Here is a 115,343-nt window from a genome sequence, read left to right as displayed (position 1 = left end):
AGTCGAGTCGTCGACCGTTCGCTCTTGCCCGTTGATGGCGCGACTCGCGCCATCAAAAGTCCCGTCATTCATCGCTTTCCCATTCGCTCAATCCTCCTAAATTTCGCACCAACGCACTTAGTTACAATCTCTACAAAATAAAAAAGAGGACTTACTACTTGTTATCAAAATATATTTGCCCAATTTGAGACGCGCCGGCCTATTTTGCATTCACTTACCATTTATATTGGACAGCTGTAACAACATGAAGGAATTTAGAATTATTGAGGTGTTAAATCGGATAGGTTACTTTTTAATCCGTGCAAGAACATAAAAATTTTCACCCGGTATGTCCCGCCATCTGCCCACAATGGTGATATTGTGCAATGAAGCGTCTACTTTAGAATCTTGAATGGCGGAATATGTTTCATCGTTCTTTTTGACGAGCGCTTGTGCGAGGACATTCTGCATTTTTGCTAGGGACATGACTGCGTTTTCTTCGGCCTCTTTCCATGAACTGAATTCATAAAAATATTGGCGTGATTGTCCTAATGCATAGAAATATTGAGCGTCTTGCGGAATTTTAGAAGTCCACTCCGGAGCTTTTAACTTGGAGACGTTTACCACGGAATCGGAGAGGTTAAATGTCGTGCAATTGGAATCAGCAAAGAAAACAAATGTCATGGACTTGGTATAATATGATTGTACAATTTTGTGGCTGCCAATGATGCGATCCGAAGCGGTCACATCATACACCATTTCAAAATTGTTTCCCATATCTTTCGATCCATGAGGCGTATCCCATGTTGCTTCGCCTCCCTGAACGGTCACAAACTGATTTCGCGCCATCAGCTCGCAACCATAACGGAAAGCCTGAACGAATGATGAATCTTTCATAATCGACGACCGGCAATACCCAACTCCGTAGGAAGAACAGTTGGACTCTTTAGGGTTAAGGAACCACACAGGATACACCTGCGAATATCCATTGCTGATGACGATACAAAGAAAAACTAAAACCTTCATTCAGACTTTCCGCTATAAAAAAATTACTTCTTCTCTTCCATCTTATTCATTTCTTGTTCTAGTTCTTTAAACGATTGTGAAGCTTGGAAACGCGTATAAAGATTTTTGTTTTCCTGGATCTGTTTTGCAAGGGCTTCTTTTGCTGCTCCGAGCGGTAACTCCACTAACACATAGGCTACCCATTTGTTGCCGTCTTTGGAAGCTTTGCGATATTTTTCTTTTGCGCCGACGAGTGTTTGCTTCGTGACGGATTTAGAAACTTGTGTTGCTTCTTCCAGCAATTGTGTGTCGCCGCCTGTGCCGACTTCTTGGGCAAACTTTTTGGTCAATCCGCTGAGATTGGATTCCATTTGCTGACTCAAATCCAACATGCAATCTTGTTTTGCTTTGTTGATGGCAAATTGCTGCGATTGTGATTCTGCAGTTGCTCGTGCAAACAGTGTGTTCGGATCTGACGGTAATTCATTTTCCCACCATTCCGGAACATCGCCAACCACTGTTGGTTTCACTTCCGGCTGACTGCCTCCGCATCCAACGAGAAGTATTGCAACAAATAGTGCTGCAACAATAGATTTAAGAACCTGCATATTACCTCCTATGAGTGATTGTAAAAACAGTGAATGTTACTATACATGCTAAATGGGGTATGCGAATATAGAGAGTTTCATAGAAAAAAGAAAGTTATGATAGTGCTAATTACCGGTAATTTGATTTACCTCACGTACCTGTCCTTGTTCAATGGTAAATACTTTCCAGATCGTTCCCTCCTTTTTTCGCGGCACCTGAATCACCTTGAGTAATTTCCCATCTCCATACACTTTCACAGTCGCTTTCGAGTCAGACAATGCCATTGAATTTTTATTATTCTGATTGGAATAATCATGGATAAAATATTCGTACGACGATTTTATTGACACTTCGTTGACAGTGATAGTTTCCGGACCATATCCCTGAGTTGCATCGATATCCAGCAGACCGGACTGATCAGCCAACACTTTCATATTGCGATAGGAAATATGATATCCATTGTTTCCGGCTTTTACAAAATGTGCATCGAGGTCGCGCGGATCCTTCTCCCAATCCACGACAATACGAACAAATTTGATATCCAACATCGGCGAGATGGAAATACGATTAAAAAATATTGTTCCTGCCATAATTTCGATCGGAAATTCCGTTGGGATATATCGATCAGCACGAATAATCACCTTGAGTATGGCATTCTCCGAAGCGGGTGAAAATTGCACTTTCCCTTCTTCATCCGTAACGAATTCACCGACTGTTTCGATGGAGACATTTCCTCCGACAACCGGTTTTCCGTTGACGGCATTATAAAATCTCAGCGTCAGATTGCCGGAATCCAATTCATCAAATGCATCGTTGGATTTGGTCGTGATCTGTGCATGAAGAAGGAACGATGAAACAATGAACAACAATATATTTTTCATATGGGCTCTTGCGGTTTTTGTCGAAGAACAATGGTTGAATATCTAAACGGCGAATTTTCGTTCAATATTTTCATTGCTTTGAACGATAAGCGAAGACCGACAATCAATGAAATCAATGCACCGAAAGCGAGCAATTCAATATTATCAATGGAGAGGAAAAAATCATACGCACCGTGAAACATCACAGCCGTACCGATGCCGAGAAAAAGAAATGGCGTATGATGATTTCTGAATTTTGCCAATCCAACGAAATATCCCATCAACACCGCAAACGCTGCATGTGCCGGAATGGCCGTAAAAATTCTCAAAATTGCTACATGAAACCCGCCATCCATTACATACATAATGTTTTCGGATGTGGCAAATCCCATCGAGACCATCACGGCATAGGTAATCCCGTCAAACGGTTCGTTGAAGTCCGACTTTGCATAGGCGATACCGTACAGACAAATAAATTTGAGCAATTCTTCCGTCAATCCGATAAAGAAAAAATTATTAACCATAGCATGAACAACAATGGCATTATCAAGAGGGAAAAAATCAAACAGTCCCTTTTCAATTACAGCTGCCGGCAAGACAATCAGAAAGCCTGCAAAGAATGTCTTCAGCAACAATGATAACGGTTCCCGTTCATACTTATCACGAAAATAGACATACAGTGCAATGGCAGCACCTGGAGCAATAGCTAGTCCGAAAAGAGTCATTTCCATTATTTTTTCATCTGTTCAAGAATTTTCGGAATCACTTTTTTCTGCAGATCGGCTCCGATCTCGTCATATGCTTTCATTCCCGCTTTTTCGGAATTGATGCTTATCCCTTTTACATTATTGAAAGAGGTTTTATAAATTTCCTCTCCCGAGTTCAAGTCAGTTACGGAAATATTTGCATCAACATACACCGTATACATTCCGCTGTATTCCCCTCCATCACGACCGTTCGCTTTCACGGAGATCAAAATATTTGCCTTTGCGGCATCTTCAACAAAAGAGAATCCCTGTGTCGATAATGTATTCTTCAGTAACGGCTCAATTCGGGGAAGCTTTAATGGATTACCGAATAACGCTTCTTCCGTCTCAAAAACAATCGACAAAGAAATCACATTCAGCGTGAAACGTGTCATTGGGAGCGAAAAACTTTTCACTAAAGCGACAATAACCGGCGAGGCTGATTCTCCTAACAGTGCTATGGGATCAGCTTCCGCTTTGACAAGCTGTAATTTATCCGTTGCAATTACTTTTGCTATCTGTGTGGATGCAATACCATCCTTGTCTGACCGCGCCATAGGAAGAATATCACCTGAGCCACGAATAAATGAGAAGCGAATAGGAAAATTTGTAATCACTGCAGTTGTGGCTGTATTTGTTACAATCACTTCCAAAGGTGTGCGGAGCGGTTTGCCGACTTGTGCCTCAACCTTTCCGTTTTTCGGTTTCAGTTCAACGGAGTTTAATATGGATTGAAGTGAAGAAAAGATTTCATTAACCAAAAAGATTTTACCAGTACCGTACTGAACTTCCATGGTTTCGTTGAGAAATTTTTCTACTGATGATAAGGCCTGAATGTATGCCTGCAATGCATCACCAATGTTATTTCCCTTTTCGGCATTCTTTGCTTTCGTGTAAAAATCCAACGCCAGTGCAGAAGCTTTACGGAGTTTCTCCGTTTGAATCCGTTTATATTCTGCAATCGATAAACGATGATAGACCCAATATTGATCTTCACCTTCCCACGTATCGACGATTTCGATTCCCTCAAGGTCTGCCTTTGTAGAAGTTTGGACTGCCGATTGAAATTCTTCACTGAACTCCCCCAGCTTTTCCGTCAATTTGCTTTTTTGTGATGCGTCGATCGATACAACAATCTGCTGCGCAATGTCGTTCAGCGCTGCATCCTTCGCTTTCTGTAAATACTCGTTTGCCGTTCCTGATTTCGGGACGATTCCAATACCATGATAATATCCCGGAGTATTTGGTCTCTTTACTGCCCAATCCGGTTTTTTACCTTGCGCCGAAATGAGAGAAATAGAAAGAAAAAGGAAGAGAAGATTTTTCATAGAGGTGAAGAATAAATGAGTGAAGGTATCAACGAGCGTAAAGATACATTGACACCTTCTCATTATCAATCAGAAAAATACCGATATTAATTCGGTTTTGACGGAGGTAACGGCAAACCGTCCGTACCAACTGGAATCACGCTTTCTTTTTTACCGCCAAGAAGCACAGCAGCGCCACCCCCAACAAGCACAGCGCCTCCAACGTAATACCATAGATTGCTCTCTTCAACATACGTTCCGGCAATTTTTTGGGCTGCAATATTTATTTTGTCAAACAATTCTATTTGAGAGCCTTCAAAACGAATGGAGGCCGCATTATTATCCATTTTTTTCTCTTTCAGATCGATCTTTTGAATGGCGATTGTCCATTCATCAGCAAACTTTCCAATACTCCCCTTAAAGACTTGATTTGTTTTTCGTTCTATTCCAGCCAGAAGTGCTTTTGATTTTTCATCGACCGTTCCGGTTTCATATTGGCGAATCACGGCATTCAATTCGTCTTCGCTCAAGGGAACAATTTTATATTTTCCTGTTCCTTCAAGATTGCTTTTGAATGCCTGCTGCAGTTGGAATCCATCGTCGACGGAAAGATCGCCGGAAACTTTCAGCGTTGCCACTGCGGCTTTGATGAGAGTCTTGTCGTCTTCCGTAGTTCCCGGATCGTAAATATCAATCTCCCGCAATTCGTAGTTGAGAAGAGCATTTTCTGGCGAGACGTTGATGGTATCAATAATCGTGACAAATCCTGGTTTCGTCAATTTAATAACATGCGTACCGATCTTTAACTGAGGTGTCTTTTTGGATTCTTCCTTTGAATTATCGATGAACAGTTTTGTCCCATTGGGAGAGATAAAAAATGTGACCGGAATGGATTTTTCACCGGTGATCGTCAGTGACCACGTCTGTCCGCTTTTCAAACGAATTCCAATATCGCTCAAAATAATTTTCAACGAAGTATACTCGTCCACATACACTTCTACCACCCGCTCATCCGGCGATAAGAAAACAAAATGACGTCCCGGTTCGCTGTTCACCTTCACCACACCGTTGTAGGAATTGAACCGCATCCCTTTCAAATCTGTATTGACAATAAGACCGGCACAGGTAACACCATTATCATCTCGAATCTCTTTCCCGACTAATTCGTTCGGTTCCATTTTTGGTTCACCCACAACTTTCATTTCGGAGACAAGCTGTGAGAATCCGATAGTTGCAGTGGAGAGAACAAGTATGAATATGTTCAATAATATTTTCACAAGGTCACCTTCATTATTTCATTAACAACATTTTGGTGGTTTGAACAAATGTTTTTGATCCGTCTACACTTCGCGCGTTGATCCGACAGAAATAAACACCGCTCGAAGCCATTGTATTGGATTCATTTGTTCCATTCCATTGCACAACATGATATCCTTCGTTCTTCGTTTCTTTCACCAATGTTTTTACTTCTTTGCCAAGTATATCAAAGAGAGTGATTGATACAATGGATGCCTTTGGAAGAGCATATGTTATTGTGGTGGACGGATTGAACGGATTCGGATAGTTTTGATTCAAGGCATACTGTAACGGAATAGTTGAGACACCAAGATTGTTTTGTTGAACAAAATCTTCTGTGCCGACCAGAATTCTGAATTTTTTCGATATCTCCTTCTTTGCGGAAGGAACAGTAAATGCATTTGTCTTTCTTAGATCAACTGCCGTTTTCGCATCGGCATCGATTAAGACGATCCTGAATTGTTCCGGAACAGATTCCCACTGATCAATAGCGAGAGAAATATTTTCCGACGATGAATTCGTATTGAGTTCAAAGTCCCAATATTTTCCCTCTTTCGTTACTTCACGGAAATCATATCCATAATGATCGGGCTTCACTTCCCAATCATTATGATTAAATCGAACTTTCAGAAATTCCCCAGGTTGTTTTGGAGATTCTTCTACATCATTCTGGTCGTATCCATCCGACGCATCGTTCTTGACGCCAATGAAATTATAATTGTCTTCAACATCCCCTGCTGATGCTTTTAGCTGTAGTAGCCATTCTCCTGATTTGATATTTGGCGCACCGCTTTGCGATAATCTCGGCAATACAGATGGTGTTCCCGGTTCAGCCGGACGAATACCGATGGTAACAGGATTCACATTTGTGTTTTTTACAAAATAGCCAGTCCATGGCTGCATTGTTATGGACTGCACAAAATCGACTCCGTTGTAATCGAACAATGCGCCGACATTTGTTCCTTTGCCGGTGACGGAATCCCACGAGACAGTGAAATTAAACGGATTACCGATTTGATTCCATTCACTCTGGAGATCGATATTGAATGTACTGCTGGCTGAAGTAACTTTCCCCGAACCGCTTCGAATCTTCTGCGGATTTGCTGTGATGAACCAATATCCTCTTCCGGCAGCAAACGTCTGGAAGGAAGGATTATTATGTTCAACATAACCTCCTCCTTGATATCGGAACAAGCGCCATTTATTTTTGTCATATGCGCCAAAATTTTTGAGCACAGTATCAACCGACCCGCTGGTCACCGTAAGAGGGACAGAAATCATTCTATAATTAGTCTGTTTTGTACCGGCAGGCTGATCTTGTGTTTTTACAATACCGGTAGGATATTCCACTGTCACAAAACTCATTGGCAGCGAAACGGTCTCAACACCGTTCGATATCGTTATAAAATAGACTGCTCCGCGGTCAGAAACGATGCTTGCAGGTATTGTTCCCTGAAATCTCATTCCATCAGCCGTTGCCATTTGCAGCGAATCGAATTTTGTTGCTCCCGCTTTTTTGTAATAGAGCATCGCAACAGCATTTGAACCTAAACTTGCGGTCAATCTGACGCCGATTTGCTGCGGTTGATTTCCGCCGACAACTATTGGATTTGGTGGAGCCACATTGGTATCGATATTGACCGCAAGAATTGCACCATTGCCTGTTGCATAAATACCGTAACGAGACGGGTTAAGATTACCGATCAAGATGAGTGAATCGGTATAATCCGTCACTGCAAGAGGTGTAAAAGTTATAAGCAGAGAGTCAGATTTATTCGGAGCTACTTTTAAAGAACTTTTATTGACGGTGAAGAATGATGTTTTCTTTGCCATGAAAACACTATCAGCACGCAGTGTATCATTACCGGCGTTCTTAAATTTGAAATAGATTGCATTCGGTGTCTGCACTTTTGTAGCACCAAAGGCAATCGGATTCATTGCTGTTTCAAGAAGCGGCATGGGAGTAATAACGCCGTTGCCTTTTAAATTAACAACCCGTGACGATTTTGTAGTTGCATCAGTTTGAATTGTAAGAGTGCCTGTTACACTTCCGGTAACTGCCGGCTCGAATTTCACCACGATGGACTTCGAACTATCCGGTGAAATTTGAAGAGGAACTGTTTGTGTCGTAGTGAATAATCCATTGTTGATGGAGAGCGACGATATGTTCAACGTTCTATTCACTCCAGTACCTTTGTTGCTGATGGTAATATTTCTACTGGATGAAAAACCGATTGTCACACTTCCGTAATCCATAACGGTATCCGAAAGAACAAAATTACTTAATGGCGGCCCGTTTGTTCCCTCTCCTGTCATCGGAATCACCAAAATAGAATCTTTCCCAGCACTATTACTAACGAGTGTTAACGTTCCGGTAAATACTTTAAATGTATTCGCCGTCGGTTTAAATTTCACACTCATCTGTATCTGATTATTGAAGAGTATGTTATACGGCAACGATTGAGAATAAGTCGGTTTGAACACATTCGTATCACTGGAGGTGATGCTCTTTAATGAAAGTGTTTGTGTCCCCACATTGCCGATCGACAATGTCAAGGTGCTATCTTTATTATCAACTGCCCGTGAACTTATGGCGCCAAAATTCAACGTGGTGTCACTTGGATTGATGGTCGGATTGGGATTCGTGATCGCCGTGCCGTACATATAAATTGCACGATTTTCAATGGTTTGATTAAATCTATTCCGAACAGAAATGCTGAATGCATAATTGTTATAGGTGCCTTGAGATGTCGGTGCAAATCTCACCGTTACTTTTGCTGTATCGCCGGGTGCATTCGGAGCAAGTTTTGTTTTACCGGGTTGATACACAGTGTACGGCGTGGCGGAACTAGCGACAGTTACCAAAATTGTATCCTGGCCAGTGTTCGTCAGAATCACAGAAGCGAAGTTTGTTGTGCCGACCGATTTCGTCCCATATTTCAATGTATCAATCGAAACAGAGAGTTTACCGATTGCCGTATCTGCCATTGCTGCAACAGGAAGAGTATACGTCGGTTTTGCAGAATCATTGGTCGTGAATTGAATGAAATTTTTAATTTGTCCGAATTTTACCGGTTTGTAAGTCACAGCAATCAAAGCACTATCGGTCAAGTACGAATCTTTTGCGATAACAATGGAATCCTTCGCAACCGAATCTTTTGGTGCATACATTTTTACGGACCATTGTGTAGATGGTTTTGAAGCGACCTTAATACCTAGATTGGCATCCCCATTGTTTCGCAGATAAAATGTTTTTGTCACGCTGTCTCGTCCGCTGTAAAGATTTCCGAACCGAAGAGAATCAACAACGGAACTGACGAGGATAGGACGGGTAAGAATTGAGAAGAAGGCACTCGATATCGGTCCCCATTCATTCTTGTCCGATTTGAATCGCGCAGAAACTTTATGCTGCCCCAATGCAAGACCTAATGCAGGAACGGAAAATGTATCTGCATATACCGCACCTCTTCCTCCGTTGGTCAACGAGAATGTTCCTCCGCGGGGCGCTGTGGAAGCACCTTGACCGGGATCGGTATTTCCGAAAAAATATTCCATTTGTGTAATCAATGGTGGTGCAGAGGATTGATCAATAACAAATTGCTGTGCTACCTGTGCTCCCCAGTTTCCGGATCCATCCTGAAAACGGACATACAATGTATGCTTTCCGTTGCTCAACGTTGCAGGGAGTGTAATGGAAAGATTTTGCGCATCGGCGTAGGAAGAATCTGTTGTGCGAAGCATTGTGGTAATGTCAGTCACACCCGATGTAGGACGATTGAAACTGTTAAACCAATATTCTCCTTTCGCAATCCGTTTCTCAACGAGCGGAGCAGATTTTCTGAATTGCGACACCATCGCAATACCCCATTTTCCATTCTTGTCCTGTGTTCGGAAATACAACGAATGTATCCCGTTGGAAAGTGCTGACACATCAGCACTCAGATTTTGAAAAAGGATGTAATCATTTGCATCGCTTGTTGTTGTGTCCACAAGAACAGCATTCGCATTGGGAGTTTGTGTATCGAACCAGTATTGTCCTTTTACCACTCTGTTTTTCGTCGGTGGATTGTTAATATAAAATGTTGATGTCTGCGGTTCACCCCATTTCCCTTTCGAATCCTGAAACCGGACATAGAGAAGATGTCTCCCCAGACTTAACGTTGATACATCAATATTCGAAACGGAAATGGATGCATAAATTGAATCTGAATCGTAGGTAAGACTGGAGACGGTAACGGCATTCGTCGGCGTTACTGCATCAAACCAATATTGACCCTTCACGAGACGATTCTGCACAATGGTCGTTTGTGTAACAACAAACGACACACTCATCATTCCGAATAGTACTATTTGAATTATTCTTCGCATTGATATTCACTATTTTTCAGTTCGCTGTTCCATTCGATGAATTAATTGTTTCTTCCCGGAAATCCGCTGACAGTACCGGTAGCATTGATTTGAATCGTGCCATTTGGAGATGCTACTGCCGGACTAATGGAAATATTTGTTACTGAAGGAAGAATTGGTCCACCGTAATTAGATGGGAAAGTATAAGGTCCGCCGTAAATGCCGCCGTCCGCCCTGTTGCCATTGGATGTTCCCGGCTGCTGTAAATAATCGACATACCAATTACCAAGAGGAGCAACGGCAGTCGCGCTTCCATCAATCGGTGAATCCGGAAATGGAGTTGTGGTGCTTTTGAAACGAAGGTCCGTATCAGTTGAAGGAGTGTCCTTAAAATCAAATCCTTGATCGAAACGAGTGAACATTGCAGAAAGATCCCCGCTCGATTTATCTAATGCATTCGCTGGCTCAACTGCGGTTACCGGACAATTAAATTTCCAATTACCCGAATACAATTGTGCATTGTTGGCTGCATTAACAATGTTAGCAACTTTATGGAAAATATTTCCGGCTAGAATCATACCGTCAAATGCAGTCCAATCACCATGAACAATAAGTGAATATTTTTCAATGAAATTATTAATAATCTGAATATTCGTTTGAGAGGCAGTTTGGGCTCTTAGAAATATTGCTGCCGCATTATTTGTTTGCGCACTGCCAGACATAATGTTGTTGGCAATGACAATATTTTGGAGTGTAACGTTGTATGAGCTATAAATCATGTTAATTGCGGTAGTTGCAACAAACATATTATTTCGAATGGTATCACCGTTATTTGTTGTCAAATTAACTGCCGCATTCAGAAAATAATTATTGGCTATCAAACAATTGTCTGCATTTGCATTGAGTCCAATACCGTTTCCTAAAAAACGGAATCCTTGAATTTTAGTACCATCGGCTGCATCAGCAATCGTAAACCACACATTCATAATATGTGTTCCGCCGTTTTTAATTTCACGGTATCCCGATCCCAGTATTGTTAACTTTTTATCGATTGTAACATCAGCTTCACGATATGTACCGGGAAGAACGACAACTGTATCATTCGTTACGGCAGCAGTGACGGCATCAGCAATTTTTGCATATCGCCCGGAACTGGATGCTCCGACACCGTCAACCACACGGATGGTCGCATGACCAATAAGCGTGCCGACGATAAAAATGGTAATCATGGTGAATATTTTTTTCATGATGGAGCTCCTGAATAAATTAATAAAAAATAAAATTTTTCTATTTTGGTGTTGCACTTCCTCCAAATGAACCGGTAACATTCACTTGAATCACTCCTTTTGGACTTATAACGACACCGCCTGTCCCTTTCGCTGTCGCGGAAATAGAACTGACGCCGGCAACTGTTGAAGCAACAAACGGACTTTTAAATGGAAACGGTCCGCCGAATATTCCGGCATCGGCTCGGTTTGTATTTGTTGTGCCGGGCTGCTGCTGCACATCCACATAATTCATCGGCATTGGCGAGATCGAACGATAACTAGCGTCGATCGGTGAGTTTGGGAAAATCCCAGCCGAAGTTTTAATCCTGAAATCCGTATCCTGCGCCGTATCTTCCACAAAAACAAAACCTTTCGCCTGATCGAATCTGGTGAAGAGAGGATCACCGCTTCCATTATCAACAGCATTGGAGGGCTGAAGAGGAGTTCCGGTGATACCGAACAGCCAGTTTCCGGTAAATAACTGAGCTGCATTGGCTGCGCCGGTAATATTAGTCACCTTATAAAAAACATTTCCTACAATACTCATTCCATCAAATACATTCCAATCGCCATACAAAACCGTTGTCGTCTCGCCAAAATAATTATTGTATATTTTTATTCCGGACTGAAATGCACTTTGCACTCGCAGATACACAGCCGCTACATTGTTTGATGGACCTGTTCCGTCAAAGATGTTATTGCAGATAACAACGTTCGCCAAACTAATATTGTAGGGCGTGGAGATAGGATTAATCGTATTGGGAAAGATGAAAATATTATTACGGACCGTATCGCCGGTATTCCCGTACATATAGATATTGGAAGCAAAGAAATAATTATCTGCTATAAGAATATTATCTGCATTATTTTCAATTGTTACCATCAACGAATCAAATCGGAATCCATAGAATCGGGAATTGTCGGCCGCATCAGCAAAACTCAATCCGACTTTTTTGATGACCGTCCCGTTTGATTTATATCCCGCCCCTTTGATCACAAGCTTTTTTGGAATGCTGATTGTTTGCGCTTCCGTATATGTCCCTTGAAGAACATCAATGGTGTCCCCTGCTGCTGCTGCGGTGATTGCATCGGAAATTTTTACATATTTTCCCCCGCCTCCGATTCCGTCAACTATCCTGCGTGTTTGAGCTGTCACCAAGAAACACAGCCCAAGGAGTACAGCAGCAATCTGGAATATTTTTTTTCTCATATCATTACTCTTTTCGATAATTTGCACGATAATGCACTATATACTTGTTTTCTCGCGCATGATTCAATGACTCATATGAGTCATTTTTTTTACTTGCTCCATTCATCGTACAATCCCATTCGTTCGCTCACTTTTGCAACGTACGAGCGTGTCTCCTCAAACGGAAGATTCTTTTTCAGATGTTCAAATAATTCATCCGAAGTTAAAGCATTCATTTTCGGCAGGGCTTGATTTACATTTCGCTTTCCGGTAAACGCCTTTGCTACATTGCCCGGTCCTGTATTGTAAGCTGAAATAGCGCAATAGATTCTGCTTCTCGGATCTTTTACACCGCGAAATTCTACTGTCAGCAATTTTGTTAAATAGGCAGTTCCAAGTTCGATATTATTGTCAGCAACATACAGATATTCACCGGTAACGAGTGAATCTTTTTTATGCGCAAAGAAGAACGCATCGCGTGCGCCGGACTTGGGGACTAATTGCATTAAACCAAACGCAGGAACAGGCGATTTTGCTTTGGGATTGAAATAACTTTCTGTATGCATAATGGCATAGACAAGAGTAATATCAATTCCAAATCGATCTGATTCCGCTTTCACCCTTTCTCTAAAATCCGCTGCACGTTTCTTGACATGGTTTGGAACAAGAGGCATTTGCACACCAACCACAACGCGTTTTATTCCATCTTTTCCTGTAACAACTTCTTGAGTTACCTCCGCTTTCTTAATTGTTTCTGCCGCATATTGTTTTGCATTGTTCTCCGTAACCGGTGTTCCATCCGTTGTGGCGAGTTGTTCGGCAATAATCGGTTTTTTTTCAGGTTTTATGTCATTTTTCTTTTCGAGTGGATCAGTTCCGCCTTTCGTCACAGCAAGTTCTGCAACCTGATCTTGAAGTTTTTGCTGAACAACAACCGGATTCTTTGCTTCGGCTTCGGTGACAACAATTTCTACTTTAGCCTGACCAGCTTCAAAATCGATCGATTTACGTGATGTAAAACCAGAATCATAAGCAACGTATTCCTTCTTCGTGCTTGTCTTCACATGGTTTTTTCCCCACTTCTTTTCGATCTGGCCGGTATACTCTTTGAAGAGGCGCTCTTGTTCCGATACATAATCATCAAACTGTTTCGTCACTTCCGCCTTGTATTGAGCAAATGCTTCCTCCTCTTTTTGCACTCCCTGCTGTTGTTGTTTCACAAATTTTTCATATTCATTTGCTCCAGAGGTATCCTGAGCAAATAACGATAGTGTCATCATTATGACGGCGAAGAACATTGCAAATATCTGTCTCATAGTTTTCTTTCGTTATGGAATAACAAATCCAGTAATTTCATCTTTATCAATGGCAATAATCGATGAATGATCCGGCATGACAAACAACGAATTTTCCTTATCCAATTTTGACTGCCAAACTACTTTGCCGGAATCGGCGTTCAGCAAAACCGCTGTTCCGCTGACATAATAAAATATATTATTCTTCAGCATCACCGGACGGTGGTAAATCTCTTTTTCGTCATAATCCCATTCGTAATACCAAGACCGTCTTCCGTTCTGCACATTTACCGAAGCAATACCATCATCTCCAATCACTATCAATTGGTTCGTTTGTTTAGAATAGTTGACATGAAGAACTTTTGAAACGATTGTTTTAAGAGTCTCGCCAACAGCAACACTCTGTTTAAGCGCGATTAATTCATCATTTTTAAATTCAGAAGGATCCATATTCATCGGTCGTTCACCGGTCCAGGTAACCGATTTTCGGAAGATATCATCATACGCCAAGCTTCCGACTCCGCTGTCGGAAAATTCGAACTTCCAATCGAGCATCCCTTTTTTGGTTGTAGAAATGGAATAAAGAAATTTTTCATCTCCTGCAAAAATCTGATGATCCGAAGAATAATTCGCTGCAGAGTAATCATGGAATATTCTCCCGGGATCGCTTTCAAAATCTTTTCTCCAATAAATCTTCCCGTCGGCAGTATCCACAGCAAGAATCGCATACCCTTCATCTTCCCACAATTTTTTGTCAGTCAGTTTCTCTTTTTTTGCATCATAAGAAAATTCTTGTTTGAACCCGCCTGTGCGAAGATAGAGAATTGAGTCGATCATCGACATTTCGAAAATATAACTCCCCTTCAGATCCTGTTCGATATGCATCCACTTAAGACTTCCTGTTGAGGCACTGAGCGCAACGAGATTTTTGTTCCCCGGCAGTAAAATGATATCGTCGATTCGTTTTGCAGGAGCAAGTGCAGCCAGTTTGCCTGGAAAGGAGATTCCGCCGGCAATTTTCATATACGTTTTCCCCATAATGCTTCCGCTCTTTAAATCAACAAACACGATGCCTTCTCCTCCATCTCTCTTGGTGTTCGGCTCGATCATTTCGGACGATGTATGGATCAATACTTTCAGGAATTCATTCTCAATCGAAATTGAATAGGTAAATCCTGCATCATCAAATCCAAATGAGACCGGCTGAGTTTCGGTAACCTGCGAAAGTGCAGGAAGCGGCAGGAGACGGTCCGGTAACGATTCATCCGAATGCGCTACAAATGTTCGATAATTGATTTTACCGGTCAATACATCGATGCTCATGATATACAACTTCACATCATCGCTCGGATCAAGGTACGATACCATAATATTATTCGCGTCGGTTGCGATATAACGGTGGATAAATCCGGTTGCGGGTTGAAACTTGGGAGCTGTCTGCCATAACAATTTTCCGTTATCCAAATTCAATCCTAAAAGATTATTTTCCTGACTGAGTACCAGCACCGCTACGGAATCTGTTTTTGCCACAACAACATTTCGCACATCATCAATATCAATCGTCGTTTCGGCAACGACTCCTGTTGAAAAATTGACATGCACTAATTTCTCTTCACCAAAAAGGGCACATCCCATCGTCGTGGGGAGAAAAATATTGTATTTATCTGATATAGCAACCTGACGTTGAGCAATAATTTTATTTGCTTCGATATCGATTGCGGTCATATTCTTATCAAACATGATGACGATATATTTTTCGTCCGCGGAGACATAATACCAAGCCCGTTTCTGTTTGACAAGATCGCCGTTTGGTTCAGATTTTGGAATGGACAATAACTTCTTACCGGTCACCGTCGAAATAAGCTGACAATCGTCATTATCGGTAAATGCAAAATATTTTTGCATTTTCTCCAGTATAATAGAGTTGACTGTCCCATTTTCAACCAATGATTGCTGATATTCCAATTGGGTTCGCCATAGCTCACTGCCGGTATTGATGTCGATTCCAAGATCAATTTCCTTAAATGAAAGAATGAATATGGAATCGACAAGTTTGCTTCCGGAGAAGCGTTTTTGCTGAATAGCTTGATATCTTTTTTTCCACAATAACTCGTTGTCTACCATATTGTAGCACAGTAGACTGTCTTCATTGGCGGTCAAATAGAGTGAATCATTTACCACCTGATGAATAGCATTTTCATTGTAATCATCAATTTCGATGCTCCAAGTTTTTTTACCTGTCGTATTATTATACAGCCAGGCATATTCATCCGCCCAGAGAAAAATATATTTCCCATTCTGAATCGGCTGAATTTTCTTCACATCCTCTTTCAGTTCCGCTTTCCATTGTAGTGTACTTTTCTGAGCCGTTAAAACTCCTACGGCAAAAAATAACACGAGAATAACGATTGTATAGACATAGTGTTTCATACGTACCTCTACGTTGACAATATTTGTGCCATTAAAATGAGGGGAATTAATAGGGAATCAGCGACATTTCCCCCGAGTGTCGCCGTTGTGAGACAAGTTCTAGTTGTAATGCTGTCGCATTAATGCAACACTTAACGAACCCCAGTTGTGTATTTCAAAAATCGATCTGTATACTGCTTTTTACTTTGCGAGCGATATCCTTCTTCGCGAACCTGTTTTTGTGCTGCAACAATTCGTTCGCGCATATCGTCTTTTCGCATATAATTATCATCAAAAATATCCACCGCGGTTGTAGCTGGTTCATATATTTTCTGTAAAACGCTCGTTAATGCTGTCGGATCATATCCGGCACGATACAGATACGCGAGGGCTAGTTCGTCTGCGTCAGTTTCATACGCCAACAGTCTTGGTGAAATAAGGTTTTGATAAACATTGTGAGCATAATCTTCCAACTCTTGTTCATCTTCTCCAATCGGTCCGGTTTCTTCTTCAAGTTCTCCAAACGCACTTTCCGCCTTTATGGATGCCTCACTCTTTTTTAATTCTTTAATACCATGTCGTTGGACGACATGCACCATCTCATGCGCCAGCACCGAAGCGAGCTCTGCTTCATTTGCGCAAGCCTGAAACATTCCTTTGGTAATAAAGATATATCCACCGGGAATAGCGAACGCACCGGCACGTCGTTCATTAATAATATAGAAGCGGAAGCCAAGATCGTACGCTTTGGTATATTTTGAAAGATAGTTACCAATCATATTAATATACAGTGTAGCCATCCTATCATCCACGATTCCTTTTTGTGCGGCAATCTTTTGAGCAATGCCTAGGCCGATTGCTTCTTCGTGAAATGCAAGGTCGAACGGTTTTTCAATATTCATATATCCCCGAAACGGCTCAACCGTAAAACTGTGCTCGAACTCTACCATATCATCCGCTTTGACGATGGGTGCGGAATATTTGCTGATGTCCGCCCCTTTCCCTTCGCTTCCGTCAACATATTTTTTTCCGAAACCTTTTACAGCAGCGGCAAGTTCCGCCCTGGATGCACGGGTTGATGCTTTTCCTTTAATGATATTTTCATCGCGCGTATTTGTTCCGCTTTTGATGACAAAACAATTCTCGGACAGCCATCCCATGTCATTTTGTTCCGTCTTCACTTTTAGCCAACTTCCTTTTTGATCCACCTTGTTCACATCCACAGATGCCGGAATTGCTGCAACAATCTGAAAATACGATGCGGGTCCTTCGCGCAGGTAGTTTGTAGGTTGTGTCGTCCGCATTTTTTGTGCATCCGTTTCGACATTCAGCAGCATCAACGCAACAAGCACCAAATATGTTTTCATCTTTCTCTCCTAGTAAATATTCCATTTCACTTTGTTGTCATCACATACACTCCGTCCCAATTTTTTTCGGGAGGGTTTTTTTTGTATGCTTCACACCGTTCAATATACATTTCGGATGCAGGATCATCAGGTTTTACATTACGAACGGTCTTAAACATGGAAATCGCATCATTCCAATGTTGTTCGCGGTATAATTTCAAACCAGCTTCAAATGTCTGCACCATTTTCAATCGCTGTTCCGTAATCTCTTCTTTCTTACATACCACTTCAAAGATTTTGATTGGAAGATTTTTTCCTTTTACTCTCATAATATCCATTTCACGCAGCAGGAATTCATCCGTCACCTGTTCTGTGGCGGTGGATTCGCTGATCATTAAGGATGTGCCGTAATATTTGTTCACTCCTTCCAATCGAGAAGCAAGATTCACCGTATCGCCGATGACAGTATACTCTTTTTTTGATCTTCCACCGATATAGCCCACAACCATATTTCCGGAATTAATTCCAATGCGTGTGGAAAAGACCGGCTCACCTTTTTCCCGTGCTTCTCTGGTCATCTCCTGCACTACGCGAGAGAATTCATAAGCGGCGCGGGTAGCCAACAGGCGATGATTCGGATTTTTCAGTGGAATACCGAATTGTACCATTACTGCATCACCGATAAACTTGTCGATGGTTCCATCGTGTTTGAAGAAAATATCGTTTGCCGTTGAGAAATAGTTATTCAAAAATTCTACGAGTTCTTTCGGTTTTTTTGATTCCGAGATCGTCGTAAACCCTTCGATATCCGAAAACATGATGGATGCTTCTACTTCTTCACCGGCCAGTTCAACCCGTTCCGGATCCGCACTGAGCTGTTTTACGACATGCGGATTTACAAATTGTCCAAAAATCTTTTGGATTTGTCTTTTATTCCTTCCTTCCGTAGCAAAGTTCCAGCCGATGGAAATAATATACGTTACGATAATTGAGAAGAGAGGAAATGCTACCTGCATCCAGATCAATTCCCGAAAGAAAAGCTGCGATGTTACAACTAAAAATAAAAACGCTAATCCGATCACACTGACGGAACTGATAACAATATTTTCATTGTAGTTCGATACATAGGCAACGATCGACGCCAATACAATGCTCAAGAGCAATATCCATCCAAAAGCAACCTTCTGAATAAAATCCTTATTGAGATAATTGCTGATTGCTGTGGCATGAATTTCTACGCCGGGATATGGTTCAAGATAGGTGAACGGAGTGTTTTTCAAATCAAATAAACTTGGCGCATTTGAACCGATGAGCACAATCTTATCTTTAAATGTCGAAAGCGGAATATCCGGTTCCATTCCCGCTTGATCTTTGTAAGCAGAAACGATAAGTGCGTGAATAGAATAATATTTGAACACTCCGTCCGGACCTCCCTTTCCATACCAATAGATGAGATAAGGAGATTGAACATTTGTTTCTATCGGATGAGATTCGCCAAATAGATCTTTATAAACATTATAAGAAAGTGCGTAGAGATTTTTTCCCTGAAAAGAATATTGCAGTGCAATTCTTCTGCAGACACCATCTTCATCCGGGACAAAATTAACCACACCGACACTTTTTGATGCTTCTTGGAATGGAATAAGGGGTGAATATGATTTGTCGAATTCAAATTTCTGCGTTTCAACGATTGGAGAACGTGTCGACTGGAATTTCACCAGCGAATCTCCCGGCTGGTCCTCTTTTTCTTGCTTCGTCAGAATTGTTGCAAGATACACGTTGCCGGCATTCTTTATGGCAGCAGCAAACAGACTATCATTATATGCACCGACTGAAAACGCCCGATCTTCATCCGGCTCAGTAAACTGGAAATCGTATATGATTGCCTTTGCGCCGGATTTTGCCAGATAATTTGTTGCATTCGCATAAAAATCACGCGGCCAAGGCCAACTTGTAAACGCTGTTCGTTTGAAATATTGTAGACTATTCTGATCAATGGTAACGATAACAATATTGGTGTCTGGTGTTCTACTATTTTGTGTAATACGAAACTGGACATCCAATGCATTCAACTCAATTATTTTTCCAATTGCTGAGAAGGCGATGAAATATGCTGCTAATAGTCCAACCACTGCAGAAACTACAGTACGAAATGGCTTTAAGAAAAGAAGTTTTTTGAACGCAGGGGACATTCTTATCTGTTCGTGAAAGAGTTGATTGTAAGGAACCGGACTGTTGAATCTTATTGATATAATGTATGAAGGAATGAATTTTTAGTATGAAATACAATGATAAAATTTTTCCTCTCTCGCAAGATTGATACGGGTCATTTGTAAGGATTTTTCAGCAGGGTACTTAATTTTTTATAATCGATGACGCCTTTATTTTCTTTTAAATGCCGCACAATAACAAGCGAGCGCATCACTTTTTTATCCGGATCCTTTACGTTGCCAACAATGTATAAGAGTGTTCGTTGTTTTCCCGGAGTTAATGCATGGAACAATTTTTTTCCCATCGGATCCTGACGAAACACCTCTAACAGTTCTTCCGGCAAAGGTAAACCGTATTCACTCGTATCCTTTTTCAACATTACTTCTACATCCATCCCAAAGGAGACACCCAATGAATCCCGAATTTTTTTATTCACGGATATAACAGGCTTCGCTTTTTTATAAAAAAGAATGGCACATTGGTACAATTCCTTCCCATTAATTGTGCAGACAACCCGCTTCGATTCTTCATCCACGAGTTTATCAGCAATCGTTTTTGGTACGGGGAAATGACATCCCCATAGTTTATTGTCTGATTTCTCCAATGTGGAAGAAAAGGAAAATGTGTTTTTCTCTTTAGCCATATATTTTTAAATATCAATAGTGAATAATTATGAATTCATCTCAAATGTAAGCCCCTACCATTCTGAAACTAAAAAAATAATTAAAAACGTAAATCAGATTCTTCAACCCAACTTCGTCTATGATGTTTTAGCATTTTCAAGACGACCCAGAAACTTATATAACAGGCAATGAATTGCAACTTATGAAGAAAAAATATGTTTGTCTACAATCCTCAAGATTTTCTTGAGTGTCGTGTCCTGAGGGAACATAATGCAAACACCAGCGTCTAATTTTTCAACTAAAGACCCCGATTATTCACTCTCTCTTATTATTGGAGGATGTATGAAATCTCGTGTACTCATTGTTCTTTTACTGCTTTCGAGTGTGTTGATGTTTGCCGAACAAGAAGGAAACAAAGAACGACAAAAAAAATCAAAAAAACAGGGGTGGCTGGGAGTATCTATTCAGGATGTCACACCACGATTTGCCCGCGATCATGAATTGAAAATCAAAGAAGGGGCTTTTATCAACGAAGTTGTTGAGGACAGTCCTGCTGATTCTGCAGGATTACAAGAAGAAGATGTTATTGTTGAATTCAACGGAAAAAAGATTGAGGCGTCGGAAGATCTGACGGATGCAGTCCGCGAAACAACACCCGGAACAAAAGTGAATGTGAAGATAAATCGTAAAGGAGAAAACAAAACTATTGGTGTGAACGTTGGAAAAAATAAAATGCGGATGCCATTTGCTGTCATGGCTCCGCGTGCCCCGAGAGTTGTGGTAAATATGTTTGGCGGTGATTACGAAGGGATGGAATTGATGGAATTAAACAAACAACTGGGTGAATATTTTGAAGCTCCAAATGGGAAAGGCGTTCTCGTAACGGATGTGGAAAAGGATGAGAATGCATCAAAAGCGGGAATAAAGGCGGGCGATGTGATCACGAAAATCGGTGATGAATCCATTAAAGACGTAGAGGATGTTCGTGATGCCTTTTCGGATTATGAAGAAGATGATAAAGCCAATATTGAACTGATGCGTAAAGGGAAAAAGATTACTGTTACCTTGGAAATTTCAGAAGAGAATGAACAAATGTATTGGAGAGACCACATGCCGGGAAATTTCAACTTCCATTTTGAACCGCAGATGAACCAACTACACAAAGAGATGGAAATACGGATGAAAGAACTGCCGCGTCGTCAGAAGGAACTTCAGAGAATTGAATCTAAAATGAACGGTAAAGGAGTATAGACTATCAATTGGAAAGATGGTGTTGGAAAAACGGCGGCACGAGCCGCCGTTTCTGTTTGAACACTCACTTCAGTACTAATAATTTTTTCCGATAATGCTCCACTTCACCTTTTAGGTTCTTAAATGTAAGCTGATACAAATACATCCCGCTTGCCATGTTTGATGCACTCCAAATTTGTTGATGATATCCCGCCTCCTTCACTCCTTCATCCAATGTTACAACCTCTTTTCCAAGAATGTCAAATACTTTTAGAGAGACACCAGTTGTTACCGGAAGTTGGTAACTGATAGTTGTGGTTGGATTGAATGGATTTGGGAAGTTTTGAAAAAGTTCATATTTCTCCGGCGGGGCAATTTGTAACGATAGTATCTTTGACCACTTTTCGCCGTTTGCATTGGAAATTGTGAATGTTACCTCTTCCTGTCTGTTTACGGGCGCGGATTTATCAACAGAGAAAGTAAAATTAGCTGTTTGTGCTGTATTTGATTCGAGATTCGAAATGAAGGTTTTGAGACTTGTGAACTTCAACCATTCAGGTGCATTCACTACTTCGACAACGACATTTTTAGTATCTACACTTGAAGAGTTTTTAACGGCAAGCTCAATTACATTGTTCTGCGATGCAAATGGAAGTTTATTTTGAGCGACAATTACTTCGCTCAATAAGAGGATGACAAATAAAATCTTCATTAAAGAATTCCTCCGTGTATTTGAAACGATCGGCATTATAAACATTAGTTTTCTTCCTTGTCGTCACCCTTATCGTTATTTTTATGCGGCAGACGATCCATGATGTATTGTGCATTGTGATAAAGAAATTTCCACCCTTCTACTGTTACAAATTTATTTTCCCTTTTTTCGTGTTTTTTCTCTTTCTCTATTGCCTCTTCATAGACTTCATCCACTTTCTTTTGAAACTCTTTTACTTTTTTATAACAGATCACTGAATCTTTTTTTATCAAGTGTTTTTTGGCGTTGTTGAGTATGTTGGTGAGTTCGTTGACGAAGTTTTTATCGCCAAGCCAGTTCTGCACATAGGATTGATTGATCAAAGATATCAGAGTATCAATGAGTGTTGCTGTTGGGGTGATAACACTAAGTGATATTTCGAGTGATTGAAATGAACCTTCTGTTCCGGTTAAATAAAATAGTTTGTCGGGATAATTATTAAAAAGTAATATTTTCCCCTGTGGAGGCAGTTGTAAATGTTGCATTAGTTGACCGGACTGAGCGTTAAAGACAGAAATATTTCCAGTATGGTATTTCCCGTCCGGTTGAGACCAATCAACAATCCGTTGTTCAAGAACTACATAGTTTGATGAAGGAGACAAATAACCTTGCGAATTCCAGGGGAATTTTATAGGAATGTACATGTTTTTGTCGTTTATATTACAAACTACATAATGTTTATTCATTATATATGGATCCTCATCATGGAAACTCATGTCCATGCTGGCAAAACTAACAAGGACATAACCTGCTTTGGAATCGCGCTGATAAGGAGCAGAAAGAAATGGTCCAAAATTGCCAATCCTTTGGGAGTTCCTCTGTTGCTTTTGTTCTATACCATACTCTGAAAAATAAATACCTGTAGAATCATCTTCGAGCTGATAGAGACTTTTTTCGTCTTGAGATAAGAACGAATTAAACCATGCATCCTTTTCATAAATCGTATCAATCGGTTGGACAGTTAGTCGGTCCAAAACGACCATTTTTCTATTACCTTCAATATTATCATCAAACACGATGTAATACCGATTCATTGCAGGAGAATCTTTTATTTCAACAATTTCGTTTATACCGCTCATAATCTCTTGGGCTCGAGGGGAAACATCTTTAACATCAATAACCATAAGTGAAAATCTTAGCAGGAAAAAAATTTTAGACTGTTCTATGTTAGGATACATTGGACTATTCACTCGACCGACATCTATCAAGAACGGCTCACTAATATTTGTTGTCAAATTCAACCTATAAATATCTATGCTGTACCCGCCGGGTTTCTCATCTCCATTCGGATTGCTCTTACCATAATAATAATAAGGTTGTGTGTATACTACTGTACTTATCAGTATTGATAGAACGATGAATTTTAGTTTCATAATACTTCTTCCTCAAAAATGATTTTTATATTACCAGCCAGCCGGTGGATGACCACCGGTTACTGCATTGTATATTTGAATAGCATCTCCGCCATAATCTCGGTTTAATTTTGAATTTTTTGTCCATTGACCAGATTTACTTTCCTCATCCGTTACAGTCCACACCCAATAATATTGTCCGTTATACAATTGAAATTCTTCAGTTAACTGTTCTTGCTGAGTAAAATTGGCAGAAGGATATTTCTTCTTCACATTTCTAAGATGGGCTGCTGCCATTCTTTTCTTTTCCTCAAAAAGTGTTTTCCCGGCAGTTCTGTTTGCCTTCCAATTCCAAACTTGTTCGTCAGTGGCACGTGGATTATCAATTTGCATAAGACCGTAACCATGTGGAATACCAAAAATCGGAAAACCATCGCTTTTAAAGTGGTGCCATTTTGGTTTGCTTTCTTTGTACACAATTACTTGTTCCTCCAAACTCAACCCGCTTTTCACTTCGTCTTTTGATGGATTCAATCCAGTAATTTTCAAACCATCAAATACAGCCTTGTCATACACTTTCCCATCAGCAGTTGCTGTTACATAGAGAGTCGATCTATCACCGCCGCGTATCACTCCGTTCCAATTTACATCCCATATGCTCTGATCTGCATTTTGTGCTATTGTATTTCCTGTAAACCATTGGTTAATATTTCTGCCGTCATGTCCAATCCATTCCGCCTGGAAATGCCAAACGTAGTTTACTGTTCCTCCGTTATAATGTTGCAAGCGTGCCTTTAACGAAGCAACTGGCATTTGTGGGACTGCGCTAATCTTTTTCTCATCGAAAAGCCCGTCTGTTGGATAAATCACTTCTAACTTCGGTTCTGAAACTATTGCTACACTCACCACCGGCACACTGCACTCAAAAGCACCAGCACTATTTGCCTGAACACCACGTTTCTTTATCGCCATTGTACTGCCACCTGCAATCGCAACCTGTACTGTAACTACGGCACTATCAGTATTAATCTCCTCCTTCGCAACGTACTGTGCAGGACTGGTGTTGCCAACAATCATTCCAAATTCTGCACCGCTCGTAATTGTAAACGTAAACTGTGTTCCCGAAGGATAGTCTACAATAGTTCCATCTTGTTTTTTCCCTTTCACTATCACTTCTGCCGTTTCTCCTGCTTTAATTCGCTCCGGGAATATGGATACTACTGGACATAATTTTTCTTCATTATTTTCGATTACTACCTTTCCTGTCCCCAAATATCCCGGTTGATAATATTTAACCCCTTCAATAAAATATGTGTAATATTGTACTACTGTAAAATTGACATCTCGCGGTAAATGTATTGCTGTGTCTTTGGCTTCAAACGCCGCTATAATTTCATTAGGTCTTGGGAATAATGTCTCAAGATAAAATTGCCCTTCAATGGGAATATTTGGTTGCTCAACTGTTGCAGATTTCTTTGGAGTTTTAGCAGGTTCGATTTTTCGTCCAAATAACTTTGAATATTTCTTTTCAATTTGAGCAAGGGCATATTCAGGTATGTTTGACTCTCCAATCTTCCCGATTACTTGAACATTGCGAGTATCGCGTTCCTCGCTGACAACTGCAGGAAGTGGATAGTCTGCAACAAACTTTCCGTATGTGGTATCGTCATACCAAATTCGCATTTCAGCGTCTTGATAAAGATACAATTCAACATCATTACTATCCGCATCTTGTGGTTGGACAATTATGTTTGACCTTCCTCCCGGTATCACCGGATTAGGATCGACACGAGCAACTAAATGATGAATTTGCTGACTTATCGCCATGCTAGTTTTGCCCCGAACCGTCGGGTCTCTTTCCAATTGTGCAGTCAACTTTAAGGGTGTATACTTGCGTATCGGATCACCATTAAAGATATAGCTGACAACATCGCCGTTCATCAGCTGGCTGTACTTTGCGTGAATTTCTTCCAATGAATCGTTTCCATTATAGAATGTGCCAAATTGTGTGCTGTCTATGGTAAGAAGAAACAGTTCATCATTCGGTAATATGATTTCTTCCCAATTCCTGTCAAACGATAGCACAAAAATAAAACTTTTATTGTTATGATGAAAAGGAGGATTCCCACTTAAAAACACGAGAAGGTTTTCTACCGGGTTGACATGGAATTTTTTTGTCTTACTGTACCCATCGAACGAAGCCTGAACGGTAACGTCGACTCCATTTTTTGGCGGCATGGCTCCATCAAAAATAATTTTTGGTGGAGTGCCAATCAGACCGCCGTAGGATGTTGTTTTTTAGCCGGATACCGGATCAACTAGTGATGCATATTCTGAACCGTTAATGATGGAAAAAGTGACAATATCTGTTGCAGGGAAAAACTCGATAGACGAACAATTCGAATTCGTAACAGATATTGGAACATCTCTGCTATTATTATACGCTACCTCTTCATCATCCCCCATCATAAATCCGGTATAATATGACGGACGGTAGGGATTATAAAGATCGGGTGTCAGCGTAAACGACCCATTGCGTTCGTTTACTTTTACCAAGAAATTTGATGTCCCAATTCCTCCTTTCACAATTTGGAATGCCCATTCTGTTGCATAAAATCCCGGTTGAACCTTCATAAATCCTGAGGCAGCATTGCCCGATTTTATCATGACATGGTGCTCCATCCCGCATTGATACCAGATCCATATTTCAACTATGCCGTCGGTCTCCGCAGTAATGCTCCAAGAAAAATCGAAAGAAAGAGGGGTTGATACTAAATTAGGAACGACGTTTGCACTGATGTGTTTTGGTTTTATTGCAATTGAATCCTTAATAATAATCTGCGAGGAAAGTTTCTGCGCGAAAGAAAAGAGAAGTAGGCAAGATAAACCTAATCGTAAGTATTTTATTTTGTTTGATGCATGAAATCTTTTCAGAAATTTGGTTTCCATCCCTCGATCAACTGGAATTTGATCGTGCAATATAGTGAGCAGTTGTTGTATCACAACGGTCCCCTCGGTAGTTGGTGATAACTTGAATTAAAATTTCGAAAGAACGCAACGATATTAATCGAATAATGCTATAACGTGAATACGGGATGGGTAAAAAAATGAATTATGTGAAAGATTTAACTTGCTTTTGGTGAGCTTTATCTTTTTAAGGAAAGATAGATATATTCGGAAAGTAATCGATTGTCAATTTAATATGAAATTCTTGACCGTCGTAATATAATTTGCTTCCCCCATCTTTGCAGGAACCTGAGAATGATCTGCTCCGGGTATTTCAATAAACGTTTTCGGATCGTTGGCATTTTGGAAAAGAACTTTCCCGTTTTTCTCCATGTCGATAAATTTGTCATCAACACCGTGAAGAATCAATATAGGAGCATTTACGTATTTAATCCGCTCCGCATTGTTATATTCTCCTTTCATAAAGAAAGTGCTTGGGAGATCCAACAATGTTCCGCTTTGTGTTAAAGCGGATGTTGAAGCAAATGCTGCTTCAAGAATAAATCGTTTTGGCGTAAAAATCGTCGACGCAAGATATGTTGCGGGAGCGCCCCCAAGGGAAAATCCATATACAGTAATCTGTCCATTCCCAAATCCTTTTGATGTGCGTAGATACTCATAAGCGGTAGTTGCATCGGAATACAATGCTGATTCAGAAGGTTCTCCTTCGCTCATCCCATATCCCTGATAGTCATAGATAAACACATTGAATCCCATTTTATAGAACAACTCCACCCTGTCCCAATAAAATTGCAGATGATCTCTGTTGCCATGATTATAGAGGATTACATCTTTTGTGTTCGCAATCGAAGATTTCACAAAATAACCATAGATCTTTTTCCCTTGAGAAGTCAGCACGACTTGTGTGCGTAGAGATTCGGGAATCACGGTTGTGGAAAGATTGTACGCAGTGAGTGTGTCGTTATTAAATAAATTACTATCCAGATCGAAACAGCCGGAAAATAAAGAGAGAATCATTGTCATTTCGAGCAAAATCCCGAAGGGGTTTGCGCGAAATCTGTTTCTCCTTTTCTGATTTAAAAAACGAGATTCCTCGATGCTTCGCATCTCGGAATGACACTGTTTCACGTAGATGACACTCTCCTTAAAATATTTGTTATTTTTCATTTCAAACTGTATTGTAATCCAAAAAAGAGACCGACATTGCCATTGCCTGCAACGGAAGTAACTCCCTCAAAAATTCCATGCTGAGTATCGCGGTTCATTCCCATCCATTTTGATTCAACCTGCATCATTAATGTTTCTCCCACAGGAAAACTGTATCCAATAAATGATGAGACAAACAGATCGGAAGTTGTCATTTGATAGAGATTATCTGTCCCAAAATAGAATAACGATTGTTCGTCAACACGATAACTCGCTGTCAACGTTCCCATTGGATAGAGGCGAGTTGTCTTTCCGCGAAATGCATCCCAGAAAAAATATCCCCTCCCATTAAACGTAATCTCAGGACGAATTCCTTTTTCCGGCAATAACCGTGTCGAAAATCCGGCATCAAAGCCGATATCCTTAAACAATAAAGCGGTGACATGGTAATTTCCAAAGACCGTAAGGTTTTTATTATAACCGTACAATGCACCAACGTTTAGATAGGGAACGGGAAATGCGATAGAACCGACGGGAATAATTGGGCCGCCAAATGAAGTAACTATTTCTGTGGTTCCTTCCTCAATTGGACGGATTGGCTGTGTAATGCCGCAGCCGGTGAACAATGTAATAGAAGTAGATACTACGATCAATACAATGATTGGGGATTCAAAAAAGCGGAACTTCGATCGCTCCTTTTTTGAGAATGAAAGGTAGCCGCTCCCTTGCATTGGCAGATATTTTTTCAATGAAAAATTTTCAATGAACTCATTCATGGAACTTTTACTGCAGTCCACTTATCATTGAAACTCACTTTTGGCCAGCCGGTTTTGACTGCCTGTGCACTATATTCCCCTTCACCGGTTCCAGTCGATTTGAAATAGCCACTGAACTTTCCGGTAATAGAAAATCCTTGATGCGTTGTAGAAAGTGTTGCGTCAATAGTACCGTTAGGATTCAATACACCGATCAAATTGATATTCTGCACCAAACCGACGCCTTCAAATTGAATATCAATTTTCCCCGTGATATCATATCGCGTTGGTATGATGCTGTTTTCTATTTTAAAATTGAAATCTTTCCCAAGCGTCGTTCCAAGCCAATTGCCAACAATTTGGTTCGCTTCAGGAGTGTTGGGTGCGTAATAGATCACAGTTTTGGATCGCTGCGTATACAATGCATTATTTGTCTTATGAGTTGCCCGCGCGGTAATGATGCGTAGACCTTGATTAAGCCCTGTTACGGTAACAGCAAATGATCCATTCGCGCCGTATGACACTGCAGGATTTGAGAATCCCGAATTTGGTTCAGAGACACTGAGCTTTGCCTCTTGCTGAACAATTCCGGATACTGTAGCCGAATTTTCAAACGTCAACATAATGGGAGGAGGATTCAGCGATAATCCTGGAGCCATATCAACTGCGCGAACATTTACGACCATTGATTTTGAAGTCGTTGTCCCAATTTTGGCGCTGATGAGTGCATACCCAGCACTCTTTCCGATGATCAGTCCGTTGGAAACGGTGGCAACCGTTGAATTTGATGATAGCCATTGTGCTTTCGAATTTTCAACATATTGAAACGATGTATCACTTGTCCGAATTGTATATTTAGCATCGGTGATCAGTCCGGTATTGGATAATCTTTTTTCCGTCGTATTGACGATCGTACCAACCAATGTCAGCTGTCGGGATTCATTATTCGCACTCAAATAGAGTGAATCAAGTTCCGGTTGCATTTTTAGACTGGAATAGTAAATCTGAGGCTCCGCTGCTTTTTCTTCGGTTGTGCATGATGAAAGTAGTGCAGACAGGGCGATCATAAAATATATTTTTTTCATATTCTCTCCGGGTAAATCTTATAATGCAAAAAGAAGACCGGCGCTGGCACAGAATCCGCCGAGTTCGGGATTTTCACGACCATATTCGTTTTTCTCTTTTCTCATCATCACGGAATATTCCCCTTCGGCAAATATCGCAATCGGTCCGGCAATATTCAGTGCAAGTCCCACCGAAAATCCCATGCCTGTATTTTTCGTCTTACCCGAATTCGTCAACTCCGGTACGACAGGATCGACAGTCGTAATAGATTCCTCAGCATGTGTAATCACATATAACACTTCCGCATAGATAGGATGTTCGTCAGAATGGATGCGCAGTCCGATATTGTAAAATTTTTGTTTCCAATCTGCCTTTCCTTTGACATTAATATTTTCCAAAATTGATTCTCCAAATGCGGTGAACTCCCGGTATTTTCCAATAATGTAAAATGTATTGCTCCCAATTCCGGCAAAATAAATTCTCGAGATGCTTCTATTGGAATAAATATCGTTAGAGATTGGAGCTTTGTTGGAAAAATTTCCTGCCGCAGCACCGAATGCTATCGAGAAATGATTTTTCTTTTTTTCTGTCGTGGTCGATTCTTCAGAATCTTGTGCTTCCGTTATCGCCGAACAAAAAACAGCAAGGAGCACAGCATAATATATTCTTGTTGTTATACTCATAAAAAAAGAGGAGTTGTTAGAAAATGATGTCAGCCGCGGAATTGCAACTGGAACTTTTCGGGGACGGTTGCGATCTTTTTTTCTTCGTAGTTGAAAAAAACGATCCCGGTTTTTGCGCGCACAACTTCCCGTCCGCTTTCTCGTTCGCGAATAAGATAATAAATATCGCATCCAAATTTCGAAAAATCTTTCACGGCAATTTGAATACGAAGTGATTCACCGTAAAATGCTTGAGATTTATAGAGGATGACCGAGTCCGACATGATGACGCTCACACCTTCGATATTCATTTCTGTCCAGCCATGTTCTATCAACAAACGTAATCGTGCTTCATGCAGGATGGAAAGGACGGCATCGTTTCCGAGATGACCTCCATAATTAATGTCGGAAATACGGATTGGTATTTCTGTTGTGAAATGAAAATGAGTTGGAAGTTCGAGTTTGATTCGGGGCATTGATTACCAATTCAGAAAGATTCAAATATTTCGATAATGGTAACTACACAGCAGAATTACATAAAAATTCAAAACATGCCACCAAATCACGAAAACACGAAAGTGCACAAAAAGAATCTAAACCATTACCGCAAAAAGGTTGATGAAATTTGGTGTTTTCGTGTTTTAGTGGCAAAAAATCATAAATGCTGAGATGTTACCAATAATGTAAATGATGCTTAAAAATATTTTTATTCAACGATGCTTCGACTCAATCCGCGCGAGCTGTTAAATATTGAGAGCATCCACCGCACCTGCCAAAGAGATGGTTTACCCACCGCGGTTTTTGGCGGACGGATAAACAGATTGTTTCATCACTCTTAAAATGAATATGTGAGGGTTCCGATGACTCTTAAAAGCATTTTTGATGGCTTCTAATTACGTTCGGGATATATGTTACATTTGATGATATTCTTGAATTGATTTTACATTCAATTTTCCCTGCTTAATGCGCTCGATTCCTTTCACTGCGGTAGCAGCAGCAGAAAGCGTTGTGATGAATGCGATTCTATGCTGTATGGCAGCCCAACCAATGGAATATTCATCATACCGAGACTCTTCACCCAGCGGTGTATTGATTACCATCTGCACTTCGCCGTTCTTTATAGCATCAACGATATTCGGCCGCCCTTCGTTTACTTTAAAGACCGATGTTGCCTGAATACCATTCGCGGTGAGGAATTTCGTAGTCCCCTCCGTTGCGATAATTTTAAATCCTAAATTCAAATATTCTTTCATGATGCCGATCGTTTCATTCGTCTTGTCATTATTGTTCACGCTGACAAAGATTGTTCCCTCTTTCGGCAGAGGATTTCCTGCTGCCAACTGCGCTTTAGCAACAGAAGCACCGAAGGATTGAGAAATTCCCATCACTTCTCCGGTGGATCGCATTTCGGGACCGAGAAACATTTTCACTTTGGGGAATTTGTTGAACGGAAAGACTGATTCCTTCATGGAGATATGTTTTACTTTCCGGAAATTAAAATCCAGCACTCCAAGATCTTTCAATTTCCTTCCGACCATCACTTTTGCCGCGATCTTTGCCAGCGGCAGTCCCGTTGCTTTGCCAACGAATGGAACTGTGCGTGATGCACGAGGATTCACCTCCAGCACATACACGTTATTATTTTTCATTGCATATTGCACATTAATCAAACCTCGGACATGAAGAGCAAAGGCAAGTTTTTTAGTGATCTCTATAATCTCTAAAAGTTTATCTTCTTTTAACATATACGGAGGAAGCACGCTTGAACTATCTCCGGAATGGATTCCGGCTTCTTCGATATGTTCCATCACTCCGCCGATCAACACGTCAACTCCGTCGCAGACGGCGTCCACATCAAACTCAAATGCATCTTCCAAAAAGCAATCAATTAAAATTGGTTTTTCCGGAGAAACATCAACGGCAAGTTTCATGTATTCTTTCAGCGAATCGCTTGTGTAACAAATCTGCATTGCTCGTCCCCCAAGCACGTATGAAGGACGGACAAGCACGGGATACCCGATTTCTTCAGCTACAAGCAGCGCATCTTTTACGGAAAATGCCGTTCCGTATTTTGGATGCTCTATATTATTCTTTCGTAAAAGATCTCCAAACCGTTCTCTGTCTTCAGCAAGATCAATTCCCTCAGTAGATGTGCCAAGAATGCGTACTCCATTTGCTTCCAACGCCTTTGCAATCTTAAGAGGTGTTTGTCCGCCAAAACTCACAATAACCCCTTCCGGCTGTTCCAATTCACAAATGTTCAATACATCTTCAACAGTGAGGGGTTCGAAATATAATTTGTCGGTCGTATCATAATCGGTTGAGACAGTTTCCGGATTACAATTGATCATGATCGTTTCGTATCCTTCTTCGCGAAGGGATTTGACACCATGCACGCAGCAATAATCAAATTCAATTCCCTGGCCGATACGATTCGGTCCACCTCCAAGAATAATCGCTTTTTTCTTTTTTGATTGGTGCGATTCATTCTCCTGATCATAGGTTGAATAATGATATGGTGTATTGGATTCAAATTCTGCGGCACACGTATCCACCATCTTATAGACCGGGATGATTCCTAACTCTTTTCGGTGCTTTCGAACAATGATTTCTTCTGATTTCCAAAGGTGAGCGAGTTGTCGATCTGAAAAGCCGTATTGCTTTGCTTTCGTGAACATCTCTTTGGAAGCGTCCATGAGATTCGTTTTTTTCAGATCAGATTCAAAATCAACAATCTGTTTAATGTTGAACAGAAACCATGGATCAATCTTGGTTAAACCGTGGACATCATCAATGGAAAGTCCCAATTGAAATGCATAGCGAAGATAAAAAATGTTGTTCGCTTTGGGTTTCCGAAGCTGTTCCTTTACTTTTTTCGTCCAGGTTGTTTTTTGTGATTTTGAGAGTGCGTCGATCTCAAAAAGATCTTTACCATCTGCACCCAGTCCAAATCGGCCTTGTTCCAATGACCGAAGTGTTTTTTGCAATGCTTCCTTGAATGTTCGTCCAAACGCCATTGCTTCACCGACCGACTTCATCTGAACACCAAGCGTATCATCAACACCTTTGAATTTTTCAAAATCCCAACGGGGAATCTTTACGACGGTGTAATCAATGGTCGGCTCAAACGATGCCGGTGTCAGTTTCGTAATGTCGTTCGGAATTTCATCCAGCGTATACCCAACAGCAAGTTTTGCAGCAATCTTTGCGATCGGAAAACCGGTCGCTTTGGATGCCAGCGCAGAACTGCGCGATACTCGGGGATTCATTTCAATCACATACATTTTCCCGTTTGCCGGATTCATCGAGAACTGTACGTTGGATCCGCCAGTATCCACGCCAATTGCCCGCATCACTTTTATTGCGGCGTCGCGCATGTATTGATATTCCTTGTCCGTCAACGTTTGGGCCGGAGCCACGGTGATTGAATCTCCCGTGTGCACACCCATCGGATCAAAATTTTCTATCGAACAGATGATGACGACATTGTCCTTGGTATCTCGCATCACTTCCAGTTCGTATTCTTTCCAACCAAGCACAGACTCTTCCACCAACACTTCATGCGTCGGACTTTGGATCAATCCATTCTCAACAATCGATTTAAATTCTTCAATGTTGTACGCAATTCCACCACCGCTTCCACCCATCGTAAACGAAGGACGAATGATAATCGGAAATTTACCGATTCCGTTGGCTACTTTTATTGCTTCTTCAACGGAGTAAACAAATCCTCCGCGTGGCATCTCCAAACCGACTTCGAGCATTGTTTTTTTGAAGAGCTGTCGATCTTCCGCTTTTTTAATCGCTTGAAGATTTGCACCGATCAATTCAACGTGATATTTTTCCAAAACTCCCCGTTCAGCAAGAGCAACAGCGGTATTCAATGCAGTTTGTCCACCCATTGTTGGAAGAATGGCATCCGGCCGCTCCCTTTCAATAATCATCTCAACAAACTCGGGCGTGATCGGTTCGATATATGTAGCATCGGCCAATTCTGGATCGGTCATAATTGTTGCGGGATTGCTGTTGATGAGGATAATTCGATAGCCCTCTTCACGAAGCACTTTACATGCTTGGGTTCCAGAATAATCGAACTCGCAGGCTTGACCGATAACAATCGGCCCGCTGCCGATGATAAGAATGGATTTGATGTCTGTTCGTTTTGGCATTATAATCGTTCAATCGGATGGTCGTTACGATACACAAAAACCTCTGCAGTATTCAACCGCCAGAGGTTTTGAGTTTGGTTTTGTAAAAATACAAAAAATTTAAATCCGTTCCAATGAATTTTAAATCACCCCAATCCGTATCCGGGAGGAACGAAACCGGGTGTAGAGCCGTCGACTTTTTTGCCGTCGATGATATATTCCTTTTTGACCAGAACACGGTACCATTTCCGTACCGCATCAACAAGAATGATGATGGCACAGAGGATGATAATTGTTGTCAGTATACTATTTACGTAACCCTGTGTTGCTGTGGCAGGATCCTTTGTCAGCGGCCAGAAATTATCCAAAATGTTCAGCACTCCGGCGGTCAGCGTAGTAATAGAGACAAACAGGAGCGGAATACCTGAAACCCAAACATACTTTTGTTTCCCTGCATTGACGATAGCTGTGCTAACAACAGACAATGCTACAACGGCAAGCAATTGATTTGCTACACCGAACATCGGCCAGATGGTACTGACATTTCCCGTATGAATAAAATATGCCCATGCTAGCACAACAAGACCTGTTGAGATTATTGCGCCTGGCCACCAATTCGTCCTCTCGAACGGTTTATGAAATTTTCCCAAAAATTCCTGAACCAAGAATCTTCCAACACGAGTGCCGGCATCAATGGTGGTGAGGATGAAGAGTGCTTCAAACATAATCGCAAAATGGTACCAGTAGGACATTAAACTTTTCATTCCGGGGATTGCGGAAAATATTTGTGCAAAACCGACTGCAAGAGAGACTGCTCCTCCCGGCCTGCCGGCGATTGTCTCTCCCACTTCTCGAGCAAGTTCCTCAAGATTGACAGGAGTCATATTGAGTGTTGCAAATTTTTCGGGAAGAACATTAATCGCAAAATAATCTTCAGGATGCAGCGAGCAAGCGGCGATTAATGCAATGATGCCGACTAATCCTTCGATAAGCATTGCGCCGTAGCCAATAAAGCGGGCGTCTGATTCCTTATTGATCATCTTCGGGGTTGTTCCTGAAGCGATCAATGAATGAAAACCTGAAATTGCTCCGCACGCAATTGTTACAAATACAAACGGATATAATTTTCCGGGAATGATCGGACCACCGCCTTCAGCAAACATAGTCACCATCGGCATCTTCAGGTCTGGCATGACAATGAAGACACCGATCACGAGTCCTGTTACAGTACCGATCTTCATGTAAGAACTGAGATAATCCCGCGGTGCCAGTAAAAGCCACACCGGTAAAATGGAAGCAAGGAATCCGTATGCCGCCATCCAATTAATGATCTCCGTGCGGGAAAGCGAAAAATATGGTCCAAGAAACGAATTGGGAATATATCCGCCAAGAAAGACGCAGAGCAATACACCAAAGACGCCGATATAACTGGCTTCAGCAATTTTCCCTTTGCGGAAACTATTCATGTACCATCCAACAAACAGTGCAAGTGGAATGGTCATAGCAATAGTGAATGTCCCCCACGAGCTTTCATGCAATGCGTTGGTCACTGCCATGCCGAGTCCGGCAAGTGCAATGATAATGATAAATAGAATTGCAATGGAGGCGATGGTACCAGCAAGGGGACTCACCTCTTTCCGAGCAATTTCAGCCAGTGATTTTCCGTTGCGGCGAATGGATAATGCAAGCACAGTGAAATCGTGTACCGCACCGCTGATTACCACGCCGATTAACAGCCAGAGAAATCCGGGGAGAAATCCGAATTGTGCAGCCAACACCGGACCGATGAGTGGACCCGCTCCAGAAATGGCGGCAAAATGGTGCCCAAACAAGACCCATTTATTCGTCGGGTAATAGTTTTGTCCATCATTAAATTGATGCGCCGGCGTAATGCGCGAATCGTCGAAGGCGATGATCTTTGCAGAAATGAATGCGCTGTAATAGCGATACATGATCACCATAACACACAACGCACCAAGGAGAAATGGGAAGGCATTCATACAGTTACCATTTGGTGAAAGGAGATTTCTGTTTGCCAAATGTAAAACAAACAAACCGTCTTCTCAAGGGGAAAGAATAAAAAAAGTCCCGCGGAATTTTGCGGGACTTTCGGTGGGGTACCATATCCAGACTGCATCACATCCACACAACAGCTTTTCGTCTGGATAAAACTTCCTTTTTCAAGATATCAGATGTTTCTCTTATTTAATCAAAATCATTTTTTTAGTCTGCACAAAAGTTCCAGCTTCCAATCGGTAGAAATATATCCCGCTTGAAATTAACTGATTATTATTATTCTTTCCGTTCCATTGCACAGAGAATCGTCCAGCAGATTTTTCTTCACTAAATAATGTTGCGACCTCTCGTCCGATGACATCGTACACCTTCAAAGAAACATGCGATTGTCTCGGTAAAGCGAATTCGATATTCGTCGACGGATTGAAAGGATTCGGATAATTCTGCGACAGAGAATAATCGTGCGGAATAACGGAAAGCTGTTCTGTTGAAACACCGAGTGTTTTCAATGTAATAGATTTAATATCCCCGGCTTTGATCGATTGATATTGATTAAAAATGATCTTTGTTCCGCTTGGAGGTGCAGTATTGTTTCCTGCTTCATTTGTAAAAAGAATATTCGTCAGAAGATGGTTAATACCATTAACCAATCGTGCTTTAATAACAGTCGATGTAGGTGGAAATGATGGGAACGCAGAAGAATAATATCTGATATCGTTATTATTTGCATCTTTTGTGTCCACAATTCCACGGATGTTATCAAACAAAGGTTTGCCTAAGTATGTGGGATTTGCAGTGGTGTTCCAGATTGTGTCGCTGTTTTTATCGACAACAACCGGAAAAATGCGGACTGTATCTTTAAATACTGCAAAGGGAACCTTTACATAATACGACTGTGCCGGAATTGGATTCGTAACTGCTGGTACGGCGATTGCCCAGTTCACGTCATTATTAAACTGAAGTTCAATGGTTGATTCATCAATTTTTGATGGATTCAAAAAATTTTGCAATAGAGAATCAACGACTCGATATGAATTTTCCGGATTTGGTGTATTTAAGACGTTCCCTATTGTTGGCGATGTCTGTTGAACAGATTTTGTTCCGGCTTTCGCACGGCCGATAAATAATGAAAATCCTGAAAATCTATTTTCCACGTTTGAAAAAATGGGTTTTACCGGATTGAGCGTCATATCGACAGATTGCCGAAGATTCATTCCATCAGAAATTTGTCCGCGAATCTCACCGCCGGGATTTGCCGCTGTATGAATATTCACGTAGAGTTCACCCGCAATCAACTTCTTAAAGAGAGAATCCGCGAATGGATCAGTGGCATCGTTTTTCGCCCAAACACCCGCGGCAGTTGTTCCTGAAAATGTGAGTGTCTTTACCGGAAGACCATTTGCGGATGATGAGCCGAGATGAATATGTGCAGCTGTGATTGACCCGGATAACCCTGACGCGCTAATGGAATATGTTAACTGATCTTTTGCATCATTCACTGTAAACGTTCCGGTCCCTTTTGCATTTGGCAACGTTGTTATTGCCGGAATTTGTTTTAATGCAGAAAGATTTGCCGTAACCGAAGCATAATCCGAATTCGGTAAATTTTTGACTACTGTCCAATCTCTCGTCAGATTATTCCCGCCATACCAGATATCAAACACCTGTCCGGCGATTGATGGTTCGTACAGAACATATCCTACTTGACCATCATTATTGCCGACAATATTGGCGGCGATGTTGGATAACGAATCGGCAACCGACGCATAGTGAACAACTGGAAATGACCATGAAGATTTCCAGAGATTTCCATTCTCATCCGAAAATGTTAAATCAATATTGTAGTTTGGAGCAGAATAATTCATGGGCAATCTAAAAGTAAAAAATTTATCATTTGGTACTGCTGATTCGCTTCCTGATGCTATTGATCCAAATGAATATTCTTTTGCAAATTCAGTGTTGGTGGATATGGTTCCTTTTACACCGGTGAGCGTAAATGGAGTATTATTTTTGATTGTTATTGTGTAGTGAACATATTCACCATTATTCACCGTGCCGTTGTTATTTATGTTGTCAAATATTACCGGCGCACTTGTTACGTCTACGCTTCCCGCTGTGGTAAGATTCTCGACAGCATTCTGAATGGAATGGGTCTTATTATTCGAGTCAGTAAACGTAATATCAATTCCATTCGGAACAATTGATCGATTGATCGATGTTGAATTTGCAAACACTCCGTCACCTGCACTGCCATCATTATGCGTTCCATCGTCGAATAACTGAACCGATGTTCCTTTAATATTTGCAAAGAGCGAAGTAAATTTTCCTGCTTGTCCGACCCCCTTTAATGCAATATCGGCATTGGTAGAATTCGGATACGTCACTGTTGCGCTTACTGAAGGAGGAACTAATTCAAATAACGAGTTATACATGAATTGAACGTATCGATCATTTTCTTTCATCTTTGTAATGCTGTTCAGAAAATCATCCCCGATTGCCATCACAACACCGACAACAATTTCTTGTGTATCACCAAGCGCCATGGTGAAAGGACCGCTCGACTGCACGATTCTTCTATCACCCGGAGAATTAATTCGACCATCGATCCATCCTGTTTTTAGAACAGGATCGCCTGAATACCAGAAACCAGTCGGTTTGTTTGTTACAGGATTGTTCACCGGTGCCGGATCCGGAGGTCCCTGAGGAAACGGTGGTAAACCTCGCATCATTTGGTACCATTGAATTGACCCGTTAAAATTAAATGGCGGATCGGTATACATGTCCCCTGACGCAAAATAAAGGAACGAAGTCATCGACAAATTTTTATATCCCACACGTTTCTTCAAATCAAACACCGCTGTGTCACCACTTGATGGCACGATAGGGCCCTGCAGAAAGTCATAGCCAAGAGCCGGAGGAATCAGATTAAACTTGCGGTATTCACTATCGAGCGTTTTGGAATTATATCCATATCCAAGACTGAGCAGTGTATCACATCCTGCAAAATCATCTCCTGCATCTCCAATATCATAGTCTGACCAGTGGGTTATATACGCATTTTCCAATTTCGACCCGACTGGAGTTTGTGAGGTTCCTTTATAAACTACTTTAAATTTTTTATAGAGGATATTTCCGGTCTTGCTGTTAGAGTTGTATCCCCAAATTGTTACCTGCTGTTCTAGACCCATCGGTTTTGTTTTCCACGGTGAATCGCCATTTGCAATATCATTACAAACATACCAAATCACCTGATCTCCTTTGGCAATACCCGGTTCATCTGCTTGCGGAAACACTTTTGGAACTTCTTTTCCGTCTACTGTTTCAAATTGCGGCGTATAGATTCCATCGTTATTCGCATCATAAAATGGAGCTCCTTTTGATGCAGGCCATTCCTGCCAATCCTTTTTATATTGATCTCGTATTGCAAGAATATCTTCCGCAGTTACTACTGCTAACGATTTCATAAAATATTCCGCTGCATCTTGTTTTAAATCTGCAACGGCATAGTCCCGGCGAATCCTCCAGATACGGACATTAGGATCGCTTGCGCTTTCAACAATACCAGTGCGGAGACCAAGAATAGCACCGGGAGCAAATCCGGAATTATAACTATGACCGGTCACACGCGGTCCGGACTGAATTCCGTCCGTCGAAATTGCACCAAACATCAATCCTGAACTATAGACAGCGGTAGATGTCCCGCGCGGAAACGTCAGTCCTGAATTTCCGGTTGCAGGATTCCGTTCGGATTCCCCGTTATTTTTGTACCAAGACGAGATGTTATTGATATTCATCAATGTTGCTTGAGGAATGCCAAGACTTCCCTGCTGTCCCTGATTTTTTTGCAACGGTCCCTTTGCAAAGGCCAGTGCCGATGCAGCAACAATAAAAACCATAAGGGAGAAAAATTGATGCTTCATAGTGTACTCCTTCAAAAATGTGATTGGTGATGCAAATGCATTTACAAGGTGCGTGCCAAAAATAAACCTCGATAAATCATGCATTTTTCTAAACCAAAACTGTGGGACAGAGGAGTGTTTCTGTTGCATAACATCTATCCGACAGCAAAAATCAATTCCCGGTCAGTTTCTTTTTTGCTTCTTTATTCCATTTCATCACGACAGTAGAAAACTCTTCGTTTTTAATAATGGATAACAGTTTGTTCGACTCATCAAATAAAAATCCGTGAAGCTCCAATCGTTCATACAGCGAGAAAAGTTGTTCCACAACCAACTGATCCAAATACAGTGAAGGGTATTTTGTGAGCATTCGTTTCATTGTCAACAGGGCGGCATCAGGTCGATCCTTTTTTATAAAATAATTGATCGCAGTAAACCGTTCTTTCCTGTAGGGGATGTTACCATCACCCACAGAAGATTGCGACGGTTTTCCATAGGTCAGTCCAACTTCCTGCGCATTGGGAGATTCATTTTTCCTTTCAGGATTGGGAAGTTGTTCTGCTTCGATTCTTGTTAATTCAGCAACGAGCTGTCCTCGTGATTTCGCAATGACATCTTCAATGAACACATAACTATTCTCATCTACTTCGTAAATTTCCGTAGCGACAAAAATTTTTACAACAGATAGTTCTTTCGTTAACAGATATGTTCTCCGCGGTATTTCATTCTTTGTAATAAGCGGCTGCCATTGAGCTGTCTTGGGCAGAAGAACAAGCGCGTCCCCTTTTTCCAATTTTAGCCAGACATTATTCTGCGCCAATGCACTGCTCGCAATCCCGAATATCACTGCACATCGAAAAATCATATTGCCGAATGTTGTTCTCATGTGACCCTCGCCCGTTTGTTCAACAATGAAATACTACTGTATTATTAAAAATCGACCACGCGCACCGAATGTTGTCTGAATTCTTCTGGCGCAATAACATGCTCGTAATACTGAATAACGCCGCTCCTCGACGCCTCATCAAATCCTTTGTTTAACACCGTTGTTTCGACTGGTATCCAAATTGTGGATTTACCATTGACGGACTTCCGTGCAATCCATTCAACATCCACCAGATTGATCTCAAATGCATGTTCCGTTTCAATTCCGGTATCAACCAATAAAAATACATGGCCGACATCTTTCTGCGTGTTGTTATTGCTTCGATTCTTCGATGCGGGGAGAATATCAACTACTGCACACTGGTACCCGATCGACATTAAACTCGTAGCGGTATAGACAACAAGATCTTCACAATCGCCGGCCTGCTGTTCGAGTGTCTCCACGGGATATTGTACTCTATCCGTAACAAACGTTGTCGTTGGATCACTGACATATTTCAAATTCCGTCCGAGAGCGGTGATAAATCTTTTCAATGAAAAAAACATTCTCTGTTGCACGGTTTTGGACGAATCCATTTCAGCCGAAGAAAGAAGAATTTTTCTGGCATTCGTAATAATCGTTGGATCTTCCGGTGTCAGAAAAAAATGCAAATTCTTTGTGTCTCCATCCCAATGGTGCGCTTCGTGAACGGTGACCGGGACGGTGGTGACTTTCCATTCTTTTCCCCGTTCCAACAATGACAGATGCATCTCTTTCGTCTCAGACGATTTCTGAATGGTGACATCCGGAAGATAGAGGAACAGCGGCACCGTAATGGTTTGGTTGGGTTCAAGCCGTAACTGTTCCGTGCGGTATGTTCCGAGCCCTCCCTCAATTTCTAATACAAACCGGCAGTCAACCATGTCACTTGCCGTGTTTCGAATGATAATTTCACCGACAGAATTGTATGCGTAAAAATCTCGTTTCGCAAAGTAGATATCTGTCCGTTGAAAATTACTTCGCAGTAGCTGCACAAAGCTTTGTTGTGATTCTTTTCTCAAATCGTATTGAATTCCAATCTTCACGGAGGAATGCGGCAAACGCGATTCCATATCTTCATCCCATGGCGGAGAGACGGAGACATACCAGTTCTTTAGATCTTTTTCGGAGAACGAAGCAGATTTGCTTCGAACAGCGGTGTAACCTGCGGACAACTGCATCCGTTCTGAAATCGGCGCGATGACTTCGCAGGATGCCCCATAGGAGGAAAACAATCGCTTGCTCAGCTGACCTTGTAATCGAAAATAGACTGAACGCTCTTCCGTCAACCACGGAATATAGAACGACTGCAAATGCTGCACCCTCACATCGGAAAAATTTGTGATCAGATTGAGCCACGATATTCCATTCATGATACCAACACCAATCATCGGCACAACATCCATTCTCGAACTTCGTGTATCACCAATTCGTGCAACAGACAATGATGAGATGCCGGCAAAAAAAATAAATGGTTCCAGTGTGGTACTGGCAAGCACACCGGAGACAAAGTCCGCCTGGTTTCGTATATCTTCGTAATTGGATATTGTGTACGTTGTTGAGTCGATTTGGTTAATCAACGGTGTCCAAATTCGTTCTAGACGAAATACCGGAGAAAGATCGACCGTAACATCAATCGCTCCAAAATGGCGGGTGGCAAATAACGATATCGGTTTTGAAATCTGATACGATTCGTTCGTTAAAATGAGATTAGGGTTAATGAAAACCGTTTGATCGTCGGAAATATTGAGGAAGCTATCATCGGATGGTATCTCAAAATTGATTTGGTTGTTCAATCGAATATACGTTCCAAATTCCCAATACTCGGTAGCAAACCGCAGGGAGACTTTACTTTCTAAAAATTTGTTCTTCGTCGTTACAAATTTGCTGATACCCGAAGAGATTGAAAAACGGACGTCACCTTTCTCCAATTCCCACTGCGATAATTCCCGATGATAATCAAATTGTGCAAAGAGCAACATTGGACTCATCAGCAGAATACAGTATGTACAGAATCGACCCATTGAGATTATCTCTTCGATAGCCGATGTTGTTCAATCAATTGAATTAGATCCCCGCGAAACGGAATCGGCAGTTTCCGAAATCGTTTTGACACGATCTCTTCTTTTGTTTCTCCGACTGAAAGACCTTCTGTAATATTTGATTGGATATACTCCACATAGGCATCGATTCGCTCTTCAAATCGATCTTGATCTGCAATCGATGTTCCCCCATGCAGTCCTTGAAGAAATTGTTGCTTCGATTCCCGACAGAGTAAAAGAAAATGAATCACCCATCCGCGGAAATATTCCGTAACCGTGCTTCGATGCAGCAACAGATCGGCAGAAACTTTCGCGATGCTTTTGTGATCAAATTGATGTGTCCGTAATCCTTCCAAGACTTTTTGCGCGATCTCCTTCCCTTCGCTCGTCTGGTCTACGGTGGATTGCGTCCCCAATTCAAAATCTTTTGGAATAATAAATGTTCTGTCGTGCATCCTGGCATTCAACACTGACCGCTGTGTTGCCGACTGCAATTGTCGAACATTTCCCTGCCACCGTTGTTCCTTCAACCAGCTAATCAATTGAGTTGAATAGGAAAGTGACGGATCCTGTTCATACAGGAAATGTTTGAACAACGCTTCAATATCTTCAGTGCGTTCGCGGAGTGACGGAATTTCCAATTCAAATCCATGGAGACGATAGAATAGATCTTCGCGAAACTGTCCTTTCTTTGCAAGCTCTTTAAGATTTTTGTTTGTTGCAGCAATAATGCGGACGTCAATTCGGATTTCTTTTGTCCCCCCAACCCTTTCAAACACATTTTCCTGAATTACCCGCAAAACCTTTGCTTGAAATGAAGGGGTCGTTTCACCAATCTCATCAAGGAATAATGTTCCGCCGCTGGCAAGTTCAAATCGACCAATCTTTGTTTTGATCGCTCCGGTGAACGATCCTTGTTCGTGGCCAAACAATTCGGATTCGATCAATCCGTCGTTCAGCGAAGAACAATTCACAGCGATAAACGGCGCCGAATGCCGTGGTGATTTTTGATGAATGAACTGTGCGAGTTTCTCTTTCCCTGTCCCCGATTCCCCGGAAAGGAGTACAGGCATATTCGATTCTGCGATCTGTGCTCCTTTTTTAAGAAGTTCAACCAGCGGTGAATGGGGATGATATACAATGTTTGCACTCTCCGATGTTAATACATCGTGCTCCGGCGGAAATTGTTGCGAAAGTTGTTCGTAATATTTCAATTGATATCGTAAGGACTCCAACTCTTCCTTTTTTTCATCAGGTATTTCTGTACCGACAGATTTTGGATTCTCTTTGTTTGCCTGAAATGTGAATACCATACCGATGATCAATAACGACGCAGCAACCCATCCACCCGTTACAGCAACATACCAGAACGGTACAAAAAAATGAAACAACGTGAGAACAAGAATGGAACAGACAAAGCAGACTGTAGAAGTCATTGTACCAAACAGATATCTTTTTTTAATTCCATACCATCCAGTCGGAAACAAACAAAAGAAAATGACAACAGCGTAATGCCACAATTCCAATAATCTTGAACTATCGCCTGATGAGATCTTTTTTGCTGTCCACACCTGTAAAAGAGATGTCACAATTTTTGCGCCCGACGGCGAAACGACATACGATGTGACACCGGGATAGTCGATATACACAATAACATCTTTGCCATGAAGTTGAATCTCTTGCTGAAGTATCTCTAAAAAATGATGGTCAGGTTGAATGCCCTGCGCAGGAAATTGAACGATACTGTTTAGAAGGTTTCTTCCGGTGTTGTGAAGTAGCGCTGAAGCAAGAACGGTAGTATCTTTGAGGATTGGAAGTTGTTCCACGAAATCGAATCCTGTTGAGAATGGAGAAAATGTCCTGGATGCAGGAATTTCTTTGTTGCCCAAAATAACAACCGTCGATCCATTTTTTTGGGAAGAAGGGGATAACAGAAATACATTATCATTCTGTTGTAAAATCTCAAACAAATATTCATCCGATTCGGGATGGAGCGGATCTCTAGTAACAAAAGCAATATCGATGAATATTCTTCCTGCTCCTGCAGTTTCTAATTTTTGAATGATGTTTCCGTACCAACGCCGTGCAATCGGCCAGCCGCCGCATTGTTCAATATCGTGTGCTGTCAGTACTATCGTTACATAGCGCGACTCTTCAGACCGCAACCCGGATGGTATCAAAATACAGAAGAGCAATAATAAGAGTGAATTCTTCATGCAGTCATGTAAAACAGTAACATAGTAAAAAATAACAACGGGCAGATCATCCAAATATTTAAAAGGTCAACTGCCCTGTCCACATCATCAATTTACTATAAGATGATTGTTTACTTAAAATACATTTTCCTTCCAAACTCAAAATATTGGTATATGGAAAAATCATAATTTTTTCCTGTTTGCGCATGAATCAGCCGCAATGTATCACACAAACCGGATTCAATTACATTCAGCCAAAATGGATAGATCTTGCCGATCGGTTTTGAAACGCCGGTCGATCTCTGTAACGTTTCTATCACATATGCGACTTCTTTTTTGGGAATCCTGATTTCATTCGTATCCGAAAGAAGTTCGTATGTTACTACAGACGGCACGTACGGATATAGTGAAGTTGACCCGCGTAATTTTTCAAATGATAAGACCGATCCTTTAGAGATCCTTCTATTCAGTTTCACCACCATATCATTTGTGGAAGGAAATACTTTCCCGCTGTCGAATAAAATTGCAGAACCTATTGAAGCAAATGTCATTACTGATCCGACTGTATCAGAATTCAACACGCTGATAAGAGGCGGAGTGGTATAGGTAAAGTTCATCATTTCCGGATCGTACAATTCCGTAGAACCTTCATATTCCGGCGCACCAGTGACCGAACCGTTAGCACTTCTGGTAAATGCAAAATTCCTTTTGTAGAATCCCCGCTGACTTGCTTGCCCTGACTGATTTTGTGCAGTGAATAATTCAATGGTATTAAATTTCACCGATGTATGAGGGCCGAAATCCTGAATCCCTTCCTTATTTCCATTTTGATAGACCATGGAAATATCAACAAGTAACAGATTCTTTTCACCAATCGGGCGAACCACATCACCTTCGTTTCCTGCGGGTGCATCGAAGAACAGATCCTGATAGCTGAGGTTGAAAACACCTCCGCCGTTGATGCTGCCATTCGATGTTTTGTTTTTGGAACCGCTGTATTTTTTAGCGTAATAGTCTTCCTGGGACAGTCGCTTAATGATGATTCCTGGACCGTTACCGGTATTGGTACCGGTGTCATTCACACCCAGCGTATCCTTAGTGCATTGGGAGAGAAACAACGTAGAAATTAATATAAGATATGGAAATAACTGCTTCATGTTGACTTAGAGTTGCTTAGTATAATAAATCGTCACTACTCAGTGTTTATGATTTTTTGCCACTAAAACACGAAAACTCTAAATTTCACCAACCTTGATGGAGTATTGATTCAAATTCTTTTTGTGCACATTCGTGTTTTCGTGTTTTGGTGGCATATTTTTGAATTTTTATGTAATTCTGCTGAGTACTTACAATAAATCAAAAATAACATAATCTTCAACAGACCTTAAACACTTCTCCGGGATACTCTAATCCAATTACTATGCCATAATGTAATGCATTATTGAGTGTATTCTGTCAATAAAACAGCTTAAATGTGTAGAATAAGATACTAAATCTGTAGGATAGAAATCATCCTACACTCTTTACTTATTTTGCGAGGATCATTTTTCGCGCTTCTGTTTTGTCATTTATTTGTAATCGAATAAAATAAACACCGCCGGGAATATGTTCTCCATTAAAGACATATTCATATCTTCCTTCACCCTGTTTTCCGTCCACCAAAACATCCAACTCTTGTCCAAAGAGATTAAATATGGATAGTTTAATATAGAAGCTCTCTTTGATAGTATATTTAATAGTCGTCTTCGGATTAAACGGATTGGGAAAATTTTGTTCAAGATGTTCAGGTTCGGATTCATATGTTGAACGCTTGTTTTTTTGTTCGTCTGACCAACTGATTTTTATTCCACCGGCGTTGAGCCATGCATTATAAAGAAGAGTTGTGTAGAGATCCGCACCATCCTGCATCAACTCATTGGTGAATTTATTGACCTCTTTCCATAACGAAGAATAGTATGTACTATTATAATTTCTTTTTGCTAGACGAAATGCTGCACTGTCCGCTCGCATGATATTCGTTACTTTTACATGAGATTTCCCAAGCAGTGTCATGATTCTGCTTATCGGGTCAGTTTTGGGATTTTCAAATTTTTTCGGATCGGTCCACTTAAAATTGATTTGGTTATAATAACGGTTCATCATTTCAATCTCGTAGCGCCATTTTATCCCATAATTCTTCGTTAATTGACCATCATAATTTATTGTGGTGTTCAGCGGCATGGTTATATCCCCGATATAATGACCAAGATCAGCTGCTACACTCATCGTCCCGTTCCAATCTCCCCTTTTCATCCTTCGCTGTAGTGAATCGTACATTTCCAACACAAGATATGGCAAATATCCATTTTGCCGAACGGATTCATTTCCATATTTTTTTTGAAGTTCAAGCAGTGTAACAGGCATGGATTTGTTATAGAATTCCGGGTAGCGTTCCAATTCGATGAATTGTCGATACGTTTCTTCATCCTCGCGGACTTTTCGTCTGTCCACATCGCTTGCGTGGTCACCGAAATAATAATCCACATCATGGAACCGAAGCATTGAAAGAGGAAGTGAGCGAGCACCGTTCAGATTAATGACGCGGTGCCCTTCCAGACCCCATGCACAAAGTAATTCGCTGATCCCGACGATCAGGAGGATGATCCGTTTAGATAAAAAACGGTATATCATTTTTGTTGTGAGAAGCGCTTACGAAGGAGAGCTTGAATTTCATTGATATTGGCTGTAGCAATCCCTAAAAAGACGAGAAATGCACCACCAAATAATTGGGCAGAAATTTTTTCATCCAAAATAAATACACCGAGCAAAACGGCAATAATAGGTGTAACAAAAGATGTCAGTGACAATAAAACCACTTCCACTCTTTTCAGCAGCCAAAAATAACTGACGAAGGTGATGATTGTTCCAAAGATTGCAAGAAAGAAAATACTGAACAGCGCCATCGGTGTGAACTGAACGGTTGAATAATCTTCGATAGTGAGACTGCCGGTGAGGAGAATGACTGCGCTAATGGACATAGGAACAAAGCTAACAACAAAAGGACTAATATCATGTCCATATTTTTTTATGAGAACTGCCGAAAATGCCTGGATGGCGGCACTGAGAACAACCGCACCCATTCCCATCATGGTAGCAGAATTTCCATCAAATTGTATATCATGTGAAAATATTGTGACGACACCGAAAAAACCAAGCAGCACACCTAATACTTTTTGCAGAGTGATCTTATCCGACGGAATCATCAAACTGGAAATAATCGCCACACAGAGAGGGAATGTTGCAAATAAAACCGAGGTCATCCCCGAGGAGATCTGTCGTTCCCCCCAATAGACTAATCCAAACGGAAACGAAAATGAAGTGCATGCTGCAACAAGAAAGAACCAACGAGTATTCGAATTCCAGGGAATAGGAATTTTTCGTATCCGAATAATCACGAAGAGCACCAAACCTGCAAACGCAAATCGCAATCCTGCAGAAAGAAGCGGGGTCATTGTTTCAAGACCGAGTTTAATCACCAGCCAGGTTGAACCCCAGATGGTGCAGATTGCTGTATAAGCGAAAAATATTTTTATGCGGTCGGACATGGAAAAGATAGGTTTAGGATTTAGGATTCAGGATTCAGGATCCAAGGTGTTGTTTTAGAATTTAGAATTTGGTATTTGTAAATTGATAATTGGTAATTGGTAATTATTTTTTTCCTCATTAAACATCCTCTCCCCTCACTCAACCATCTTATTGAATACCAAACCAGAAATCAGTTTTGGATAAAAGAAAGTCGATTTTTGGGGCATTGTGTTGCTGGATTTTGTTACGTCACGAACCTGTTCGATCCTGGTTGGATTGACAAAGAACGCAATCTGCGAAGCTCCGCTTGCTACTTCATCCACGCACTCATGAACATTTTGGATGTAATGAATGTTCAATTTTTTTTCCTGCGCTTCCTGAGAAATTCCAAGCAGATTTCTGAGAATATAATTATGGAGAAGAACAACATCCAAACTTTTCACTTCCTGCGGAAGATTTTCGGGTACCAATGTATTCAGCGTTGAAGGATCTTTCAGTGATGCCACAAAGAATTTTGAAGAATGTTTAGAGACGAATCCGTATGCAAACTTCGGGTACTGTTTCAGTGCATTCATCATCATATCCGGCGTAGGATACACCTGCACATCAAAATGCTGCTGCAATGTTGCCACCAAGGCGCTTCCGTCATAATTCGGCAGACTATGAACAACCCGGTGTGTCGGAAAAATTACCAATCCTTCATCATCAAGATTCGTGAAAAACATCATAATGTAATTATACAATTCTTTTCCGGTATGATTCGGGTTTTGCGAACGCATTAGATCACGATATGCTAATCCTGTTTCATAACGATGATGTCCGTCGGCAATCAATACTTGCTTTGGCTCCATTAATGCTGCAATATTTTCAATCACGGAAACATCTGAAATCTGCCACAATTGATTTCGCACACTCTCAAATTCCACATCAATAACAGGAAATGTTGAATGAACAGGATTTAGATATGCATCGATCTTTTTCTCTGCATCAGAATACAGACTAAATACCTGACTGAAATTCGATTTTGTCGCTTTAAATAATTTAAACCGATCTTCTTTAGCTTTGGATAAGGTCTTTTCGTGCGGTAAAACGATCTTCTTGTCAAACTCTTCCAAATGACACAGTGCAATAAAACCTTTCCGTCGAACCTCTTTCCCTTCTGTTGTTTTGAATGTCTGCACTAATGGATAAATTGAAGGTGTTAGTTCCCGTAAGAGAACGTCGCTCGCTTGCCATTGTTCATACGTTGTAGCAGCAGAAGCATATCGATCTTCTTCTCTTCCTAAAATCAATCGAATAACATTATGAACGTCCTTATCATAATATCCATTTTGTTGTTCCGGTGAAATCACATCGTATGGTGGAGCAACAACGTTGGAAATGTTTACTTTCATTTGGTTGTATCGAATTCCACGGAATGGTCGTATCGTAGCCATATGAAACCTCGTTGAAAACTGGTGTTAGAAATTAGCGCTAAGCCGTTCGCTATTGGCTGTTAGTTTTTACTTTTGATTTTTTACTTTTAACTTTTAAGTTTTAACTTTTGCCTTTTTACTTTTCCCTTGCTTCACTTATTCTTCTTTATATCCGAACCTATCAAGCCAGTTTTTATCTTCTCGCCAGTCGCTTCGGACCTTCACGTGTAATTCCAGAAAAACCTCGTGACCGAGAAATTCTTCAATTGATTTACGTGATACACTTCCAAGCCGTTTTAATGCTCGTCCTTCTTTGCCAATCAAAATCCCCTTTTGTGAATTTCGTTCGATGACGATATCGGCAGAGATATAATGTTTTCCGTTTTCCCGCTCTTTGAACTCGATAATATCCACGGTGGTAGAATACGGTATTTCCTGTTCATAATATTCAAAGATTTTTTCGCGGATCATTTCGCTCACAAAAAAACGCTCCTGTGCATCGCTGACAATCTCCGTATCATAGTATGGAGGATTTTCAGGAAGATATTTTACCAGTGTCGTGAGTAATTCATTTGTGTTGAATTTCGTCAGTGCAGAAAGAGGAATGATTTCATCAAACGGAAAGAGAGATTGTAGATCCGCCAACATCGGCAAGATCTCTTCCTTTTTCAACAGGTCAATTTTGTTAACGATAAGAAAGGTGGTTTTATTCGCCGCTTTAATTTTTTCCACAGCCTCGTTATTCCTATCGTACGACTTTCCTTTTACTTTTTCCGCATCCACCAGCAGCAGCACAACATCAGCGTCTTCCACGGCCTGAGAAGCGAAATGCATCATCACTTCTTGTAAAAGATATTTTGGTTTAATAATTCCCGGTGTATCCAGAAAAACAATTTGATAATCTTTTCCGCTGTGAATGCCAAGGATTTTATGACGGGTGGTCTGCGGTTTATTGGTAACGATGGAGATTTTTTGCTGTAACAGTGAATTTAATAATGTCGATTTGCCGACATTCGGTTCGCCGATCAGAGCAACATATCCCGCGCGAAAATTGGGTGAGGTGGTTTCCATTATTTAAAATGTAACGAAAAAAGAGTTGGGAAGAAATGATGGATTTTGATATTAGAACTCAGATGATAATTGAACACAGATGACGCGGAAAGAATAGATTTGCATGGATAAAAATATAAAACGAACTAGTACATCCTCCTTCGGCAAAGGTGGAATAAAGAAGAGAGGTTCTTTGGATAATCATGAAATTCTTAATAACTTGAACATATGAGTACACTTGAACAACATATTATTCTTAAGAAAAATGAGGACCGACGATTGGTCCACGGACATCAATGGGTATTTAGCAATGAGATCCAGAGAATCGTTGGCGAACCAAAGAATGGCGATGTCATTGAAATTCTACGGAGCGATGGACGGTCGCTTGGAATAGGATTTTTTAATGCCTCTTCCCTAATCGCTGTACGGTTCCTTTCTCCCACCATACAAGAGATTAACGAAGCTTTTTTTGAAAAGCAGATTCGCACAGCGTTCGAATTGAGAACAAAAATGTTCCCGAAAAGTTCAACGTTCCGCATTGTCAACGGCGAAAGTGATTTTCTCCCGGGACTGATCATCGATAAGTATAATGACTACCTTTCCATTCAGACGTTTTCCGTCGGTATGGATCTCCGTTTGGAGATAATCTGCAATGTTTTGGAAAAAATATTCCACCCGCAAGGAATCGTCGAACGAAACGAATCCCCCCTGCGAACTTTGGAAGGAATTCCTTTACGAAAAAATCTTTTACGCGGAACCGTTTCCCCTACCATTGTTGAATTGAATGGTGTAAAATTTTCTGTGGACGTTCTCGGCGGACAAAAAAGCGGCTTTTTTCTTGATCAACGGGAGAATAGAACAATCCTTAAACCGTATGCACACAACGCCACCGTTCTTGATTGTTTTAGCAACGAAGGGGGATTCGGACTCTATGCTGCCGCTTTTGGCGCAAAAAATGTTGAATGCGTGGATATCTCCGAAGATGCAATCAGCAAGGCAAAAGCAAATGGTGTATTAAACAAATTGACCAATGTGCAATTTCATACTGCTGATGTCTTTCAATTTCTAGAGCAATCATTAAAGACAGACAAACGATGGGATATTGTTATTCTCGATCCACCTTCCTTTACCAAAAACAAAAAAACGGTTGCAACAGCAATTAAAGGCTACAAAGAGATCAACACAAACGGAATAAAACTTGTCGCACCAAATGGAATATTTTTATCCGCATCCTGTTCTCATCATATTGACCGGGAAACGTTTCTTAACATTATTCAAGATTGCAGCGTAAAAGCCGGTCGAAGAATCAAGCTGCTTCAATTTTCCGGTGCTGCTCCAGATCACCCCACTCTACCATCTATGCCGGAAACTCATTATCTTAAATGTGCGTTGTTTAGTATAGAATAACTATCCCGGATTCAATTTCGTGAGGTTGATATGAAAAATATTATCTATCCAATTCTCTTCGTTACTTCTCTCTTGTTGAGCCAAAGTAAAGATTCAACGATCATTTTTACATCTCCAGAACAGGAAACAGCCAAATCCTTTGAATCAACAATGGATGACGCTTGGGGTGTTGATATTCTTCTTTCCAACAATGGATTCGGACTTGCCGGTTTTTATCGTCACGAGTATTCCCGAGTTTTATTCGGTACCGTAACCCTGGGACTTGCAGAATCGAAAGATGATAACGAAGTGGAGTATTACGATTATTGGGGACAATCATTTGTTCCGGGAAAGATCAATCGATTCTTAATGATACCAATATTGTTTGGAGTGCAGTATCGCTTATTTGCAGATGACATCACTGATAGTTTTCGGCCGTATGTAAACGCAGGCGCAGGACCCACCATTGTCTTTGCAGCACCGTATGCAAAAGAATATTTTAATAGTTTCGGCTACGCCCGTTCAAATTATACAGTCGGCGGATATATCGGCGTAGGCGCTTTTTTTGGTTCAGATATGGGAAGCTTGTCTGGCATCAATATCCGGTATTATGTTGTCCCATTTAGCAGCGGAATTGAAAGTTTGCAGGATGCAACAGGAAAGATCATGCGAAAAAAAGATTTCGGCGGATTCTTTATTACAATTAACCTGGGATCAGCATTTTAAGCTTTGTCAATGACCGTCACCTTGAAGGTGACGGTCATTTTTGTTGTCATTTTTTCTTCACTTCTTTTACTTCTTCAATATTCGTTTGACTCATCCCTGAAAAGATCTTTGCGATCGCGCCAACTGTCCCGGCAACGTCTGACAAATTCGACGGAATGATCATCGTATTATTCTTTTGCGCCAGTTTTCCAAATTCACCGAGATATTGTTCTGCAATACGAAGGTTCACGGCATCAAGTCCCCCTTTATCGTTAATCGCATTGGCAATTTCCCGAATACCTTTCGCTGTCGCCATCGCCACACGTTCAATTTCCTGTCCACGTCCTTCCGCTTCGTTGATCCGTTTCATCTTCTCGCCTTCGGACTTTGCAATTGCTTCTGCTTTGTCTCCATCAGCACGGTTGATCTTCGCTTGTTTATCTCCTTCGGATTCAGCAATAAGTGCACGCTTCTCCCGTTCCGCGCGCATCTGTTTTTCCATTGCATCTTTTATACTCGGCGGCGGAACGATGTTTTTAATTTCATGTCGGGTTACTTTCAATCCCCATGGTGCCGCTGCTTTGTCAACCGCCATCACAATCTCTTGATTGATTTTATCACGTTCTTCAAACGTCCGGTCAAGATCAATCCGACCAATCTCACTTCGCATTGTGGTCTGCGCCAATTGCGTTGAGGCAAAGATATAATTATCTACGCCATACGATGCCTTTACCGGATCAGTAATTTGGATATAAAGAATTCCATCCACTTCAACGCCGATATTATCCTTTGTGATACATCCTTGCGGTGGAACATCAATGACCATTTCTTTCATTGAATGTCTGTAGGCAACCCGGTCAATAAATGGTATCAAAATATGAAATCCGGCATCTAGCGTAGCACTGTATTTTCCTAACCGTTCAACAATGAAGATTGTTTTTTGCGGTACCACTCGAGCCGTTTTTCCAAGAAGAATAAATGCAAAAAGAATGAGACCTAACAGAATATAGACTTCCATTGTACAACTCCTTTTACTGGATTGGTTTTACTTTGAGCGTGAGATTATTTCGTTCAAGCACTTCAACTGAAGCACCTTTGCTGATGGCAACGTCGGATTCTGCATTCCATAATGTTCCGTGAAATTCCACTTTGCCGCCGGTCCTCGGCTGAATATCATACAGTACAACGGCTCTCTCCCCTTTCACATCATCAATGGAGCTTCCGGAATCCGGTCGGACAACTTTTCCGTGAGAATATTTGCTTCCATATTTTCGGAATAATATCAGCGACACGATGGATGCAACCAAGAAGACGAACAATTGCGTTGTGAAACTTATTGAGACACCCAGCCAGAGTAACAGTGCTATCAACCACGCCCCGACGCCGAAGAAAATAAGCACAAATCCCGGTGTAACGATCTCACCAAGCATTAACACTAGACCGAATAAAAACCAAATCAATTCATTTGAAAGAGATTCCATGCGTACTCCTTTTTTATGCGAACCCAAAGTAGAGAAAGGTATCTGAAAAATCAACGCAATATATAGCGACATTTTTTCTCGTTATATCATTGAACATCATTTTGTTTGTTCACGTTCCAGATTTTTTGAATATTTTGAAATGGATTCTCAACATTCTTTCGTATATTTCAAAAAAAAGGAAATGAGATCATGAAAGTTATACTTCGCCGCGTAGACAGCAACTATAAAATGGAAGCAGCAAATGAACACGACAATAAGATCGTATTTGATAACTCCAAAGGGGGCGGTGGAAACGAAGAAGGCTTTCGACCGATGCAAACATTACTTGCAGCAGCAGGTGCATGCAGTTCGATTGATGTTATTTCTATTCTGAAGAAACAAAAAATTGAAACATATGACATGACTGTCACAATCGAAGGAGAGCGTGAAACCGGGAAAGATGCCAATCTCTGGAAGAAAGTTCATCTTCATTTTACATTCACGGGAGATGTCCCAAAAGAAAAAGCCCAACGCGCGGTTGAGCTTTCCGTAACGAAATATTGTTCTGTCTCCAAGACATTGGAAGCAGCAGGAGCAGCGGTAACGAGCAGTGTAGAAGTACGGTAATTCTATTCCGTGTGTTTCACTATCGCTGCATTATTTCTCTTTACCTTCACCTTTTTGGTGTTGATCTAATTTAAATTTTACAGGCAATGTTACTCTTGATTCTATTGGCTTTCCTTCCTTCATGGCGGGCTTAAATTTCCACTGCCAAATTGATTCTAGTGCTTCTTTTTCAAGCTGATTTACTGCCTGTGGGTATTTGTCATACGCTTGCGCATCCTTTAATTTTCCATCCTCTGCAAAAATATTCCGTTCCGTACAATGGGCTGAAGCGATTGACCCGTTTTCAGAAACTCTTAGAACGAAATAAAAGATACCTTCGACTCCATTCTTTCTCGCTTCTTCCGGATAGATTGGGGATTTCGTACTGATGGGAACCGGAGAACCGTTTTCAGATTCAGCAGCTTCTTTCGTCCCAATTTTTTTCAACATAAAAAATGCTGGCGCCGGTCTCCCCGCATCAACATAAAGATTGTTTTGCGTTTGTTGATCGTACCCTGATGCAACGGCGCGCACTTGATAAAACCCTTGGGGAACATTTTGGATTTTAAACTGGCCATCCTTCAACGTCGTAACCTTCAATCCGGTTCCGAGAAGTTCAACTGTCGCTTTGTCTATCGGACCTCTATCAATAATGTCGATTACTGTCCCAATGATAGATCCTTCCGGTTTTTGTTGTTGCTCTAAAATAGGTTGCGAAGAATTTGTCGATAATAATCCTTCATTGGTTTGAGCATAGAGATAGACAAACATGGAACAAACAGTGAAGGCAAAAAAAAGTGTTTTCATAAAAACTCCTCATTAATTATTTTTTATAGGATTGTAATTACTTTGAACAACGTATGCCGGCATTTCAACGACATAGACATACTCCATCTTTGGTTTCTGCACTGCCACATTCGTCGCGAGGATATAACTCCCAAGGAGCATCAGAAGCATCGCTGCAGCAAATGCAGGAATAGAAAGACTGATCTTTTTTGAAACAATTCGCCGCAACAACGGCCTGTCCGGCATATTGCTTAGTCGTGAAGACGAACTCAGTGTTTTCATTTGCATATCCAGTGCATGTGGAACGGTCGGCTTCGAGATCATCTGTAGGTCATGTTGTAATCTCAGCATGTTCCGAAATGAATTTCTGAGATCATCATCTTTGCTTAAATCAACAAAAAGTTTTTTCATCTCATCGTCATTCAGGTCTTCATCAAAACAACGGAAGAGTAATTCTTCTTTTACATTCATAGTGCCCTCCCTTTTTTGAGAGATTCTAATTTTTTCAACATTGCTTTTCTCGCCTTAAAAAGCCGCGACTTCACCGAGCTAATCGTTGTTCCGGTAACTTTTGCTATTTCCACGTAATCCATCGATTCATATTCACGTAACAACAGCACTTCTTTATATTGTGGCAGAAGTTGATCCAACATGCGCTCTACTATTTTCATTCGTTCATCTGTTTCGACCATCGGCGGAGATGCTTCCGATTCAAATACATCTTCATCTTGATCGTTAAGTTCTCGTATTTTCTTCTTCCGGTTCAGCGCAGCAAATGATTCGTTGCGTGCAATCGTGAAGATCCAAGATTTCAACGACGTTGGATGATTCAATTGTGAACGTTGAACGATCATCTTCACAAATGTTTCATGCACGGCATCTTCTGCCGCATCAGCATCTGACAAAATGCGGATGCAGAATAAAAATAATCCACTCTTGAATCGTTCATAGATCAAGGCGGTCGCATCCGAATCGCCAGATTGTAGGCGAATCGCAAGCTGCTCATCGGTGAGTGGTAATTGCTGCATCACTTATAGGATAAGAAAGGAGGGAAAAAGTTGCTCATAAAAATGATATTTGTTCACTTTTTCTTCTGGATGTTTTTTTCTTGATTTGTGCTGGTGAGTTTAAATGTGAATGGAATGACAATGACCGATTCATCGGGCTTACCGTTAATCATTGCCGGTGTAAATTTCCATTGCTGCGCCGATTGATGTGCTAGTTCCAACAATTTTGCTGCCGTCTGGCGATGAGTCGATGGGATATTGTTCAAATCCGAGAGGGATTCGATGCTGACACTTTCCCCGGGATAAAAAATAATTGCTTGAAGCAAATCGGTCTCCTTCACATTCCCATCCTTTCCAATTAAAACATTTAATGCAACCTCCGCTTCAACTCTCAGCTTTCGCGCATTCTCAGGATATTGAGGTATATGTTTATATATCGGTTTTGGTTGGACAGAATTGATATTCTGCAAAGAAAAACCAAATACCGATAATATTGATAATAGTAACACTATTGTTTTCATAGGGTAAAGGAATCCGTTCTTAAAATGATCCCTCAATTTATATAATATTCTAACAAATGCTTTAGCATAATTCAATTTAATATTCGTAAATTATCCAACCTCAACCTGCGAAAAATTATGAAAAGAACAGCATATTTTATCATTCTACAGATCATTTCCGTTATTCTTGTCCAAGCACAAGACAAGAATTATGAACTCCCCTCCTTTGATACGTATGTGATAACCAATTTCACGGCGGACAATGGGCTTCCTCAAAATACGGTCGATCTGGTCAAGCAGACAGCCAATGGATATTTATGGATCGGTACCTATGCCGGTCTTGCAAGATACGATGGAGTAAAGTTCGTTCACTTTAATAAATCCATCACTCCCGCATTTAAGATTAATCACGTTGCCGTAATGTACGAAGATACATTCGGAACTTCATGGTTTGGTACCAATGGCGGTGGTATCGTCCGGTTTACAAAACATTCCTTCAGTGCCCTCGATGCGTTTGAATCCGGAGGAAAAGAATATATTAAAACTATTCTCCCCGCCGAAGGGAATAACATCATTGTTGGAACAGAGCGCGGAGGCATTCATCGCATCAACATTGATGTTGACGGAAATATTTCCGGGATTGAACCATTCCTGGAGCAGCAACTGCCGAAAAATATACTTTTCCGTACAATGGTTCATCCGAAACAAAAACCAATGTATCTGGCAACAGATGTTGGCCTTATTCTCGTTGAAGGAAACAACGTTCAAACTTTGACGACATCCAACGGACTCCCAAATAATTCAATCACCGCTCTCGCGGAAGATCACGATGGAGCATTGTGGATTGGCACTTCAAATGGCCTTGCAAAAATGGCAGAGGGCAAAATACAATCATTCACTACTGCAGATGGTCTCACAAACAATGCCATTCGGACATTGTTCGTCGATATCGATAACACAGTCTGGATCGGGACGGACGGAGGAGGATTAAACAGATTTCTCCGCACACACGACAAAAAACAATTCGATGCATTGACTTTTGAAGATGGATTGGTAAACAATTTCATCCGGACAATTTATCAGGACAATGAACAAAACATTTGGATCGGCACCCGAAACGGCCTTAGTCAATTACACATCAGAAAATTTGAACTGTATGGAAAAAAATTCGGTCTTTCGGACACCTATGTCCGCACCGTTTTTGAAGATTCACATAAACGAATCTGGGTCGGTACTAACGGAAGCGGCTTGAACTGCCTAGAGGGCAAGACTGTAAAAATCTTGAATGAAAAAGAACTTCCCAACAAATTTATTCGTGCATTATATGAAGATAAAAATGGAGCGCTATGGATCGGAACAGATGGTGGCGGCGTCATACGATACGATGAAAATAAGAAACCCGGCCAGCAATTTACACGATATAATAGTGACAATGGATTAACCGAAAATTACATTCGAGCCTTTCAGGAAGGTTTTGACAATGATCTCTACGTTGCAACATATGGTGGAGGCATTTCAAGGATCAAAGGAGATTCCATTATTCCACTCACTACGAAACAAGGATTGGCAAACGATAATATCCTTGCCATGGTTAAATCCGGTAAGGATGAAATCTGGGTCGGTACGAACGGCGGCGGCATCAACAGAATCACTCCAAAAGGAATCGGAACGTATACCGTAAAGGACGGCCTTTCGAATAATTTTATTCTTTCGATGTTTATCGATAAATCGGGAGCATTGTGGGTTGGAACCAACGGCGGCGGCATCAACAGATTTGCCGATGGAACATTCCAAACATTTACCACGAAGAACGGTTTGCGCGAAGATGTTACGTTAATGATTATTGAAGATGATAAAGGGTATATGTGGATCGGCGGCAACCAAGGCATTGCACGAATTCCGAAATCTGAATTCCAAAAAATAGCCGAAGGAACATTAAAAAAATTCTCGAGAATTGATTTCGGACGTTCGGACGGATTGCAAAATGCTGAGATCAGCGGCGTTTCTAGTCCGAGTATCATCAAATCATCCGACGGAAAGATATGGTTTACAACCGTTGGCGGACTTGCCATGGTTGATACGGCAAGAATTGTTGATCGCTACAATAAATTTCCGTTGCATGTTGAGGAAGTGCGAATCAACGATCAAACGTTTTACCCGGATTCCACTCTTGTTATAGAGCCGGGATATTCTTCCGTGGAATTTCATTATACCGCACTAAGTTATGTGTCGCCGGAACGGATTCGATTTCGCTATACATTAGAAGGATTTGACGCAAACTGGAATGACGCCGGTACGCGAAGAACAGCGTACTATACCAATATTCCTCCTGGAGAATATACCTTCCGAGTGAGTTCTTCAATAGATGGTGGAACGTGGAGTGAAGAAGAAGCTACTGCAGAAATTGTATTTGAACCGTTCTTTCGGCAGACAATGTATTTTGGTTTGCTCGTCGGTGTCGGATTAGTGTTGCTTGGTGCAGGATTATATGCAGTTCGTACGGCAAATATTAGCCGTCATGCAAAGCACCTTAAGACGGTAGTCGATGATCGGACAAAAGAACTTGTCAACACAAAAGAGAAAATAGAACAACATCTTCGGGATGTGGAATCTGCAAGAGATGAGTTATCGCAGATCAACACTCGACTGGACAAGGCGAACAAGGAAAAATCCGATCTTCTGAGTATCCTGTCACACGATTTCAAAAATAAAGTTGTCAATCTCAATCAATTCGCTAACGCCATCAACGACAATCAAAACGATCAATTGGTTGTCCAAGAACACGCACAGTTAATGGAACAAACAACGCAATATATGCTAAAGTTGATTGAAGATACATTAAGTTCGTCGGCATTAGAAAAAGGGGAACTGGTATTCACGAAGTCTAGGATTGATATCGTACAATTGACCGAACTCGTTGTATTGAAAAACCGAATCCAAATGCAACAGAAATCACAAATCATCGATTTTTCAACGACAGCAGAGAAATGTGTTGTCAGCGGAAGCGAACGCTGGTTGAACGAGGCGATCGACAATCTTGTGAATAATGCAGGAAAGTTTTCAGATGCAAACACGACTATCTCCGTCTCGGTAGAGGTGTACGAAATGACGGCATTGATTAAGATCCGGGATCAAGGACCGGGATTGACTGAAGAGGATAAGAAACAATTGTTCCAACAATTCAAGCGTCTTTCCGCTCAACCTACCGGCGGTGAAATTTCTACCGGACTTGGACTTGCGATCGTTAAAAAAATTGTTGAAATGCATAACGGAAAAGTGTGGGCGGAAAGTACAACGGGAAGCGGCTCAACGTTTGTGATCGAATTGCCAGTATATCGCCAGCTCTAACGGATACATATCAATTCCGGAGTTTGATATAATTCCGGAATTGATATCCTTCCTCTTTTTCTTCGGAAACAAGAGTGAATACGGTTCCGATAAGATGTTCATACGGCGGGAAGAATGTATCTCCCGTTTCTTCATTTTCTACCTGGGTTAACATCAATTCATCAGCACGATCAATCGTTTGACGAAAGATCTCTCCCCCGCCGATAACGAAAATTTTTTCTTGAGTAGTTTGATTCGAAAGAGCTGTTTCCAGAGAGGAGTATGTCACTATCTCAACAGCAGGAATATTGTGCCGAGAGATGACTATATTTTTTCTATTAGGGAGAGGTTTACCAATTGAGTCAAACGTTTTCCTTCCCATCAAAACCGTGTGATAGGATGTGAGACGTTTGAATCGTTGCTGATCTTCAGGGATTCGCCACGGAATCTTCCCATCCTTACCGATGACACGGTGTGTATTCAGCGCCGCAATCAGAATGATTTTCATCAATTATTTCCAGGGAATACTAATCCCCAGCATTTCCAATTTCGCTTCAATATCTCCCCGCTCCCGATTACTTTTTATTTCTTGACCGGCGGGAGGAAGTAATCCAAATCCTCTTGCAACATTCATTGCTGCTTCTTTCCCTTGAGAATTTAAGGCCTTGATAATCTCGATCTCTATATGCGAGAGCGAGGACGCCTGCACTTTATAATCTTGAAATGCTTCCCACGCCATCGGCACCCAACGTTTCACAATTTCGTTGCCGATCGTGTTTGCATAAGCGCGAATCTCATACTGTGCATGGGAATCCATTCGCAACCAGAGAAAATGGAGAAGATTATGTAAATCTACTTTCCAATATGCTTCAGTGTAGGTAGAAAGCGGAAGATCTTTTCTTGCCTGCTCGCGCGCCATTCCGGAATTCACTCGCTCTTCATAGACGGAGCGAGCCATGTTCTGCAATTGAAGTTCCTGTGCTGATAATTTTTTCCCCGTCTCCAGATCAAAAAAACCTTCGCTCCCCTGTTTATTGTCTTTGGACTGCATTCTCCACATCTCATCACCGGCCCGTTGCGAAGCATCGATTGCCAGCGAATAACGAGTAGAATACTCATTCACGTTCGCCGTACGATGACGAATCCACTGGCGCCAGCAGTCCATTGGAACACGCACATGCAATTTTATCTCACACATTTCAAACGGTGTTGTATGCTGGTGGCGGAGCAGGTATCGGATCAATCCCCGGTCTTCACTCACTTTTTTCGTCCCTTTTCCGTACGAAACGCGTGCTGCCTGCACAATTGATTCATCGCTTCCCATATAATCCACCACACGAATGAACCCGTCATCCAGCACTTTAAAGGGTGTCCCTAATATGTCATCGAGCGGTTGAACGATTGGTCTGCTAAGTTTTTCGGCTTGTTCCATTTTTCACAAATAAAGTTTGAGTGATTTGTTCAATGTATGTATTAAACTTACTTCATTTAATCCTGAAAAACAATAAATGGCTTTTGTGGCAATGACAATTTATTTTTGTACTTGAAAATATTTTTCTTGCTTTCGCTATCATTAATACCTTTCTCGTTTCAATAAAACACATCCAGCCAGTTATGTACATCGAAGTCGAGTCCCTAATGAGTCACTGCCATTCCGGAGCCAAAATTTCCCAACTCTAACGATGCAGTCACCGCACGCTGAGCTACGCTAATTACTTTGAGGAACGAAGGCTTCTTCCCTCCCGTTGTAGCATGGTGAGGCGGTTCGCTGACTCCTAAATTTTCACAGGAGACATAAACAAAATTTCCATCTTTCGAAACTGCTATTCCGTGCGGCTCAACGCCGACATTTGGAACAGTGTATTCCACCGTTCGAGTGGATGTTTTAATCGCCGAAACCGAATTTGAATTTCTATTCGCAACAAAAACATACTCACCATTTGGCGTAATCGCAGGGATTAATGGAAATGTTCCTACTTTGATTGAATCAATAACTTTTAATTGCACAAGATCAATCACGCGCACCTCTCCCGACTTTCTGCACGTGATATATGCATAATTATTATCAGGAGTAATAGTGGATTGATATGGTTCATATTGATATTGATATCCGATAGGCAATACCGGTACACTGCCGGACATTGGGATTGTCTTAACGATAGCATTGTCCGATGTCTGTATCACAGTAACATTATCCGACAGTGAGTTTGCTACTAATACATACTTGAAATTTGGAGTTATGGAAATACCATGAGGCTTCAACATTGCAGAACTTCCGATCTCTGCAAGTTTTGTCATAGTCGCAGTGTTGACAAGTGTGATGTTCGTTTTTGCGTTTTCAAAATTGGAAACATAAGCCGTATCGCTATTTTTAGACAACGCAATTTGTGCCGGCGAACTTAATCCGGTTGTTAATTCACCCACTTTCGCATTATCTGAAATTCGAAACTTCAGCAATTTACTCCCCCCGATGAGATTGACATAATAATATTGATTTTGCCAATCAACAAAAACATTATGCGGCGCCTGCGGTGGTGCGGCGGCGGTATTTTCAACTCCGGAAGTAACAAATCGGGAGATCTTATTTTTATCCAAATCAATCACTGCCGTCAAATCTTCGCCTTGATTGGTGACGTACGCCCATCCTCGAATTGGCATGGAAGAATGTGCAACAGTCCCATTATCATTCTTCGCGCCATTGTTGATCCATCGGATGAGAAGATCGCGTAGTTCTGTGGGAAAGGAAAATCCTTGCGGCATGGAAGGTGAAGCGATCGGCGAAATTAATGTATCCATATTCAGATGCTGTATGATATGACTTCTTGAAGCACGATATGGAACAATCTGCGGAATCTCTTCTGTTCCTTCCATCACACTGTTCCAGTTGGTTAACGAAAATTCCGATCCTCCGTGAAGAGATTTCAATAATGTTGCATGTTCACTCCCTCCGTGGCATCCATGAATAGCACAACCGCTTGTAAATATTGGCTGTATATGTTGAGAATAAACAATCTGATCGGTCGGTACAGTGGATAGATTTTTTGGGATAAGAGCTATTGTTTTTGAGCCCGCTCCTTTAATGAATGTTCCGTCACTTTGTTTTTGTTCGGGCACAACAGTATAATAATATGTCGTTCCGTTGACCAAACCTGTATCAATCATTCCGCCAAGGGAAGATGTTAACACAGTCCCAATTCTTACTCCACTTTCAAATGAAAACAACGGAGTAAAATGGCGATAGATTCCAAATTGAGATATCGATGCAGAACTGATTTCCCATCCTACGCCAATTTTTGTGTGAAAACCCACACCGTAAATCTTATCAACGCTCCCAACCGGATTGGTCGTACCGATAATCGATTTGTTTTCATTGCAGCTAAAGAGAGATAATGCTGTGAGTAAAAATATAATCAAGAGCTTCTTCATTAAACTGCGGTCCTTTTTTCCACAATATATTCACTAAACCAAGACGAATCAATGCGCATTGTTCAATTCTCTACATATGAAATTAGAGTTCTCTCAATTTACATCAGCTCAATAATATTGTAATTTGACGGAGCATATGATAATATTTCCGATGAAAAATATATTCCTTTTCCTGGTCTGTTCGCAATTCCTTGTCTCTCAAAACCGTTTCCTCCTTCACGTGGATCAAAGCGGAAGACAGGAAGCGATTCGTATGCTCAGAAACGAGCAAATGCCGGACGCTATTAAACGATTTGGAAACTCGAATGATAATTTATCCGCCGTTCAATTTATTGATTCGTTAAAGTATTTTCCCAAGAATTCTTCCCTTACATATGAATTCGGGAATCTTGAAGAAGAGATGATGATGCAATGGTATCAACCCGGTGGAAATGGTTTTGTGCGTGAACTGTGGTGGGCAATTTCAAGTAACATTGGTGAGTCAAAAGAGGTAAATGTCCGCGCATGGTACCCAAATCCACGATTGAAAAATATCCCTTCAACCCAGCTCCAGAAAAATATTGGATATTATAAAAAAGAGAACGATCCTGTCAATCTTGTAACAGCATTTCGCGATCTTGCAACTGACACAACTTGGATTTATCCCCCAAAAACAAGCGATTCACTTCAGTATGCATTTGATCCACTTGGCGTTGAAGCACCATGGAAAAAAGGAGGTATGAATGTTCCGGTGCAAGCATATTCCTGGAATGGAGTAAATTTGCTCGCAACAGGCGATACGATGAAATTTTTAGAAGATCAATTGATTGGATTCACCATTCTCAATACTGCCACAGGCACTGCGGCAATTCGACAAGAAGTGACCTCCTTCCCTAATCCCGATCCTCCATTCCATTCCTATAAATTTTATCCGCGTGGTAGATTATCAACAGCAGACCGCGGTTGGTGGTTGCGTGGAGATTTTGAATGGGGTATGTATATGGTTGTAGAATACTTCTCGGCGCCAAAACCCAAGATTACGACGAGTAAATTATTAAATACAGCACAAACTGAACAACGAAAAATTTCTGCTACCATTAAAATGCAAACCATCGGCGACCCCGTCGACGTAAAATTATTTTCTAAAATTGGTAAACTGGCGTGGCAATCGACTGCATTGGTTCGCGAATCGGGATTTCTCTTTAGTGGCACCATTCCTGCTGCTACTGCTGGAGACTCAGTCTATTACTATATAACAGCTAAAGATACTCTGAACAGAACTGCCCAATCTCCAACCTTCAGCTATCAAGTGTTGAAAAAGAAAAATTCATTATTGCTATTGTTCAACGGAAAAAATCTCCCGTCTGGCATTGTTGACCCGATAATCTATCTCAAATTCACCATGAAAACAGATTTTGGAGCAGAACCATATTATGATTTTTGTAATGTGAATAGATATACGATATCAGAACTCCATTCACTTATAGATCAATACAATGCTATTTTGGAAGTCACAGGAGATGGGGGGGCATTTGATCTTACCCAATATTCGGGAAAATGGTTAGAACAAAGTGCTGCTTTACCTGCCGGTCAAAAACGGTATTATCTATTCGCAGATCAAGACCATGGCTTCATAAACAATTATTAAGACACCATCTTCGCAGAAAATACTTCTCAGACAAAATATTTCGGTGTAAAAGGATTGATCAATCAGGATTTCCCCCGAAAGCAAAATAATTTTAAGGAGGTAACATTTCCGTGGCAATTGAAAGTGAACGCAAACATTACTGCCGATATTATTTTTGGATTCATTCCCGGTGCTCTCTTGAAAGACACGGTAACGTTGTGGTATCATCCCTACTATGAAGTGCCTCTGTTTACAAATCGCATGGATGAAATACAGCCTGCTTCCAATGCCCAAATTCTGTTTACAGACGCTGTATCAAACAAAGCAGTCGGCATCAGAACGATTGATCCCAACAATCGATGGCAATCATATTTTCTCGCATTCGATTGGATGGCGCTTGAAGTCCGCAGCGATACATCTGTTGCGAAATATCAATATCCTTTTCTCGACCCCAAATATAAATGGATCGTCGACATTCAAAATATTGGTAAGATCTTTGCCAATATTGCAGGAACCTTGAATGTTCAAGTTCAACAGGTCGTGCCGACTGATTTCAAACTATATCAAAACTTTCCGAATCCATTCAATCCGACAACAACGATTGATTATCAAATCCCTTCAACTCAATTTGTCACTATTGCGATTTATGACATCCTCGGGAAAGAAGTCAATTTGGTCTTGAAGAAGGAACAAATGGCAGGCAGATATTCCATTCAATGGAATGCAGGAAATGCACCAAGCGGGGTATATTTTTACCGTCTCACTGCCGGAAATTTCTCGGAAACCAAAAGACTCCTTTTGCTTAAATAACTTCGGTAACTCATACGAACATTCCCTCTTTGTTAAGGCGTGCCCTCACACGGTAACAATTCACTTTCTCTTTCTGCGAATTCGATGTATCTTTACGCACAAAAATTCGGAAGCAAACATCTTCCACTTCTATAAACTTCTTTTTCACACTCAATAAAAAGAGTTTTTTATGGTCATCACGAACAAAACCGTACTCGTCCTCGGCGGCTGGGGACTTGTCGGCTCCGCTATTTGCCGCAAACTGATGGAAGAAAATCCTAAAAAGATTATCCTCACCTCCTTAAAAGAATCCGAAGCGAAAGATGCCTGTGAAACCATGCGGAAAGAATATCCCAAAGCAGGAAAGAATTTCTTTGTCCCATGGTGGGGCAATATCTTTGTCCGAAATGAATTTAAAGATTTAGCCCGCGAGGATATTCTTACTGATGCACCTAAACGCGCAAAATTTTTGGACGATGTCATCGACGAATTGACCCAGGAAGCGCTTGAACGTTCAGCACTCTTTCAACTGATTAACAAGTACAAACCGGATGTGATCATTGATTGCATCAACTCCGCAACGGCCATTGCCTATCAAGATATTTTCCAAAGCTCGCGCGATGTTATGATTGCAATGAAAAATAATGCCGCAAACATGCGCGAAACTGTAGAACGACTCCTCGCAACCCAATACACGCCTCAATTGATTCGTCACGTTCAAATTTTCTATCGTTCAATGAACATTGCTAAAACAGGAGTATATGTAAAAATAGGCACAAGCGGTACCGGCGGTATGGGATTGAATATTCCGTACACACACAGCGAAGAAAAACCTTCCCGCGTGCTTTTATCAAAATCGGTTGTTGCCGGCGCGCATACGATGCTTCTCTTCCTTATGGGAAGGACTCCCGACGCACCAATAACCAAAGAGATCAAACCGACCGGAGCAATCGCGTGGAAAAAAATTGCTTACGGCGAGATTGCAAAACGTGGAAAACCAATCGACCTTTACGATTGTCCACCGGACAATGGAATCGAATTAAAAGGTAAATTCAAGCTTAAAATGGAAGGGAATGTAAAACCGACCGGTCATCGGCTTAAGTCCGTATTTATCGATACAGGCGAGAATGGGATTTTCTCCCGCGGCGAGTTTGAAGCGATTGCCACTCCTGGACAGATGGAGTTTGTCACTCCGGAGGAAATTGCAGATTCGGTGCTTTATGAAATTCGTGGAGGCAACACCGGACATGATATCATCAACGCATTGGATAATGCGACTCTCTCCCCCACATATCGTGCCGGCTTCATGTTCCAGGGCGCGCTAGAAAAAATGAAACAATTGGAAAAATTGCATAACACCAACAGCGTTGCATTTGAAATGCTTGGACCGCCGCGCCTTTCCAAATTATTATACGAAGCACATCTTCTCAGAAAAGTGTACGGAACAGTGAATGTTGTTTTAAAAAATTCTGCAAAGAAGATATCCGAAGATCTCACATCTTTTATCACCAAAGATGAAGCACTTCGCTCACAGATCATTTCCATCGGGATTCCCATTTTACTTCCCGACGGCAAAACATTGCTTCGGGGTAACGAAGTGAAAATTCCCGCGTATCGCGGTCTGAACGAATTGAATATCTCTCCCGCTTCCATTGAAGAATGGACGCATGCCGGCTGGATCGATTTGCGTAGCGTCAATATGGATCAATGGAAATTGCGGCTGCTCGAGATTAAAAAAGAAGTGGAATTATATGTTGCAAACGACACCAGTTCCCGCAATTTCCGCACGATGGAATACTGGTCCAACTTTAATGATATCGACGCAGGAAAGATCGTCGGCTGGATCTTTACAGAAGAAGAAAAAGGAAAACGCATGAAGTAACAATATTTTTTGAAACACCTTTACCCAATACCTAGATTCTTACACTTATCAAAGAGGCACTTATGAAATATCTTCGTAATACATGTGTACTCATTCTCATTCTCTTCGGTATTTCCTTATCGGACGAGGGAATGTGGACATTCGACAATCCACCAAAGAAACAGCTAAAAGATAAATACGGATTCGACATCACACAGGAATGGCTTAATCATGTTCGACTCTCCTCCGTCCGATTCAATGACGGCGGTTCCGGATCGTTCGTTTCTGGGAACGGTCTTGTTATGACAAATCACCACGTTGGTGCTGGACAATTGCAAAAAATGTCGACACCGGAAAAAGATTACATCAAAACCGGTTTTTATGCACGAACTTCTGGCGAAGAAGTGAAATGTGTCGATCTGGAATTGAACGTCTTAACCGATATGGAAAATGTCACAGAAAAAGTGATGGCGGCAATTTCCGGAAAATCAGGCGGCGAAGCGATGATGGCCCGCCGGGCAATCCTTGCACAATTACAAAAAGAGAGTAATGATAAATCCGGTTTGCGCTCCGATATGGTGACGTTGTATAATGGAGCAGAATATTGGATCTATCGATATAAAAAATTTACGGATGTGCGTTTAGTGATGGCTCCGGAAAAACAAATCGCCTTTTACGGTGGAGATCCCGATAATTTCACATTTCCCCGTTACGATGTTGATATGTGTTTCTTCCGTGTCTATGAAAACAATACACCATACACTTCCACCCATTTTTTGAAATGGAACACTGCGGGTGCAGCGAATGGAGAATTGGTATTTGTTTCCGGCCACCCCGGCTCAACGAACCGACAGCAGACATATGCACAGATCGAATATTCGCGTGATTATCAATATCCCGCACGACTGGCAACTATTAAACGGGTTATCGGCGTATTAAAACAATTTTCTACTCTCGGCGAAGAACAACGTCGCCGTGCGGATGGAATGCTCTTTGGATATGAAAATTCACAAAAAGCGTTGACTGGTGAATATCAAGGATTGCTTGATAAAAACTTGATGGCAAAAAAACAGAACGATGAAAAAGAACTTCTGAGCAGGATCAATGCAAATCCTGAATTGAAAGCAAAGTTTGCCTGGGCATGGGATTCTGTCTCCGCCGCAATGGATAGAAACAAAAAGCGATTCAAAGAAATTACCTATCGAGGACTTAGCGGTTCACTTGGTACGAGAGCATTAACAATTGCACGATATGCCGTTGAATCGAAAAAGCCGAATGGCGAACGTATTCCACAATTTCAAGATGCACTTGTCAATATGACATTGCAAAACCTCTATTCACCTGCTCCGGTCTACGCAGACATGGAAGAAGTGTTATTGACAGATCGTTTTAAAGAAGCAGTAGAAATGTTAGGCGCAAATGATCCGTGGGTGCTGGCTGTTCTTGACGGAAAGACACCGGAAGAGGCCGCGAAATTTTATGTTAACGGCACCAAACTGGCAGATCCGGCTTTCCGCAGAACGCTGATAGAAGGTGGCGAAAAAGAAATCTCAGCATCAACAGATCCCATGATTGTTCTCGCGCGCAAAGTAGTTCCTATCGGAGACGAGATGCGTATGTGGCAGGACAAAAATGTTATCGGATTAATAGCCATGTCCAGCGAAGCAACCGGTAAAGCACGGTTTGCTGTCTATGGAAAAGAACTTCCCCCCGATGCGAATTTTACACTTCGCCTCTCTTATGGACAGGTAAAAGGATATGCGATGAATGGAACGATCGCACCCAGCATGACAACTATGTATGGACTGTACGATCGCGCATATAGTTTTTCAAACCAAAAAGATTTTGAATTACCGCAGCGGTTCAAAGATGGTGTTAATAAACTCACACTCTCAACACCGATGAATTTTGTCTCCTCAAATGATATTATCGGCGGAAATTCAGGCTCCCCTGTTGTCAATGCTAAGGCAGAAGTCGTCGGATTGATTTTCGACGGAAATATTGAGAGCCTCCCCGGCCGCTTCTTATATTCCGAGGAAAAGAACCGTGCCGTTTCTGTTCATACAGGCGTTATGATTGAAACAATGCGAAAATTGTATGACGCAAATCCTCTCGCAGATGAAATTGAAGGAATTGTCGCCACACCGGAACCACCCAAAGAAACTCCGGTAAAACCGACAAAACCGGCTGTGAAGAAGAAAAAATAAAATACGATAATCACAAACGTAACCGTTACCTTTATGGTAGAGGTCATGTTGATAGAACTAAAAAAAAGGCATCCCGAGTAATCGTGATGCCTTTTTTATTTTGTGATTTTTTTTATATTACACTATGAAAAACTTCGATCGACTTAACCGCCTTCCTCCGTATGTCTTTGCCGTTGTCAACGAGATGATGTCCGTGGCACGAAAGAACGGAGAAGATATTATTAATCTTGGGATGGGAAATCCGGACCAACCGACCCCGCGTCATATTGTCGATAAACTGAATGAAGCAGCGCAAAAAGGTAACAACCATCGATACTCCGCTTCAAAAGGAATTTATAAACTTCGTCTTGCTGTATGTGATTGGTATAAACGAAAGTTCAATATTGATTTGGATCCAAACAGCGAAGCAGTTGCAACAATTGGCTCAAAAGAAGGTTTAGCGCATCTTGCACTTGCAGTTTCCGGTCCCGGTGATACAATTCTTTGTTCAACTCCTGCATACCCGATTCATCCATACGCATTCGTTATAGCGGGGGCGCAGGTCATCCATATAAATCTTTTCCCGCAAGAAAGTTTTTTGGAGAGAGTCGCGGAGGCATATAAGAATACTCATCCAAAACCAAAATTTCTTGTCATTAATTTTCCGAACAACCCGACCACTGCAACCGTTGGTCTTGATTTTTTTGAACAAGCAGTGGCATTTGCAAAAGCAAACAACCTTATGATTATTCACGATCTCGCTTACGGCGATCTTGGATTCGACGGATATCAGGCTCCTTCAATCTTTCAGATACCGGGAGCAAAAGATGTTGCGGTAGAATTCTCTACTCTGTCGAAAAGTTATAACATGGCAGGCTGGCGGGTTGGTTTTTGCGTCGGCAACAAAGAGATCGTCGGAGCATTGGTAAAAATTAAAAGCTATTTGGATTACGGTATGTTTCAGGCAATTCAAATTGCAGCAATCGCCGCTCTGAATGGACCCCAAGATTGTGTCGAAGATATACGATCGATGTACGAGTCCCGCCGTAATGTACTGGTAGAGGGATTGAACAAAACCGGCTGGAAGATTGAAAAACCAAATGCTTCAATGTTCGTTTGGGCTGAAATTCCTGAAGGGATAAAAAAAATTGGATCTCTTGAATTTGCAAAATTACTCGTTCAAGATGCAAAGGTTGCCGTTTCACCAGGGATCGGATTCGGAGATGCTGGTGAAGGATTCATTCGATTTGCGTTGATTGAAAATGAAGAACGAATCAAACAAGCGGTACGGGGAATAAAAAGTGCTTTGCAAAAGTATTCCCCAAAAAAATGATATCTCATTCTCCGATAGCATAGCGAAATCCATACGTGACCGGAGGATCAACCGAAGGACTGATATACGCTCGAAAAGCAACTCTGCTCCCTGTGTCGTGCAAGGCACCTCCGCTTCGAAGAATTTTCTCTGCACCCTGGTTTGGTCCAGTCGGGTCCGTTTGATCAAAAATCTCATACGCCGAATACCAGTCTTCACACCATTCCCAACAATTACCGCTCATATCGTAGATCCCCAATTCATTTGGCATTTTTGTAGCGACGGGATGTGTCCTCCTTGATGCATTGTCAAAATTCCAAGAGACTTCGTTAATATCATTACTGCCGCTATACACATATCCTTTGCTCTTCTTCCCTCCTCGTGCCGCAAATTCCCACTCTGCTTCTGTCGGCAGTCTGTAGCGTGTCGTATTCTCCTTTTCATTCAAATACGATAGCCATAATTTCACTTCGTCCCAATTCACACGATCCACCGGCAACTGATCGCCTTTTGATAAACTCGGATTATAGTTCAATTTTGTACCGCCATTAGCGTTCTTCCATTCAATCACATTTTTCCATTCTGACTGTGTCACTTCAGTTTTTTTTATGAAGAAATTACTCAGTGTAACGGAATGAATCGGATATGCCGCATTATCAATGCTGCTAGCGCTCCCCATCAGAAAAGTCCCACCTTCGACTAAAATCATATCATGATAATCAAAACCCAAAAAGCGGATATCCGAATACCGACTTTTACTTGACGCATTTACTCCTCTCACTCGAAAGGAAAGTGTATCATCGTTTTTATTAAACCCTTGAATAAATGCAGTTGTAACATTCTCCCCGACCGTTTCTATCAAAGTGAACATTCCCTCATTTACTCGTTGTTCAATCTCAAAACCGGATTCTTCGTTGGAATTGTCTTTCCATGAAAGGACAATAACCGTATCTCCAACAATTTTTAATTGTAACAGCGTTGGTGCAAGTGTATACGAATAAACGGTCTTCACTTCAGTGCTGGTAACATTATTATCACCATCATAAGCTTTCGCATAAATAATATGCCCAGACCCATCAGGATTTGATTCCACGTCCCATCGATAAATATATGGAGAGACCAGCATTGTACCACCAGGAGGAATTTGGTTATCGATATACAATTCAACCTTTACGATTCCTTTGTCGTCTGTAGCGGATACCTGAATGAGAACACTGTCACCCATAACTTTTGACGATGTTGGCGTCATAATACTTACGATTGGAGTCGAAATATTTTGGGTTACGTTTTCCGGTGCTTTTTGGGTGCAGTTGTAATTTTGAAGAACAATAACCATCAAAATAACGGGAAGATATTTTTTCATCAGAAACCATTTCATAAATATTTATTCAGGACACTTTCATAATGATGCATAAATTTCAGTATTGTGTGGATGACAAGCAAGAATATATTTCTCTCTTTGTTTTTGGTGAATTGTCTCATTATCTTTCACAATGAAAATATTTTTTAGTCTGTTCCAGTTTCTGCTGTACGCTGTTGCTTTCAGTCAATCAAACTTCAACGTCACGCTTCGTTTGGATTTTTCTTCAGTAGATGCATTGATTGAATTGAGCGAAGGAAAAATCGCCAATGTCAATCGAGTTGCCGAATTAAAAGGAAATCAAATAGCAGCTTCTACAAGTGCACTGCTTGCCAGAGAAAAATATTCCACCCAGCTTTTTTCACGCGAGCTTGAACGGTTTCGAAACGGAGCGAGTCTTTCCAACGACATGTTTGGATTGAGTGCTTCATCCGTTTATCTGCAACAGATAAAAGCATTATCGCAGGAATCAAAAAGACGAAACCTTGATCGAAAAGTTCTTGCAACTATTTCTCCCTTTTTCCCATCGCAAACACGAATTACTGCGTCCATCCCGGTGTATTTCGTGGCATTAGGAAATGAAAATGCCGCAGCATTCGTCCGCAGTGTTGTCTGGCGGGATAATATTCCAATGTTTGTGGGAGACGGCGAAGGAGAATTGACGATTGTTGTGAATGTAACAAGATCTGTTCAGCATATCCGCGATATCCAGATTCAATTTGTGGATATGATGAGCACGCTGGCACACGAAACATTTCATGCAATCTTCGGAGTGTATCAACAAACTTCTCCGACTTGGAAGGCATTAGAAAACAATCCGGAACCATATTGGACGCTGGCAGAACTGACTCAAAACGAAGGATTTGCTTATCTCATCTCGCTGCAACAGCGAAACGGCGGTGAGTTACCGGCAGACAGACTTACTGCCGCTCGGCAATCTGTGGGTGATCTTAATAATGCATTGAAAGAATTATCTTCCCCATCCATAACATCTAGTCGTGCCCGCGAATTGATTATGAATTCCAATCTGTCCGGTTCGTACGAAAAGAATTACGGCGCAACGGCAGGATTATTAATGGCACATTCCATTGATGCAAAACTTGGCAGACAATCGTTGACTGAATGTTTAGAGAATGGTGTTGGAGATTTTTTTGGAAAGTATCAGCAGTTGGCGGAACAAAATGGCGAGCTGCCAAAGTTTGATAAAGAAGTAGTGTTGATGCTCCAAAAATAACAAACGTGACTGTCACCTACGAGGTGACGGTCACGTAACTAATTATTCAAATCGAAGAGCTTCGATGGGATCCAAATTAGCAGCCTTCCAAGCAGGATACACTCCAAAAACAATCCCGATGATAGAACAGAAAATTAAGGCGGTAATGTTCATTTCGAGTGCGGTAAAATCTAACAGAGGAGTCTGCAAAATCGCCACAGAATTATTCCAAGGATAGATGGGAGGCGCATCCAATAACAACGATACAATATTTCCCATAATCGAACCGCAGACAATACCTATCACTCCGCCGATCTGAGAGAATACAACTGATTCCGTTAGAAATTGCGATAAGACATTAGTTTTTGTTGCTCCTAATGCCTTTCTGATACCAATTTCTTTTGTCCGCTCAGTCACCGACACGAGCATGATATTCATAATACCGACACCTGCTGCAAGCAATGCAATGCAAGCAATCCCTAATGCTCCGATCTTGATCATGAATGTCGTTTCATTGAACTGAGCAATTACCGTGTCGTTGGAAAAAATTTCAAAATCATCCGGTTCACCCGGCGGCACTTGACGAATCACTCTCAGCACACCGCGAGAGAACTCCAATACTTCATTGTAAGTGTTTTGATCGCGTGCTGAGACCATGATATTGACGGAACGATCTCTGCCGTAAATATTAAGATGGGTGGTGATAGGTATAATAACCATGTTCCCTTGGGAGCCTCCTAACACGGAACCTTTATCGACTAGCGTACCGATCACTTTATATTGAATTCCGTCAGCTCGGATAAATTCACCAATTGGATTACCAATTGGGAATAATTTTTTAACAACATCACTCCCAATCACCGCTACTTTCGAAGCCGATTGAACTTCCTGATTGGTATAGGAACGGCCAAATTCAACATTCCAATTATTTGTCGCCAATCCATCTATCGATTCACCGGCAACCTGCACACTAGGATTAGTCTTTATATTTTTATATTCAGCAATTTTCCCGAATGTCCAGACTTCCAAACCGACATACTTAGCAAGTTTCATTCGATCATAAAACAATTCTGCCTGTTCATACGTGATGTCCTTCCGATTGCGAAAACGTGAACGATCATGATCATTAAAACCATTCGCCGGATATTTTTGAATCTGGAACGTATTCGCACCTAATTGACTCACCCCCGTCTCAATGGCATTCTGCAAAACACCCATAGCAGTCATAACACCGATAATGGAAAAAACACCGACACCAATTCCGAGCAGTGTTAAGACGGAACGCAATTTGTTTACACGAATTGCGTTCAGTGCCATTCCTATACTTTCTTGAACTTGCATACTTTCACTTCCTCAATGTTATTCGTGGCGCAACGCTTCAACAGGATCCATTTTCGATGCACGATTTGCCGGTAGGAAGCCGGACACAACTCCGACAAGCAACGAAATGAATATTGCTATTCCTACAACCGATAGCGGCATGGACGTCGGAAGAATCTGATTAATCATTAAGCTTAATGGATAGGAAATAATAATCCCGATGATACCGCCAAAAAGTGCCAATGCCGCAGACTCGATCAAAAACTGGAACAAGATTGTCGAGCGCTTTGCACCAATAGCTTTTCGAATTCCAATTTCCTTCGTTCGTTCGGTCACGGAAACGAACATGATGTTCATAATTCCGATGGCACCAACAAACAAAGAAAGCGCCGTAATAAATAATCCAATTCCTGCAATCACTCCGCCAATCTGATTAAATGTTTGGATAAACATTTCTTGTTGATTGATCGAAAAATCATCTTTTACTCCCGGTTTTACTCCTCGTACTTTTCGCATGATACCGCGGATCTCTTCCTTTGTATTGTCAAGATCATTAATGTTTGCAGCTTTCACTTGAATCGTGAGCCCCCTGCGATGATTGGCAAACTTCTGCAGGAAGTTTGTGATAGGGATGAAAGCAGTATTATCAAAATCCATCCCTAAAAAACTCCCTTGTTTTGTCGCAACTCCGACAACGCGAAATGTATGCGCTCCGATTTTAACATTTTTACCAAGCGGATTCTCATTGGGAAATAATTTTTCGGCAGTGGTATATCCGAGCACTGTTACCGGACGAGCACCATTAGACTCCGATTGAGAAAAGAATCTTCCCATTTCAAGGTTGAGACCGGCAACTTGAACATATTGATCATTAACTCCCTGTACGGAGATTCCATCCGAAGTAATACTGCGGTATTTAATTGGAGCCCTGCGACCGGTCACCGGACTGAGAGCACTGATCGTGGTTCCCTGATCTCGAACTGCTCGAAATTGTTTTAAATCGATATTCTTTCGATTGCGTGATGCAAGCCATTCTTCCTCGCTCGAAAACCACGAAAATTTTTGTACATACAAAACATCCGCACCAAGCTTCGAAACCATTTCATTAAATGATCTGCTCATCCCTTCGATGGCCGTTCCCATTAATGTAACCGAAACAATACCGATCACAATACCAAGTGTTGTCAGGACTGAGCGCATTTTATTTGCCCGGATCGCCTGGAACGAGATCCCAAGTCCTTCTTTCACTTCGTACGCAAAATCTGACATTTTCATAAGTTCACCATTTGGTGGGAATAAAAAAAATTAAACGTGAACGCCTGGCAATATTCTATCATCAACAACAGTATCACTTTCTACAAGCCCGTCGCGCACACGGATAATTCTGTGAGCATGACGCGCAATATCCTCTTCATGAGTGACAAGGATAATTGTGTTTCCTTGAGCGTGAAGCTCATTGAATAATCCCATAATCTCCACACCCGTCTTCGAATCAAGATTACCAGTCGGTTCGTCCGCAAGAATGATGGATGGCTTTGTTACCAATGCCCGAGCAATTGCCACACGCTGTCGCTGACCGCCGGAAAGTTCATTTGGTTTATGATGCATCCGATCTTCAAGCTTTACGTGACCCAGCGCTTCTTCTGCAAGTTTTGTTCGAAGACCCTTTTTCATTCCCGAATAGATCAACGGAAGTTCAACGTTATGCAGCGCATTCGAACGGGCTAATAAGTTAAAGGTTTGGAAGACAAACCCGATCTCTTTATTTCTGATCTTTGCCAGCTCGTTATCATTCATCTCGCTGACGTTCACTCCGTTAAATTCGTAGAGACCTGATGTAGGGGTATCAAGACAACCGATCACATTCATCAATGTCGATTTCCCGGAACCCGAAGGACCCATGATGGCAACATACTCGTTCTTAACGATTTGAACTGAAACGTCAACAAGTGCATTGACCTCCACCGTTCCCATCACATAGGTTTTTTTGATATTTTTAATATTGATGACTGGTTGCATAGGGATCCTATAATTCTTTGATTTTCTTTTGCGCAGTATCTGCACGTCGGTTGTGCGGATCAACAGCGATAAACCATTGGAATGTTTCTTTCGCTTTTTGTCTTTGACCTTTCAACTCGTAACATTCTGCAAGGGAATAAATTGAAGCACTGAATGTTTTATCAACTGATAACGCTCTATGGTATTTTTCAATTGCCTGATCGTATTTTTTTTCTGCTTTGAAAACATCTCCATAACTGTCGTAGGAATCCGGATTCTTCGGTTCCGCATCGATAAACTTTTGCATTTGAATATATGCATCCTGAAATCGTTTTCGATTTAGATAATGGTACCCCAGCTGCTTATAACCATCTCCCCGTTCCGGTTCAGCACTGATCGCTTTTTTGATCTGCTTTTCCGCTTCTATCGTATCCTTATTCACTCTCATATGAAAATTCGCCAACATCATATAACCTCGGAACGGGTTCAACTTCACAATCGCATTTGCTTGTTCAAATGCCTTCTCCTCGCTTCCACCCATAATTCCGGGCGCCATCACATAATAATTATATAACGCTTGCCGAGCTTCAATATTATTTGGATCAAGCTCCGATCCTCGTAAATATGCATTTTTCACTTTTGGAGCAAGAAACGCCTGCGACACCGGATTGGCATTCATTGTTTGCAACCCCAGAATATTACCGCGCGCAATGTGATACTTGGAGACATGTTCATTCAGATCGATTGCTTCGTCAATTTCATCTTCAGCATCATCCAAATTCCTCTGTCCCATGAATGACAATGCAAGATAGTAGTGTGCGTCTGCATCTTTGGAATTTTTCTTTATCGCTGATTCAAAAAACGATTGAGCTTCGGTAAATTGTCTTCCACTCAACAGCTTTATTCCCGTACTATCAACCTGACTAAAAGCGTACATCCCGAAAGACGCTAGCAGAATAAGAAGTTTGCAGTTCATTGTCATTAGGCAACTGTATTATTTATTTTCACCCGGTTTGCCCATTGCAAACTTGGCAGCGGAGTTTTCGACCTTCACGACTGAACCATCCTCCAAATCACGATTGATTGCTTTGTACGTTCCGCTGATCACTTCGATATCCTGAGTCATTCCGGAGATAATTTCGACATATCCTTCGTCATTAATCCCGCGCTTTACCGGAACCATTTTCGCTTTGCCGTTTTCAACAATAAAAACACATTCAATCGGTTTTTCATTCATTGACATTCCACCCGGGCCACCTGGTGACTGGGGTAACTCTTCTTTTGGTTTATCACCCTCTTTGGGTTTTGGAGCACGTGTTGTAACACTTTGAATCGGGACGGCAATAGCATTCTTCTTTGTTTCTGTTTCAATATCGGCAGTCATGGACATACCAGGACGGAGCGCGATATCTTTATCTAAGATGCGAATTTTTACCTCAAAATTTGTGACTTCTTCCTGTGTTCCGAGCCCTTTCGATTTTGCAGTATTGGCAATCTCATAGACAATACCGACAAATTTTTTGTCAGGATACGCATCAATAGTAATGCGGGATGTATCGCCGATGGAAATGTTGACGATATCATTTTCACCGACATCGACACGAGCTTCCATCATGGAAAGGTCGGCAACAGTCATGATTTGTGTCCCTTGTGTGAATCCGCTGCCGCTGACTCGTTCTCCAAGTTCAGAAATCAACTGCGAGATGGTACCGTGCATCGGCGAATAGATCGATGTTTTATTCAGGCTTTCCTTTGCATCACGGAATGACGCTTCAGCTTGACGAACACCTGCCTGCGATGATTCGAATTGTGACTTTGCCGCACTGAACGATGTTTTTGCAGAAATGAATTCCTGATCAGACAAGAGTTTCTTTTCAAACAATTCTTGCGCACGTTTAAATTCTGATTCCGCTTTTTCAAGGTTCGATTTCTGTAAATTCATGCTGGCACGCGCAGATTGAAGTCCCGCTTCTGCACGATCAACTTGTGCTTGATATTGATCCGGTTTGATCCGGACAAGCAGTTCACCTTTTTTTATTTTGTCTCCCTCTTTCACGGGAAGCACCGTAATTTCGCCGCTCACTTCAGCATTGATCTTCACCATCGTTTCCGGTTGAATTTTTCCGGAAGCATTCACCATTTGAGTGATTGTGCGACGGCCAACCTTTTCTGATTGAACAGTAATGATGTTCTCTTTTTTGCTTCCAAGCACAACAACAAGCACCAGCACGATTGCAACAACACCGATGCCGGAAAAGATGAACAGTTTCTTTTTATTTTTTTTGCCATTTGCCATAACTACTCCATTAAAATAATGTATTAATACTTTTCTCTTCCGACTGCGATTCTGAACTGCAGTTTCGCGTAAACAAAATCATATGATGATGATACTTTGTTGCTAATAGCCTGCGTATAGTTTGCTGTTGCAACAAGTAAATCCAGCAATGTATTTGAACCGAGATTATAGCGCTCTTCAGCAATTCGGCGATCTTCTTCAGCCGATTTCATATTTTTCAATGAGACATCATACCGTTTTCGCGCAGTTTCAAGAGTCAATAATGACGACCGGACATCCTTTGCAACACTCCGTTTTGCCTGCTCAACTTGCTGTTCGGCAAGTTCAAAATTTAACTGACTCGTTTGTGTCTGCGTGCTGGTTTGAAATCCGTTAAAAATCGGGACAGACAATGACAATCTCCAATTCCATGTTTTGGAATCGGTCAATGTTCCAAAATCATTTCCTGCATAACCGTATCCTGCACCCAAACTCAACGTCGGGTAATGGCCGGAACGTGAAATAGTAAGATCATTTTCCGATATCTGCTTTGCTAATAACGATGATTTGTAGTCCGGCCGCGAGTCCAATGCTTCCTGCACCAGTTTGTTATAATCTGCATATTCCTGATGGAGAGAGTCAGAAATTAATCCTTCAATCTGTTGAAGTACCGACGCATCCACGAAGAGATAATCTTTTGTCACGTCAAGCGATAACACATAAAGTAAATCTTGTTTGGAATTATCATAATTGCTTTGTGCGTTGATCAGAGCCAACTCATCATTTGCCGTCTGCACTTGTTGCCGGTACACATCGGATTTTGCTAACGCACCTACTTTATTTGATTCTTCAATGCGGGAAAGCTGCTGCTGTGATCGTTTTAGATTTTCCTGACTTACTTTCAATAATTGCTCATTTCGCAGCACAGTAAGATATGCCTGTTCAACAGCAAGCACGGTATTTTGTTTTTGTTTTGCATAGTTAAAAGCAGCTGCATCCGCTGATGATGTTGCTCTATTTAATGATGAAGTATTTCGAAAACCATCGAACAATGTCACGTTAGCATTCAAACCTGCGCTGACCGATCCATTTGCATTAATCACATCACCAACCGGTGTCGTGGATGTTGAACCATTACGTCCCATACTTGCCGATGCTGAAAGTGAGGGAATAAAATTTCCATATGCCGCAGTAACATTTGCATCTGAAATTTGCATGGAATTTTTTGAGCGGATTACATCAATATTTTTTTCGAGGGCGGTTTGAACGGCTTGTTGTAGCGTCATGTTCTCTTGCGCCTGGACTGCTGCTATAGAAAACAGCGAAATTAGCGCAATAGTGAGGATATTTTTCATTTCTATCTCCGAAGTTTAACAAAACTATGTGATTTTAACGGTGTTTATTGCCAAAAGTTACAACAAAAGTCAAAATTCTTAGTTGTTGGACGGTATTTTCGTAAGCAAGTTTAACTGCAAATTTTTGGATTAATAAAGATGATGAAACAGTTACCTTAAAGGGATTGATTGGATGATTGAGAATGATATTCGCGGACAACATCATCCTTAATCTCTAAGAGGAACTTCAACGCAGGATCGTGTTCATTCGGTATACGGCCTTCCAAAATTGCTTCTTCAATTTTTGATTTAAGAACGCCAACAAGTTTTCCGGCAGGGAGATCGCATATTTGCATAATTTCATCTCCACGTACAGGAGGTTGAAATGCACGCAGTTTATCTTTCTCCTCTACTTCCCTCATCTTTGCATAGACCTGATCGTAATTTTCGGAATATTGCTTTACCAATTTTGGATTTTTCGATGTGATATCTGCTCTGCAAAGCGTCATCAAATCGTCAATCTCTTCTCCTGCTTCAAATAATATTCGCCGCACGGCGGAATCAGTAACCGTCTCATCCACCAATTGCATTGGACGCTGGTGCAGACGAACAATTTTTTCGACATATGGAATATGCTCGAATGGCAACTTCAATTTGCGGAAGATATGCTTTACCATTCTTGCGCCGATTTCTTCATGACCATGGAACGTCCAACCGATTCCTTCAATAAATTTTTTTGTCTTTGGTTTTGCAATGTCATGCAAGAGAGCTGCCATTCTCAAATAGATATTTCCCGTCATGACACTGATATTATCTACAACCTGACAGGTGTGAAGAAAGACATCTTTGTGATGATGATCCTGACGCTGGTCGACTCCGGACAATTCAGCAACTTCCGAGAAGACAATGTGTAATACGCCGGTATCGAACATCAACCGTAAACCGACAGACGGTTTAGGGCTTGCCATTATCTTCATAAACTCTTCTGTAATCCGTTCTTGTGAAATAATGGCAAGTCGTTCTTTCATTTGAGGAATCGCATTTCGTGTTGTCTCTTCAATAGAGAATCCCAATTGAGAAGAAAATCGGATGGCACGCATTATGCGAAGAGGATCATCATCAAATGTCGCCAACGGATCAAGCGGAGTACGAATAATTTTTTCGTGAAGATCAGCTTCACCATGAAACGGATCCATCAATTCACCCCGCTGTGCTGAATTGAGCGAGATGGCAAGTGCGTTCATCGTAAAATCACGGCGGGAAAGATCTTCCTCCAACGTTCCAACTTCCACGATAGGATTGCGTGAATCTCGATGATAACTTTCTTTCCGCGCTCCCACAAATTCGATCTTTCCCCCTTCGGTTGGCATCATTGCCGTTCCGAATTTTTCATAGGTTACGATCTTTCTCTTTTTCAATGCGACGGCAACAGCTTCGGCAAACTCAATCCCGTTTCCGACAACGACAATATCAATATCACTCACCTCTTTCCCGAGAAGTTTGTCGCGAACATATCCGCCGACGACATATGCTTCTATAGAGTGTTCATCCGCAACAGCGCCGATTTTTTTGAGAAACGTATTTGTGATTTCCAATTTCATAAATCGTAACACAGCTATCTGTTTACTTAAAAATAGTTTTTATAATGATGAACAATTATACATTAAATTTTTGCACTTGTATTTTATTCATAATCTGTTGGGCAACATCAAGCGCCATTCGTCCATCCTCGCCATTAACAACAGGCCTTGAATTATTTTGCACTGCTGTGATGAATGATTCAAGTTCATATTTCAGCGCATTGATTTTTTTAATTTCCGGCTGCTCATAGATAATATTTCGTTTCTTTTTTCCTTCGCCAATCTGGCCCAGCAGCATCGTTGACCAAATACTTCCTTCCCCCTCATTACCAAGGCGGAACACATCGGCGCTACCTTGCTGAAAATCAATAGCGATATACGCATTACTTTGAAACATTCGCATTTTACGCATTTTATTCCGAGAGATGCGGCTTGAAGTAACATTTACAACACAGCCATTTTCAAACTGCAGTCGCGCATTTGCAATGTCTGGCGTATCAGAAACCACGGCAACACCATTTGCATCGATTTGTTTGACAGGAGAATTCACAAGACTGAGAATAATATCAATATCGTGGATCATTAGATCGAGTACAACAGCAACATCAGTACCGCGTGGATTGAATTGTGCAAGACGATGCGATTCAATAAACATCGGTCGTAATTGATATGACTCAAGCGAAATGATTGCTGGATTAAACCGTTCAATATGTCCAACCTGAATCAACACACTTTTTTGTTTTGCCAGTGCAATTAATTCATCGGCCTCAGCTAATGTTGAAGTGATCGGTTTTTCGATCAAGACATGTTTTCCTGCCGTCAACGCATATTTTGCTACTTCAAAATGGGTAGTGGTAACCGTTGAAATACTCAGCGCATCGACGTTGTTCAACAATTCATCCATCGCCGTAAATGATTTCACCTTATATTTTGATGCTATTTCATTTCGTTTCTCTTCATTCATATCATACACGCCGACAAAATTTGCTGTATCAATCTCTGCATACATCTTTGAATGAAGTGAACCAAGATGACCGACTCCCACAACACCGATTCGCAATCGTTTATTATTCATAATACTACCTGCGATCAATTTTATTGAAATTTTTTTTCAGATTTGTAATCGGCGGATAGGTTACGATCGTTTTTATATTGTTTTCGGTCGTTCCGGGGTTTCGTCCCCGTACCAAACCGATCACACGGTCAAATCCGCCGAACCGTTGATCGTGATAATAGACTAATGCTGTATAGCGATTAATCGTTCTCCAATCATTTCCTTCCAGTGCAATCCAATCTTGATTAATAACATTGCCATTTCCATCCACATCACCAAGAACATATTGATAATCATAAACACCTCTGCGGACCCAATGACGGATCTTGAAAAGTCCTGTGATTGAATCACTTTTTAATTCATACTCAGGCAATACTTTCCACTCTGTAAATCCACCCACAATAAATATTTTTTGATTCGGAACCTTTGCTAAACGAAGACGCATTTCCACTTCCAAATAATCAGCGTTCGATCCCGTAAACGCTTTTAATTTTGATGCTCCGTTTGCATCAGGTTTTGAGTTCCATTGAAAACGAGAAACATCCGGCTGATCACGTAAAACCGCAAGTGCGTTGTTGGGATAGAGAGAAGTGGAAGAAAGATCCAGCCGGCGATATTCATTTCCTACCGAAACATCCCGTTTCCAAAATGTCTTTTCCGGCTTTAAGAAATCTTCAACAAACGTTTCAGAATTTTTAGCATCAACATCAATGCGTGAAGGTCGATCGATATTCCAGTTTTTGATAATATCCACCACCGTTGCATTGGGATGGTAAATGCTGTTTTCATCCGCTGCCGCATACTCCGATGGCAATGAGACCGAGACGGAAATGAAACTCATTTGATTCATGGGAGAAGAAAAATCAGGATGGTATCTATTTTCAATCTTCATCGTTACGGGATATCGTGGCTCAGCCACGATGAATTTTCCTTCAGCAAGCACTTGATCGTTGGCGTCTCGGTTTACAATGGAAAATATGTAGTTCCCTGAATAGACGAATTCAACAAAATTTTTATCGTTCGGGAAAGAATTCTTGTATCGATATGTATAGTGATAAACACCATTTGACGCCGCAGTGAAAAACAATGTCTCAGAACGGGTTTTTGGCTCATAATTGACGAATAAATTTTCATCTATCTTCCAATCCTTCGATGCATGCTTGAAAATAATATGCAGATTGGGCGGCAGCGAAGTGGTAACATCGAACTCAATGGTCACTTGTTCGCTTTTGGTAATAATTGGAGGACGATATTCATCATCATTGGCATACGTACGTAGACCAAAAATTTCAACCTGTGCAAACAACTGCGCAGTAAAAAAAAGAAACACGATGATATTTTTCATAGATATTCCCGCAAATGCGTGATTTACTTCTATTGATACAGTTGTTGTAACCAATTAAAAAATTCTGATACACTAAAAAAGAGAAAATCTGGAGATAACTTCATCACTTCATCTTTTCCATATGAGTCCCACACCACAGATGCAATGTCAACACCTGTTTCACGGGAAGCTTTGAAATCCGCCACTGCATCGCCGACCATTAATACCGTGCTCGGGTCGAGTGAATATTGCAGCAATATTTTTTTAATACCATCGCCAGAGGGTTTGAATTCGTCAACATCATCTCCGGTCACCGTCATATCAAAGTACGAAGTAATTCCGAATTGTTCGAGCGTTATGTCTGTTGTGGTTCTCCCTTTTCCCGTAAATAATCCAACCAAAACTCCTTTTAATTTCAAATAGGTTAGGACATCGATCGTACCGGGATAAATTGAAGCAAGCGTATTATGTTGCTCACGATAGAATCGATAGTAGTCTACCATTGCAGCCTCAATATGCGTTGAACCAATCATATTCTCCACCGCCTCTTTTTCCGGCGGACCAAAGAGATTGTGGATTTCGCTGTTCGTCAAACTTTTTTGAATATATTTTTCCGCAACATGATTAAATGAATCATAAATCAATTGATTCGTTTGAGTCAACGTTCCGTCCATATCAAAAATAATGCACGTATATTTTTTCATGCTGTGTCAATATATAACTTCGGTATGAACAAAAAAAAAGCGTCACGCTGCAAACTGCAACCGATGACGCTTTGAAATGTTATTGTTTACCAATTAATCGATAGTAATATTCAGCAGATTATTGCGAACGATAACCTGCCGGAGAATTTATGCGATTGTTACTTCTTTTGAGAGATAGACATCCTGGATGGCATTCAGGAGAGTAACGCCATCCTTCATCGGTTTTTGAAATGCTTTACGACCGGAAATTAATCCCATTCCGCCTGCGCGTTTGTTGATCACTGCCGTTTTTACTGCATCGGCAAGATCATTCGATCCTGAAGCACCGCCGGAGTTGATCAAACCTGCACGTCCCATATAACAATTTGCTACTTGATACCGTGTCAGATCGATTGGATGATCGCTTGACAATTTTTCGTACACAAGTTTGTCGATCTTACCGTAGCTTGAGCCGCTCATGTTCAGCGCATTATATCCGCCGTTATTTTCCGGCAGTTTTTGTTTAATAATGTCTGCTTCAATCGTTACGCCAAGATGATTCGCTTGTCCGGTTAAATCAGCCGAAACGTGATAGTCTTTTTCTTTTGTTTTGAACGCGTTGTTACGCGTGTAGCACCAGAGGATTGTTCCCATTCCGAGTTCATGCGCCTGCTGGAACATTTGACTTACTTCCCATATCTGTCGTCGCGATTCGGGTGAACCAAAATAGACTGTTGCACCGACTGCGACACATCCCATATCCCACGCCTGTTTGATGCTTGCAAATAACGATTCATCATACGTATTGGGATACGACATGAATTCATTATGGTTGAATTTGAGAATGAATGGAATTTTGTGTGCATACTTTCGAGCTACTGATCCGAGAACACCTAACGTTGATGCAACACCGTTGCATCCCCCTTCTATCGCCAGTTTCACAATGTTCTCGCCATCGAAATACATCGGATTCTTTGCGAAGGACGCGCCGCCGCTATGTTCAATTCCCTGATCAACAGGTAGGATGGAAACATAACCGGTGTTTGCAAGGCGTCCAGTTCCAAATAATTGCTGGATGCTCTTTAATACTGGCGTCGGTCGATCTGTCTGAATAAAAATATCATCAACAAACGATGGTGACGGAAGATGGATTGATTCTTTTGGAATCGTATTACATTTATGGTCAAGCAGATTCTTTGCATCTGCTCCGAGTAGTTCAACAATATTGACTGACATAATGAGTGCTCCTTATTTCGCGATCAGTTTTTTGTATGCTTCAACGTCCAGAAGATTTTTCACTTCATCGGCATTGGCGAGCGTTACTTTAATCATCCAACCGCGTTCGTACGGTTCTTTATTAACAAGTTCAGGTGAATCCTGAATCTCTTTGTTTACTTCTTTCACTTCACCGGTGACCGGTGAATAAAGATCTGAGACGGCTTTCACCGCTTCTACGGTACCGAACGATTGTCCGGCTTCCACTTTTTTTCCAATAGAAGGAAGTTCGACGAACACGATATCGCCAAGTTCTCCCTGTGCGTATTCCGTGATGCCTATCGTTCCAATGTTTCCTTCAATGCGGATCCATTCATGATCTTTTGTGTATTTGAGTGTTTCGGGAAAGTTCATAGTGTGCTCACGGTTAAAGTTGAAAAATATTGTTTGATTCACGGTTCAGGATTCACGAATTGCACCCTGAATCTTGTTCATGCTATTCTTTGAAGTCGAACGTTTCAATAAATTTTGTATCAAAAATTCCGCTGCGGAATTTTTCACTCTTCATCACTTTTTTATGGAACGGAATTGTCGTGCTGATTCCCTCGATTATTGTTTCATCCAACGCCATAGAGATCTTGTCGATTGCTTCTTCCCGTGTATTGCCATGGACAATCAACTTTCCGATCATGGAATCATAATACGGTGGGATTTGATAGTCTGTATAGACATGAGAATCGATCCGAATGCCGTTACCGCCGGGAAAATGCAAACTCGTAATTTTTCCGGGGGATGGACGAAAATCATGATTGGGGTCTTCAGCATTCAGACGGCATTCAATAGCATGACCGTTTAATTTTACTTTTTTGATGGAAAGTTTTTTCCCGTTGGCAACATTAATCTGCTCTTTTACAAGATCAATTCCCGTAACCATTTCCGTTACACAGTGTTCAACCTGGATACGAGTATTCATTTCCATAAAGTAGAAATTTTTGTTTTTATCGAGAAGAAATTCAATCGTCCCGGCACCAAGATACTTTACACTCTTTGCTCCCCGAACTGCTGCGCTTCCCATTTTTTCACGTAACTCTTCATCCACAGCCGGCGAGGGGGATTCTTCAATCAATTTTTGATGGCGGCGCTGCACAGAACAATCACGCTCTCCTAAGTGGATCACATTTCCGAACTTATCTCCAAGCAATTGAATCTCGATATGCCGCGGTTCTTCCAAATACTTCTCAATATAACATCCGCCGTTGCCAAACGCCGATTCTGCTTCCGCACTTGCAGTATTGAATGATTTTTCCACTTCATCAAGATCGCGGACAATTCGCATTCCACGACCCCCTCCGCCAGCAGTTGCTTTAATGATAACCGGGAGACCGATTTCTTTCGCTAGTTTCTTTGCTTCAGTTGCATCTTTGATAATTCCATCGCTCCCGGGAACTACCGGAACGTTTGCCTTCCGCATGGTGTCTTTTGCAAATGCTTTATCTCCCATCGCATTGATCATCTCCGGCGTCGGTCCGATAAATGTAATGCCGGAAGAAATGCAGATTTCCGCAAAATTTGCGTTCTCTGCCAGAAATCCATAACCGGGATGAATAGCATCAGCGCCCGTTACTTCAGCGGCAGCCATAATACGAGGAATCTTGAGATAACTTTCTCTACTTGGGGCGGGGCCGATACAGATTGCTTCATCGGCAAAACGAACGTGGAGGGAATACTTATCCGGTTCAGAATAAACAGCAACGGTTTTTATTCCCATCTCTTTGCATGCGCGAATAATTCGTAAAGCAATTTCACCGCGGTTTGCTATGAGTATTTTTTTGATCACGCAATTACTCCAAAATAAAAAAATCCACACACGAGGGAAGTGATCATACTATCGGTCATGATGCTCTCATCTGTGGAGTTAACAATTTACGGTTCGACTAAAAAGAGAACCTGTCCGTATTCAACCGGTTTCCCGTTGTCAATATTAATTTTTACGATTGTTCCGGTGATATCGCTTTCGATTTCGTTCATTAGTTTCATTGCTTCCACAATGCATAACACTCCCCCTTGTTTCACTTTGGAACCAACTTCAACATATGGTGCGGCATCCGGTGAAGGAGAGCGATAAAATGTTCCGACAATCGGCGATTTTACTTCGTGATATTTTTTCCCATCGGAAGCTGGAGTAGGCTTTACTGCTTCCTGAGACGGAGCCGGTGCAGATGCAGGCATTGGTGCAGGTGGCATAGCCATTTGGTACGCTGGTGCAGAAATAACATTCTGTGGTGCGGATTTTGTGATGCGGATCTTATGACCCTTCTCTTCCAGCTCAACTTCGTTTACAGCACTTTTTTCAACCATCTCCAATAACTGCTTTACATATTTTAAGTCCATTGAATCTCCAAGAATAATGGATGAATGGTGAGAATTTTACTGCTTCACTCTTTCAAGATATTGCCCGGTGCGTACATCCACCCTGATCACATCCCCCTCATTAATAAACAGAGGAACATTCACCATTGCACCAGATTCTACTTTCGCAGGTTTTGTCGCCCCGGTTGCCGTATCTCCCTTTACTCCAGGTCCTGTTTCAGTGACTTTCAAATTCACATTGAATGGAAGTTCTGCTGCAACCGGCTGGATTCCGTCAAACATAATTTCGACGATTTCCCCTTCTTTCAAATACTTTGCACCATCCCCGAGCAGGGTCTCTTGCACAGGAATTTGTTCAAAGGTCTCCTGATCCATGAAATTGAAACTTTGACCGTCGTGGTAAAGATAAGAATATTTTTTTCGTTCAACACGAACAACTTCAATTTCTTCGCCGGAACGGAATCGGTTTTCAACAACACGGCCATGACGCATATTTCGCATTTTCACTTGATAAAATGCACGTAAATTGCCCGGTGTGCGGTGCTGGTGTTCTTCTACAATGTGCAATTCATTATTAAAGCGAATGAAAATACCATTTTTGAGGTCTGCTGTAGTGGCCATAAATCTAGGAAAATCCTTTTCTTTTTGCTAAATTTGAATGATTTTGATACAAAAGTCTATAAATATAGAAAGAATGAGCTACATAATCAAGAAAAGAGATTCAGATGAGAGATTTCATTAGGAGAATGCAGATATCAGATCCCAGACATCAGATGTTAGTATTAGGATTTCCTCGGTCTGTTGGAATTTGGATTTTGTTATTTGGAATTTCAGCCTCTGGCTGCGTTTCGGAACCGACACGGAACTATAAAAAAGAGTTTGTCAACACTTATGCTGAACTTACTCTTCTTTTTGAAAAAGAAAAGATGGTCAAAAAACAGACCGACTCATCGTACCAAATTATTGTCAAAGATTTCTTTGTGAAGAAAGGTGTAGAGCAGGAGATCTTTAAAAAACAGATCGAAGAGATGTCAAAAGACGAACAGGTGTGGAAACTTTTTATTCAGGATGTTTCTGTTGCAATGGATAGTTTGAAGAGTGGTAAGTAGTTGAGTATGTAGTATATTGACAATATTATGGTCAATCTCATATGCCTTTGTCTCAACTACTCACCGACGTTTTTACTCAACTACGCATTATTAAATCACTTCCCCCATCACAAACGGTTTTTCTTTTTTACTGTGTAACAATTTCATAACTGAATTGACATTCTTTTTATCAACAATAAATATCAATCCGACACCAAGATTAAATGTGCGTGTCATGTCATATTCAGGCACCTGTCCTACGGATTGGATCAAATCATAAATAAACGGACGCTGCCAAGCAAACCAATCAATCTGTAATTTCAATCCTTTTGGAAGAATACGCAGTGTGTTGCCGATAATTCCACCGCCGGTAATATGCGACATTCCTTTCACAAGATTTTTATCTGTCACTGCTTGGATGGGTTTTAAATAAGACCGATGTACGGCAAGCAGAGCATCTCCGAGAGTCCCATTCAGTTCTGCGAATTTTTTCTTGAGCGATATTTTGGGAATCAACACGTGACGGGCAAGGGAATATCCGTTGGTGTGAAGTCCGGCGGATGGAAGTCCGATCAACACATCCCCTTTTTTGATACTCTTTCCGTTCACAATTTTCTTTTTATCAACAACACCAACGATTGTACCTGCAATATCAAACTCTCCCGCAGGATAAAAGCCGGGCATTTCAGCTGTTTCGCCCCCGATGATTGAGCAGCCATTTTCTTTGCACGCTTTTGCGAATCCACCAATTACATGTTCAGCAACGGTTGGAGCAAGTTTCCCGGTCGCAAAGTAATCCATAAAATACAACGGAACTGCGCCACAGACTGCTATATCGTTGACGCAGTGGTTCACTAAATCTTGGCCGACGGTATTATATCGTTTCAGCGCAAATGCGATTTTCAGTTTTGTGCCGACGCCGTCAACACTTGAAACCAGTACCGGTTCTTTGAGTTTAGGAAATTTCGCTTCATAGAAAGCACCAAACATCCCAATATCAGTTAATACGTTTTTTGTAAATGTAGAACGGACTGATTTTTTAATCCTGTGCACTACTTCTTCACCGGCATCGATATTCACGCCTGCTTTTTTGTATGTTTGACTCAATTTTTGATCCTTTCACATTTGCATAAGAATATAAAAAAATTTAAGTTAGATAAGAAATAAAGAAAGGATTGTGTATGACTGATACAAAGCAAAAAGCTATTGATCTCATCAAATCGTTACCTGATCAATCAACTATTGATGATATTATCAGTGAATTACATTTTAAAATTCAAGTTGACTCAGGACTACAACAACTTGAAACAGGAAAAGGAATCCCTCATTCAAATGTAGTAGAACGATTTGAAAAATGGCTGAGAAAATAAGATGGTCCCCTCGCGCCGCCGATGACCTGGAAGATATCTGCAATTATATTGCTCGTGATTCAGAACGATATGCTGCAATTTTTGCTGGAAATATTTTTCAAATCATCAACCACATACCGGACTTCCCTAACTCCGGAAGAATTGTTCCCGAATATAAAAATGAGAGTCTTCGCGAAAAAATATTCGGGAATTACAGAATAGTGTACCGTTTGAAAAATGAAGATGTAGAAATTGTTGCAATTCATCACGGAACACGAATTTTCTCATTATAATCCTTTCTTGTAAAACTTTTCAATTGTGGGTATATTATCTCAATATGAAAACAACGATAGTGCATCCGCTGAACAAGGAATTTCGCATCAATAACATCTTTTGCGTTGGGAAGAATTACGCTGACCATGCAAAAGAAATGGGGGGTGAAGTTCCCAAAGAGCCGATTATTTTTTTGAAACCGACTTCCGCAATCATTTGTGATGGAGAGAATATCGTCCTTCCGAAAATGTCCACTAACGTGCATCATGAAGTTGAGATGACTGTGTTGATCGGTAAACGGGGAAAGGATATTCCCCTTTCTGAAGCGATGAAACATGTGGCTGGGTATGGTGTCGGTTTGGACATGACGATGCGGGATAAACAAATAGAAGCAAAAAAAGGTGGCAACCCCTGGTCAATCGCAAAGGGATTTGATACTTCCGCGCCGCTCTCCCCTTTTCTTGAAGCATCAAAAGTTACCGATCCACATAATGTTGAAATAATTTTGAAGGTCAATGGAAAAGTGCGGCAACACTCCAACACAAAAAATATGATTTACCGCATTGATATCCTTATTTCTTTCCTTTCATCCATTTTCACATTGGAAGAAGGGGACATTATTTATACCGGAACGCCGGAAGGTGTAGCCCAAGTTGTTCACGGCGACATCTTGGAAGCGGAAATTCCCGGTGTCGGAAAAATTCACCACGTAGTTCAATGAAGAGAAGATCGACATTAAGACAGGTTGTTCGGATTCTGCGGGGAAACCAGCTGGTTCAGATGACAATTGCTATTTTCATTGTCATCAATGTGACCGCTGCAATCGTCTATTTTTTTGAACATCGGTACAATCCTGAGCAGTATAAAAATTATGGTGACGCATTATGGTGGTCCATTGTAACGGTTGCTACCGTCGGTTATGGTGACATCGTTCCAAAAACAGAACTGGGACGAATATTCGCTTCACTGACTATTCTCAGCGGTGTTATTTTAATATCACTCTTTACCGCAACGATTTCTTCGGTATTTGTTGCGCGAAAAATTAAGGAGAGCCAAGGCTTGCAAGATATCGACTTCACCCAACATACACTCATGTGCGGATGGAACGCACAGGTAGAAGATGTTCTTCGAATCTTCGACCGCTACCATAGCAAACAAATGCAGATCGTCCTTATCAATGACGCCCAGCCCGAAAAAATTGAGGCGGTAATTAATGCATTTCAAAATATCGAAATAAAATTTGTCCGCGGCGATTTTTCACGGGAGACAATCTTGAATCGCGCAAATGTAAAAATGGCATCGGCTGCTATTGTTGTTCCTGATATTGGAAGTGTAGGCGCGGATGAAAAAACGTTACTGTCGATATTAACAATGAAGTCTCTCAATCCAAAATTGAAGGTCTGTGCACATATTCTCAATCGGGAAAATCGTCAACACATTAAAAGGGCGAATGCCGATGAAGTAATCGTGAGCGAGCAACATACAGCATTCTTTCTTGCGAACAATATTCTTTATCCCGGTGCAGCACAGGTTGCCAGTGAAATGCTGGATTACGAACGAGGAAATGATGTTCACCGAGTCGGAGTGCCGGACATGTTCATCGGAAAAACATTTGGTGAACTCTATATCGATTTTAAAAAATCAAAAAATTGGACGATCCTTGGCCTTGTGAACGAAGAAGAAACTGTTAATCTCAGTGATATTCTCTCACACGATACATCGGCAATCGATGCTTTTATCGAACGTAAGTTTCGCGAAGCAGGAATCAATGTGGCTGAAAAAACAGGAACAAGGGTCAGTGTTAATCCCTCGTTCGATTATATTCTGCAGAAAAAAGATATTGCCGTTATCCTGGGAACACTTGAATGAAAACACTCGATATAGATTTTTTGGAAAAGATCCCATTGTTCATCGGCTTAACTCGAATTGAAATAGAGCATGTTCGATCCATCATGACTATTCGGACGATAACGGAAGGATCATTCATCATAAAAGAGAATGAACAGGGGCATGAGATGTACATACTTTTAGATGGTGAAGTTGAAATCTCTCGAACGCTCCTTTTGAAGATCTCCGGCAGCGGCATGGATCATCGTGATAAAATGTTGAATAAACTCACGGCAGATGATTATGCATTTTTTGGCGAAATGGGACTATTTGATGAAAAAAGCGAACGTTCTGCAAGCGTCATCGCAAAAACACGGTGTACCGTAGCAGTTTTGGAACGCGATACATTCTTTCATCTGACGGAAACGAACAAAGATATTGGTTACGTCATCGTAAAAAATATCTTGAAGATCGTCAGCGACCGTCTCGATAAAACAAACAGAGATGTTCTTAAATTAACCACAGCACTCAGTTTAGCGCTAGAACGATAATCCAACAAAAAAATTATTGTAATTGTAAAAGAATCCCGCCTAAAAGCGGGATTTTTTGTTCAAAAATTTTTATTTTAGTCTAATGTAAAAACTGAATGGAACTCAATGGCTGAACTCGCAAAACAATATAATCCTCAAGAAGTCGAAGATAAAATCTATCAATGGTGGGAATCGAGCGGATTTTTTCACGCAACAATCAATCCCGATAAGACTCCTCACACCATCGTTATTCCCCCGCCAAATATCACCGGCATTCTTCACATGGGACACATCCTCAATAACACACTACAGGATGTCTTCACTCGCTGGAAACGGATGCAGGGATTTGAAGCGTGCTGGATTCCCGGAACAGATCATGCCGGTATCGCAACTCAAAATGTTGTTGAAAAAGCGTTGCGTAAAGAAGGAACGTCCTTACGTGATTTGGGACGTGAAAAATTCGTCGATCATGTTTGGGAGTGGAGAAAACAATATGGCGGAACAATCAATACACAACTCCGCAAACTGGGTGTCTCCTGCGATTGGGAACGAGAACGATTTACAATGGACGAAGGACTTTCGAATGCTGTCAAAGAAGTGTTTGTCCAATTGTATGACAAAGGATTAATCTATAAAGGAAAATACATCGTCAATTGGTGTCCGCGCGAACAGACGGCACTGAGCGACGATGAAGTAACGGCGGTTGAAAGTGTCGGTCATCTTTGGCATATCAAATATCACATTGAACATTCCGACGAGACAATTGTTGTTGCCACGACACGTCCTGAAACAATGCTTGGTGATACAGCTGTTGCGGTAAATCCAAAAGATGAACGATATAAAAATCTTATTGGTAAAAATGCCATTGTTCCAATCGCAAATCGAGTTATTCCGATTGTTGCCGATGATTTTGTTGATCCTTCATTTGGAACAGGTGCGGTAAAAGTCACTCCCGCGCATGACCCGAACGATTATCAAACGGGAATCCGTTTAAATCTTCCTCAGATCATCGTCATGGACACCTCAGCAAAGATGAATTTGAATGTTCCACCAAAATATCAGGGTCTTGACAGATATGAATGCCGACGAGAATTATTGCGCGATCTTGAAAAACAACATTATCTTGTCAAGATTGAAGATCATACACACAATGTGGGACATTGTTACCGCTGCGACACGGTGATTGAACCGTATCTTTCTGATCAATGGTTTGTGAAGATGAAACCGCTGGCGGAACCTGCATTGAAGGTTGTTCAAGAGGGAAAAATTAAATTCTATCCCGAACGGTTTGTGAAAACATACGAACACTGGATGACCGGCATCCGCGATTGGTGTATCTCCAGACAGTTATGGTGGGGACATAGAATTCCGGCGTATTATTCACCTGATGGGAATTTTGTTGCTGCCAGAAACCTTAATGAAGCGTTTGAAAAGTTAAAAGTAAAAAGTAAAAATGTAAAAAAAGAAGAGATTCGACAGGATGAGGATGTTCTTGATACATGGTTCTCGTCATGGTTATGGCCCTTCTCTGTTCACAATTGGCCGAACGAAACAGACGAACTCAAATATTTTTATCCAACCGATGTGCTTGTCACTGCACCTGATATTATTTTCTTTTGGGTGGCGCGAATGATTATGGCGGGATTGGAATTTAAAGGTGAAGTCCCATTCCGGCATGTCTATTTTACCAGTTTGATCAGAGACTCATCAGGCAGAAAGATGAGCAAATCTTTGGGCAACTCTCCCGATCCGCTTGATGTCATCTCAACGTACGGTGCAGATGCGCTTCGATTCACTGTCTTGTTCATTGCTCCCGTTGGACAGGATGTTCTCTACGATAATGACAAATGCGAGATCGGACGAAACTTTGCCAACAAGATCTGGAATGCAGGAAGATTCTTGATGATGCACAGAGATCAATTGCCAATTGACAATGAACAATTGACAATTGCCCCAGGAAAAATTTCAGAAGATCTGTCAGATAAATGGATTATTTCACGATTCAGTTCGACAGTAAAAAATGTCACAGAAGCGATGGATAATTTCAAAGTGAACGATGCAGTGAAATTGCTGTATGATTTTCTCTGGAAAGATTTCTGCGATTGGTACGTAGAATTTGTCAAAAACCGAATGCAAGAGACGAGTGATGTTCATCTGAAACGGAGCATTATTAATCGGGCACTCAAAATCTATGAAGAAACACTCAAACTGCTCCATCCGTTTATGCCATATGTAACAGAAGAGATCTTCCAGCATCTATCGGAACGTAAAACAAACGAAACGATCATGCAGACCATGATGCCGCAGATATCGCTGACCGAGTCACAGATTGATAGTGATATAGAAAAACAGATGGATTTCTTTCAAAATGTTATCCTCGCAGTCCGACAGATCCGCAGTGAGATGAATATTCCAATGTCCAAGACGATTGATTTTGTTGCGAGCTGCAATGACTTCGAGAAACAATCAATCCTTGAGAACAATCGAAATGCCCTTCAAAAGTTATTGCGATTAGAACACATGACTATTGGAATGGCGCTGGAAAAACCGGGATATGCCGCAAGTTCTGTTGTAAACGGTCAGGAAATTTTTATTCCTCTGAAAGGAGTGATCGATACCGGTATTGAGCGCGATCGGTTACAGAAAGAGATCGACCGTCTTGAGGGGCAGTTGAAAGGTGTCATGGCAAAACTGAATAATCAGAATTTTGTCGGCAAAGCAGCTCCCGAGGTCATCGAAAAAGAGAAGAATAAACAACAGAATTTCCAGGAGACGATCGATAAACTTAAAGTGAACTTGGAGCAACTGGTTGGATAATCGGAAGAACAAAACAGAGCACGGTCAGTCAATCGACCGTGCTTTTTTATTTTCCGCACTACAGAAATCCAACACGATTCTTCTTGAGTCGTCCAGACAAGACGACCTGAACAACAAAAATCTCCTCTTTGTTTCCCCCTTTGAAATTCTTTCTGCGACGACACTTGAAGATATTCCGGCACTATTTGAATCGATTGAAAAACACCGCAAACAAAACCGTTGGATTGCCGGTTATGTCAGTTACGAATGCGGCTATCATTTCGAAAACAGTATTCCATCGTTTACAAAAAACGCTTCCCTCCCTCTTGCTTGGTTTGGCGTCTACGAAGCTCCATTACGAATCAATTCAGAACTTTTAGATTCAATAATTATTGATCACGAAATTTCCGTTCGGAATCCCGAATTATTAATTTCCAACGCTGATTATAAAAAAAAAATCGAGCAGCTAAAAGAATACATTGTCAATGGCGATACATATCAGGTCAATTTTACAGATCGATATGCATTCGACTTTACTGAAGATCCTATCGATCTCTATTTTGAGTTGCGGAAAAAACAGCATGTTCCCTTCGGTGCATATGTAAATCTGGGAACAGCACAGATATTGTCATTCTCCCCGGAGCTTTTTTATCGACGCATAGGAAATTCCATTACGACAAAGCCGATGAAGGGAACATGCATACGAGGTCGGACATCGGAAGAAGATGTGCAGTTATCCGAATGGCTGAGGAATGACGAGAAAAATCGAAGTGAAAATCTCATGATCGTCGACCTCCTGAGAAACGATATCGGTAGGATTTGCCGAAATGGCTCCGTCGATGTAAAGAACATGTATGCTATTGAAAAATACGAGACTGTCCTGCAAATGACATCCATTGTCAACGGAATACTGAAGGATGATGTAAACTACTACGATATTTTCAAATCTCTCTTCCCTTGCGGTTCGGTCACTGGAGCTCCAAAGATCCATACGATGCAGATTATCAATGAATTGGAGCAGCATCAGCGGGGAGTGTATTGCGGGGCAATTGGCTACATTGCTCCTGATGAAGAATCGGTGTTCAGCGTTGCCATCCGTACTCTTGAATTACAGAATGGAAAAGGTATCATGGGAGTTGGCAGCGGCATCGTCTACGATTCAGTTCCGGAAAAAGAATACGAAGAGTGTGTATTAAAAGCGTCATTCCTTCTAAAGAACCAGCCTGAATTCCAATTGCTGGAAACTATCTTATGGAAAAATGAATACACGTTCCTTCAACAACACTTGGATCGGTTGAAAAGATCTTCCGAATATTTTTCATATCCGTTTCATCAGCATATAATTTTGGAAGCATTGAATAATATGCAAAGCACGTTTCATCCCAACCAAGAATATCGCGTACGGTTACTCCTCTCCCGCAACGGCGCACCAATTGTTGAATCGAAAGAATTATTCCCTATCGAATATTCCACGGTAATAAAAATTGCTCCCGAGAGAACTGATTCATCAAATACATTTCTCTATCATAAATCAACAAACCGAGAATTGTACAATCGGTATATGCAAAAAGCTCAGAACGAAAATATTGCCGATTATATTTTCCTGAATGAGAGAGATGAAATTACCGAGGGTGCAATCACCAATATTTTTGTTCAACAAGGGAAAATCCTTTTTACCCCTTCTATAATGAGCGGTGTGCTTCCCGGCATATTTCGCGGTGAGATATTGAGAACGGATCAGAATGCTGTTGAAAAAGTCATCAAAATGGACGATTTACGTAGGGCCGACTCAATTTTTCTCTGTAATTCTGTCCGAGGTAGGTACAAAGTAACTCTTTCCGAATAGTGTTTTTTTCCTTACTTTCTATCTATACTCTTATCGAAGCCAATCCAGACTTCGAGTATTTTTCCTTATTACTCCAAAAGGTTCAATGAACAAAACTTTACTAGTTCTCATTACTGCCTTTACTCCCCTTTTTGCGCAAACAAGTTATAATGTCTCTCTTTATGGTCAAATGAATACGTATGGGGTCAACCCTTCTGCGAGCAATTATTCTGAAGTATGGGGATGGACTGATACTGTTAAAAACAGAGAGTATGCTTTTATTGGTAGTCCTCTTGGAACTTCCATTGTTGATATTACAACTCAACCGGTAAAAGAAGTAGCGTTTCTGATAGGACCAACAACGAATAACTTCTACAAATACCATGAGTTCAGAACGTACAAGCAGTATCTTTATATCGGATCCGAAGGAACGGATATAAATCGCAATGCTGGGATTCAGATCGTTGATTTGAGCACGTTACCTGATTCTGCTTCGTTGAAAAAGGTTTATGTTTGGATTGACACGACCAATTTTACCACATTCACCACTAAAAAATATTATCGTGCGCACACCATAAGCATTGAAAAGAATTTTCTGTATGTGAACGGAGGAGATTTTGGCGGAGTAAGAATCATGGATATTAAAGATCCGCTAAACCCAATACAGGTCGGATCGTACGGAAAAGGAAGCACACCTTATGTTCACGATGCAATCATCAAAAATGATACTCTCTACGCTGCGTCGATCAACAAAAACAGAGTGGACATTGTTGATTTTACGACAAAGGGAGATTATACAGAGAATTCAACGGCAAAAATCGTCAGTAAAACATTGACCCTTCCAGAAGGAAGAACACATCAGATTTGGTTAAGTGACGATGTAAATTATATGTATGTGTCAACCGAAGTAGTCAATGGAATTTTACACGTGTATGATATATCTAATCGCACAAATCCGGTTGAAATTGCGAAATGGGTTTCCGATCCATCGAAAAGTATCCACAATGCCTTTGTAAAAGGAAATTACATTTACATAGCTTACTATACGGAAGGATTCCGAGTTCTTGATATTTCAAATCCTTCAATCCCCATCGAAGTAGCGTTTTACAAAACTTATACCAATCCAAATCCACCAATATTCGCTGGCGTTTGGGGGGCGTATCCATATTATCCATCAGGAAAAGTTGTCGCCTCCGACATGAATACCGGTTTGTATGTTTTTGATGTGGCTGAGAAAAAAGGAGGAAGAGTAACTGGTACTGTGCGGGATTCGTCAACACAGCAAGTTCTCTCCGGAGTTGAAATACTCATCGAAGAGATGGGACGAAAACAGACAACCGATGTATCCGGAAAATTTCTGTATGGTTCTGCAGAGGGCAAACATACAATCAGATTTTCAAAAGGGGGATATATTTCAAGAGTAGAAACAGTTCTTACAAAACCTGCAGGTCTTGATACGTTCAATGTTTCCCTGACTCCCGGAACAACGACTCTCGTTTCTGAATATCAGAACACTATTCCCAAAAAGTTCAGCGTTTCACAAAATTTCCCGAACCCATTCAATCCTTCAACAGCAATTTCTTTCTCGCTACAAGAAGAAGGATTTACCACTCTAAGAATATTCAACGCGTTGGGACAGGAAGTTTTTGTCGCCGTTAATCAATTATTACCTGCGGGAGTATATTCAACGACAATCAATGCTTCCACTTTCCCAAGCGGAATCTATTTTTATTCATTGCATTCCGGCAGATACTCAATGACCAAGAAAATGGTGCTGACAAAATGAAAAAATTATTCTTCGCCCTATTATTTTCTTCCATTCTTATCTCCCAGGAACGTTACAGTCAAGTTGAGATTCCTGTCCAATCTAAAGCTGAATTCCAACGCATCGCTGCGTTAGGTGTTGCCATCGATCATTTTACCGGGAAAGTAGGGGGCAACATTTCTGTATTTTTAAGCGCTTCCGAATTAAAAATTTTGGACGACGCAGGGATTCATTATTCAGTTCAGATCAACGATTGGCAGCAATATTATGCCGAACAGCAGCAGCAGGATAGTTTTTCTAAACAACAATTTGCTGCTGATGTGCCGAAATATTTCCGTTACGGATCGATGGGAGGATTTTTAATCTTTGATGAAATCCTTCAGCAATTAGATTCCATGACCCTTCTCTTTCCAAATCTTGTTACAAAAAAAGATTCTATCGGTGTCACTATCGAAGGGAGAACGATCTTCGCTATCAAAATCTCCGACAACCCAAATACTACTGAACAAACAGAACCGGAAGTTTTATACACTGCGCTTCACCACGCTCGCGAACCGGAAGGAATGATGACGGTGATCTATTACATGTGGTGGCTGCTCGAAAATTACGGCAAAGATGCTGAAGCAACATTTCTCGTCAACAATCGGCAAATGTGGTTTATTCCGGTCGTTAACCCTGATGGGTATGTTTATAATCATACTATAAATCCGTCGGGCGGCGGCGGTTGGAGAAAGAACAGAAGAAATAATGGTGACGGAACTTTTGGGATCGATCTCAATCGCAACTATGGTCAATTCTTTATGTGGAATGCCCCAAATAACGGATCGAGCGCTTCAACAGGAAGTGATACGTACCGCGGTACTACTCCTTTTTCTGAACCTGAGACATTTGCCATGAGTCAATTCCTGAAAAAACATTCTGTCAAAACTGCTTTTAATTATCATACCTATGGAAACTATTTAATTTATCCATGGGGTTATAGTTCTTCCGAAAGCAACGATTCGCTCCTCTTTAGGCTTTGGTCGTATGATATGTCCATGACAAATAGATATTCCATCGGAACGGATCAACAAACTGTCGGATATTCTACGCGCGGAAATTCCGATGATTACGCCTATAGCGACTCAGCGAAATCAAGAACATATGCTCTTACTCCTGAAGTTGGAACAACGGGATTTTGGCCGGTAAAATCCCTTATCTATCCGCTTGCTCAAGAAAATTTATTGCAGAATAAATTGCTATCCTATTATGCGGGCCCTTATCTTGCCATAAAATCTTATACCGTTGACAAAAAAGGTGTCACTGTACGTTTTATCAATAAAGGACTGGCGGAAACGAATGATATGCCTATCTATTTGTCAACATCGGATGGAATAGCCCCGCCGTCAATATTGTCCGGTGTGATCCCTTCTTTTTCGGAATCAGAAAAGAGTTTCTCAATCTCACAGGGCGCCAATGTTTCTTCCATAAAAATTTATTTGCAAGATTCATCTGGCGCAATGCTAAAAGATAGTATTACATTTTTTACCGGAATTCCCGCTGTACTTTTGAACGACAGTGCAAATTCTACTTCGCTCTGGTCAATGGGAACAAGTTGGGGTTTGGTATTTGATCCAATAACAAGCGATGGTTCCTTTACCGACAGTCCAAATGGAAATTACGCAGCAAATACAGAGAACTCGTTGACCTTGTTGAATACTATTGATCTGACCACATACCAACTTGCAGAATTAAAATTCAGAACAAAATGGTCTATCGAATCAACATGGGATTTTGCCCTTGTTGAAGTCTCGACAAATGGCGGATCAAATTGGATATCGTTGAAAACACAATTGTCGCGCAAAGGATCCGGAAGAACCGGAAGCAAACAACCTTCCACATCATACGGATATGATGCCTTTACTCCTGGGCTGACATGGGTAGAACAAACTGCTGATCTCACTCCATATGTTGGGAAGCAAATAAAATTACGATTCCGTCTCTCTGCGGACGGTGGCGATCAACGGGACGGCTGGTACGTAGACGACATCCGTGTTCTAGCATATACAACTGGACCAAATTCTGTAAAAGAACAATCAGTTCCATATACCTATTCACTTGCCCAAAATTTTCCAAACCCTTTTAATCCTTCAACCACCATTCAATTTTCGGTAGAACAACTCAATCGCACATCGTTGAGAGTGTATAACGTGTTAGGTCAAGAAGTTGCGATGTTATTGGATCAGGATGTTGCTCCCGGTACATACTCAATAAATTTTGATGCGAAACAGTTGTCATCGGGGGTTTATTTTTATAGATTTACTTCAGGAAATTATACTTCCATTAAGAAAATGACCTTAGTGAAATAATGAATACAATCGATATTCCAAACTTTCGGATGAGTCCAGTGGTTGATCAAGTTGGGATCGAAGAGCGTGCAGCCCGATTCACGACGCGAAGCATTAAAAAAGCTTCCAAAGTACAAGCATTAAAACTTGCACTCAGCATGATCGATCTCACCACGCTTGAAGGAAAAGATACTCCCGGGAAAGTGAAACAGATGTGCTACAAAGCGGCACATTTGTGTGACCAACTTCCTGATCTTCCCACCGTCGCAGCAGTCTGTGTGTATCCTAATCATGTTCGAACTGCAAAAGAAGCGCTTACCGGCACAGGAATAAAAGTAGCATCCGTAGCTACCTCCTTCCCCAGCGGGAACACAACTCGGGAAGTCAAAATTTCGGATGTACATTTTGCGGTGGATGAAGGAGCCGATGAAATTGATATGGTCATTTCACGCGGCCAGTTTTTGGAAGGAAATTATAGTTTTGTATTCGACGAAATTTCCGCCGTGAAAGAAGCGAGCGGCGCTTCCCGGCTGAAAGTCATTCTGGAAACTGGTGAACTTTCTACGCTTGATAACATCCGGCGGGCAAGCGACATTGCAATCTATGCCGGCGCTGATTTTATCAAAACCTCGACCGGAAAAATTCAGCCAGCCGCGACAATGCCAGTCACTCTTGTGATGCTTCAAGCAATTAAAGATCATTACTACAAAACTGGGAAAATGGTCGGCATGAAACCTGCCGGCGGAATTTCTACTGCAAAATTAGCCGTTCATTACCTTGTGATGTTGCACGAAACACTTGGCGATGCATGGATGACAAATGAATGGTTTCGATTCGGGGCCAGCAGTCTTGCCAATGATATTTTGATGCAATTATCGAAAGAAAAACAGGGTGTCTATCAGGGAAAAGATTATTTTTCCATTGATTAATTTCTCTGTCAGGACGGCGTTTTCGCTGAACTGAACTATTTCAATTTAAGAGAACTTTTATGAACAAAACAAAAACTTCCGAATCGACCGGTACATCGTTGAAATTCTTCGGCGATTGGAAATATGCTCCGGCTCCTGAAAGTAAAGATCATATCCATCTGAAGGAACAGTATGGTCTTTTTATCAATGGGAAATTTGTACAGCCGAAAAGTAAAAAGTATTTCGATACGATCAATCCAGCCACAGAACAAAAAATTGCACAGATAGCTGAAGCAGATGAGCAGGATGTTGATCTTGCGGTGAATGCGGCCGCAAAAGCATATACCAATGTATGGAAGAAGATGCCGGGGAAGGACCGGGCAAAATATATTTATCGCATCGCACGAATGATCCAGGAACGTGCCCGTGAATTGGCCGTCATTGAAACGATGGACGGCGGCAAACCGATCCGTGAGTCACGTGATATTGATATTCCGCTCGCGGCTAATCATTTCTTTTATTATGCTGGCTGGGCGGACAAATTGGATTATGCTTTCCCAAATCGCACTCCACAATCGTTAGGAGTTGCGGGACAGATTATTCCTTGGAATTTTCCGCTCCTCATGGCCGCTTGGAAAATTGCACCGGCGCTTGCCACCGGAAACACCGTTGTTCTTAAACCAGCGGAATCTACTTCGCTGACTGCATTAAAACTTGCAGAGATCATCGCTGAAAGTGGCTTACCGGATGGTGTTGTTAATATTGTCACGGGATTCGGAAAAACCGGAGCGGCCATTGTCAACCATCCGAAAGTGAACAAGGTTGCATTTACCGGAAGCACCGATGTCGGTAAGATTATCCAAAAGGCGATTGCCGGAACTTCAAAAAGAGTAACATTGGAACTCGGTGGAAAAGCAGCGAATATCGTTTTTGACGATGCTCCTATCGATCAAGCGGTTGAAGGAATTGTTAATGGCATCTTTTTCAATCAAGGACATGTCTGTTGTGCAGGCTCTCGTCTTCTTGTGCAAGAAGGTGTTGCAGAAATTGTCATCAGGAAATTGAAGGATCGAATGGAAACACTTATCGTCGGTGATCCGATGGATAAGAACACCGACATCGGCGCAATCAATTCCAAAGAACAATTGTTGAAAATCCAAGAGTACATCAAGATAGGAATTAATGAAGGTGCTGAACTATATCAAAGCTCCTGCACTCTTCCCAGTAAAGGATTTTTCTGCAAACCGACATTATTCCTGAACACATCACAGTCTCATAGACTAGTACAAGAAGAGATTTTTGGACCGGTACTTGCCGTGCAAACATTCCGCACAGTGGAAGAAGCGATCGAAAAGGCAAATAATATTCCGTACGGACTTTCAGCCGGTGTTTGGACTGATAAAGGATCGAAGATTTTTAATCTTACAACAAAAATGCGCGCCGGTGTAGTCTGGGCAAACACCTATAACAAGTTCGACCCGACTTCTCCTTTTGGCGGATACAAAGAAAGCGGATTCGGCCGTGAAGGCGGATTACACGGCCTTCTTCCCTATATACGATTATAATTGTGGATTACGACAATGTCTCGAATTGAAGTTTTAAAGACGTACAAAATTTATATCGGAGGACAATTCCCCCGAACGGAAAGCGGCAGATATTATCCGCTGACCAATAAGAAGAAAGAACCGATCGCGAATGTAAGTCTCTCCTCGCGAAAAGATTTTCGGAATGCTGTTGTGGCAGCACGGGGCGCTTTTGGCGGATGGTCATCGCGCGCGGCGTTCAATCGCGGCCAGATTCTTTACCGCATTGCTGAAATATTGGAAGGACGAAAGGATCAATTTATTCAGGAATTGATCATCCAGGGAAGTACAAAAGCATCGGCGCAATCCGAAGTTTCAACGGCAATTGACCGCATTGTCTATTTTAGCGGCTGGTGCGATAAATATCAGCAATTGTTCGGAACAGTGAATCCCGTTGCCTCTTCTCACTTTAATTTTTCTGTTCCTGAACCGACTGGCGTTGTCGCTATCATTGCACCGGAAGAAACTTCACTGCTCGGATTAGTCTCTGTCGTTGCTCCTTGTATCGCCGGTGGGAATACATGTGTCGTTCTCGCATCCAATAGCAAACCGCTCTGCTCCATCACCTTTGGCGAAGTTCTTGCCACTTCGGATGTACCGGGCGGAGTAGTCAATATCCTTACCGGAACGAGTGAAGAATTGCATGCGCATTTTTCGAATCACATGGATGTCAATGCAGTCGTATACTGCCGGCAGAATGAAAATGAAATGAAAGCAGTCGCACAAAATTCTGCTCTCAATGTAAAACGGACGTACTTTTGGAATAAGGACTGGTCGAAACCGGAGAATGAACATCCATATTTGATCATCGATCTTCAAGAGGTGAAGACGACATGGCACCCTATTGAGAATATTGGAACAGCAGGAGCAAAATATTAGGATCATCATCCATATCGTTGTTGCCTGCTTTGTCACAGGATTCTTGCAGAGTTGTTCTTCCCCCGAAGAAACAATGGAAGATGACATTGTTACCGAAATGGAAGCAACCGATACGACAATCGTTGCGCAGCCTGTTCAACAGGATACTACACCACCTGTTCATAAGAAACAAAAATCCCCCACGCAACGCTTTTCCGTCCAAGCAGATACAGTAGATGTTCAGCAGAAAAAACGGCAAGGATCTACAGCATCTTCCATTTCTGTAAAAGCTTCCGCCCCAAAGAAATTTTATACCGTTGAAGTCGGTGCATTTCGGTTGAACAGTAACGTTCAGCGCCATCAGACAGAATTGACCAAACGGTTTAAACTTCCTGTCCGAATTTTGTTTGATAGTACGATCAATTTAACACGTGTCTGCGTAGGAACATTCTCAACAAAAGCGTTTGCGGAAAAATTCATGAATAAAATGAACAAAGAATATCCAAAGGATTACCCCGGTCTTTGGATATCGTATTGGACTAAATAAGCATGACCACTGTAAGAACCATTTTTTGCCTCACATCACTTTCTTCCCTTCTGTTCGGACAAGCCTCAACGGAAAAAGATTCTTCATCCATGCCACGGAAAGAACAACTGAGCACGTTTGAGCGCTCTTTTAAACCTTCGTTCTACGATACTGAAGTATATCTGTATAAAAAAAGTGACAGTTCCAAAATCTATGGCAGGGCAATTGATCAGCTCACATCGGCTCCTCCGGAAACACTCCAGGGCTTCAGGGTGCAGCTGCTGGCAACAAATAATTATGATGAAGCAAATGTTACACGAAATGCTGCTGCTCAATTGTTCCCTGATCTATGGATGTATCTCGTATTCGAATCACCGACGTATAAAATCCGTGTCGGGGATTTTTCAAACCGGTCTGAGGCAAAACGGCTGCTCGATCAGTTTCATACGCAGGGATATAAAAAAGCGTGGATTGTTCCGGACCGCATCATCAGAAATCAACTGCCAAAACCTCCGCAGCCAACCCCAATTGACAGCTCATCCGTACATCGGTAGGTTATTTTGTTTTGAAGATAACACCATCAATCGGCCAGCGTGGCCTGACGCGAATGGTGTCATGATACAATGTGAAATGTTCTGCCCGGGTCAACGGAAAGACAATACCGGCATCGTGCTGTAGATTACCATTGCGATCATCGAATGCTTTTAATGCATATCGCCCTTCAGGCAATCGGTTAAAGACAAATTTTCCGGATGAGGATGTTTTCGTCTTAAGTTCCTTTTGCTTCAGATCATTCACATTCTTTGCTGTAATAATATTTGACTGGCCTCCGAATCCTGCAAAGATCCCTTCAATACTGCCGGCATTTTCAGGATCCACAACAGAAAAATTAACGGTGCTGACACTGTCTTTCAAATGATTTTCAAAAAGATCTCTAATCGCATTCCATTTGAACAAGAGTTGATACTGTTCACCAATGTTCAAAGGAGAATTTGGAATGATCGATATACTGATGGGAGATTTGTTTGCTAATGAAATTGTCTGAGAAGAGCTGTCTTTTTGGCGCTTCATCCCAACCGCTGTATCAGCCAACGGGAGAAGAAGAATATCGTTGAATTGGAAATCGATCTTGCCATCTGGAAATATTTTAGCCGATGATTCTTGCAGCGATGAGTGCATCATTATCGGAGGAATCGTATCGTTGATCGATGATCCGGAGAATTGCTTTGCATCTGCCGCCGGATTGATCACAAATCCTCTTTTATCCTTCACCCCATTTACCTTTACCACATATCGTTCATCAACTTTTTGTTTTTCCGTCACTAATGTGAAGTTATTGTATTCCGAGTTATTGAGAAAATAATGTTGAATTGGAAGAGTATTCTGATATAAGGTATCGGTAACAGTAAAACTGTTCTGATGTACGGATGATGAATCCAGTTCTTCGCTGAACTGAACTAAGATATGTCGGTTATCGGAAGCGATCACAGATGTTATTCGAGGGGGTGTCGTATCTTCTTTTGCAAGAGTGAATTGAATTCCCTTGAACAAGGTGTCTGTTAAAGTTAATGTAACATCATCCGTGGTTCCTGCTGCATCAGTTTCAGGATCATACAATAAATTCCTGAACTCATCGCGTATCGCAAATAGTCGATAATTACCAGATGCAAGATTGGTTAGCTGAAAATTCCCGCCCTTGCCTGTCTGCGTAAGATAATCCGGTTTTGATCTGGCAGGATTTAAGGTATCCGGTTTGATCGTATTTAATCGATATGAAAAAATCATCACCCCTTCGGGCTTTTCATCAAACACTTTCCCTGCAAGGGTTCCATTATCTATCGTATTTCCTGTCGAAAAAGCTACGGAGAACGCCTTTGCCATTCTGTTTGAAGCGCGAATATCCACGACATCCGTTCCAATCGTAACAACATACGTGGTGTTGCTTCGAAGCTGTTCGTTGATGGTAATCTCCAGTTCCGTCCCGCTCCAATCAAATTCTTTATCTTCAATGTTTGGCGAAATAAAAACAGCCTCTTCCGCTGATCGTCGGTCGACATATTCACTAAACTCAATAATAATCTTATTTTCTGAATAATTTACTGTTGAAGGTGATGGATAAACGGAGATAATCTCGGGTGGAATTGAATCCACAGGGCCACCTTCCGGCGGACGCTGCCCTGCGCATCCGGCAATCAATAAAAGGAAAAAGAAAAAATGATAACTGTGTTTCATATAATTCAATTATATGAATATTTCCCATGAGATAAAAACATTGAATTTTATGGTAGAGATAATTACATTGTGGCAATGATTGATTGATACATTTGCTATAAAATATTTTTCAACGATTGATCTTTATAACTAAATGTTCAACGATCACCGCATTTCGGAGGAACAATGAAGCGACCGATCTTCATTATCATCATCACCACAATTTTTCAATGTTCAACAATTCTCAACGCCGGAGAACGGCCAACGTACCAATTCCTTCAAAATGATGTTAGTGCTAGAGCCTCGGCAATGGCCGGCAGTGTTGTTTCGTTATATGGTGATCCTTCTGGACTATTTTATAATCCCGCAACTATCGGAAATTCCCTGCAACCGCTGGCGTCGATTGGATACACAAGTCACGTATTGGATATTAAAGCAGGTTTTGCCGCTTATACTCAGGAGATTCAAGATATAGGTGTGATGGGTGTTGGAGTAAATTATGTCAATTATGGTTCCTTTGTAGGAAGAAATGATCAAGGGATTGAGACAGGAGCTTTTAATGCTGGAGATATGGCATTATCACTTAGTCTCGCCAATCTTTTCGAAGAAAATCTCTACTATGGAGTAACAGGAAAATATATTTATTCCTCTATCGCCGATGCAAATTCCTCAGCACTTGCCGTAGATCTCGGTCTGATGTATCTCATTCCCGGCGAAGATCCTATTTCATTAGGATTATCTATCATGAACATCGGCACCCAAATAGATGCATATGGTTCTACCATTGAACCGCTTCCGTTAGAGATCAAAATCGGCGGAACGATTAAGCCACAGCACTTACCTCTTCAATTGAACGTCAACTTCAATAAACTCAACGAAGAACGAGATACATTTCTTGATAAATTCACATCCTTTACCGTTGGTGGTGAATTTACATTGAGTAAGGCACTTCGCTTCCGCTTCGGATATAATAATGAACGACGAAAAGAATTAAAGATCGGTACTTCAGCAGGGATGGCAGGATTCTCATTAGGAGGCGGCCTTGTCCTGAGGAACCTCCGACTCGATTACAGTTTTAATTCGTATGGCGAGATTGGAAGCATCAGCCGAATTACACTTGGATTGGATGTATAACAACAATAACTGTGTCACTAAAAAAAATCCTTCGCTTTCACGAGGGATTTTTTATTTTTACTTCACTAATCGATCAATGTCCGATTATTCCCTTCAAAAATACTCCGCTCGCATAATACATCACCATCCCGACAAACACTACAATTGAAAGTACTCGATTATCGGAACGATTGATTTCGGGAATAAGATCGCTTGCGCTTACGTACAACGCTGCTCCCGCTGAAAAAGCAAAAGCATATCCGGTAATTTTCAGATCAACGTTTTGCAGAAAAAAAATCATGAACACACCAATCATCGTCCCGGCCGCAATTCCGGCAGTTGCCTTGACCGCAGTCTTTCGAGATTGATTCGATGCAAGCATAATCGATGCAATTGTCAGTCCTTCCGGAAATTTATGGAGCAGGATTGCAATAAAGATTAAAATACCAAGGGGTAGATTGTAATACATTCCTGAAGAGATGGCCAGACCGTCAAAGAATGCGTGAATGAACAATCCCCAAAAAGCAGATGTACTTGCAATTTTCGAGACCATCACATGGGAATGTGTCTCTTCACCAAAATGCAAATGTTTCACTACTGTATGCTCCACAAAATGGATGACACTAAACCCAAACAACATCCAAAGAGGAGCCGATGTACCTATGTTCTCAATACTTTCCGGAAGAAGATCGATCATCACAAGTGCTAGTAAAAAACCAGCACCGAGTGCAATTAAATTTTCCTGAATCCTTTTCGAAAGGTCTCTTTTCCAGGCAACAAAAGCTCCTCCGAGAATTTCAGCACCGCCGGCAACCAATCCCGCAAGAATGATATAGATAGTTAAGTTATTCATTGAACATATGGTTTCTTTAAATACGCTTCCGCCAACTCGTAGGAGTTTTCAAATTTTTTCAAGCGTTGTACTTTTTGATACTGCATAATAGCATAATTTCGTTTCTTTTGCACATCATAGATCATACCAATGCGGAGATTGGTCATTGTCATAAACGCGGAGGTCTCTTCCTTGTCCAGTCCTCTGCTAATTTCATCGCATTGATAAAAATATTTCAATGCTTGATCGAAGTTCCTCATGTTCATTGCGATCATCCCAAGATAATACATCGCTTCCCGTTTGGCAAAGTCCGAATATCCGCGTTGGCCGTTCTCGCATCGTTTCAATATTTCAGCAAATGCAGCTTGTGCCTCGCCGTATTTTGACAATGAATAGGTACTTCTCCCCACATAACGGTGAAAGATAACATTGTTTGGGAACTGCTTCAATAAAGCGGTCGACAATTCGAATGCCTTTTCATACTGTTGTTCATAGTTATAACTGAGTTGCAGCAAAAAGTATTTTGCTTCAAAGGAAGCGAATTTTGCTTTTTCGGAAGCTTTGGTAAGCTGATCAATTCCTTTTTGTTTATCTCCCGTTGGAAAGAAAATCATCACAGGTTTGACAATAGGATATTTTTCCGGAATTGTCGAAGCATAATAGTTATAGATACCGATTCCCAAAAGAATATCGTAATTATCCGGAGCAATCTTGTATGCCCTTTGAACGATGGGAAGTGCAAGTCTGCCGTCATTTGCTGCTTTAATCCAACTACTGCGGTTCGCACGGAGCCGACCTTGAAACCCCAGTGCGCCTCCTTTAAAGAACAAAGCGCTCACATCATTCTCGTTTATATCCAACAGACTGTCACAAAGTCCAATCACATCATCCATTTTACGAATAAACATCCCATCGTTCGATTCATCATCGATCGTCATTAAGATTTTCCACCAATCGATCATTGCCAGAAAGAACTTTCCGGCCGGATGTGTTGGATAATTTTTTGCAAGCAAAGAAAATTCTACTTCCGCTTTCTCAAATTCGAAATTATAGACTGCATTAATACCACGCTGCGCCTGACCATCAAATTCTGGAGACGTGATCCATTGGGATAGTGAAATGGATGAGAGGAGAATAAAAAAGAGGAAAGATCGCAGCACAATCATCACTGTTGAATTTCGACCGGTTCTGACGTCGCTGTTGCACGTCGTTGTTTTCGTTCTTCGCGCCACTGCTCAAGACTCCACAGTCCTTCAGCGGGTGAGATCCAACTCCAGTAATAGATCATCAGCATTCCTATGATGAGCACCAATGTAGCAAGAGCTCCACCTTCGGGCCCAAACGTTCCCCCTGTTAACCAATCCGGACCATTAACAATAGCTTTCCCAATCTGTTCCCGTTCTGATGTTGTTCCACTGACAGGAAAGGAATACACAAATCCTTGAAAGAAATTCCATGAAATATGCAGTCCAATAGGAAGCCATAATGCTTGCGTCTTAAAATATGCAAGCGATAACCATATTCCTGCTAACCCAACATTGATCAGACCAAACGTAGAAACATTTGGATTCTTGCTATGTGCTATGGCAAAAAGAAGTGATATTGAAAGCGTCGCAATAATCTTGTTCGATCCTTCAACAAATGTCTGAAACATATAACCACGGAACAAAAATTCTTCACCGTATCCGACAATCACATACAGAAAAACGCTGTTCATAAAAATCACAAAACCTTGCTGCATGGAGATATCACGAAATTCGATATACACCATTCCGGTCGCATATTCGATTGCAAAAATAACTGACATCATTCCGGAACCAAATACTATTCCTTGAAACAACTCCTTCCCAGCATGGGCTTTCACCCTAAGACCGATAGAAATAAACGGACGCTTATCGACAAAGTGAAGCATCAACCATACCGCCAACGTAGTTGTTCCATAAAAAATATAGGCGCCAACGGTTTGTATCGGCAATTCAGGAAATTGTTTCACCAATGCCATGATGGGAGCAGTAATAACGGTGTTGCATGCAGTCGCAATCAACAGGAAAATACCGATCCTCCATCCCGCGCGAGGATAATCCAGTTCAGCATTGACAAAGATATTTTTGAGAAAAACTTTCATATCCTCTCCAATAAATAATTGCGGACACCGTCCATTGCAATTCTCTCCTGTTTCATAGAATCTCGTTCACGTACCGTCACTGTTTGATCCACCAATGATTGCGAATCAACTGTAAAGCAATACGGCGTTCCGATCTCATCCTGCCGTCGGTAACGGCGTCCGATTGCACCGCTGTCATCATAGAACACACGGAAATATTTTTGCAGTTCTTTCGTCAGATTGCGGGCAATATCATCCATTCCATCTCTGTTCACTAAAGGAAGAATTGCCGCTTTCATTGGGGCAAGTTTGGGATGAAGATGAAGTACTGTCCGCATTTCCCCTTCGACCATTTCCTCATCATAAGATGCACAAAGAAATGCCATGAACGAACGGCTCGCTCCGACGGATGTTTCAATCACAAAGGGAACAAACTTTTCTTTCGATTGTTCATCGTAATATTTTAATGCTTTGCCGGAAAATTGTTCATGCTGCGAAAGGTCAAAGTTTGTCCGGCTGTGAATTCCTTCAATTTCTCCCCATCCAAAGGGAAATTTAAATTCGATATCAAACGCCGCCTTGGCATAGTGAGCAAGTTTTTCATGTTTATGCCATTGCAGATTTTCGGCTTTCATACCGAGATCCAAAAACCATTTCATCCGTTCTTCACGCCAATATTCAAAATATTTATCCTCTTCTCCCGGTTTCACAAAATATTGCATCTCCATCTGCTCAAATTCGCGTGTTCGGAATAGAAAATTCTTTGTGTTGATCTCGTTTCTGAATGCTTTTCCAATTTGAGCGATACCAAACGGAAGTTTTTGACGGGAAGCACTTTGCACATTTAAGAAATTCACAAAAATCCCCTGCGCCGTTTCGGGACGAAGGTAGACAACATTGTTTGTATCTTCTACCGGACCAACGAATGTCTTAAACATCAAATTGAATTGACGTGCTTCGGTAAACGTCCCTTTATTGCCGCAATTCGGACAAGCGGTTAATGTAATTGCCTTGGCGACGGCAGCATCATTTGCTATACGTGATGTAAATTCACTGACAATCTTCTCATCTGGCTGTTGTCCCTCAAATTCACCCGGAAACATCTCGCGCAGAAT

92 protein-coding genes (1 of these 92 cut by a window edge) are annotated in these 115,343 nt (G+C 41.3%); 27 read left to right on the top strand and 65 right to left on the bottom strand.

The window, feature by feature from the left end:
• Window positions 1-285: 285 nt before the first annotated feature.
• From WDA22_03795 to WDA22_03730, 14 genes are all read right to left on the bottom strand, one after another.
• Complete coding sequence (locus WDA22_03795) at window positions 286-1,005, bottom strand: LPP20 family lipoprotein (GenBank protein ID MFA5832583.1); 720 nt, start codon at window positions 1,003-1,005, stop codon at window positions 286-288.
• Between the two features lie 23 nt (window positions 1,006-1,028).
• A complete protein-coding gene (locus WDA22_03790) occupies window positions 1,029-1,592 on the bottom strand; it encodes an LPP20 family lipoprotein (GenBank protein ID MFA5832582.1) in 564 nt (187 codons plus the stop codon).
• Between the two features lie 105 nt (window positions 1,593-1,697).
• A complete protein-coding gene (locus tag WDA22_03785) occupies window positions 1,698-2,453 on the bottom strand; it encodes a hypothetical protein (GenBank protein ID MFA5832581.1) in 756 nt (251 codons plus the stop codon).
• Complete coding sequence (locus WDA22_03780; GenBank protein MFA5832580.1) at window positions 2,450-3,163, bottom strand: PrsW family glutamic-type intramembrane protease; 714 nt, start codon at window positions 3,161-3,163, stop codon at window positions 2,450-2,452. The genes WDA22_03785 and WDA22_03780 overlap by 4 nt, the downstream gene beginning before the upstream one ends.
• Window positions 3,163-4,506, bottom strand: coding sequence for an LPP20 family lipoprotein (locus WDA22_03775; GenBank protein MFA5832579.1), 1,344 nt, complete (start codon window positions 4,504-4,506; stop codon window positions 3,163-3,165). Before WDA22_03775 ends, WDA22_03780 begins: the two co-directional genes overlap by 1 nt.
• Before the next feature lie 86 nt (window positions 4,507-4,592).
• Complete coding sequence (locus WDA22_03770) at window positions 4,593-5,762, bottom strand: hypothetical protein (GenBank protein ID MFA5832578.1); 1,170 nt, start codon at window positions 5,760-5,762, stop codon at window positions 4,593-4,595.
• Window positions 5,763-5,775: 13 nt separating this feature from the next.
• Entirely contained in the window at window positions 5,776-10,149 is a 4,374-nt protein-coding gene (locus WDA22_03765) for a choice-of-anchor D domain-containing protein (protein MFA5832577.1), read from the bottom strand.
• Window positions 10,150-10,190: 41 nt separating this feature from the next.
• Window positions 10,191-11,375, bottom strand: a complete 1,185-nt coding sequence (locus WDA22_03760; GenBank protein ID MFA5832576.1) for a hypothetical protein — start codon at window positions 11,373-11,375, stop codon at window positions 10,191-10,193.
• A gap of 40 nt (window positions 11,376-11,415) precedes the next feature.
• A complete protein-coding gene (locus WDA22_03755; protein ID MFA5832575.1) occupies window positions 11,416-12,606 on the bottom strand; it encodes a hypothetical protein in 1,191 nt (396 codons plus the stop codon).
• An 89-nt stretch (window positions 12,607-12,695) separates the two neighbouring features.
• Window positions 12,696-13,901, bottom strand: a complete 1,206-nt coding sequence (locus WDA22_03750) for a murein transglycosylase domain-containing protein (GenBank protein ID MFA5832574.1) — start codon at window positions 13,899-13,901, stop codon at window positions 12,696-12,698.
• Between the two features lie 12 nt (window positions 13,902-13,913).
• Window positions 13,914-16,310 carry a PQQ-binding-like beta-propeller repeat protein gene (locus tag WDA22_03745; protein ID MFA5832573.1) on the bottom strand — a complete coding sequence of 799 codons (2,397 nt, stop codon included), beginning with the start codon at window positions 16,308-16,310 and terminating at the stop codon, window positions 13,914-13,916.
• 131 nt (window positions 16,311-16,441) lie between these two features.
• Window positions 16,442-17,656: a M48 family metalloprotease gene (locus WDA22_03740; GenBank protein MFA5832572.1), complete on the bottom strand. Its 1,215-nt coding sequence runs from the start codon at window positions 17,654-17,656 to the stop codon at window positions 16,442-16,444.
• 26 nt (window positions 17,657-17,682) lie between these two features.
• A complete protein-coding gene (locus WDA22_03735; protein ID MFA5832571.1) occupies window positions 17,683-19,827 on the bottom strand; it encodes an adenylate/guanylate cyclase domain-containing protein in 2,145 nt (714 codons plus the stop codon).
• 134 nt (window positions 19,828-19,961) lie between these two features.
• The gene (locus WDA22_03730) at window positions 19,962-20,489 is read right to left on the bottom strand and encodes a DUF1905 domain-containing protein (protein ID MFA5832570.1); all 528 of its coding nucleotides are present in this window, start codon (window positions 20,487-20,489) and stop codon (window positions 19,962-19,964) included.
• Window positions 20,490-20,811: 322 nt separating this feature from the next.
• Between WDA22_03730 and WDA22_03725 the strand changes: the two genes are divergently transcribed.
• The gene (locus tag WDA22_03725) at window positions 20,812-21,720 is read left to right on the top strand and encodes a PDZ domain-containing protein (protein ID MFA5832569.1); all 909 of its coding nucleotides are present in this window, start codon (window positions 20,812-20,814) and stop codon (window positions 21,718-21,720) included.
• A gap of 64 nt (window positions 21,721-21,784) precedes the next feature.
• Here WDA22_03725 and WDA22_03720 read toward each other — a convergent pair whose 3' ends face one another.
• The 20 genes from WDA22_03720 to era form a co-directional block, all read right to left on the bottom strand.
• Window positions 21,785-22,411, bottom strand: a complete 627-nt coding sequence (locus tag WDA22_03720; protein MFA5832568.1) for a T9SS type A sorting domain-containing protein — start codon at window positions 22,409-22,411, stop codon at window positions 21,785-21,787.
• Window positions 22,412-22,455: 44 nt separating this feature from the next.
• On the bottom strand, window positions 22,456-23,823 hold the full coding sequence (locus WDA22_03715) for a hypothetical protein (GenBank protein ID MFA5832567.1): 1,368 nt from the start codon (window positions 23,821-23,823) through the stop codon (window positions 22,456-22,458).
• 30 nt (window positions 23,824-23,853) lie between these two features.
• Entirely contained in the window at window positions 23,854-26,040 is a 2,187-nt protein-coding gene (locus WDA22_03710; GenBank protein ID MFA5832566.1) for a hypothetical protein, read from the bottom strand.
• A 60-nt stretch (window positions 26,041-26,100) separates the two neighbouring features.
• Window positions 26,101-26,805 carry a hypothetical protein gene (locus WDA22_03705; protein MFA5832565.1) on the bottom strand — a complete coding sequence of 235 codons (705 nt, stop codon included), beginning with the start codon at window positions 26,803-26,805 and terminating at the stop codon, window positions 26,101-26,103.
• A gap of 189 nt (window positions 26,806-26,994) precedes the next feature.
• Window positions 26,995-27,786: an alpha/beta hydrolase gene (locus WDA22_03700; protein ID MFA5832564.1), complete on the bottom strand. Its 792-nt coding sequence runs from the start codon at window positions 27,784-27,786 to the stop codon at window positions 26,995-26,997.
• Between the two features lie 146 nt (window positions 27,787-27,932).
• Window positions 27,933-28,691, bottom strand: a complete 759-nt coding sequence (locus WDA22_03695; GenBank protein MFA5832563.1) for a hypothetical protein — start codon at window positions 28,689-28,691, stop codon at window positions 27,933-27,935.
• The gene (locus tag WDA22_03690; GenBank protein ID MFA5832562.1) at window positions 28,688-29,755 is read right to left on the bottom strand and encodes a hypothetical protein; all 1,068 of its coding nucleotides are present in this window, start codon (window positions 29,753-29,755) and stop codon (window positions 28,688-28,690) included. Before WDA22_03690 ends, WDA22_03695 begins: the two co-directional genes overlap by 4 nt.
• A gap of 18 nt (window positions 29,756-29,773) precedes the next feature.
• A complete protein-coding gene (locus WDA22_03685; protein ID MFA5832561.1) occupies window positions 29,774-30,418 on the bottom strand; it encodes a hypothetical protein in 645 nt (214 codons plus the stop codon).
• Between the two features lie 29 nt (window positions 30,419-30,447).
• A complete protein-coding gene (locus WDA22_03680) occupies window positions 30,448-30,873 on the bottom strand; it encodes a thioesterase family protein (GenBank protein ID MFA5832560.1) in 426 nt (141 codons plus the stop codon).
• Between the two features lie 435 nt (window positions 30,874-31,308).
• A complete protein-coding gene (gene carB / locus WDA22_03675; GenBank protein ID MFA5832559.1) occupies window positions 31,309-34,566 on the bottom strand; it encodes a carbamoyl-phosphate synthase large subunit in 3,258 nt (1,085 codons plus the stop codon).
• Window positions 34,567-34,691: 125 nt separating this feature from the next.
• On the bottom strand, window positions 34,692-36,545 hold the full coding sequence (locus WDA22_03670) for a carbon starvation CstA family protein (protein ID MFA5832558.1): 1,854 nt from the start codon (window positions 36,543-36,545) through the stop codon (window positions 34,692-34,694).
• 201 nt (window positions 36,546-36,746) lie between these two features.
• Window positions 36,747-40,481 (bottom strand): CHRD domain-containing protein, encoded by a 3,735-nt coding sequence (locus WDA22_03665; GenBank protein MFA5832557.1) that lies wholly within the window; start codon window positions 40,479-40,481, stop codon window positions 36,747-36,749.
• Window positions 40,482-40,632: 151 nt separating this feature from the next.
• Window positions 40,633-41,346, bottom strand: a complete 714-nt coding sequence (locus WDA22_03660) for a hypothetical protein (protein MFA5832556.1) — start codon at window positions 41,344-41,346, stop codon at window positions 40,633-40,635.
• A 44-nt stretch (window positions 41,347-41,390) separates the two neighbouring features.
• Complete coding sequence (locus tag WDA22_03655; GenBank protein ID MFA5832555.1) at window positions 41,391-43,388, bottom strand: hypothetical protein; 1,998 nt, start codon at window positions 43,386-43,388, stop codon at window positions 41,391-41,393.
• 5 nt (window positions 43,389-43,393) lie between these two features.
• Window positions 43,394-45,622, bottom strand: a complete 2,229-nt coding sequence (locus tag WDA22_03650; protein MFA5832554.1) for a sigma 54-interacting transcriptional regulator — start codon at window positions 45,620-45,622, stop codon at window positions 43,394-43,396.
• Window positions 45,623-45,732: 110 nt separating this feature from the next.
• Window positions 45,733-46,758: a hypothetical protein gene (locus WDA22_03645; GenBank protein MFA5832553.1), complete on the bottom strand. Its 1,026-nt coding sequence runs from the start codon at window positions 46,756-46,758 to the stop codon at window positions 45,733-45,735.
• Between the two features lie 370 nt (window positions 46,759-47,128).
• Complete coding sequence (locus WDA22_03640; protein ID MFA5832552.1) at window positions 47,129-48,271, bottom strand: T9SS type A sorting domain-containing protein; 1,143 nt, start codon at window positions 48,269-48,271, stop codon at window positions 47,129-47,131.
• Window positions 48,268-49,185 carry an EamA family transporter gene (locus WDA22_03635; GenBank protein MFA5832551.1) on the bottom strand — a complete coding sequence of 306 codons (918 nt, stop codon included), beginning with the start codon at window positions 49,183-49,185 and terminating at the stop codon, window positions 48,268-48,270. The genes WDA22_03640 and WDA22_03635 overlap by 4 nt, the downstream gene beginning before the upstream one ends.
• A gap of 135 nt (window positions 49,186-49,320) precedes the next feature.
• On the bottom strand, window positions 49,321-50,601 hold the full coding sequence (locus WDA22_03630; protein MFA5832550.1) for a DUF1015 domain-containing protein: 1,281 nt from the start codon (window positions 50,599-50,601) through the stop codon (window positions 49,321-49,323).
• A gap of 135 nt (window positions 50,602-50,736) precedes the next feature.
• Window positions 50,737-51,651, bottom strand: a complete 915-nt coding sequence (gene era, locus WDA22_03625) for a GTPase Era (GenBank protein MFA5832549.1) — start codon at window positions 51,649-51,651, stop codon at window positions 50,737-50,739.
• Between the two features lie 207 nt (window positions 51,652-51,858).
• Between era and WDA22_03620 the strand changes: the two genes are divergently transcribed.
• Together WDA22_03620 and WDA22_03615 are read left to right on the top strand one after the other, a co-directional pair.
• The gene (locus WDA22_03620) at window positions 51,859-53,037 is read left to right on the top strand and encodes a class I SAM-dependent rRNA methyltransferase (GenBank protein MFA5832548.1); all 1,179 of its coding nucleotides are present in this window, start codon (window positions 51,859-51,861) and stop codon (window positions 53,035-53,037) included.
• A gap of 30 nt (window positions 53,038-53,067) precedes the next feature.
• Window positions 53,068-53,742 carry a hypothetical protein gene (locus WDA22_03615; GenBank protein ID MFA5832547.1) on the top strand — a complete coding sequence of 225 codons (675 nt, stop codon included), beginning with the start codon at window positions 53,068-53,070 and terminating at the stop codon, window positions 53,740-53,742.
• A gap of 46 nt (window positions 53,743-53,788) precedes the next feature.
• Here the strand turns inward: WDA22_03615 and WDA22_03610 are convergent, their stop codons facing one another.
• Both WDA22_03610 and WDA22_03605 read right to left on the bottom strand, forming a co-directional pair.
• Window positions 53,789-54,739 carry a stomatin-like protein gene (locus tag WDA22_03610; GenBank protein MFA5832546.1) on the bottom strand — a complete coding sequence of 317 codons (951 nt, stop codon included), beginning with the start codon at window positions 54,737-54,739 and terminating at the stop codon, window positions 53,789-53,791.
• Window positions 54,740-54,752: 13 nt separating this feature from the next.
• Window positions 54,753-55,202: an NfeD family protein gene (locus WDA22_03605; GenBank protein MFA5832545.1), complete on the bottom strand. Its 450-nt coding sequence runs from the start codon at window positions 55,200-55,202 to the stop codon at window positions 54,753-54,755.
• 189 nt (window positions 55,203-55,391) lie between these two features.
• On the opposite strand from WDA22_03605, the gene WDA22_03600 reads away from it, so the two are divergent.
• Window positions 55,392-55,808: an OsmC family protein gene (locus WDA22_03600; GenBank protein MFA5832544.1), complete on the top strand. Its 417-nt coding sequence runs from the start codon at window positions 55,392-55,394 to the stop codon at window positions 55,806-55,808.
• 30 nt (window positions 55,809-55,838) lie between these two features.
• Here WDA22_03600 and WDA22_03595 read toward each other — a convergent pair whose 3' ends face one another.
• Genes WDA22_03595 through WDA22_03580 form a run of 4 tightly spaced genes read right to left on the bottom strand, consistent with a single transcriptional unit; the run spans window position 55,839 to window position 58,101 of the window.
• On the bottom strand, window positions 55,839-56,594 hold the full coding sequence (locus tag WDA22_03595) for an energy transducer TonB (protein ID MFA5832543.1): 756 nt from the start codon (window positions 56,592-56,594) through the stop codon (window positions 55,839-55,841).
• Between the two features lie 12 nt (window positions 56,595-56,606).
• Window positions 56,607-57,044, bottom strand: a complete 438-nt coding sequence (locus WDA22_03590; protein ID MFA5832542.1) for a hypothetical protein — start codon at window positions 57,042-57,044, stop codon at window positions 56,607-56,609.
• Window positions 57,041-57,601 carry an RNA polymerase sigma factor gene (locus WDA22_03585; GenBank protein ID MFA5832541.1) on the bottom strand — a complete coding sequence of 187 codons (561 nt, stop codon included), beginning with the start codon at window positions 57,599-57,601 and terminating at the stop codon, window positions 57,041-57,043. The genes WDA22_03590 and WDA22_03585 overlap by 4 nt, the downstream gene beginning before the upstream one ends.
• A gap of 53 nt (window positions 57,602-57,654) precedes the next feature.
• Window positions 57,655-58,101, bottom strand: a complete 447-nt coding sequence (locus WDA22_03580; GenBank protein MFA5832540.1) for an energy transducer TonB — start codon at window positions 58,099-58,101, stop codon at window positions 57,655-57,657.
• A 117-nt stretch (window positions 58,102-58,218) separates the two neighbouring features.
• Here WDA22_03580 and WDA22_03575 point away from each other — a divergent pair, with 117 nt between their 5' ends.
• Window positions 58,219-61,428 (top strand): two-component regulator propeller domain-containing protein, encoded by a 3,210-nt coding sequence (locus WDA22_03575; GenBank protein ID MFA5832539.1) that lies wholly within the window; start codon window positions 58,219-58,221, stop codon window positions 61,426-61,428.
• A 10-nt stretch (window positions 61,429-61,438) separates the two neighbouring features.
• Here WDA22_03575 and WDA22_03570 read toward each other — a convergent pair whose 3' ends face one another.
• The 3 genes from WDA22_03570 to WDA22_03560 form a co-directional block, all read right to left on the bottom strand.
• Window positions 61,439-61,915, bottom strand: coding sequence for a dihydrofolate reductase (locus WDA22_03570; protein ID MFA5832538.1), 477 nt, complete (start codon window positions 61,913-61,915; stop codon window positions 61,439-61,441).
• Between the two features lie 3 nt (window positions 61,916-61,918).
• Window positions 61,919-62,839, bottom strand: coding sequence for an FAD-dependent thymidylate synthase (gene thyX, locus WDA22_03565; GenBank protein MFA5832537.1), 921 nt, complete (start codon window positions 62,837-62,839; stop codon window positions 61,919-61,921).
• 203 nt (window positions 62,840-63,042) lie between these two features.
• On the bottom strand, window positions 63,043-64,833 hold the full coding sequence (locus WDA22_03560) for a YncE family protein (protein MFA5832536.1): 1,791 nt from the start codon (window positions 64,831-64,833) through the stop codon (window positions 63,043-63,045).
• A 151-nt stretch (window positions 64,834-64,984) separates the two neighbouring features.
• Here WDA22_03560 and WDA22_03555 point away from each other — a divergent pair, with 151 nt between their 5' ends.
• The 5 genes from WDA22_03555 to WDA22_03535 all read left to right on the top strand — a co-directional run bounded on the left by WDA22_03555 (window position 64,985) and on the right by WDA22_03535 (window position 72,608).
• Window positions 64,985-66,460 (top strand): hypothetical protein, encoded by a 1,476-nt coding sequence (locus WDA22_03555; GenBank protein MFA5832535.1) that lies wholly within the window; start codon window positions 64,985-64,987, stop codon window positions 66,458-66,460.
• 123 nt (window positions 66,461-66,583) lie between these two features.
• Window positions 66,584-67,249 carry a T9SS type A sorting domain-containing protein gene (locus tag WDA22_03550; protein MFA5832534.1) on the top strand — a complete coding sequence of 222 codons (666 nt, stop codon included), beginning with the start codon at window positions 66,584-66,586 and terminating at the stop codon, window positions 67,247-67,249.
• A 169-nt stretch (window positions 67,250-67,418) separates the two neighbouring features.
• Window positions 67,419-69,110 carry a polysaccharide biosynthesis protein gene (locus WDA22_03545; protein ID MFA5832533.1) on the top strand — a complete coding sequence of 564 codons (1,692 nt, stop codon included), beginning with the start codon at window positions 67,419-67,421 and terminating at the stop codon, window positions 69,108-69,110.
• 62 nt (window positions 69,111-69,172) lie between these two features.
• Window positions 69,173-71,296 carry a S46 family peptidase gene (locus WDA22_03540; protein ID MFA5832532.1) on the top strand — a complete coding sequence of 708 codons (2,124 nt, stop codon included), beginning with the start codon at window positions 69,173-69,175 and terminating at the stop codon, window positions 71,294-71,296.
• A gap of 124 nt (window positions 71,297-71,420) precedes the next feature.
• On the top strand, window positions 71,421-72,608 hold the full coding sequence (locus tag WDA22_03535; protein ID MFA5832531.1) for an aminotransferase class I/II-fold pyridoxal phosphate-dependent enzyme: 1,188 nt from the start codon (window positions 71,421-71,423) through the stop codon (window positions 72,606-72,608).
• Window positions 72,609-72,612: 4 nt separating this feature from the next.
• On the opposite strand, the gene WDA22_03530 is transcribed toward WDA22_03535, so the two are convergent.
• Window positions 72,613-73,965, bottom strand: coding sequence for an SUMF1/EgtB/PvdO family nonheme iron enzyme (locus tag WDA22_03530; protein ID MFA5832530.1), 1,353 nt, complete (start codon window positions 73,963-73,965; stop codon window positions 72,613-72,615).
• A gap of 115 nt (window positions 73,966-74,080) precedes the next feature.
• On the opposite strand from WDA22_03530, the gene WDA22_03525 reads away from it, so the two are divergent.
• A complete protein-coding gene (locus WDA22_03525; protein MFA5832529.1) occupies window positions 74,081-75,181 on the top strand; it encodes a DUF5700 domain-containing putative Zn-dependent protease in 1,101 nt (366 codons plus the stop codon).
• A gap of 42 nt (window positions 75,182-75,223) precedes the next feature.
• On the opposite strand, the gene WDA22_03520 is transcribed toward WDA22_03525, so the two are convergent.
• The 15 genes from WDA22_03520 to efp all read right to left on the bottom strand — a co-directional run bounded on the left by WDA22_03520 (window position 75,224) and on the right by efp (window position 90,934).
• Window positions 75,224-76,501: an ABC transporter permease gene (locus WDA22_03520; GenBank protein ID MFA5832528.1), complete on the bottom strand. Its 1,278-nt coding sequence runs from the start codon at window positions 76,499-76,501 to the stop codon at window positions 75,224-75,226.
• An 18-nt stretch (window positions 76,502-76,519) separates the two neighbouring features.
• Window positions 76,520-77,755 (bottom strand): ABC transporter permease, encoded by a 1,236-nt coding sequence (locus tag WDA22_03515; protein ID MFA5832527.1) that lies wholly within the window; start codon window positions 77,753-77,755, stop codon window positions 76,520-76,522.
• Window positions 77,756-77,785: 30 nt separating this feature from the next.
• Window positions 77,786-78,499: an ABC transporter ATP-binding protein gene (locus tag WDA22_03510; GenBank protein ID MFA5832526.1), complete on the bottom strand. Its 714-nt coding sequence runs from the start codon at window positions 78,497-78,499 to the stop codon at window positions 77,786-77,788.
• 7 nt (window positions 78,500-78,506) lie between these two features.
• Window positions 78,507-79,454 (bottom strand): tetratricopeptide repeat protein, encoded by a 948-nt coding sequence (locus WDA22_03505; protein MFA5832525.1) that lies wholly within the window; start codon window positions 79,452-79,454, stop codon window positions 78,507-78,509.
• A gap of 18 nt (window positions 79,455-79,472) precedes the next feature.
• A complete protein-coding gene (locus WDA22_03500) occupies window positions 79,473-80,774 on the bottom strand; it encodes an efflux RND transporter periplasmic adaptor subunit (protein MFA5832524.1) in 1,302 nt (433 codons plus the stop codon).
• A 23-nt stretch (window positions 80,775-80,797) separates the two neighbouring features.
• Complete coding sequence (locus WDA22_03495; GenBank protein MFA5832523.1) at window positions 80,798-82,108, bottom strand: TolC family protein; 1,311 nt, start codon at window positions 82,106-82,108, stop codon at window positions 80,798-80,800.
• 155 nt (window positions 82,109-82,263) lie between these two features.
• Window positions 82,264-83,688, bottom strand: a complete 1,425-nt coding sequence (locus WDA22_03490; GenBank protein MFA5832522.1) for a CCA tRNA nucleotidyltransferase — start codon at window positions 83,686-83,688, stop codon at window positions 82,264-82,266.
• Between the two features lie 55 nt (window positions 83,689-83,743).
• Complete coding sequence (locus WDA22_03485) at window positions 83,744-84,742, bottom strand: Gfo/Idh/MocA family oxidoreductase (GenBank protein MFA5832521.1); 999 nt, start codon at window positions 84,740-84,742, stop codon at window positions 83,744-83,746.
• A gap of 4 nt (window positions 84,743-84,746) precedes the next feature.
• Window positions 84,747-86,066 (bottom strand): type IX secretion system plug protein domain-containing protein, encoded by a 1,320-nt coding sequence (locus WDA22_03480; GenBank protein MFA5832520.1) that lies wholly within the window; start codon window positions 86,064-86,066, stop codon window positions 84,747-84,749.
• Between the two features lie 29 nt (window positions 86,067-86,095).
• On the bottom strand, window positions 86,096-86,749 hold the full coding sequence (locus tag WDA22_03475) for an HAD family hydrolase (protein MFA5832519.1): 654 nt from the start codon (window positions 86,747-86,749) through the stop codon (window positions 86,096-86,098).
• Window positions 86,750-86,896: 147 nt separating this feature from the next.
• The gene (locus tag WDA22_03470) at window positions 86,897-87,964 is read right to left on the bottom strand and encodes a class I fructose-bisphosphate aldolase (protein MFA5832518.1); all 1,068 of its coding nucleotides are present in this window, start codon (window positions 87,962-87,964) and stop codon (window positions 86,897-86,899) included.
• A 12-nt stretch (window positions 87,965-87,976) separates the two neighbouring features.
• Window positions 87,977-88,357 carry a glycine cleavage system protein GcvH gene (gcvH, locus tag WDA22_03465; protein ID MFA5832517.1) on the bottom strand — a complete coding sequence of 127 codons (381 nt, stop codon included), beginning with the start codon at window positions 88,355-88,357 and terminating at the stop codon, window positions 87,977-87,979.
• An 82-nt stretch (window positions 88,358-88,439) separates the two neighbouring features.
• Window positions 88,440-89,780: an acetyl-CoA carboxylase biotin carboxylase subunit gene (gene accC, locus WDA22_03460; GenBank protein MFA5832516.1), complete on the bottom strand. Its 1,341-nt coding sequence runs from the start codon at window positions 89,778-89,780 to the stop codon at window positions 88,440-88,442.
• A gap of 86 nt (window positions 89,781-89,866) precedes the next feature.
• Window positions 89,867-90,334, bottom strand: a complete 468-nt coding sequence (gene accB / locus WDA22_03455; protein ID MFA5832515.1) for an acetyl-CoA carboxylase biotin carboxyl carrier protein — start codon at window positions 90,332-90,334, stop codon at window positions 89,867-89,869.
• 36 nt (window positions 90,335-90,370) lie between these two features.
• Window positions 90,371-90,934 (bottom strand): elongation factor P, encoded by a 564-nt coding sequence (efp, locus tag WDA22_03450; protein ID MFA5832514.1) that lies wholly within the window; start codon window positions 90,932-90,934, stop codon window positions 90,371-90,373.
• Window positions 90,935-91,038: 104 nt separating this feature from the next.
• Between efp and WDA22_03445 the strand changes: the two genes are divergently transcribed.
• Window positions 91,039-91,422 carry a hypothetical protein gene (locus tag WDA22_03445; protein MFA5832513.1) on the top strand — a complete coding sequence of 128 codons (384 nt, stop codon included), beginning with the start codon at window positions 91,039-91,041 and terminating at the stop codon, window positions 91,420-91,422.
• 90 nt (window positions 91,423-91,512) lie between these two features.
• Here WDA22_03445 and purM read toward each other — a convergent pair whose 3' ends face one another.
• Window positions 91,513-92,508 carry a phosphoribosylformylglycinamidine cyclo-ligase gene (purM, locus tag WDA22_03440; protein ID MFA5832512.1) on the bottom strand — a complete coding sequence of 332 codons (996 nt, stop codon included), beginning with the start codon at window positions 92,506-92,508 and terminating at the stop codon, window positions 91,513-91,515.
• 74 nt (window positions 92,509-92,582) lie between these two features.
• On the opposite strand from purM, the gene WDA22_03435 reads away from it, so the two are divergent.
• The 14 genes from WDA22_03435 to WDA22_03370 all read left to right on the top strand — a co-directional run bounded on the left by WDA22_03435 (window position 92,583) and on the right by WDA22_03370 (window position 108,522).
• On the top strand, window positions 92,583-92,771 hold the full coding sequence (locus WDA22_03435) for a hypothetical protein (GenBank protein ID MFA5832511.1): 189 nt from the start codon (window positions 92,583-92,585) through the stop codon (window positions 92,769-92,771).
• Window positions 92,756-93,043: a type II toxin-antitoxin system RelE/ParE family toxin gene (locus WDA22_03430; GenBank protein MFA5832510.1), complete on the top strand. Its 288-nt coding sequence runs from the start codon at window positions 92,756-92,758 to the stop codon at window positions 93,041-93,043. The genes WDA22_03435 and WDA22_03430 overlap by 16 nt, the downstream gene beginning before the upstream one ends.
• A 44-nt stretch (window positions 93,044-93,087) precedes the next feature.
• Window positions 93,088-93,744 carry a fumarylacetoacetate hydrolase family protein gene (locus tag WDA22_03425; protein ID MFA5832509.1) on the top strand — a complete coding sequence of 219 codons (657 nt, stop codon included), beginning with the start codon at window positions 93,088-93,090 and terminating at the stop codon, window positions 93,742-93,744.
• Window positions 93,741-94,892, top strand: a complete 1,152-nt coding sequence (locus WDA22_03420; GenBank protein ID MFA5832508.1) for an ion channel — start codon at window positions 93,741-93,743, stop codon at window positions 94,890-94,892. The genes WDA22_03425 and WDA22_03420 overlap by 4 nt, the downstream gene beginning before the upstream one ends.
• The gene (locus WDA22_03415; GenBank protein ID MFA5832507.1) at window positions 94,889-95,401 is read left to right on the top strand and encodes a cyclic nucleotide-binding domain-containing protein; all 513 of its coding nucleotides are present in this window, start codon (window positions 94,889-94,891) and stop codon (window positions 95,399-95,401) included. The genes WDA22_03420 and WDA22_03415 overlap by 4 nt, the downstream gene beginning before the upstream one ends.
• Window positions 95,402-95,506: 105 nt before the next feature.
• Entirely contained in the window at window positions 95,507-98,197 is a 2,691-nt protein-coding gene (locus WDA22_03410; protein MFA5832506.1) for a valine--tRNA ligase, read from the top strand.
• On the top strand, window positions 98,190-100,022 hold the full coding sequence (gene pabB, locus WDA22_03405) for an aminodeoxychorismate synthase component I (protein ID MFA5832505.1): 1,833 nt from the start codon (window positions 98,190-98,192) through the stop codon (window positions 100,020-100,022). The genes WDA22_03410 and pabB overlap by 8 nt, the downstream gene beginning before the upstream one ends.
• Before the next feature lie 85 nt (window positions 100,023-100,107).
• Entirely contained in the window at window positions 100,108-101,787 is a 1,680-nt protein-coding gene (locus WDA22_03400; GenBank protein MFA5832504.1) for a choice-of-anchor B family protein, read from the top strand.
• A complete protein-coding gene (locus WDA22_03395; protein ID MFA5832503.1) occupies window positions 101,784-104,114 on the top strand; it encodes a M14 family zinc carboxypeptidase in 2,331 nt (776 codons plus the stop codon). The genes WDA22_03400 and WDA22_03395 overlap by 4 nt, the downstream gene beginning before the upstream one ends.
• Complete coding sequence (gene deoC / locus WDA22_03390) at window positions 104,114-105,022, top strand: deoxyribose-phosphate aldolase (protein MFA5832502.1); 909 nt, start codon at window positions 104,114-104,116, stop codon at window positions 105,020-105,022. Before WDA22_03395 ends, deoC begins: the two co-directional genes overlap by 1 nt.
• Window positions 105,023-105,081: 59 nt before the next feature.
• Complete coding sequence (locus WDA22_03385) at window positions 105,082-106,566, top strand: aldehyde dehydrogenase family protein (GenBank protein ID MFA5832501.1); 1,485 nt, start codon at window positions 105,082-105,084, stop codon at window positions 106,564-106,566.
• Window positions 106,567-106,581: 15 nt separating this feature from the next.
• Window positions 106,582-107,463 (top strand): aldehyde dehydrogenase family protein, encoded by an 882-nt coding sequence (locus WDA22_03380; GenBank protein ID MFA5832500.1) that lies wholly within the window; start codon window positions 106,582-106,584, stop codon window positions 107,461-107,463.
• Window positions 107,429-107,989, top strand: coding sequence for an SPOR domain-containing protein (locus WDA22_03375; protein ID MFA5832499.1), 561 nt, complete (start codon window positions 107,429-107,431; stop codon window positions 107,987-107,989). Before WDA22_03380 ends, WDA22_03375 begins: the two co-directional genes overlap by 35 nt.
• A gap of 2 nt (window positions 107,990-107,991) precedes the next feature.
• Window positions 107,992-108,522 (top strand): SPOR domain-containing protein, encoded by a 531-nt coding sequence (locus WDA22_03370; GenBank protein MFA5832498.1) that lies wholly within the window; start codon window positions 107,992-107,994, stop codon window positions 108,520-108,522.
• Between the two features lies 1 nt (window position 108,523).
• Here WDA22_03370 and WDA22_03365 read toward each other — a convergent pair whose 3' ends face one another.
• Complete coding sequence (locus tag WDA22_03365; protein ID MFA5832497.1) at window positions 108,524-110,200, bottom strand: Ig-like domain-containing protein; 1,677 nt, start codon at window positions 110,198-110,200, stop codon at window positions 108,524-108,526.
• A gap of 165 nt (window positions 110,201-110,365) precedes the next feature.
• On the opposite strand from WDA22_03365, the gene porQ reads away from it, so the two are divergent.
• Window positions 110,366-111,313 carry a type IX secretion system protein PorQ gene (gene porQ / locus WDA22_03360; protein MFA5832496.1) on the top strand — a complete coding sequence of 316 codons (948 nt, stop codon included), beginning with the start codon at window positions 110,366-110,368 and terminating at the stop codon, window positions 111,311-111,313.
• Window positions 111,314-111,386: 73 nt separating this feature from the next.
• Here the strand turns inward: porQ and WDA22_03355 are convergent, their stop codons facing one another.
• The 4 genes in view from WDA22_03355 to WDA22_03340 are tightly spaced (each overlapping or abutting the next) and all read right to left on the bottom strand, a layout consistent with a single transcriptional unit that may run on beyond the window.
• Window positions 111,387-112,145, bottom strand: coding sequence for a ZIP family metal transporter (locus tag WDA22_03355; GenBank protein MFA5832495.1), 759 nt, complete (start codon window positions 112,143-112,145; stop codon window positions 111,387-111,389).
• Entirely contained in the window at window positions 112,142-113,356 is a 1,215-nt protein-coding gene (locus WDA22_03350; protein MFA5832494.1) for a hypothetical protein, read from the bottom strand. Before WDA22_03350 ends, WDA22_03355 begins: the two co-directional genes overlap by 4 nt.
• Window positions 113,290-114,249 carry a type II CAAX endopeptidase family protein gene (locus WDA22_03345; protein ID MFA5832493.1) on the bottom strand — a complete coding sequence of 320 codons (960 nt, stop codon included), beginning with the start codon at window positions 114,247-114,249 and terminating at the stop codon, window positions 113,290-113,292. The genes WDA22_03350 and WDA22_03345 overlap by 67 nt, the downstream gene beginning before the upstream one ends.
• Window positions 114,246-115,343: the 3' portion of a glycine--tRNA ligase gene (locus tag WDA22_03340; protein ID MFA5832492.1), read on the bottom strand. 324 nt of this gene lie beyond the right edge of the window; only the last 1,098 of its 1,422 coding nucleotides appear in the window; its start codon lies off the right edge, out of view; it ends in the stop codon at window positions 114,246-114,248. Before WDA22_03340 ends, WDA22_03345 begins: the two co-directional genes overlap by 4 nt.

Source organism: Bacteroidota bacterium (assembly GCA_041658205.1).
GTDB lineage: Bacteria > Bacteroidota > Ignavibacteria > UBA10030 > UBA8401 > UBA8401.
This window is presented reverse-complemented; position numbering and strand designations above follow the sequence as displayed.

Excerpts from the sequence above, each read along its gene's own strand:
- WDA22_03795 (MFA5832583.1), bottom strand. The coding sequence starts at position 1,005 with ATGAAGGTTTTAGTTTTTCTTTGTATCGTCATCAGCAATGGATATTCG.
- WDA22_03790 (MFA5832582.1), bottom strand. The coding sequence starts at position 1,592 with ATGCAGGTTCTTAAATCTATTGTTGCAGCACTATTTGTTGCAATACTT.
- WDA22_03785 (MFA5832581.1), bottom strand. The coding sequence starts at position 2,453 with ATGAAAAATATATTGTTGTTCATTGTTTCATCGTTCCTTCTTCATGCA.
- WDA22_03780 (MFA5832580.1), bottom strand. The coding sequence starts at position 3,163 with ATGGAAATGACTCTTTTCGGACTAGCTATTGCTCCAGGTGCTGCCATT.
- WDA22_03775 (MFA5832579.1), bottom strand. The coding sequence starts at position 4,506 with ATGAAAAATCTTCTCTTCCTTTTTCTTTCTATTTCTCTCATTTCGGCG.
- WDA22_03765 (MFA5832577.1), bottom strand. The coding sequence starts at position 10,149 with ATGCGAAGAATAATTCAAATAGTACTATTCGGAATGATGAGTGTGTCG.
- WDA22_03760 (MFA5832576.1), bottom strand. The coding sequence starts at position 11,375 with ATGAAAAAAATATTCACCATGATTACCATTTTTATCGTCGGCACGCTT.
- WDA22_03755 (MFA5832575.1), bottom strand. The coding sequence starts at position 12,606 with ATGAGAAAAAAAATATTCCAGATTGCTGCTGTACTCCTTGGGCTGTGT.
- WDA22_03750 (MFA5832574.1), bottom strand. The coding sequence starts at position 13,901 with ATGAGACAGATATTTGCAATGTTCTTCGCCGTCATAATGATGACACTA.
- WDA22_03745 (MFA5832573.1), bottom strand. The coding sequence starts at position 16,310 with ATGAAACACTATGTCTATACAATCGTTATTCTCGTGTTATTTTTTGCC.
- WDA22_03740 (MFA5832572.1), bottom strand. The coding sequence starts at position 17,656 with ATGAAAACATATTTGGTGCTTGTTGCGTTGATGCTGCTGAATGTCGAA.
- WDA22_03735 (MFA5832571.1), bottom strand. The coding sequence starts at position 19,827 with ATGTCCCCTGCGTTCAAAAAACTTCTTTTCTTAAAGCCATTTCGTACT.
- WDA22_03730 (MFA5832570.1), bottom strand. The coding sequence starts at position 20,489 with ATGGCTAAAGAGAAAAACACATTTTCCTTTTCTTCCACATTGGAGAAA.
- WDA22_03725 (MFA5832569.1), top strand. The coding sequence starts at position 20,812 with ATGAAATCTCGTGTACTCATTGTTCTTTTACTGCTTTCGAGTGTGTTG.
- WDA22_03720 (MFA5832568.1), bottom strand. The coding sequence starts at position 22,411 with ATGAAGATTTTATTTGTCATCCTCTTATTGAGCGAAGTAATTGTCGCT.
- WDA22_03715 (MFA5832567.1), bottom strand. The coding sequence starts at position 23,823 with ATGAAACTAAAATTCATCGTTCTATCAATACTGATAAGTACAGTAGTA.
- WDA22_03710 (MFA5832566.1), bottom strand. The coding sequence starts at position 26,040 with ATGCCGCCAAAAAATGGAGTCGACGTTACCGTTCAGGCTTCGTTCGAT.
- WDA22_03700 (MFA5832564.1), bottom strand. The coding sequence starts at position 27,786 with ATGATTCTCTCTTTATTTTCCGGCTGTTTCGATCTGGATAGTAATTTA.
- WDA22_03695 (MFA5832563.1), bottom strand. The coding sequence starts at position 28,691 with ATGAATGAGTTCATTGAAAATTTTTCATTGAAAAAATATCTGCCAATG.
- WDA22_03690 (MFA5832562.1), bottom strand. The coding sequence starts at position 29,755 with ATGAAAAAAATATATTTTATGATCGCCCTGTCTGCACTACTTTCATCA.
- WDA22_03685 (MFA5832561.1), bottom strand. The coding sequence starts at position 30,418 with ATGAGTATAACAACAAGAATATATTATGCTGTGCTCCTTGCTGTTTTT.
- WDA22_03680 (MFA5832560.1), bottom strand. The coding sequence starts at position 30,873 with ATGCCCCGAATCAAACTCGAACTTCCAACTCATTTTCATTTCACAACA.
- carB (MFA5832559.1), bottom strand. The coding sequence starts at position 34,566 with ATGCCAAAACGAACAGACATCAAATCCATTCTTATCATCGGCAGCGGG.
- WDA22_03670 (MFA5832558.1), bottom strand. The coding sequence starts at position 36,545 with ATGAATGCCTTCCCATTTCTCCTTGGTGCGTTGTGTGTTATGGTGATC.
- WDA22_03665 (MFA5832557.1), bottom strand. The coding sequence starts at position 40,481 with ATGAAGCATCAATTTTTCTCCCTTATGGTTTTTATTGTTGCTGCATCG.
- WDA22_03660 (MFA5832556.1), bottom strand. The coding sequence starts at position 41,346 with ATGAGAACAACATTCGGCAATATGATTTTTCGATGTGCAGTGATATTC.
- WDA22_03655 (MFA5832555.1), bottom strand. The coding sequence starts at position 43,388 with ATGGGTCGATTCTGTACATACTGTATTCTGCTGATGAGTCCAATGTTG.
- WDA22_03650 (MFA5832554.1), bottom strand. The coding sequence starts at position 45,622 with ATGAAGAATTCACTCTTATTATTGCTCTTCTGTATTTTGATACCATCC.
- WDA22_03645 (MFA5832553.1), bottom strand. The coding sequence starts at position 46,758 with ATGAAGCAGTTATTTCCATATCTTATATTAATTTCTACGTTGTTTCTC.
- WDA22_03640 (MFA5832552.1), bottom strand. The coding sequence starts at position 48,271 with ATGATATACCGTTTTTTATCTAAACGGATCATCCTCCTGATCGTCGGG.
- WDA22_03635 (MFA5832551.1), bottom strand. The coding sequence starts at position 49,185 with ATGTCCGACCGCATAAAAATATTTTTCGCTTATACAGCAATCTGCACC.
- WDA22_03630 (MFA5832550.1), bottom strand. The coding sequence starts at position 50,601 with ATGGCTACGATACGACCATTCCGTGGAATTCGATACAACCAAATGAAA.
- era (MFA5832549.1), bottom strand. The coding sequence starts at position 51,651 with ATGGAAACCACCTCACCCAATTTTCGCGCGGGATATGTTGCTCTGATC.
- WDA22_03620 (MFA5832548.1), top strand. The coding sequence starts at position 51,859 with ATGAGTACACTTGAACAACATATTATTCTTAAGAAAAATGAGGACCGA.
- WDA22_03615 (MFA5832547.1), top strand. The coding sequence starts at position 53,068 with ATGAAAAATATTATCTATCCAATTCTCTTCGTTACTTCTCTCTTGTTG.
- WDA22_03610 (MFA5832546.1), bottom strand. The coding sequence starts at position 54,739 with ATGGAAGTCTATATTCTGTTAGGTCTCATTCTTTTTGCATTTATTCTT.
- WDA22_03605 (MFA5832545.1), bottom strand. The coding sequence starts at position 55,202 with ATGGAATCTCTTTCAAATGAATTGATTTGGTTTTTATTCGGTCTAGTG.
- WDA22_03600 (MFA5832544.1), top strand. The coding sequence starts at position 55,392 with ATGAAAGTTATACTTCGCCGCGTAGACAGCAACTATAAAATGGAAGCA.
- WDA22_03595 (MFA5832543.1), bottom strand. The coding sequence starts at position 56,594 with ATGAAAACACTTTTTTTTGCCTTCACTGTTTGTTCCATGTTTGTCTAT.
- WDA22_03590 (MFA5832542.1), bottom strand. The coding sequence starts at position 57,044 with ATGAATGTAAAAGAAGAATTACTCTTCCGTTGTTTTGATGAAGACCTG.
- WDA22_03585 (MFA5832541.1), bottom strand. The coding sequence starts at position 57,601 with ATGCAGCAATTACCACTCACCGATGAGCAGCTTGCGATTCGCCTACAA.
- WDA22_03580 (MFA5832540.1), bottom strand. The coding sequence starts at position 58,101 with ATGAAAACAATAGTGTTACTATTATCAATATTATCGGTATTTGGTTTT.
- WDA22_03575 (MFA5832539.1), top strand. The coding sequence starts at position 58,219 with ATGAAAAGAACAGCATATTTTATCATTCTACAGATCATTTCCGTTATT.
- WDA22_03570 (MFA5832538.1), bottom strand. The coding sequence starts at position 61,915 with ATGAAAATCATTCTGATTGCGGCGCTGAATACACACCGTGTCATCGGT.
- thyX (MFA5832537.1), bottom strand. The coding sequence starts at position 62,839 with ATGGAACAAGCCGAAAAACTTAGCAGACCAATCGTTCAACCGCTCGAT.
- WDA22_03560 (MFA5832536.1), bottom strand. The coding sequence starts at position 64,833 with ATGAAGAAGCTCTTGATTATATTTTTACTCACAGCATTATCTCTCTTT.
- WDA22_03555 (MFA5832535.1), top strand. The coding sequence starts at position 64,985 with ATGAAAAATATATTCCTTTTCCTGGTCTGTTCGCAATTCCTTGTCTCT.
- WDA22_03545 (MFA5832533.1), top strand. The coding sequence starts at position 67,419 with ATGGTCATCACGAACAAAACCGTACTCGTCCTCGGCGGCTGGGGACTT.
- WDA22_03540 (MFA5832532.1), top strand. The coding sequence starts at position 69,173 with ATGAAATATCTTCGTAATACATGTGTACTCATTCTCATTCTCTTCGGT.
- WDA22_03535 (MFA5832531.1), top strand. The coding sequence starts at position 71,421 with ATGAAAAACTTCGATCGACTTAACCGCCTTCCTCCGTATGTCTTTGCC.
- WDA22_03530 (MFA5832530.1), bottom strand. The coding sequence starts at position 73,965 with ATGAAATGGTTTCTGATGAAAAAATATCTTCCCGTTATTTTGATGGTT.
- WDA22_03525 (MFA5832529.1), top strand. The coding sequence starts at position 74,081 with ATGAAAATATTTTTTAGTCTGTTCCAGTTTCTGCTGTACGCTGTTGCT.
- WDA22_03520 (MFA5832528.1), bottom strand. The coding sequence starts at position 76,501 with ATGCAAGTTCAAGAAAGTATAGGAATGGCACTGAACGCAATTCGTGTA.
- WDA22_03515 (MFA5832527.1), bottom strand. The coding sequence starts at position 77,755 with ATGAAAATGTCAGATTTTGCGTACGAAGTGAAAGAAGGACTTGGGATC.
- WDA22_03510 (MFA5832526.1), bottom strand. The coding sequence starts at position 78,499 with ATGCAACCAGTCATCAATATTAAAAATATCAAAAAAACCTATGTGATG.
- WDA22_03505 (MFA5832525.1), bottom strand. The coding sequence starts at position 79,454 with ATGAACTGCAAACTTCTTATTCTGCTAGCGTCTTTCGGGATGTACGCT.
- WDA22_03500 (MFA5832524.1), bottom strand. The coding sequence starts at position 80,774 with ATGGCAAATGGCAAAAAAAATAAAAAGAAACTGTTCATCTTTTCCGGC.
- WDA22_03495 (MFA5832523.1), bottom strand. The coding sequence starts at position 82,108 with ATGAAAAATATCCTCACTATTGCGCTAATTTCGCTGTTTTCTATAGCA.
- WDA22_03490 (MFA5832522.1), bottom strand. The coding sequence starts at position 83,688 with ATGAAATTGGAAATCACAAATACGTTTCTCAAAAAAATCGGCGCTGTT.
- WDA22_03485 (MFA5832521.1), bottom strand. The coding sequence starts at position 84,742 with ATGAATAATAAACGATTGCGAATCGGTGTTGTGGGAGTCGGTCATCTT.
- WDA22_03480 (MFA5832520.1), bottom strand. The coding sequence starts at position 86,066 with ATGAAAAATATCATCGTGTTTCTTTTTTTTACTGCGCAGTTGTTTGCA.
- WDA22_03475 (MFA5832519.1), bottom strand. The coding sequence starts at position 86,749 with ATGAAAAAATATACGTGCATTATTTTTGATATGGACGGAACGTTGACT.
- WDA22_03470 (MFA5832518.1), bottom strand. The coding sequence starts at position 87,964 with ATGTCAGTCAATATTGTTGAACTACTCGGAGCAGATGCAAAGAATCTG.
- gcvH (MFA5832517.1), bottom strand. The coding sequence starts at position 88,357 with ATGAACTTTCCCGAAACACTCAAATACACAAAAGATCATGAATGGATC.
- accB (MFA5832515.1), bottom strand. The coding sequence starts at position 90,334 with ATGGACTTAAAATATGTAAAGCAGTTATTGGAGATGGTTGAAAAAAGT.
- efp (MFA5832514.1), bottom strand. The coding sequence starts at position 90,934 with ATGGCCACTACAGCAGACCTCAAAAATGGTATTTTCATTCGCTTTAAT.
- WDA22_03445 (MFA5832513.1), top strand. The coding sequence starts at position 91,039 with ATGAGAGATTTCATTAGGAGAATGCAGATATCAGATCCCAGACATCAG.
- WDA22_03435 (MFA5832511.1), top strand. The coding sequence starts at position 92,583 with ATGACTGATACAAAGCAAAAAGCTATTGATCTCATCAAATCGTTACCT.
- WDA22_03430 (MFA5832510.1), top strand. The coding sequence starts at position 92,756 with ATGGCTGAGAAAATAAGATGGTCCCCTCGCGCCGCCGATGACCTGGAA.
- WDA22_03425 (MFA5832509.1), top strand. The coding sequence starts at position 93,088 with ATGAAAACAACGATAGTGCATCCGCTGAACAAGGAATTTCGCATCAAT.
- WDA22_03420 (MFA5832508.1), top strand. The coding sequence starts at position 93,741 with ATGAAGAGAAGATCGACATTAAGACAGGTTGTTCGGATTCTGCGGGGA.
- WDA22_03415 (MFA5832507.1), top strand. The coding sequence starts at position 94,889 with ATGAAAACACTCGATATAGATTTTTTGGAAAAGATCCCATTGTTCATC.
- WDA22_03410 (MFA5832506.1), top strand. The coding sequence starts at position 95,507 with ATGGCTGAACTCGCAAAACAATATAATCCTCAAGAAGTCGAAGATAAA.
- WDA22_03400 (MFA5832504.1), top strand. The coding sequence starts at position 100,108 with ATGAACAAAACTTTACTAGTTCTCATTACTGCCTTTACTCCCCTTTTT.
- WDA22_03395 (MFA5832503.1), top strand. The coding sequence starts at position 101,784 with ATGAAAAAATTATTCTTCGCCCTATTATTTTCTTCCATTCTTATCTCC.
- deoC (MFA5832502.1), top strand. The coding sequence starts at position 104,114 with ATGAATACAATCGATATTCCAAACTTTCGGATGAGTCCAGTGGTTGAT.
- WDA22_03385 (MFA5832501.1), top strand. The coding sequence starts at position 105,082 with ATGAACAAAACAAAAACTTCCGAATCGACCGGTACATCGTTGAAATTC.
- WDA22_03380 (MFA5832500.1), top strand. The coding sequence starts at position 106,582 with ATGTCTCGAATTGAAGTTTTAAAGACGTACAAAATTTATATCGGAGGA.
- WDA22_03370 (MFA5832498.1), top strand. The coding sequence starts at position 107,992 with ATGACCACTGTAAGAACCATTTTTTGCCTCACATCACTTTCTTCCCTT.
- WDA22_03365 (MFA5832497.1), bottom strand. The coding sequence starts at position 110,200 with ATGAAACACAGTTATCATTTTTTCTTTTTCCTTTTATTGATTGCCGGA.
- porQ (MFA5832496.1), top strand. The coding sequence starts at position 110,366 with ATGAAGCGACCGATCTTCATTATCATCATCACCACAATTTTTCAATGT.
- WDA22_03355 (MFA5832495.1), bottom strand. The coding sequence starts at position 112,145 with ATGAATAACTTAACTATCTATATCATTCTTGCGGGATTGGTTGCCGGC.
- WDA22_03345 (MFA5832493.1), bottom strand. The coding sequence starts at position 114,249 with ATGAAAGTTTTTCTCAAAAATATCTTTGTCAATGCTGAACTGGATTAT.